Raw genomic sequence first — 110,044 nt, 5'->3', positions numbered from 1 at the left:
TCGTGATGTCATGCGACAACTCGATGCCGCATCTGCAGACCGACTCCGACCTGCTGACCGCCCTGCGCCAGATGACCGCCTGCCTGCGCCCGGGCGGCGGCTGCGTCGTCAGCGTGCGCGACTACGCGAAGGAAGAGCGCGGCAGCAACCTCGTGAAGCACTACGGCGCACGCGTGGAGAACGGCCAACGCCATGTGCTGTTCCAGGTCTGGGATTTCGATGACGGAGGCACGGGCGAGCACTACGACCTTGGCTTCTTCTTCGTCACGGAAGACCTCGCCACGCACGCAGTGAGCACGCGCGTGATGCGCTCGCGCTACTACGCCATATCGACGACGCGGCTGAGCGAGCTCATGCAAGAAGCGGGGCTGAAGGACGTGCGGCGCATCGACGGCGCGTTCTTCCAGCCGGTGCTGGTGGGTACGCGGCCCTGAGCGCCGCGACTCACCTCTTCATGCGCAGCATCGACCGCATTCCTGTCAGGAATTGCTCGTCGGTGCTGTTCCACCGTGCATTGGCCAAGTGGGCACTGTCCGGTCCGGCCGGGAAGCGCAGCGTTTCGGACTCTTCCGTAGCAGCAGCGAAGACGGCAGCCGCGACCTGATCCGGAGTCGTCACCGCGCCGGCAGTCCCGAACTGCGCCATGAGCTGCCCTGCATACGCCTGGTACGGCGGCGAGATCAAGCCGTTCATGCGGTCCATGCCGTTTGCCGTGAAGGCCGTCCCGGGACCATAGCCGGGCTCCACGAGCCTGACGCGCACACCAATGGATTCGAGTTCGAAGAACAGGGCCTCGGTGAACCCTTCGATGGCGAACTTGCTCGCCGCATAGGGCGCAACCATCGGCATGCCGGCGAAGCAGACGCTGGAGGTCACGTTGACGATGGCCCCTTCCCCGCGCTCGCGCATGAGCGGAATCATGGCCTGGGTCATTGCCATGACGCCGAAGGTGTTGGTCTCGAACACCTCGCGCACGGTTTCCATTGGCGTCACCTCGAAGGCAGAGAACAAGCCGATTCCCGCGTTGTTCACCAGCACGTCGATCTTGCCGAAGGCGGCGATGCCTTGGCCGATGGCTTGCACGATGCTGTCGTTGTTCGTCACGTCGAGTTGGACCACGCGCAAGCGCTGCGAAGGCTCACCCAGAAACGCCGGATCCGGTTTGCGCATCGTCGCGACGACGTTCCAGCCTTGCTTGAGGAAATGCTCTGCCGTGGCTTTGCCGTAACCCGAAGAGCAGCCAGTGATAAGTACAGTTTTCATGTTCGATGTCCTTTCAAGATCGGACCGATGCTAGGGTTCTTGACCGAGACGATCCATCCCGCCTAATCTCGATTTCATGCGCGATCGTCTAAACGCTGACCCACTGGCTTCCATCGTGGCTTTGCTCCGTCCACGAACCGTTCTGTCGAAGTTCGTCAGCGGCGCGGGTAGCTGGGCAGTGCAATACCCGAACTACGGACAGCCCAGCTTCTGCCTGATGCTGAAAGGCTCGTGCTGGCTGAACCTGGACTCGGCAGAGCCCTTCCTGATGGAACCCGGGGACTACGTCTTGCTGCCGGCAACGCCCGGCTTCCGGATGGGCAGCGACCTCGAGGCCATGGATCGCCCCACCATGCGCGTCGCAGATGCCAGCCCGGCAGGAGAGATCCGCCATGGCACCCAGGGGGACGAGGCGGCGGTCAGGATGCTCGGCGGCTACTTCCTGTTCGACCCGACGAGTGCCCCGCTGCTGGTGGGGCTCCTGCCGACGGTGGTTCACATCAAGGCTGCCGACAGCGGAGCGGCGCGCTTGACGTGGATTGCGCGCGCCATCGATGAAGAGAACACGACCCCGAGACCCGGTGGCGACGCCATCCTGACGCGCCTTGTCGAGATCATGCTGATCGAGGCCCTGCGCTGGCGGCCGACACAAGACGACGCGCCGATTTCCGGGCTCCTGGCGGGCCTGGCAAATGCGCGAATGGCGGATGCGCTGCGGCTTATTCACGAGGACGTGGCACGGCGCTGGACCATCGAGGATCTCGCGAAGAAAGTCGGAATGTCGCGCGCCGCATTTGCCGCCCGCTTCACACAGATTCTTGGTGTGCCCCCGATGGAGTACGTGCTGCGATGGCGGATGGCTCTGGCCAAGGACATGCTGTGGCATGACGGTCTTTCGCTTGGAGAGGTCGCGCATGCAATCGGCTATCAGTCGGCAAGCGCGTTCAGCACTGCCTTCAGCCGCTCGGTGGGGCTGTCTCCAAGCACGTTCGCACGCACTGGTCGCACCTACGCGCCTGCGTGATCTCAGGGCTCGTCAGCGGGCACTCGCCGGTCACTGTCCCGTCACGGGGCAAACCTAGCATCCGGCGGCTTTCGTTTCTCTTTCAACAAATATTCGAAAACTCCACATGAAAAAGAACGTTCCCGCGCCCGCGCCCCGCCCGGTTCGCGCCGCCATCGCAGCCATCGGTGGCTGCCTCGTGATAGCCGCATGTGGCGGCGGCAGCGATGGAGGCGTCTCGTTCCCGGTCCTCCCGCCGGCACCGGCGCCCGCACCAGCCCCGGCTCCCCCTGCCCCCGCACCGCTGGGCACGCTCGACGGCTCCGTGCCCCTGATCATCGGCCATCGCGGCCTGCCGGGGCTGTACCCCGAAGAAACCAAGGTCGCCTACGAAGCCGCGGCCGATGCCGGCGCCGATTCGCTCGAGACCGACCTGCACCTCACCAAGGACTGCGTGCTCGTCGCACGTCACAACCCCTGGCTCAGCGACAACACCAACATCGCCGACGTGGCCGCGACCAATTCCACCGTTGCGGGCCGCAAGCGCACCGTGCCCGGCGTGCTGGTCGACGTGAAGTACCCGGCCATCGAGGCCAACGGCCCGGCCCAGTACCTGAGCGACCTGACCGATCCGAGCGATCCGAAGTCGGTGCTCAAGTCGCTCATCGTCGACGGCGAGGACCACACCAACGACTGGTCCATCACCGACTTCACGATGGACGAGCTGCGCCAGTGGATCCGCGGCACCACCTACGACGCCAAGGACCAGCGCCCCACCGACCTCAACGGCAAGCTGCCGATCCTGAGCTTCCAGGAAGTGATCGACATCGCCAAGGCCAAGAGCGCCTCCACGGGCCGCACGCTCACCGTGTACCCGGAGACCAAGAACCCGATCTGGAACAACGCGCAGGCCATTGCCAACGGCTGCGGCCCTGCGGGCAGCCATCCGCTGGAAGACGCGCTGCTGAAGATCATGAACTTCAACGATCTGAACCGGAAAGACGCGCCGATCTTCGTGCAGAGCTTCGAGCCCGAGAGCCTGAAGTACCTGCGCTCGGCCGGTATGAAGGCCCGCGCCGTTCAACTGGTGGACGGCAACGACGTCAACTACCAGACTGGCGAGATGATCTACGTCACCAAGGACGTCTACACCTTCGTCGACGGCCGCCCCTACAGCTGGACGCTGGCCGGCAACCCCAAGTGGTTCGGCGAGATGCTCACGCCCGCAGGCCTGGCCGACGTGAAGACCTATGCCGACGGCATCGGCCCGTGGAAGCCGCAGGTCATGGCCCACACCATCGTGCCCTTCGTCACGCCCAACAAGGGCCTGGCCGACGTGAACACCATCAAGCCCACCAGCCTGATCGCCGATGCACACAAGGCCGGCCTGTTCGTACACAGCTACACCTTCCGCAACGAGGCGAAGTACCTGGCCGGCATCTACAAGGGCGACCCGACAGCCGAGTACCTGGCGTACTTCCGCGCCGGCATCGACGGCGTGTTCTCGGACTTCGCGAACACGGCGTTCGCGGCGCGCAAGGCGTACCTGAAGGAAACGGGCCGCTGAGGCAGAACGGCGAAAGGCAGCCAGCACGATGTACCCCGGAGAACGACTCAACGGATACAGCCACCTGCTAGGCCTGCTGCTCGCGCTGCCTGCAACGGCGTTGCTGCTCGCCAAGACCTTGCCCACCGGCGACCCCGCGCGCATCGCGGGAGCGCTGGTGTTCTCACTCTCGGCCGTGGCCCTGTATGCGGCCTCCACCCTCTTTCACAGCACGCGCGGGCGGCTCAAGCGCATGTGGGAGCGCGCCGACCACTGCGCCATCTACCTGCTGATCGCCGGCACCTACACGCCCTTTGCGCTGGTCACGTTGCAAGGCCCATGGGGCTGGCTGCTGCTGGCGACGATCTGGGGCGCGGCGCTCTTCGGCATCTGGCGCGAGCTGATGCCGGCCAAGGGCGGCGAGGCGAAGAAGCCCTCGCTGGCGCTGTACATCGGAATGGGATGGCTCGGCGTGCTGGCCGCCGTGCCGCTGGCCGCGCGGCTCGACGGCGCGGGGCTCGCATGGCTGCTGATCGGCGGCGTGCTCTACACGGCGGGTACCGTGTTTTATCGCAACAGGCAAGGCTTCCGGCACGCGCACGGAGCCTGGCACCTGTTCGTGCTGGCAGGCACTGCGAGCCACTACGTGGCGGTGGGCTGGTTCGTGCTGTAAGGGGCCTGCGGGCCGGTCGTGCGGGGATAATCGCCGACCGATGATCGTCCGACCCCGCCCTCATTGGCTGCGCATGCTCTTCGTGTGGCGCGGCTCGGTCCTGCTGGACATAGCGCCGCAGCTCCTGTGGACCACCGCCTTCGCGGTGCTGGTGACGGTGCTTCACGGCCGGCTGTTCCAGTGGAAGGTGCCGCTCAACTTCGTGCCCTTCTCGCTCATCGGCCTGACGCTGGCCATCTTCCTGGGCTTTCGCAACGGCACGAGCTACTCGCGCTACTGGGAGGCGCGCACCCTGTGGGGCACGCTGCTCAACGAAACCCGCTCGCTGGTGCGGCAGGTGCTGACGCTGGCCGATGCGCCCGCCGAGGCAGGCAAGCCGACGCTTCGCCTCATTGCCTTCGTGCATGCACTGCGCCACCAGTTGCGCGGCACCGATCCCTCGGCTGATCTCGCACGGCTGCTGCCGCCCGAAGACTGCGCCCGCCTGCAGGCCGCGCGTTTCAAGCCGGCCGTTCTCCTGCTGATGGTCGGCGAATGGCTGCGGGACAAACGGAGGGGCGGCCAGCTCGACCCGACGCTCGCGCAGGCCATGGAAATTCCGCTGGGCCGCCTGACCGAAGCGCTGGGCGGATGCGAGCGCATCGCGGGCACGCCGATTCCATTCACCTACTCGGTCATCATCCACCGCACGATCTACCTGTACTGCGTGCTGCTGCCCTTCGGCCTGGTAGACGCCATCGGCCCCATGACGCCGGTGGTGGTCGCGTTCATCGCCTACACCTTCTTCGCGCTCGAAGCACTCGGGGCCGAGATCGAAGACCCCTTCGGCACCTCGCCGAACGACCTTGCGCTGGACACCATGTCCCGCACGATCGAATCGACCTTGCGCGAGATGATCGGCGAGCCGCAGCCCGCGCCGGCAGTGCCAGGGCCTGACGAGTACGTGCAAACCTGAACTGCCTGCCTTCTTTCAGATAACCTCGATTCCGTTTCGCTATATTTCCAAAAATACAATGGTTCGACTCACCGACAAGGGTTGACCCATGTTCATTCGACAGTTGAGCTACGTCGTCGCGCTGGCGCAGGAAAAGCATTTCGGCCGCGCGGCCGCCGCATGCAATGTGTCGCAGCCTGCGCTGTCGGGCGCGATCCGCGGCATCGAGCAGGAACTGGGCGTTGTCATCGTCCAGCGTGGACGGCGCTTCGAGGGCTTCACCAAGGACGGAGAGCGCGTACTCGCATGGGCGCGGCGCGTGCTGGCCGATTGCGAAAGCCTGCGCCAGGACGCCCGTGCCAGTGAAGACGACCCTGTCGGCACGCTGAGGATGGGCGTGATCCCCGCCTCCCTGCCGCTGGTGCCGATGCTCACGCAGTGCTGCCTGCAGCAGTACCCGCGCATGCGGCACGAGATCTACACGCTGTCGGCCACCGACACGCTACGCAAGATCGCCAACTTCGAGCTCGACCTCGGGCTCAGTTACCTCGACGACGAACGGCTGGGCGCCTTCGAGACGCTGCCGATCTTTCGCGAGCGCTACGTGTTCGTCGCGGCCGACAAGTCGATGCTCGAGGGCATGACGTCGATTTCGTGGTCGGACGCGGCGAGCTTTCCGCTGTGCCTTTTCACCACCAACCTGCAGTGCCGTCGCGGCATGGACGCAGCCTTTGCCGCGGCGGGCGTGGAAGCGGTGCCGCAGGTGGAGACGGATTCAATGACCGCGCTGTGGGCGCATGTGCGCCGGGCCGGGCTCTACAGCATCCTGCCGCACAGCGTGCTGTGCCTGACGGAGTCGGCCGAACAGCTCTGCGCAATACCGATGGCGCCGCAGCTGCAGCGCGACATCGGCCTTGTCATGCTCGGGCAGCAGCCGCGGGCGCCATTGCTGGACGCCGCCATGCGCCGCTTTCGCGAACTCGATCTGCAGGGCTGGGTGGACGGTTTTCTGCCGCCCACCTGAGCGGACTTTCCTTACTTCTTCGCGAAGCGCGCAGCCTCTTCCGACCCCTTGGTCGCATTGCCGGCGCTGTACGAGTGCGCCCCGACGCCCGCAAGCTCGCCGCCCTGGACGATCAGGTACTCGTTGCGGATCGGCCGCTTGTCGAAGTAGCACTCCAGGATCTCGCGCGTGCCGGCCGCATAACGCGCCTGCGCCGAGAGGCTCGTGCCCGAGATGTGCGGCGTCATGCCGTGGTGCGGCATGGTGCGCCACGGGTGGTCGGCCGGTGCCGGTTGCGGGAACCACACGTCGCCTGCATAGCCGGCGAGCTGGCCGCTCTCGAGCGCAGCGGCTATCGCATCACGGTCACACAGCTTGCCGCGTGCCGTGTTGATCAGGTAGGCGCCGCGCTTGAAGTTCTTCAGCGACTGCGCATTGACCATGTTCTCGGTTTCGGGGTGCAGCGGGCAGTTCAGCGTGACCACGTCGCACACCTTCGACAGGCTCTCCAGGCTGGTGTGGTGCGTAAGGCCGAGCTCTTTCTCCACGGCCTCCGGCAGGCGGTGGCGGTCCATGTAGTGCAGCTTGACGTCGTAGGGCTTCAGCAGGCGCAACACGCGCAGGCCGATACGGCCGGCGGCCACGGTGCCGATGTTCATGCCTTCGAGGTCGTACGAGCGCGCCACGCAGTCAGCGATGTTCCAGCCGCCCTTGATCACCCAGTTGTACGAGGGGATGTAGTTGCGCACCAGGCTCAGCGTCATCATCACGACGTGTTCGGCCACGCTGTTGCTGTTGCAGTAGGTCACCTCGGCCACGGTTATGCCGCGGTCCATGGCGGCCTGCAGATCGGTGTGGTCCGAGCCGATGCCGGCGGTCACGATCATCTTGAGCTTCGGCGCCTTCGCGATACGCTCGGCCGTCATGTAGGCGGGCCAGAAGGGCTGCGAGATCACGATTTCCGCGTCATGCAGTTCGCGGTCGAGCACGCTGTCGGCGCCGTCCTTGCTGGAGGTCACGACCAGCTGGTGGCCGTTGGACTCCAGGTACTTGCGCAGGCCCAGTTCGCCCGACACGCTGCCCAGCAAGGTGCCGGGCTTGAAGTCGATGCCCTTGGGCGTGGGCAGCGACTGTCCGTCTGGGTAGCGCTCCAGGTGCGGCAGGTCGTCGCGGGCGTAGGTCTTGGGGTAGCCGGTGACGGGGTCGTCGTAGAGCACACAAACAATCTTGGCCAATTTCATCTCCTGGTTGGGGTTGCAGCAACATTGCTGCACCGGGAGAGATGGTTTCCGAAGGGCGTTTTCGGCGCCAATCGTTTGATTCGACCGCGTGATAGGCCAGCCTTATCAGGCAGGCAATGCAGGCGCCTTCAGCCGTTGCGCCTGCAGATCGACCCGCCTGACGACAGGCCTGGCCCCTCCGGGCTCTCGGCCGGCGGGCTGGAAAAAGCCGCAGCAAAGCATCCGATGCCGGCGCTGCGCAGGGGCACATACCGGACCTGCTGACGCACGCAGAGCCGCTTGAGGCTGTCCACCGACTCATGGTCGATGCAGTCGACCGGAAACACCACCACCTCGGCCCAGGACACCGCGGAGGCCAGCAGCCCCGACCGGTCTTCGAGCCTGCCGCCGTGGCGCTGGAACTCGCCGCCGTGCCGATGCACGAGATCGCGGATGGCCGGCATCGAACTCGGCCGGCCGCCGACATAGAGAATCCGCCGGCCTTGCAACTGGCTGTCGAGATAGGCGCTGGGTGCGGCTTCGCCGGCATTCAGCTTCAGCTGGGCCTCGGCTGCCGCGAGTTCGCGGCCGAGTGCGATCGCATGCTCGCGCAGGTGATCCAGTTCTTCCTGATGCCGGCTCGCCTCGGCAACGGCCGCCACAGCAGCCTGCTCGGCGCGCTCGCGCCGCCCGGTCTGGACTGCAATCAGGGATGCGGCCCGCTCGCTCTCTTCCTGCCTGATCCGCGCCGCCATCTCGGGTTCATCCGGCGGAAACGATGGCCCCTTGGGGCTTGCGGCGTGATGAATCAGCTGGTGCTGCAACTTCGAGACCGCGCTGTCCCGCTCCTCGGTGAGTTCGTGCGACCGAAGCTGCTGGCGATCCAGCCGCTCGCGCAGTTCGGTGTTCTCCCGTCCGAGCGCGACCAGACGCCTGATGTCCGCCCGGTTTGCGGCGCCCACAAGGTGCGACAGCATGTGAACGTCGCCGAAGACCTTGCTCCTCAGTTCGGGCGTGGCCTTGCGATGCATGAGAACGGCCCAGTAGGCTCCGGGGATCTCTCCCTGGCGAAGTGCCTCTTCCCAGAACTCGGTCAACTCCGAGGCCATGTGGATCTTCGAGACACGCTGGATGACCGGAGCATGCCGATGATCCAGCGCTTTCTGCAATGCCTTGGCGACACCGGCGTTCTGCGTGGCGAGCCGCACTGAGTCGTGGTGGATATCCAGGTCGCTCACGCCTTGCAGGTCGCCGTATCGGGCCATCAGCTTGCGCAGTTCGGATGTCGTCAGGCAGGTGCCGATCACGGAGCAGAAGAAGTTCGTGTCCAGATCGGAAAGCCTGATGCGGCCGTTCGCCGCCGGCTCGTCCGCATCCACAACTGGATCGCAGCAGGCGGCGACACTGCGGAAAACCGGGCTCTGCGTTTCGGAAACAGCAGTCTGGCCCGACACAAGACGTTTGAACGGCGGGTTGAGCATCGTGTTTGTCACCTGGGCAGCAAGTTCGAGCGAGAGGCCTCTCGTAATATCTGCAAGAATATAGCGAAATTGCTGTCACACGTAGGACGAAGGCGTGCTGCGCCACATGGCCAGGGTTTTTCGCGGCGCGATTGGATGGAATACTCGCGCCATGGAACAAAAGATCGTTTCCCCCGCAAAGTCGGACCTTCGGGCCATTGCCACCCAGCTCATGCACGCGTCGGAGCTGGTGTCCGAAGCCAGCGGTCACGAGTTGACCGGTACAAGGACAGACCTCGCCGCGCTGCAGAAAGTCATCGACTCGAAGCTCGTCGAGCCTGAAGCCACCTACTCCCTTCAGGCGCTGGGCCTCGCATTCGGCAAAGTGTTTATCAGCACTCGTACCGATTTCGACTGGTGGATGGTCGAGGACGAGTACGGACGGGACCCCGCGCTCCGGTACAAGCAGACCTCGCTCCTGCTGTTTCCCAAGACCATGATCTCCAAGCGGATCGAGGACGGCAAGGCAGTCAACGTCACGGAGATGTTCGAGGGTCTGCAGGAAACCGTTCGCGAGGTGCTGGCCGAGCACTACCCGGATGCCTGATCTGGCTCGAAGCACCGCATGAAAACCATCGCGCCAATCGCCGCCGTGCTTGTGGCCGCCTGCACGACCATCGCGCCCAGCGCCTACGCACAGGCCCCGGCTTACGCAGGCCCGCTGTTCGACACGCACCTGCACTACAACCAGGAAGCCTGGGACGGCAACACCGGCCCTTACCCGCCCGCCGAGGCGCTCGCGCGCATACAGCGCAACAACGTCAAGGCGATCATTGCCAATTCGCGCCCCAACGCTGGCACGCAGACCCTGGCCGCAGCGCGCGAGACACGCGCCGCGGGCGTGACGGTCGTGCCCTTCGTGCGCCTGTACCGCAACCGCGACGACTACACCAACTGGTTCCGCGACGAGACCATCTACGAGATGGTGCAGACCGAGCTTGCGCGCGGCACCGCGAGCGGACCCTATCGCGGGCTCGGGGAATTCCACCTGTACGACAGCGCCGATGCCAACGGCCCCGTGGCGAAGAAGCTGATAGCGCTGGCTGAGCAGCGCAAGCTCGCAGTGCTCGCACACGTCGACGACGTGGCAATTGACCTGCTGATGGCAAACGCGCCTTCGAAGGGGCAGGCCCTGCGCTTGATCTGGGCCCACACCGGCATCGGTGGCCCACCGGTCGAACGGGTGCAGGCGCTGCTGGAGCGCTATCCGCTGCTGATGGGTGAGCTCTCGTACCGCCCGGGGCTGACCTGCGAAGGCGGCAGGCTGTGCCCCGAATGGCGTGCGCTGATCCTCAAGTACCCGGGTCGCTTCATGGTCGGCTCCGACACCTGGGTCAACCAGCGCTGGAGCGCCTATGACGAAACGATGCGCGGCTACCGCACCTGGCTCGGCGATCTGCCGGCCGACGTAGCGCAACGCATCGCCTGGGGCAACGCCGCCGCGCTGTTCGACCTTCGCTGATCAGCCTGCCAGCGCGGCCACCGCAATGCGCGTCGCCGACGCAATGACATCGTTGCGCCCCTTCGCGTCCTTCTGCGGAAAGGTCAGGTAGACCGACAGCACGATCGGTGCACCGGCCGGCGGCCACAGCACGCCGACGTCGTTCGTGGAGCCATACGAGCCCGATCCGGTCTTGTCCCCCACCTTCCAGCCGGCCGGCACGCCCGCCAGAAAGCGCTCTGTGCTCGTGGTGTTGCCCAGCAGCCAGGTCTGCAGCTGGTCGCGCTGCACTGTGCCCAGCGCATCGCCCAACGCCAGCCGCTGCACGCTGTCGGCCATGGCCGCGGGCGTGGTGGTGTCGCGCGGGTCGCCGGGGATGCTGGTGTTGAGCTCGGGCTCGGTACGGTCGAGCCTGAAGGCCTGGTCGCCGATGCCGCGCGCAAAGGCGGTAACGGCGGGCGGGCCACCCAGCACCTTCAGCAGCAGGTTGGCGGCCGCGTTGTCGCTGTACTGGACGGTGGCGGCGCACATCGCGGCCACGGTCATGCCGGTGGCAACGTGCTTCTCGGTGATCGGCGAATAGGCGACCAGATCCGCCTTGCTGTAGCTGATGTTCCTCGACAGCAGGCCGCTGTCCTTGGTGCTGCGTTCGAGCACGGCCGCGGCCAGCATCAGCTTGAAGGTGCTGCACAGCGGAAAGCGTTCGTGCGGCCGGTGCTGGATGCGCGCGCCGCTGCCGGTGTGGAAGCCGACCACGCCCAGGCGGCCGTCCGAGGCACTTTCGAGCGCGGCGAGCTGCGCTTCGGCCGAAGACTGCGATGCCGTACCAGACCACGCAGTGCATGCGCTGGCGAGCGGCATGACGGAGGCGGCAAGCAGCAGGCTTCGGCGCTGGACTAGAGGGTTCATTTCGTTTTCTCTTTCTTTGGTCGAGTGGATGGTACGAAGCGAATCCTAGGAGCGGCGCCCTCGTCGATCCAGCCTCCGGACGGCATTGTGCGTCCCGGGTGTATCCGCTGTAACGGCAAGGATTATTCAACCATATAGTTGAACATTGATCTGGAAATGCCTATATTCAACCTCATGGTTGAACTAGAACTCGCAGACGAACGGCTCGACGCCGTATTCCACGCCCTGGCCGACAGCACGCGCCGCACCATGCTGCAGTTGCTGTCCCATGGCGAATGCAGCGTGGGCGAACTCGGTGCGCCGTTTCGCATGTCCTTCGCGGGGGCGTCCAAGCACGTGAAGACGCTGGAGCGCGCGGGCCTGGTGTCACGCACCGTGCAGGGCCGCGCGCACGTCTGCCGGCTGGAGCCCGCCGCATTGGCCACAGCCGATGCATGGCTGCGCTACTACGAAGGCTTCTGGAACAACCGTCTCGACGCGCTGGAGCAGGAGCTGCGGCGCGAAGAGAAATCGCGCAAGTGATCTCCCCCTTCTTCGTTCACAAGGAGCACATACCCATGACGATCAAGCACAGCCTCGGCCAGCAGGTCGACCCCGGCACCCTGCGCATGGAGCGCACCCTGCCCGCCCCCATCGAGCGCGTGTGGGCCTACCTGACCGACCCCGACAAACGCGCCGCGTGGCTTGCCGGCGGCACCATGACGCAGAAGCCCGGCGAGATGTTCGACCTGCGTTTCAACCACACCGAACTCACTGGCGAAGTGGCTCCCGACCGCTACGCCGATTGCCGCCAGCCCATCGTGCAGAAGTCGCGGCTGGTGCGCATGGAAGCGCCGACGCTGCTGACGATCAGCTGGGACGAAGGCCCGGCGCCGTCGGAAGTCACCTTCGAGCTCACGCCGCAGGGCAACACCACGCAGCTCGTGCTCACGCATCGCCGGCTGGCAAGCCGCAAGGACATGGTCAGCGTGGCGGGCGGGTGGCATGCGCACGTCGATGTGCTCATCGAGGTGCTGGCGGGGCGCAAGCCACAGGGCTTCTGGACGAACCACGCGGCGCTCGAGAAGGACTACGAAGCGCAGATTCGCTGACTGAAGCAGCACGTTCCTCCTTTCATTTCTCTCACGCGGGGCCTTCGGGCCCCGTTTCTTTTGGGCGTTGGCGTTCGCGGGGATTGTCAAACCGCTGTCACCTGAGAACCGCAGTATCTGAGGCATTAAGAGTATTTGTGTGTTTTATTGCAAATAATTTTATTTGCACAAGAACAGAAGGACACCCACGTTCCTTCGGCGCAGCCGCGGGATATGCGTATCAGAACTTCGAGGGAAAACATGATCAGAGGAATGAACAAGCGCCGCGCATGGGCAGGAACAAGCATGTGCGCCCTGCTGCTTCTCACCGCTTGCGGTGGAGGTAGCGGCAACGGCTTCTCACCCATCGGCACACAGTCGCCTGGTAGCGGAAGCAACCCGGCGCCGACAGTCAACCAGGGCAAGAGCGGGCCCAAGGCACTCGTCGTCGAGATCGATGGCCTCACGCATGCGGCGCTTCGCGACGCCATGGCGCAGAACAAGGTGCCGGCATTGCAGTCGCTGCGCGTTGCACCGGCATGGACCGGCGGTGCCAACGGCACGCTGAGCGAACAGCGCACCACCGACGGCCCGGGCTGGGCCACACTGCTGACCGGCACGTGGGCGCAGCGCCACGGCGTGCGCTGGGACACGAACGACCAGCGCATCGACGTCAAGCTCGCGCCCTCGGTGTTCGCGCTCGCCAGGCAGAACAAGGCGGCCGCCTACAAGACAGCTTCCGTCACCGCAAGCGCGCTCTATCCGCTGCTGCTGTCGAACGAAACCGGCACGCTCGACAGCGCAATCGACTGCGCCGGCTCCGACACCTGCGTCACCGACCGCACCGCGCAACTCATCGAAACGGGCTACGACCTGCTGGTCGCGCAGTACGGCGCACCGGGCGCGGCGGCAAGCAGCGGCCTGAAGAGCGACGCGTACCAGCGCGCGATCGCCGACACCGCCGCCGGCGTGGGCCAGTTGCTGGCGCGCATCGCGCAGCGCACCACCAACGATCCGAAGGAAGACTGGCTCGTGATCCTCACGACCAGCCACGGCCTCGACACCTTCGGCGGTGCAACCGGCCTGCAGGACAACGACAACAAGACCATCTTCATCGCGAGCAACAAAACGCTCGCGGCGCAAGCCGGCGTCGGCACGGCCGCTCCTGCTGACGCAAGCCTGCTCGCGCTTTCGGCCGCCACCGACATCGCGCCGACCGTGTTGCGTCACCTCGGCGCGCTGCCTGCGACCGCCGACTACCGCTTCAACGGCCAGGCCCTGCAGGCGGCCACGTCGCTGCGTGGTCTCTCGGCGAAGACGGGTGCGGACAAGCGCAGCATCGAACTGTCGTGGACGCTCGCTGGCACCACGACCGCGCCAGTGCAGGTGCTGCGTGACAGCAAGCTGGTGGCTACGCTGCCAGCCGGCTCGAATGCCTACATCGACCCTATCGTCGCCGAGAGCGACGGGCCGTACACCTTCCAGTACGCGGTCGTCGCCAACGAGGCCACCGTGGCACTCACCGCGCAGATCGCCTACGTCAAGCCGATACCGCCGGAACCGCCGGTGACGCTCGCCGCCACGCTGGCGAACGGGCTGGTCAACTACTACCCGCTCAACGCATTGCCGGGCGTCGACACGAAGAACGCCTCCACGCTCGCCCCCTGGGCGGCCGACGCCAACGGCGGCGCGCTGGTCGACGATGGCTTCCCGGCACCCAACAAGGCCAAGGCGCTGCGCGTCGACAGCACCGTGAAGAACGCCAGCGGCACGGCCGGCTATCGCCTCGTGCAGAACAGCGACGTAACCACCAACCCGGCGGTCACGGCCTTCACCATCGGCTTCTGGCTGCGCACCGACAACACCTGCAGCCAGGGCGTGAGCAACGGCGGCACGGTGATCGGCAACAAGAACTACACCACCGGCGGCAACGCGGGCCTGGCCATCGGGCTGTTCGGCAGCTGCGAGATCCGCTTCAACGTAGGCACGGGCAGCGCACGCGCCGACAGCAACGGCTACAGCCTGAGCGCTGGCCAGTGGGCCTACGTGGCGGTGGTGATCGACAAGGCCGCACTCACGATGAAGGGCTACGTGATGGACCCCGTCAGGGGCATCCAGACCAACAGCACCGCCATCACCAGCGCGCTGGTCGACAAGCTCGGCGGCCTGGGCAACGGCCTGGGCCTGAACGAGGACGGCACCGGCCTCTACTACCAGCGCGAAACCTCTTCGCCGCGCGGCGCCATGGACTTCGACGACTTCGCGATCTGGAACCGCTCGCTCACGAACGACGAGCTGACCAGCATCTTCAAGTCGGGCACGCCGCTGTCGACGCTGCCCTGACCCCAATCACCCCCGAGCCCCAAGACAACAACGATTCCAGAGGATCAAACCATGCAAGTTCAAACCCTTCTTTGCGCGCGCCTCGTGCCCGCGCTCGTTCTGGCCTGCGCCCTTTCCGCCTGCGGCGGCAGCGGAGGTGGCGGCGGCTTCGTCGGCGGCACACCGACGCCCCCCACCACGCCCACGCAACCCGACACCGGCGTTGCCCCCGTGAAGAGCTGCGCACCCTGAGCCCCGCCGAACCATGTCCAACCAAAACAACAAGCCCATGACGAACTCACGTCGCAAATTCCTCACCGGCACGGCCACGACCGGCGCCGCGGCCCTCGCGCTGACAGCCTTTCCGCCGAGCATCCGCCGCGCGCTCGCCATTCCGGCCAACAACAAGACCGGCACCATCCAGGACGTCGAGCACATCGTGATCCTGATGCAGGAGAACCGTTCGTTCGACCAATACTTCGGCACGCTGATGGGTGTGCGGGGCTTCGGCGACCGCTTCACCATTCCACTGCCCAAGGGCTTGAATGTGTGGCAGCAAAGCGATGCCACCGGAAAGCCCATCCTGCCCTATCACCTCGACAGCCGCAAAGGCAACGCACAACGCGTGAGCGGCACCCCCCACTCCTGGAGCGACGGCCAGAACGCCTGGGACGGCGGGCGCGCATACCAATGGCCGCGCTACAAGACCAATGCGTCGATGGGCTACTTCAAGGAGGCCGAGGTAACGTTCCAGTTCGCGCTGGCCAATGCCTTCACGCTGTGTGACGACTACCACTGCAGCATGCATACGGGCACCAACTCGAACCGCATGTTCCACTGGACCGGCACCAACGGCCCCACGGGCGCCAACGTGGCCACCGTCAACAACGAATGGGACGACATCGGCCCGTCCACCACCGGCTACGAGTGGAAGACCTACCCCGAGCGGCTGCAGGAAGCCAAGGTCAGCTGGATCATCTACCAGAGCCTGCCGGACAACTTCACCGACAACCCGTTGGCCGGCTTCAAGCAGTACCGCAAGGCCAACGAGGATTCGGGCAAGCCGGTGAGCAACGACGGCCCGTCGCCCGCCTACGACCCGGCCAGCGACGACGCCGGCAACCCGCTCTACAAGGGCATTGCCAACACCATGCCCGACGGCGGCTTCCTCGAGCAGTTCCGCCAGGACATCAAGAACGGCAAGCTGCCGAAGGTGTCGTGGATCATCGCGCCCGCGGCCTACTCCGAGCACCCCGGCCCCTCGAGCCCGGTGCAGGGCGGCTGGTACATCCAGGAAACGCTGGACGCGCTCACCGCCGTGCCGGACGTGTGGAGCAAGACCGTGCTGCTCATCAACTTCGACGAGAACGACGGCTACTTCGACCACTACCCCTCGCCGGCCGCGCCCTCGCTCAACCCCGACGGCTCGATGGCCGGCAAGACCACGCTGCCCGAGGCCGACCTCGCCGTGGAACGCTTCACGCACCCGAAGCCGCCGGGCACCAGCGGCCAGCCCGCACCTGACGGCCGTGTGTACGGCCCCGGCGTGCGCGTGCCGATGTATATCGTCTCGCCATGGAGCCGCGGCGGCTGGGTCAATTCGCAGGCCTTCGACCACACCTCGGTGATCCGCTTCATCGAGGCACGCTTCGGCGTGAAGGAGCCCAACATCTCGCCATTCCGCCGCGCAGTGTGCGGCGACCTCACCAGCGCATTCAACTTCGCCACGCCCAACACGGAAGCACTGCCCACGCTGACGGGACGCACGACCAAGGCTGACGCCGACAAGCTGCGTGCCGACCAGCAGGCCCTGGCGCAAGTGGCGTTGCCGCTCGACCCGCAACTGCCGCGCCAGGCCACCGGCACACGCCCCTCGCGCGCCCTGCCATACGAGCTGCACACGAGCGCGCGCGCCGATGTCATCAAGGGCCAGATGCGGCTGATCTTCAAGAACAGCGGCAAGGCCGCGGCCGTGTTCCATGTGTACGACAAGCTCAACCTCGACCGCCTGCCGCGCCGTTACATGGTCGAGCCCGGCAAGACGCTCGACGACACGTGGAACCCCACGACCGACAACAGCGGCTTCTACGACCTCTGGGTGCTCGGGCCAAACGGCTATCACCGCCACTTCAAGGGCGACCTCAACCGGCTTCGCGCCGGTGGCACACCCAACCCCGAAGTGCAGGTGTGCTACGACATTGCAAACGGCAACGTGTACCTGGAAATGTTCAACGGCGGTGGTGGCGCCTGCAAGTTCACAGTGCGCGCCAAGGCCTACCGCGACGACGGCCCGTGGAACGCCACGGTGAGCGGCGGCGGCAAGGCCGAGCAACTGTGGGTGCTGGCCAGCAGCGGCCAGTGGTACGACTTCGCCGTTACCTGCGATGCCGATCCGGCCTTCTATCGCCGCTTTGCCGGCCGCGTCGAAACCGGCAAGCACTCGGTGAGCGATCCGGCCATGGGCCTCGCCGATCTCTGACAACGGACGGGGCCAACGCACCTGCATCGGGATATTGGCCGGCACAATTGCACGGCCCCTGTGCCTGTTCACGTGCAACCGGGGCGGCTGTCACACTGACGCCGCCCCTTTTTCTTTTTTACGCCGGCATTCCATGCTCCAAGAAGAACGATTCCTGCGCATCCGCAGCCTGCTCGCCACCTTCTCGCGACTCAGCGTCGAGCGCGTCATGCAGGACCTCACGGTGTCGCGCGAAACGGTGCGCCGCGACCTGCTCGAACTCGAAGGCCTGGGCGAACTGCGCCGCGTGCATGGCGGTGCCGTTGCCATCAAGGCGGAGCCCGAGCCGCCGCTCGCGGTGCGGCTGGTGGCGCGCCAGCGCGAAAAGCGCGCCATTGCCAAGGCCGCCGTCGCACTACTGCGGCCGGGGCAGACCATCTTCATGGACGCGGGCAGCACCATGTCGATCTGCGCGGAAGAGATCGGCACGCTGAGCGGCATGACGGTCATCACCAACTCGCTGAACATCGCGCTCAAGTTCGCGGGCGCGGGCGAAGGCCGACTCACCGGCAACCAGACCATCCTGCTGGGCGGCCAGATCGACGTGAAGGCGCAGGCCACCTGCGGCGACACCACGGTCGAGGCCATCCGCCGCTACCGCGCCGACGTGGCGCTGCTGTCGCCGGTGGGGCTGCACGCCAAGCATGGCGCGATGAGCTTCGAGCACCACGAGGCCACCGTGGCGCGCGCCATGGCCGAGCAGGCGCAGCAACTGGTGCTGCTGGCCGACCACGCCAAGATCGGCCAGGCCAGCCGCGTGACCTATGCGCGGACGACGGACATCGACGTGGTGGTCACCGATGCCAAGGCGCGCGAACTGCCGGGGCTGTCGGCACTGCGCAAGGCGTGCGAGCGGGTGATAGTGGCCTGAGGCGCATCGCATGCTGCGACCGGACGCGCCCCCTGCCTCGCGATGGGCGATGGCGGCCCTGGGCGCCGCAGCCTTCTTGCTCGCATCCGCGCCGGGCCTGGCTTTCGCTGCATCGGGCTGCCTCGAAACGGCCATGCAAGCCCCTTCACCGTCGCGCGCACTCGCAATGGCGACCTTCGCGCAACAGGAGCACCAGGCCTTCGGCGGCCAGTCCATGGATGCCGAAGGCCGCATGACCGAAGCCGGCGACTCCGAAGCCGAGGACACGCGCCGCACGGTGCCGGGCCTCGCGCCATGGCAGCGGGTGCTGGGCTACTGGCAGGCCGTCGATCCGCAGCTCCCGTCGCTCGTTCGCTTCGGCGCACTGCGGGGCGCCGACCGGCACCTGCTGATGCAGGCGTTGAACGAAGCGACGGCCGGGCGCCTGCAGGGCATGGGCGTCGGCCCCGACGAGGGGCTTGATTCAGTGGAGCTGCGCGCCGTTCAGGCCGCACTGAGCCGGGTCGCGGTGATCGACACGCCCTGGTCCGCGGCCTTCATCAGCTGGCTGGCGCGGCAGGCGGGGCTGGCGGACGACGAGTTCGTGTTCTCCGAGGCACATGTCGACTATGCGGGCGCTGCGTGGCAAGCCGGCGTCGAGGAGGCTGCGGGCCGCCCCACGCGCTACGCCCTGCGCGCCTGCGATCTGACACGCACGCCGCCGCGCGTCGGCGACCTGGTCTGCCAGGCACGCGGCGCGGGCGCCGGATTCGACACCTTCGACAAGATCGGCGAAGTGCTGGCCGCGCGGGACACCGGCGGCGAACCGCTGCCCATGCATTGCGACGTGGTGGTGGCTGTGGATGCCACGGGCTTCGACACTGTGGGCGGCAACGTGCTGCAGTCGGTCACGCGGCGCCGGCTCGACTTTGCGCCGGGCACGCGCTGGCTGGACCCGAGCTACCTGCCCGAGGGATGCACGCCGGGCGCTCCGGGGTGCATCGATCGCCACATGAGCCGCCAGCCCTGGTCGCTGCTGCTGCAGTGGCGCTGAGCGCGCTTACGCTTCCTTGTAGTACGCCTCGACTGTGCCCTTGAGCTTGAGCAGCAGCGGCTTGCCCTTGCGGTCGAGGGTCTTGCCGGCGGGCACCTTGATCCAGCCTTCGCTGATGCAGTATTCCTCGACGTCGAGGCGGTCCTTGCCGTTGAAACGGATGCCGATGTCGTGCTCGAACGCGGCGGCCACGTGGTGCGGGCTGCGCGGATCGATGGAGAGGTGGTCGGGAAGGGGTGGGCGGGGAGTGGCTTCTGTCATGGCGCGTGATGATAGGGGCTCCCGGGCCCGACCCTATCGCCGCTTCTTCGCGGGCCTTGCAGGCGGCTTGGGCGCGAAGCCCAAGGCGGCGCGTGCCAGTGCGTCGGCCTCGCCGTTGCGGTGGCGTGGAATCCACTGCACGCGCACGTCGTCGAAGCTGTCGAGCAAGGCGCGGGCATCGTCGAACAGGCCGGCCAGGCGCTCGATCGGTTTCGCCCCGGCCGGGCCGAGCTGCTCGACCAGGATGCTGTTGTCGCTGTAGGCCCGCACCGCCGTCGCACCCCGCTCGCGCAGGTCTTGCAGCGCGAGCGTCAGCGCCCGCAGTTCGGCCTCGTTGTTGCAGCCTGTGGCATGCGTGGCTTGCGACAGCGTGTGGCGCTTGCCGTCAGGCGCGGTGATGACGGCGCCGATGCCCATGCGCCCCGGGTTGGGCATGGCGCTGCCGTCGCAGTAGACGGTCCACGGAAGGCTGTCGGGCCTGGCTTCTCCTGCACTCATTCAGCAGTTGCCGCGCTTGATGCCTGCGAGGTTCTGGCAGGGCCGCTGGCCGGGCGGCGGCCCAGGGTCGTGCACATGCGGTGGCGGCCGGCGAATGGGGCGCACGCCGTCGTAGTACGGGTCGGGGCTCAGGATGACGACGGCCGGGGGATCGGCGGCCGCGGGCTGCGTGTCGGCGGGATAGCGCGGGATGATGGCCGGACCCGAAGGCGGATTGCTCGCCACCTGGTTGGGCGGTGCAATCGGTGCTGTCGGGGTCGGCGCCGGCGTGTAGTCCGGCCGGCGCGCCTCGGCGGGCGGCGATTCGAGGATCGGCACCTGCCGCGACTGCTTGCTGCCCGCCGGGCAAGCCACGTTGGTGTAGGAGATGGCCCCGCTGGCGTCCGTGCAGCGCACCACCTCCGCCGCATGTGCGCCCAGCGCCGCAGCGAAGATCATGAGGGAGGCAGCCAAGGTGCGCATCAGTCGATTTTTCGGCAGGGTTGCAGTCAGGTCAAACACCCGGGGATCGCCCCGGGTCATCCACTGTAGCCGTTGCGAGCGCGTTGTGCACCTGCGGCATGATCGCGGGCATGGACAACCACCGCCCGCACCCGCTCGTCATCGTCAAGCTTGGAGACACCTTCGAGGCCCTGCGCGCGCAGCGCGGCGACTTCGAGCACTGGATCGCCGACGGGCTCGACACGCACGCGCTGCCCCTGCTGGTGGTCGATCCGCGCCGCGGCGACGCCCTGCCCGACCCGGCCGAAGTGTCAGGCGCGGTCGTCACGGGTTCGCACGCGATGGTGTCGCACCGCAAACCCTGGAGCGAGACCACGGCCGCCTGGCTCGCGCAGCTCGTGGCGCGCGACACGCCGGTGCTCGGCATCTGCTACGGCCACCAGTTGCTCGCGCATGCGCTCGGCGGCGAGGCCGGCGACCACCCGCAGGGCGCGGAGGTCGGCACCGTGACCGTCACGCTCGACGATGCCGCCGCTACCGACCAGTTGCTGCGCGGCCTGCCCGCACAGTTCCCGGCCCACGTGGTGCACTGGCAGAGCGCTCTGCGCCTGCCCGAAGGCGCGGTGCGGCTGGCCGGCAACGACCACGAGCCGGTGCACGCGTTCCGCGCGGGCGCGCATGCCTGGGGCGTGCAGTTCCACCCCGAGTTCGACGCCGACGTCATGCGCGGCTACATCGACCAGCTGGCCGGCGACCTGGCCCGCGCCGGCACCGACCCGGCCGCACTGCGCGAGCACGTGGTCCCGACCGATGCAGCGGCCGGCCTGCTCGGGCGCTTCGCACGGATCGTCGAAGCGCATCACGGCGTCTGACGCCCTGCGCTGACAAAAAGCGCGTTTCGCTTCGGTTAAGGTGCGGTCCATTCGCCGTTTGCCCAACCCATCTTTCATGACCACTCCCTCCCCCGCGCCGACCCGCAAGCATTTTTCGATGCTCCGGGAATTCCACCTGGCCGACGCCTTCACGCTCGGCAATGCAGCCTGCGGGGTAGGCGCGGTGTTCCTCGCAATGGCCTTCATGGCGAGCCAGTCGCTCGCGCAGTTCCTGTGGTCGGCCGCGCTCGCACCGGCCGCTTTCATCTTCGACGTGCTCGACGGCCGGATCGCGCGCTGGCGCCAGACGCAATCTGCCCTCGGTCGCGAGCTCGACTCGCTGGCGGACATCATCTCCTTCGGCATGGCGCCCGCCGCGCTCGGCTTCGCGGCCGGACTCAACGGCGGCTGGGACTGCGTGATCCTGATCTATTTCGTGGGCTGCGGCGTGAGCCGGCTTGCGCGCTTCAACGTGACGGCCGAGGCACTGTCGGCCGGCTCCGACAAGGTGAAGTACTTCGAGGGCACCCCCATCCCGACCAGCGTGGTGCTGGTGGGCGTGCTGGCATACGCGGCCTGGCAGGGCCACATCGGCAGCGCCTTGTGGGGCGGCGCCTGGGTCATCGGGCCGTGGCAGTTGCATCCGCTCACGCTGCTGTTCGCCCTGTCGGGCACGCTCATGATCAGCAAGACGCTGCGAATCCCGAAGTTCTGACCGCTCACTCGAGACGAAGGAGACACGCCGATGACCATGAAGCTGTATTTCGACCCGCACAGCCGCTCGCACATCGCCAAGTGGATGCTCGACGAAGCCGGCGCCGACTACGAGATCGTGACCACCCTGCTCAAGGACAAGGCGCACAAGAAGCCTGAGTTCCTGAAGATCAACCCGGCGGGCAAGCTGCCGGCGCTGGTCGACGGCCAGGCGCGCGTCTTCGAGAACGCCGCCATCTGCATGTACGTGGCCGAGAAGTTTCCGGGCAAGCGGCTTGCGCCCCCCGTCGGCACACCAGACCGGGGCCGCTACCTGTCGCTGATGGTCTATTCGACCGCGCAGCTGGAGCCCGCAATGGGCGACGCCATCTTGAAGATCCGCAGCAACAACAGCGCGCGCGGCTGGACCAATTTCGAAGCGGCCAAGGACGCGGTCGAGCGCGAACTGCGCTACGGGCCCTACCTGTTCGGCGCGCAATTCACCGCGGCCGACGTGATGATCGGCTCGATGCTCATCTGGCACCGCGCGTTCGGCGGCGTCCTGAACCGGCCTACGCTCGACGCCTACATCGACCGGCTGCAGGCCCGGCCCAAGGGCATGAAGTTCGGCTGAACTCTGCGCGGCATGCCGCGCTTGTGACAACGCGCGGCAAAGGTACGTCCTTTAATCGGCTTCCTTGTTCCTTCCAATAAGAGAGACGCCCGCATGACATCGAAGAACGCCACGCCTTCCCGGTTTTCGCTCACGGCCCTTTCCGTGGGCCTGGTCGCCCTGCTCGCCGCCTGCGCAAGCACGTCGCCGCCCGGCGGGCGCAGTGTGACCATCGAGCGAACCACCTTCGGCATCCCGCACATCACCGCGCCGGACTACGAGGGCCTGGCGTACGGCAGCGCCTATGCGCATGCGCAGGACAACGTCTGCCAGACGGCCGAGCACCTGCTCACGCTGCGCGGCGAGCGCTCGCAGTTCCTGGGCGCGCAGAACACCGGCGACCTGGGCCTGGGCCGCGCGCCGAATGCGCAGATCGACCTGTTCATCCGCTATCACATGGACGACGCCGCGCTGGCGCGTGCAGGCGCTACCACGAGCCCCGACGTGCAGGCCGCGCTGCGCGGCTACGTGGCCGGCTACAACCGCTACCTGCAAGACGCCGGCCCCAACGGGTTGCCCGAAGCCTGCCGCGGCAAGCCCTGGGTGCGGCCGATGACGGCTGGCGACCTGTCGCGCGCCACCGAGATGTCGATGATCCAGGGCGGCCTGGGCGCGCTGGCCGGCGCAGTGCTGGCCGCGGTGCCGCCCGCCCCCGGCGCCAAAACAAGCGCCGCGCCGGTGGACCTGAAGGAAGCCGTGGCCGAAATCGGCCGCCACAGCTTCAACGCCAACCCCGAGGGCGGCGAGCTCGGCTCCAACGGCTGGGCCTTCGGGCGCAACGCCACGCCGGACGGCAAGGGCCTGCTGCTGGGCAACCCGCACTTTCCGTGGACCGGCACCAACCGCTTCTGGGAAATGCACCTCACCATCCCCGGCAAGCTCGACGTGATGGGCGCCACCGGCGGCCTGAGCCCTGTGGTGGCCATCGGCTTCAACAAGGACGTGGCCTGGACACACACCGTGTCGACCGGCAAGCGCTTCACGCTGTACGAGCTGAAGCTCGACCCCAATGACCCGACGGTGTACCTGGTCGACGGCCAGCCGAAGAAGATGGTTGCGCGCACCGTGGCACTGCCCGCCGCGGCAACGGGCGGCACCGCGCCGCCGGTGCAGCACACCTTCTATTCGACCGACTGGGGCCCCGTGATCTCGCTGCCGCGCGCCGGCCTGGGCTGGACCGCGCAGAAGGCCTACGCCATCCGCGACGCCAACACGCTCAACGTGCGCTCGGCCGAGAGCTGGATGAAGATGGCGCTGGCCCGCAACGTGACCGAGCTGCGCGCCGCCATGGGCAACCAGGGCATGCCGTGGATCAACACCATTGCGGCCGACCGCGACGGCAACGCGATGTACGCCGACCTGTCGGTGGTGCCAGACGTGTCGGCCGAAATGCTGAAGAGTTGCGCGCCCTCGCCCGCCGCCGCCGCGCTGCTCAACGCGGCCGGGCTGCCGGTGCTCGACGGCTCGCGCAGCGCCTGCGCATGGAACCGCGACAGCGCGGCCGCAGCGCCCGGCATCATCGCGCCGGCGCGCATGCCGGTGCTCATCACGCCGGACTACGTGCAGAACAGCAACGACAGCTTCTGGCTCAGCAACCCCGAAACCGCGCCGATGGCGAGCGTGTCGCCGTTGGTGGGCCCGATCGGCGTGCCGCAACGACTGCGCACGCGCAGCGCGATCATGGAAATCCGCGGCCGGCTCTCGGGCGGCGACGGCCTGCCCGGAAACCGCATGGGCGCGGCCGAGCTGCGCAGCGTGATCTTCCGCGACAGGAATCTCGCAGGCATGCTGGTGATGGCCGACCTGCAGGCCGCCTGCAGTGCCGCCGGCAACACGCTCACCACCGATCAGGCGCTGGGCTGCCGCGTGCTCACCGCCTGGGACCGCACCAGCAATGCCGACTCGAAGGGCGCACCGCTGTTCCGCGAGTTCTGGCGCAAGACGAAGGACGTGCCCAAGGTCTGGCGCGTGCCGTTCGACCCCGCGCAGCCGGTGGCGACGCCCGCCGGGCTCGACATGGCCACGCCGGCCACGCGCGAAGCCGTGTTCAAGGCGCTGGGCGACGCGGTCGGCATCCTGCGCACCGCCGGCTTCGCGGCCGACGTGCCGCTGGGCGTGCCGCAGTCGCGCCTGGTGCGCGGCCAGAAGATCGCGCTGCACGGCGGCGACGAGTTCGAGGGCGTGCTCAACAAGCTGGAGTCGCAGGGCCAGTCGCTGATCGACCCGAAGGGCTACAACGTCAACTACGGCAGCAGCTACATGCAAGTCGTGACCTTCGACGCCAACGGCCCGGTTGCTCAAGGCCTGCTGACCTACGGCCAGAGCAGCGACCCGGCTTCGCCGCGCGCCTACGACCAGTTGCCGCTGTTCGCAGCCAAGCAGTGGCATCCATTGCCGTTCCACCCCGCCGACGTGCGAGCGCAGCGCGAAGGCACCCCGCTGCAGCTCGCGTACTGACACCGCCCATCCATGTCACAGCAAACCGCCCCTTCCCACACCGCCCCGAGCGGGCTCGGCGAACTGATCCGCATCGCCGAGGCGCAGCCGCTGTCGCCAGCCTGCGATCACTTCTACTTCCTGCGCCACGGGCAGACCGGCCGCAATGCGCTGCGCATCTTCCAGGCGGTGGACGAGCCCCTGAGCGAGCTTGGTCTGCAGCAGGCCGCGCGCGCCGCGGGGCTGCTGGCCGGCGAGCCGATCAGCACCGTCGTGTGCAGCGACGCGCGGCGCGCGCACGACACCGCGTACACCGTGGCCACGACGCTAAAGCTCATGCCGGCCGCACAGGCCGCGCTGCGCGAGCGCAACTTCGGCGCGCTGATCGGTACCTCGTCCGCCAACATCGACTGGGCCTGCGAGCCGGAGGGCGGCGAAACGCTCACGCAGTTCGTCGCACGCACGCGCGACGCGCTCGACACGGCCCTGCGGCTGCCCGCCCCGGTGCTGGTGGTGGCACATGGCGGCACGCTCTACGCGCTGGCCGCCCTGCTGGGCGTGCCGGTCGACGTCGGCCTGCTCGGCAATGCGCAGCCCTTGCGTTTCGAGCGCCACGGCCCCACATGGGCCGTGACGCCGCTGCTGCGGCAAGCCGACGGCGACGCAGCCCTGGCCTAGCCTCCCCCCACTCCTCGGGCCTTGTTGCCGTCCACCCAACGAACCGCCACACACCATGGAATTCAAGGACTACTACAGCGCACTGGGCATCGACCGCACCGCGTCCGACGACGAAGTGCGCAAGGCCTACCGCAAGCTCGCCCGCAAGTACCACCCCGACGTCAGCACCGAGCCTGACGCCGAGAAGCGCATGCGCGACATCAACGAGGCCAAGGACGTGCTTGGCGACAAGGAAAAGCGCGCCGCCTACGACGCGCTGGCCGATCGTGTCGCGCGCGGAGGCCATCCCGAGGGCGACTTCCAGCCGCCGCCGGGCTGGGACGAAGGCTTCGAGTTTCACCGCGGCCCGCGCCAGGGCCCGGCCGACCACGCTGACTTCAGCGAATTCTTCTCGTCGCTGTTCGGCGAGGCCGAACGCCGCGGCGCCGCGCGGCAGAACTTCCGCGCGCGCGGCGAAGACCATCATGCGGCCATCGAGATCACGCTCGAAGACGCGCTCAACGGCGCCGAGCGCGAGATCACGCTGCGCGCGCAGACCGTCGACGCACAGGGCCACCCGCAGTGGGAGAACCGCACGCTCAGCGTGAAGATCCCGCCGGGCGTGCACCCGGGCCAGTTCATCCGCCTCGCGGGGCAAGGCATGCCCGGCCACGGCGGCGAGCCGCCCGGGGACCTGTACCTCGAAGTGCGCATCGCGCCGCACAAGCTGTACCGCGTGGAAGAGCGCGACCTGTACATGACGCTGCCCATCACGCCCACCGAAGCCGCGCTGGGTGCGCAGGTGCAGGTGCCAACGCCCACCGGCGGCGTGGTCGAAGTGACCGTGCCGCGCAACGCGCGCAACGGCCTGAAGCTGCGGCTCAAGGGCCGTGGCTTCGCAGGCAAGACGCCCGGCGACCTGTACCTGCTGCTCGACATTGCGCTGCCGCCCGCCGACAGCGACGATGCGCGCAAAGCCTACGAACAGCTGGCGCAAGCCACGGCATCGTTCCACCCACGCCAGCATCTGGGAGTCTGAGCATGGTGAATTTCACTGTCACAACCGCCACCGCCGTCAGCGCCTCGCAGCCGCTCGCGGCGAGTGAACTGGCGCACGCCGTTGGCGCCGACACCGCCTGGGTCGTGCAACTGGTCGAGGTCGGCATCCTGCGGATCGAGACGACCGAGACCCAACCCGAGCGCTGGCAGTTCTCCAGTGCCGACCTGCAGCACGCGCTCGAAGCGCGCCGGCTGGAGCGCGACTTCGGCGTGGGCCTCGACGCGGCCGCGCTGATCCTCGACCTGCAGCACGAGGTGCGCCGGCTCAAGGCGGTGCTGCAGGCGCGCGGCCTGCGCTGAGCTACTGCATCTGCTGCAGGTTGCCGATGCGCACCAGCATCTCGGTGAACATCTGCAGGTCGGCGTCGAGGTCGGGCACTTCCTTGTATTCCTTGGCGTTGTGCCCGGTGTACTTCTTGCCGGGCATGCCGGGGCCGAAGCTGATCGCGTTGGGCATCTGCTTGGCCGTGGTGGCGCCGGCCGCGGATACTGGCTTGGCCTCGAGGCCGGTGGTGTCGCCGTAGATGTTGAGCAGCGTCGTCAGCCACTGGCCAGAAGGGTCGCGCGCCATCCAGTTGCCCTGGTCGTACTTGATCTCGACTGTGGCCTTGTTCGCCGCAGCCCAGTCATTGATCTTCGCGGTGACTTGGGCCTTGAGTTCTTCGGGCGTGCGGCCGCGCGGCATGCGCGTGTTGACCGCCACGACCACCCGGCCGTCGGCACCGGTGCGGATCAGGTTGGGAGAGAAAGTCAGTGGCCCCATGAAGTCGTCCCTGTAACCCAGACCGATCTTCTCGCCGAGGTAGCCGGTGCCGTAGAGCGCATCGACGTACTTCACCGCCTTGAAGAACTGGTTGTCGGCCAGCGCGACGCCGGACTCCAGCAGGAACAGGCCCAGCCGCGGCAGCGGATTCACGCCGTTCTGGGGCTCCGAGCCATGGGCCGACGTGCCAGTGACCTTGATGGCGATGCTGTCCCCGTCACGCGTGATGGCAATCGCAAACTTGCCGCCCTGCGGTTCGTACTTCTGCAGGAAGGCCGGCTTCGCGGCTTCGAGCTTTGCGAGCACCGCAGCGAGGTCGCCGCCCTTGAGCGTGGCGGTGGCGGTCTGCGAAATCGCGTTGACCGCGGCGGCTGCGCCCATGTCCGTGATCGCGGTGACTGCACCATCGGTTTTCTCCGCAGGGAAGAACACACTCAGCGAGCCCGCGCCCTTCTCGGCCACGACCGCGGGGTAGCCGCTGTCGAGCACGATGTTGTAGGCCGGCAGCGGCACCTTGCCGCGGTAGTACTCCATGGCGTCGCCACCGGTTTCCTCGGTGGTCTCGATCATCAGGCGCATGGTGCGCTGGATCGGCAGGCCGCTTTCCTTCACCGTCTTCATTGCATAGAGCACGGCCGCGATGGAGCCCTTGTCGTCGATGGTGCCGCGGCCGTAGAGGCGATCGCCCACGCGCACCATGGTGAACGGGTCGAGCCGCGTGCCGTCGTCGAGCACCCATTCTGAAAGCACCGCGGGCACCACGTCGGAATGCGTGAGGATGCCGAACTCTTCAGTGCCCTTGCCCTTGAGGCTGACTTCGAAGATGCGGTTGTCGACGTTGCGGTAAGCAAGCCCGAAGTCTCGCGCCATCTTCTCGACCAGCTTGCCGAAGTCGATGATCGTCGGGTTCTCGTGCGGCGGGATCTGCACGTTGCGCGCAGTCGGCAGCGCCACCATGGCACCGAGGCTCGCGATCACGGCCTTCTGGTTGTGCAGGCGGTTGTACAGGCCGAGCAGACGCGCGATGTTGGTGAGGTCGTCACCAGCCAGCGGTGCCTTCTTGCGATAGGCGGCCACGGCGGGCTTCAGCTCGGGGTTGGCCTTCTCGGCCTGGGCCAGGAAAGCGTTGAAGCTGGAGGCGGGCTTGCCGCCTTGCCAGGCCGCGGCCAACTGGTCGAGCGCGGGTTTCTTGAGCGTCTCCGAGAAGGCCGGTGCGGTGAGGCCAACTGCCATCAAGCCCATGGTGAGGGCTGGCAACGAGAAGCGAAATTGCAGCATGTGCGTGACTCCCTTTTCACAAAAATGGAAGCCTTCGACGATACCCGAGCCACGCGCTGCGACAGGTCTCTGCGCACTACGAAGAAACGTTGCGCACGAGGGAGAAAGCGCAGCGTTAAGTTCGCCAACCGCGTGCGTTACTGCATCTGCTGCAGGTTGCCGATGCGCACCAGCATCTCGGTGAACATCTGCATGTCGGCGTCGAGGTCGGGCACTTCCTTGTACTCCTTGGCGTTGTGCGCCGTGTACTTCTTGCCGGGCATCGCGGGGCCGAAGTTGATGGCGTTGGGCATCAGCTTCGCGGTGGTGCTGCCAGCCGTGGGCACCGGCTTGGCCTCGAGGCCGGTGGTGTCGCCGTAGATGTTCAGGAGGGTCGAGAGCCACGCGCCCTTGGGGTCGCGCGCCATCCAGTTGCCCTGGTCGTAGGCAACCTCGAGCTTCACGTTGTTCGCGCTCGCCCACGCATCGATCTTCGACGTGACCTGCGCCTTCAGCTCGTCGGGCGTGCGTCCGCGCGGCATGCGCGCATTGACCGTGACTTCGAGCCTACCGTCGCTGCCCATGCGCACGAGGTTGGGCGAGAAGGTCAGCGGGCCCATGAAGTCGTCGGCGTAGCCCAGGCCCATCTTCTCGCCGAGGTAGCCGGTACCGTAGAGCGCGTCGATGTACTTCACGGCCTTCAGATAGTGGTTGGCGGCCAGTGACACGCCGGACTCCTGCAGGAACAGCGCGAGGCGCGGCAGCGGGTTCACGCCTTCCTCCGGCCGCGAACCATGGGCCGAAACGCCTGTCACTTTCAGCTCGATGCTGTCGGCGCCACGCGCAATGTCGATGGCGAACTTGCCGCCCTGCCCTTCGTATTTCTGCAGGAAGGCCGGCTTTGCTGCTTCGAGCTTTGCGAGCGCGGCCGCAAGATCGCCGCCCTTGAGCGTGGCCATCGCCGTCTGCGAAATCGCGTTGGCCGATGCGGCGCTGCTCATGGCCGTGATGGCTGTCGATGCGCCATCCGCCTGCTCCGCCGGGAACAACACCTTCAGCGCGCCCGAGCCCTTCTCTGCCACCACGGCCGGGTACTTGCTGTCGAGCACGATGTTGTAGGCCGGCAGCTGCGTTTTGGTGCGGTAGTACTGCATCGCGTCGCCACCGGTTTCCTCGGTGGTCTCGATCATCAGGCGGATGCTGCGCTCGATGGGCAGGCCGCTTTCCTTCACGGCCTTCATCGCGTAGAGCACTGCGGCGATCGAGCCCTTGTCGTCGATGGTGCCGCGGCCGTAGAGAAAGTCGCCGATGCGGGTCATCTTGAAGGGGTCGAGCCGCGTGCCATCGTCGAGCACCCATTCGGACAGCACCGCAGGCACCACGTCGGAATGCGTGAGGATGCCGAACTCCTCGCCGCCTTTGCCCTTGAGGCTGACTTCGAAGATGCGGTTGTCGACGTTGCGGTAGGCAAGCCCGAAGTCGGTCGCCATCTTCTGCACCAGCTGGCCGAACTCGATGATCGACGCGCTTTCATGGGGCGGCACCTGCACGTTGCGCACCGTCGGAATCGCGACCATAGTGCCGATGCTCGCAATCACGGCTTGCTGGTTCTTCAGGCGGTTGTAGAGGCCGAGCAGGCGCGCGATGTTGACGAGGTCGTCGCCGGCCAGCGAGGCCTTCTTGCTGCGGTACGCATTCACGCTGCTCTGCAATGCGGGCTGGCTCTTTGCAGCCTGCGCGAGGAAGGCGTTGAAGTCGGCGGCCGGCTTGCCGGCCTGCCACGCGGCGGCGAGCTGATCGAGTTGGGGCTTCTTGATGGTTTCGGCGTGCGCCTGCGCACCAAGGGCGAGCGCGACGCCCAAGGAAAGCGCCGACAATGAAAATCGAAAATGCTGCATCAGGGTCTCCCCCTCATTCTGAAAACACTCCCCGACGATAGCCGAGCAAAGAATCGAACGAACAATGAGCAACAGCACCGACAAGATCCGCTGCGCCTGGGCCCAGACCGACCCGCTGCTGGCCGCCTATCACGACGCCGAATGGGGTGTGCCCGAGCGCGACAGCCGCGCGCTGTGGGAAAAGCTCATGCTCGACGGCTTCCAGGCTGGCCTCTCGTGGCTCACCATCCTGCGCAAGCGCGACGCGTTCCGCAAGGCCTTCAAAGGCTTCGTGCCGGAGAAGATCGTCAAATTCACCGAGGCCGATGTCGAGCGGCTGATGCAGGACGCCGGCATCGTGCGCTCGCGCTCGAAGATCGAGGCCACCATCGGCAATGCACGCGCCTACCTCGCGATGCAGGCGGCGGGCGAAGATTTCTCCGAATTCATCTGGGGCATGGCGGGCGGCAAGCCCATCGTCAACCGCACCGGCAGCGTGCCGGTGAAGACGCCGCTGTCGGAGGATATTTCCGCAGTGCTCAAGAAGCGCGGCTTCAAGTTCGTCGGCCCCGTCATCGTCTACGCGTGGATGCAGGCCACAGGCATCGTGGACGACCACGCGCACGACTGCCACCGGCACGGCGCCAAACACAAACCCAAGCCCCAATGAAAAAACCGGACGCTGCTTTCGCAGGTCCGGTTTTTTATTTACGTGTGACTGAGGCGGCTTGCGCCGCCTTCAATTACAGGCCGGCTTGACGCGTGAAGGTCAGGCCCTTCGCTTGCGAGGGGATCACGCTGCCAGCGAAGGTTTCGGGACGCAGGTTCTGGCCAGGTGCGTGTGCAGCGGCAACAGCCTCGCTGCGAACAGTGGCGCGGTCGACCGAAGCGGTCAGGGCGGGCGTTGCGGTCGACGCAGCGCCTTCGTTGTCGCCATAAGCGTTGCCGGCACGGGCAGCTGCCACGGCTTGGGGCGCCACTTCGGCGCGGCTGTAGCCAGAGGTCAGGGGCTGAACGCCTTCGTAGGTTTCTGCATGGGCGCCAGCGGCGGCGAGCAGGGACAGAGCGGCGGCGGCGAGGATGTTCGAGGTCTTCATTTCAATTCCTTCTTCATTGGGCTTTTGGGTGCCCCAAGTGTGCACCGCGATTCCTAGGGTAAACCCCCGCTCAATCGAATCGCAGTGTTCATGAAATTGAAACAATAACGAGGAACTTTCGGTCAAGGCTAACTCAACTGCCCTTTCGGTCGCCGGAAATGCGGTTAGTTTGTGTACTTTTCTTCTAGCCCGTCAAGTGTCGGGCATCGCACAAGCAAATTCATGCACATTGCATGCCAGCCACCGCACCCCGCAAGCTCTTTGTCTCCCCAATGGGCCGGTCCGTGAGCTTTGCACAATTCGCAATTCACAAAAGATCGTGCCCATAATGAAGGCTTGATTGGGCAAATGGTTGCGAATGAGCCTCGCGGTATTTGCGAATCTTGCGAATAACCGGATCAAGCGATGAAGAAGACTTTCATGGGCGTGCGGCTGCGCAGCCTGCGCGAAGAGCGCGGCCTGAGCCAGCTCGCGCTCGCGCAGCAGTTGGGCCTGTCGCCCAGCTACCTGAACCAGATCGAGCAGAACCAGCGGCCGCTCACGGTGCCGGTGCTTCTGCGCCTGCATGCCACGCTGGGCGTCGACATCCAGGCCTTCTCCGAAGACGAAGAAGCGCGCCTCATCGCCAGCCTGCGCGAGGCACTGGCCGACAACCCCGGCGGCGATGCCGTCGCGCTGGCCGAGCTACGCGAAGTCGCCACGCAGATGCCGGCCGTGGGCCGCGCGCTGGTTGCGCTGCACCAGCGCCACCGCGATGCGATGGAACGGCTCGAGGCATTGGCGGGCGAACTCGGCGACGGACGCGGTGATCTCGCACGAATGCCGCAGGCTCGGCCCATGCCCTTCGAGGAAGTGCGCGACTTCTTCTTCGCGCACCAGAACCACATCGCGCCGCTCGATGAAGCGGCCGAAGCCCTCGCCGCGCGATGGCGCCTGCGAGAAGGCAGCCCCGGCGACCGCCTCGCGCGCCAGTTGCTCGATGCGCATGGCGTGCGGGTTGTGCCCGCCGAAGACGGTGAGGCCGGCGCGCAGCGGCGCTACGACCCGGGCTCACGTGTGCTGAGGCTCTCGCCCTACCTGGAGCCCGGGCAGCATGCATTCCAGCTCGCCACGCAGCTCGCCTTCTTCGAAGTGGGCGACATGCTCGACGAGCTGGTGGCCGCCGCGCCGCTGTCGAGCGACACGGCCCGCTCGCTCGCGCGCATCGGCCTGGCCAACTACTTCGCCGCCGCGCTGCTGCTGCCCTACGGCGAGTTCCTCGAAACTGCCGAGCAGTTGCGCTACGACATCGACCAGCTGGCGCGCCGCTTCGGCGTGGGCTTCGAGACCATCTGCCACCGCCTGAGTTCGCTGCAGCGACCCGAGGCGCGAGGCGTGCCTTTCTTCCTGATCCGCGTCGATCGCGCGGGCAACATCTCGAAGCGGCAATCGGCCACGCACTTCCACTTCTCGAAGACCGGCGGCACCTGCCCGTTGTGGAACGTGTACGAGGCCTTCGCGCAGCCCGGCCGCGTGCTCACGCAGCTCGCTCGCATGCCAGACGGACGCGCCTACCTCTGGATTGCACGCACCGTGTCGCACGGCTACCGCGGCTACGGTTCGCCCAACAAGACCTTCTCGATCGGGCTGGGCTGCGACATCAGCCACGCCACGCGGCTGGTCTATTCAAAGGGCATGGACTTGCGCGACCCCGACGTGCCCACACCCATCGGCGCGGGCTGCAAGGTGTGCGAGCGCGAGGCCTGCCCGCAGCGCGCGTTTCCGTTCGTCGGCCGGCCGCTCGACGTGGACGAGAACCAGAGCCGGTTCATGCCTTACGCGGCAGCACCGTCCGGCAACAACGCGATCGTCAGGAGCGCGGCCAGGCGCGCACCAGGGTCCGCAGCGCGACCCCGCCGCTCCCCTTGACCTCGGCGCGATAAGTGCCCACCAGGGCCTCGCGCTCGGCTGCGGCCTGCGGGTCGTTGCGCCAGGCCAGCAATGCGGCCACATCGGCATCGGGCAGCGCGGCGAGCAGTGCCTGCGTTATCTGCTTTTCGAACTCGCGCGCCACCAGCATCAGGTTGCGCGGGCGCGTCGACGTCACACCACGCGACCACAGCGTGTCGAGAGCCATGTCGAGCGTGCGGTCCGGCAGCGAGCTGAGTTGTCCGCCGTTACCGCGCGCCAGTTGCTTGACCACCGCGCTCATCAGCAGCTGGCTTGAAAAGTCGATCTCGCGAACATCGGCCACGGCCATGCGTTCGAGCAGTTCGGTGCGCGCTGGGTCGGCCGGCCTGGCGCGCTCGCGGTTGAAGAACTCGGCCCTGCCGGCCTCGCTCATCGCGGTGTAGTCGGTACGCAGCTTCACGAAGCGGGCCACGGCGGCCTGCACTTGCGGGCTGAGTGCGGCACCGCCGTTGCCTGCCGATGCCACTTCCTGCTGGATGGCGGACACCGAGGCAGCGGTGTTGAACGCGCGCGTGGCAGCCATGTCCAGCGCCTTGAGCGCCTTGTCGGCGATGGCTTGGTCATCGGGGTCAAGCAGCTCCTTCGCTCCGCGCGCGACGGCGCCGGGTGCATAAGACGCCTGGTAGCGCGCCTGCACGCCTTCGAACTGCAGGAGTGCTTCCGCACGGTTCTGCGCCCAGCCCATCAACGGGGCCAGAAACAGCAAGAGCAACAGGGAGAAACGGAACGGCGAAAGACGGTTCGGAGAGAGCATGGTGCCATTATTGGCACACCTGCCCGCTCCCCACGTCGCGCCATCTTGTGAAGTAACGCAAAAGTTCAGGCTCGTCGCCATGGAATCGAAACGTGCCGGCTTGCAGCCAAGCAACTGGATGTGACCGGCCGCGAGGCATATGATTCAACCGAGATATTTCGTAAATTCGATTGAATAATTTTCATGCTCCAGTCGATCCTCGAAATACGTCATCTGCGCACGCTCATCGCGCTTCGCGACACTGGCAGCCTGGTGCGCGCGGCGCAATTGCTCAACCTTACGCAATCGGCGCTGTCGCACCAGATCAAGCTGCTCGAAGACCGCTACGACGCACAGCTGTTCGAGCGCAAGTCGGTGCCACCGCAGTTCAGCACCACCGGCCTGCGTCTGCTGCAGTTGGCCGACACGGCGCTGCCGCTCATCGAAGAAGCCGAGCGCGACGTGGCGCGGCTCGCGCTGGGGCGCAGTGGCCAGCTGCGCATCGTGGTCGAGTGCCACGCCTGCTTCGACTGGCTCATGCCGGCAATGGATGCGTTCCGCCAGCGCTGGCCCGAGATCGAGCTCGACATCGTCTCGGGCTTTCACTCCGACCCGATCGCGCTGGTGACGCAGAACCGCGCCGAAGTGGCGATCGTGTCCAGGGAAGGCCCCAACGAAGCGGTGGACTATCACGCGCTGTTCCGCTTCGAAATCATGGCCCTGCTGGCCAACGACCATCCGCTGACGGCCAAGGCCTACCTCACCGCGCGCCACTTCACCGACCAGACGCTCATCACCTACCCCGTGCCCGATGAAGTGATCGACGTCGTGCGACAGGTGCTGGCGCCCGCAGGCGCGGAGCCTGCGCACAGGCGCACGACCGAGCTCACGGTGGCAATGCTGCAGTTGGTAGCCAGCGGGCGTGGCGTGGCAACGCTGCCGCTGTGGGCGGTGCAGAACTACCTGGACCGCGGCTACGTCACTGCCCGGCGCGTGGGCAGCAAGGGGCTGACGGGGCGGCTCTACATGGCCTGCACGCCGGGCACGTCGGAGCAGCCGTGGCTGGCGGACTTCGTGCGCATCACGCGAGAGAACTGCTTCAAGAGCCTGCCGGGAATCGAACTGCTCTGAGTGTTTTTTCTCTTCAGAACCGCGTGCCCACCGACAGCCGCACCATGTCCTGCGCGGTGAAGTTCACCTTCGGGTCGTAGGCTGCGCGAACGAACCAGCGCGGCCAGTCGTAAGTGACCGTCAGGCCCGCGCGGCGAATGAACCGGCCATCGACAGTGCCCTGCTTGGCCAGCAGGTCGACAGTCAGGCGTTGCCGCTCGGGCAACGGCACGCGGTAGATCAGATGCACGTCCTGCTGGTCGGGGTTCAGCCGGTTGTCGCGGATCAGCGAGAGCGACAACGCCGTGCCGTCCGTCCACTTGTAGCCGCCATACACCGTGTACGAATCGTTCGGGTCGAAGTTCAGGTTCGCGTAGTTGCGAAGGTTGGTGCGGCCCAGCCCCGTGCCGACGAACCAGCTGTCGCCGGTTTCCACCGCCAGGCTGCCGCCCACGAACCCGCCCGAGGCCGCCTGCAACGAAGGCAGCACCCGCACCGGCCCCAGCGTGAAGGTGTGGTCCCACCCCACGCGCGGCTGCGCGAAGTCGAGTACCGGCGAGCGGAACCAGCCGATCCAGACATTGCCGTCGCCGTAGGTGTAGCGCAGGTTCATGTCCAGCCCCGGCCCCGCGGGCAGGCCGCCGCCTGAAACCCGGTAGGCGCCCACGGTGAGCTTGAATGGCAGCTCGGCCGGTTCGTCGTCGGCCCGCGCGGCCGGCGCGAGGCACAGCAGGGCCGCGGCAGCAGCGAATCTTCGATGGCGTGCCGGCGTGCTCAAAACATGCTCGCGCCGATGTTGATGAGCAACGCGAGCACGGTCGTGTTGAAGAGGTAGGCCAGGATGCAATGCACCGAGCCGATGCGCCGCAGAGGCTTGGACACGAAGGACACATCCGCCGTCTGCCCCGAGGTGCCGATCACCGCGGAGAAGTAGAAGAAGTCGCCGTAGGTCGGCGGGTCGTCATCCGGAAACTGGAGGCCGGGTTTTCGCCCCTGGCCCGCCCCGGCGTAGTAGTCATGCGCGTAGTGCAGCGTGAACATGATCTGCGTGAAGGCCCACGACGACATCACCGTGAGCCCGGCCAGCGTGATGTGCGCGATCTTCTCCAGGCCGTGCATGTCCTTCACCACCGCGAGTTCGCCGCCGATGGCCGCCAGGCTCGCAATGGCGGACACCACCACCAGCACGAGGATGACGATCTGCCCATCGTCCTGCATCTGCGCGCGATAGCGCATGTGCTGCTGCGACGACCGGGTCATCATGACCGCGGCCAGCAGCACGTACAGGCAGGCTCCCGTGTTCCACGCGATCAGCAGGCGCGTGACCAGGTGGGCTTCGACAGCCGAGGGTATGAGCACGCCGGTCGCAATGGCGATGGCCGTGGCAATGAAGAGTCGCGGCCGGGCGGCCATCTGGCGGAGGAATCTGTGTCGCTGGAGTTTCATCAAGGCTTGGGCACGGCACGCCGCCGGGGTGGCGGCGCTACGGCCTGACCTGCGACTGTCGACGATGCTCTCTTGCGGCTACCTGACGAAGCGCCTTTCTGGCGCACCGCGCCGAGCAGCCAGTCACGAAAAGCCGCAACTTTCGGCCGGTCGCGGCTGCCCTCGGGGCACACGAGGTAGTACGCGAAGTCTTCGAGCCACGTCACTTTCGAGAGCTGCACGAGCCGGCCCTGCGCGATCTCGGGAGCCATCATGGCCGCGGGCAGCAGCGCCGCGCCCTGCCCTGCGAGCACCGCCTGCAGCAACAGGCCGGCGTCGTCGAAAGAAGGCCCGCGCGCCGGGCCGGCATCTTCGATGCCCTGCGCCTCGAACCACAGGCGCCAGCCCTTGCGATCGGCATCGTTCACGCGCGGCCACCGCAGTAGGTCGGCCGGCTTCTTCGGCTTGCCGTGTTCGACGACCAGCGCGGGCGCAGCGACGGGAACCATCTCGACCGTGAGCACGCGTTGGCTGGCGAGCCCGGGGTACTGGCCCATGCCGTGACGGATGGCGACGTCTACGCCGTCGCGCGAGAAATCGGCCAGCGCATTGCTGGTCAGCACCTGCAGGTCGATGTCGGGATGTGCGTCCTGGAAGGACTTCAGGCGCGGCACAAGCCACGCCGAAGCAAAGAACGGCGTGGCGCTCACGGTGAGCAGGCCGGTCTCCGCAGGCACGGCCACCTTCTGCGTGGCATCGCTGATCTGCCTGAAGGCATTGCGCACGGGCGGCAGATAGGCCTGGCCCGCGTCGGTCAGGAAGACGCCGCGATTGACGCGGCGGAACAGCTGCACGCCGAGATGCAGCTCCAGCGTCTTGACGAGCTGGCTCACGGCGCCGGGGGTCACGCACAGCTCGTCCGCCGCGTTCTTCACCGAGAGATGGCGCGCCGTGGCTTCGAAGGCACGGAGTGCGTTGAGGGGTGGGAGCTGGTGTTCCATTATTTAGAAATTCTGATTCAGCAACAGCAGAAATTCTGGTTTGCGGCTCAGATTTATAAGCGGGAATATTCGCACAACCGAAATCAATCCATTCAGATATTCTGATCTTTAAAGGCCTATGCCCTTGAGCCACACGCCAACCTCATCGCAAGCCGGCGGTCTCTTCCGCGGCTGGCTGGTGGTCGCGGGCGCCTTTGCCGTGACCTTTGTCGGCTTCGGCAGCGCTTACACCTTCAGCGCCTTTCTCGAATCGCTGCAGAAAGACTTCGGCGCCTCGCGCGGCTCGGTCTCGCTGGTGTTCTCGCTGGCGGGCTTTCTCTACTTCGGCCTCGGCGTGCTCAGCGGCCCGCTGGCCGACCGCTGGGGTTCGCGGCGGCTGGCCGTCGCCGGCATGGTGCTGGTCGGGCTGGGGCTGGCGCTTGCGGGGCAGGCGCGAAGCCTGACGCAGATCTATCTCGCCTACGGGCTGGGCGTCGGCCTCGGGGTCGGTGCGTCGTACGTGCCGGTGCTGGGCGCTGTGCAGCGCTGGTTCGTCAGACGGCGCGGCTTTGCCTCGGGGCTGGCCGTGAGCGGCATCGGCGTGGGCACGCTGGTGATGCCGCCGCTGGCCTCGCTCTTCATCGAGACGCTCGGCTGGCGGAACGCCTACCTGGCGCTAGGCGCGCTGGCGGTGTTGGTGGGCGTGGGCATGGCGCTGCTGATCGAGAACGACCCGCGCGACCGCGGGCTCGGCCCCGACGGCGATCCGCCGCAGCCTCTGGCCACGTCCGCCCAAGCCGAGGGCTTCACGGTGCGCGATGCCGTGCGCTCGCGGCGCTTCGCCGGCCTGTACGTGGCCTGCCTCATCAGTTCCTTCGGCCTGTTCGTGCCCTTCGTGCACCTGGTGCCCTACGCGCTGGACCATGGCGTGCCCAATGCGCATGCGGTGCTGCTGCTGGGCGCCATCGGCGTCGGCAGCACGGCCGGGCGCTTCTTTCTGGGCGGGCTGGCCGACCGCATGGGGCGCGCGCAGACCATGCTGCTGATGTCGGCCGGCATGGCGCTGTCGCTGCTCGTGTGGGCAGCGTCCAGCGGCTTCTGGGGGCTGGCGGTGTTCGCGTTTTTCTACGGCGCGTTCTACGGCGGCTTTGTCGCGCTGTTGCCGGCGCTGGTGATGGACTACTTCGGCGGGCGCAACATCGGCGCGATCATCGGCGTGCTCTACACAAGCGTGGCCTTCGGCACGCTGGTCGGCCCGGCCGCTGCGGGCTTTGCCTTCGACGTGAGCCGCAGCTATCTGCTGCCGATTCTTTTCAGCGTGGGGGCCAACCTCGTGGCGGCCGGCATCATGTGGGCGATGTCGCGGATGGACGCTTCTGCAAAGCTGGCCAGCACGGCCTCGCCGCGGGGTACAGTCGGGCATGACCCAAGCACCGCCCGCCGCTCCTAGTCCGCCTCCCGCATCGGCTGCACCTACCGAAATCACGGAAAACCAGGCGATCATGCGCGCCTGGGTGCTTTTCACCGTGTTGTTCGTGGTGGTGATCGGCCTGCTTTGGGCCCTGCACTCCCACTACGGCTGACCACCGCCAGCGTCCGGCTCAGGACGCCTTCTGTACCAGCTTCAGCACGCTCGAAAAATCGAGCGCGCCATGGCCCGCGAGGCTATGTGCCGCATAGAGGCTGCGCGCCAACCCACCCAACGGCGTTGCCGCGCGCACGGCGGTCGCGTTTTCCTGCGCGAGCCCCAGGTCCTTGAGCATCAGGTCGGTGCCGAAGCCGCCGGCATAGTTCTTCGAGGCGGGCGAAGTTTCCATCACGTCCGGCATCGGGTTGTACTTTTCGAGCGCCCAATTGCCGCCCGAGCTGCGGCGCATGATCTCCGACAGCACCTTCGGATCGAGCCCGTTGGCCACGCCCAGCGCCAGCGCCTCCGAAGTGCCGATCATCAAAATGCCGAGCAGCATGTTGTTGCAGATCTTCGCTGTCTGACCCGCACCGGCCGCGCCGGCGTGGAAGATGTTGGCTCCCATCTTTTCGAGCACCGGACGCGCGCGCTCCAGGTCTTGCACTTCGCCACCGACCATGAAGGTCAGCGTGCCGGCAATCGCGCCGCCAGTGCCGCCCGACACGGGCGCATCGATCATCGCGATGCCCTTGACGGCGGCCGCTTCAGCCACCTTGCGCGACGTGGCCGCGGCGATGGTGCTGCTGTCGATCACCAGCGTGCCGGCGCGAATGCTGTCGAGCAGGCCGGGCTTGCCAGCGCCACCGAGGAACAGGCCCTCGACATGCGCGCTGGCCGGCAGCATGCTGATGACGACCTCGGCGTCGACCACCGCTTCTGCAGCCGAAGCGGCAATGGGCAGGCCCTCGCCGCCGAACTTCTTGCTGGCCTCGGCCGAGAGGTCGAAGGCGCTGAGCGTGTGGCCGGCCTTGAGCAGGTTCATGGCCATCGGGCCGCCCATGTTGCCGAGGCCGATGAATGCGATCTTCATTTGTCTTGTCTCCGTTGTTCTGTGCGGGAAATGATGAAACTCAGACCAGCGACGCCAGCTCGGCAGGCATCTCGCCGCGCGGGCGCAAGTGGTCTTCGATGAAGGCGGGCGTGATCTCGTCGAGCGTGGCCGGGCTCCAGCGCGGGTTGCGGTCCTTGTCGACCAGCACGGCGCGGATGCCTTCGGCAAAGTCCTTGTGCGCGCAGAAGCCGAGCGAAGCCCAATACTCAAGGCGGAACACTTCGGCCAGCGACATGCGCAGCACACGCTGCCACAGCTCGAAGCTCAGCGCAGCCGAACTCGGCGCGCCCTTGGCGAAGGTCTTGGCCGCCGTCTGCAGCCACGCGTCGTCGCTTTGCAGGTCATGCAGGCGCTTCGCGATGTCGAGCAGGTCGTCGCCAGCCATCAGGGCGTTGATGGTGTCATAGTGCTCTCGCACCTTCGAGGCCGGCATCTCCGCGCCCTCGCCTGCCGTGGCGAGGATGCGCGACAGCGTGGCGCGGTCGGCCTTCTGCTCGCCTGCCCACCGCGTGGCGCCGATAGCTTCGAGCACTTCGCCCTTGCGCTCCTGCGGCACCAGCACGTCGGCCAGTCCGCAGAAGATGGTGTCGGCGGCGTTGACGTTGGCGGCCGTGAGCGCGAGAAACAGCCCCGTGCGGCCCGGCGTGCGGCGCAGGAACCAGCTGCCGCCCACGTCCGGGTACAGGCCGATGTTGATCTCGGGCATCGCGATGCGGCTCTGCAGCGTCATCACGCGGTGCGATGCGCCAGCCAACAGGCCCACGCCGCCGCCCATCACGATGCCGTGGCCCCAGCACAGAAAAGGCTTGGGGAAGGTGTGGATCAGGTAGTCGAGCTCGTACTCCTCGCGGAAGAAATCTTCGGCATAGGTGTTGCGCGCGGGGCCGCAGTCGAGCAGCGTCTGGTAGAGCTGGCGCAGGTCGCCGCCGGCGCAGAAGGCCTTCTCGCCTGCCGCCTGCAGCAGCACGCCGACGATGCCGGCGTCCTGCGCCCATTCGCGCAGCTTTGGCGTGAGCAGACGCACCATGTCCACGGACAGCGCGTTGAGCGAAGCCGGTGCGTTGAGCGTGGCCACGGCAAAGCGCTGGCCACCGGCGGTCTTGATTTCGTCGAAGAGAACTACGGAGTCGGTCATTGTCTTGAGGGGTTCTGGATGCGGGGCTTCAGCGGATATCGCTGTCCCCTTCCAGCAATTTTCGCGCAACGATCACGCGCATGATCTCGTTGGTGCCTTCGAGGATCTGGTGAACCCGCGCATCGCGAACCAGCCGCTCCAGCGGGAACTCGCTCAGGTAGCCGTAGCCCCCGTGCAGCTGCAGCGCGTCGTTGCAGACGTTGAAGCCCGCATCGGTCGCGAAGCGCTTGGCCATCGCGCAATAGGTGCTCGCATCGGCATGGCCGGCATCGAGCTTCGATGCCGCGAGCCGCACCATCTGCCGCGCAGCAACCAGTTCGGTCGCCATGTCGGCCAGCTTGAACTGCAGCGCCTGGAAGCTCGCCAGCGGCTTGCCGAACTGCTGGCGCTCGTGCAGGTAGCGGCGCGCTGCATCCAGCGCGCCCTGCGCAGCACCCACCGAGCAGGTCGCGATATTGATGCGCCCGCCGTCCAGCCCTTTCATGGCGATGCGAAAGCCCTCGCCTTCCTTGCCCAGCAGGTTCTGCGCGGGGATGCGCACGTTGTCGAAATTGATGGTGCGCGTGGGCTGGCTGTTCCAGCCCATCTTGTGCTCCTTCTTGCCGTAGCTGATGCCCGGCGCGTCGGCCGGCACCGCAAAGGCCGAGATGCCACTCGCACCCGCACCGCCCGTGCGCGCCATCAGCACCAGCACGTCGGTCGAGCCCGCGCCCGAGATGAAGGCCTTGCCGCCGTTGATGACGTAATCGGCGCCCTGCAGCTCGGCGCGCGTCTTGAGCGAGCCAGCATCCGAACCGGCGCCGGGCTCGGTCAGGCAGTACGAGGCGAGCTTGCGCCCGCTCGTCAGTTCTTCGCCCCACTGCTGCGCCACCGCATCGGTCGCCCAGGTGCCGAGCATCCACGTCGCCATGTTGTGGATCGTGATGAAGGCCGTGGTCGAGGGGTCGACCGCGGCCATCTCCTCGAACACCAGCGCTGCGTCGAGTCGCGGCAGGCCGAGGCCGCCGACGCGCTCGGGCGCATAGAGGCCGCAGAAGCCCAGTTCGCCGGCCTTTGCGATGGCCTCCTTCGGGAAGATGGCCTCGGCATCCCACTGCGCCGCGTGCGGCGCGAACTCGGCCTGAGCAAAGTCGCGCGCAGTCTGTGCGAAGGCGCGCTGCTCTTCGGAAAGTTCGAAGTCCATCCGGCGGACTTCTTACTTGAGGCTGATCGTCGTGTTCACGCCGTGGGACACGGTGCTGTCGTCGAACCAGCGTGCCGTCACCGTCTTGGTCTGCGTGTAGAACATGATGACCTGCTTGCCGTACGGGCCCAGGTCGCCCAGCTTCGACGCACGCGAGCCGGTGAACGAGAACATCGGAACCGGCACCGGAATCGGCACGTTGATGCCGACCTGGCCCACGTCGATGTCTTCCTGGAAGCGGCGCGCCGCAGCGCCCGACTGCGTGAAGATCGCCGTGCCGTTGCCGTTCGGGTTGCTGTTGATCAGCTCGATGGCTTCGTCGATGTTCTCTGCATCGGCAATGCACAGCACCGGGCCGAAGATTTCCTGGTCATAGATCGTCATGCCGGGCTTCACGCCGGTGAAGATCGTCGGGCCGACGAAATTGCCCTTCTCGTAGCCGGGTACGGTGGGCTTGCGGCCGTCGAGCACCAGTTGAGCACCGTCAGCTTCGCCACGTTCGATGAGGCTGTTGACGCGGTCGTACGCCGCGCACGAAACCAGCGGGCCCACGTCCACGCCCTTCTCAGTACCGGCACCGATCTTCAGCGTCTTCGCCTTCTCGATGAGCTCGGGCACCCAGTTGCGCGCCTCGCCCACCAGCACCGCAACCGACACCGCCATGCAGCGTTGACCGGCGGCGCCGAAGCTCGCGCCGGCCAGCGCATTGAGCGTCTGCTCCTTGTTGGCGTCGGGCATCACGATGGCGTGGTTCTTCGCGCCCATCATGCATTGCGCGCGCTTGCCGTTCAGCGTGGCGCGGTTGTAGACATGCGTGCCGACCTTGGTCGAGCCGACGAAGCTGATCGCCTTGATGTCCTTGTGATCGCAGATGCCGTTGACGATGGCTTCGCCGCCGTGCACCACGTTCAGCACACCGGGCGGAATGCCGGCTTCGAGCGCCAGTTCGCACAGGCGCATGGTGACCATCGGGTCCTGCTCGGAAGGCTTCAGCACGAAGGTGTTGCCGGTGACGATGGCCATCGGGAACATCCACAGCGGAATCATGGCCGGGAAGTTGAACGGCGTGATGCCGGCGCACACGCCCAGCGGCTGCAGCAGCGTGTAGGTATCGACGCCATTGGCCACGTTGCTGGCCAGCTCGCCGAGCTGCAGGTTGCCGATGTTCGATGCGTGCTCGACCACTTCGAGGCCGCGGAACACATCGCCTTCCGCGTCGGGCAGCGTCTTGCCCTGCTCGGCCGTGAGGATCGCGGCGAGCTCGCCCATGTGTTCGCGAATGAGTTGCTGCAGCTTCAGGAAGATGCGGGCGCGCGCACCGATGGGCGTCTTGCGCCAGGTCTTGAAGGCTTCCTTGGCAGAGGCCACGGCGGCATCCAGCTCGGCCGGCGTCGCGAAGGGCACGCGGGCCAGCACCTGCTGCGTGGCCGGATTGACGACGTCGCGCCATTCGGTGGTCTTCGATTCGACCAGCTTGCCGCCGATCAGCAATTTGACGGTGGCGACCTGGGTCGAGGGCGTGGTGGTGGCGTCCATGGGGTTTGTCTCCTGTGAATCCGGTGAAATTCGGGTGCCGGTCTGGCCGGTTCGGTCACGCATCCTAGCTTTGCAGATTTGCCATGACAATAGACAAATATGCGCGGCCGCTTTGCAAAAATGCAGAGCCTCAAACCAAAAACACGAGGGCACATGGACTGGGACAACCTTCGCTACTTCCTCGAACTCGCCCGCTCGGGCACCCTGATGAGCGCGGCCCGCCGGCTCGAGGTCGACCACACCACCGTGGCGCGCCGCATCCAGGCACTGGAAAAGGAAGTCGGCGCCCCGCTCTTCTCGCGCGAATCGGGCGGCCACCGGCTCTCCGAGGCGGGCCGGCGGCTGCAACCGCAGGTCGAGGCAATGGAGAGCGCCTTCCGCACCGTGGAAAGCGCAGCGCCGGCCTCGCAGGAAGGCTTGTCGGGGCTGGTGCGCATCGGCGCGACCGAGGGCTTCGGTACGGTGGTGCTGGCGCCGCAGCTGGCGCTGTTCGCGGTGCAGCATCCGAAGCTCACCATCGACCTGCTCGCGATGCCGCGCCTCGTGCATCTGTCGCGGCGCGAGGCCGACATCGTGATCTCGCTCGAGCGCCCGGCGCGCGGGCCGGTGGTGGTCACCAAGCTCACCGACTACACGCTGCGGCTCTACGCCTCGAAAAAGTACCTGGCCGCACACAAGCCCATCAAGACGCGCGAAGACCTGCGCGGCCACACCTTCATCAGCTACGTCGACGACCTGCTTTTCAGCAAGGAACTGCAGTACCTCGACGAACTGCACCGCCCCGACGCCTTCGCGCTGCGCAGCACCAGCGTGCTCGCACAGCACAGTGCAGTGGTCGCGGGCGCAGGCATCGCGGTACTGCCAGCCTTCATCGCGGAGAACGACAACGCGCTGCGCCCCGTGCTGCCCGGGCAGGCGAACTTCACGCGCACGTTCTGGATGTCGATGCCGGCAGAAACCAAGCATCTCGGGCGCATGCAGACGGTGTGGGACTTCCTGCGCGAGACGGTACAGGCGCGGCAGGCGCTGTTGCTTCTGGCCCCGCCCGGCGATGAGAATGGCGCGTCACAGCAGCAGCAGCAACGCCCGGCCCGCCCGCGCAGGCCAGCCCCGTAGCCAGCCCCAAAACACGGAGACCCGCCCCATGCCACGCCACCGCCCCGCACGTCTTGAACACATCGCAGGCATCGGCGTCGACCGCATGGGTGCCATTGCCGACGATGCCGATGGCCCGCCGTTTCTTCGGCTCGAGAACCTCGACGTCGACATCCCGCCCGACCCCGAAGCCATTGCGCGCACCGTGCGTGGGGCCTCGGAAGATTCGGACAACAGCTACTTGCCCTTCGTCGGCCAGTCGCGATTGCGCGACGTGGCGGCGCGGCATGTGTCGGCGCTGTCGGGCGTGGCGTACAGCGGCGCGCGCAACTGCGTGATCTCGGCAGGCGGGCTCTCGGGCATCCTCAATGCGCTGCTCGCGACGGTCGAGGTGGGCGACGAAGTGCTGGTGACCGATCCGACCTATGCGGGGCTGCTCAACCGCATCCGCCTCGCCGGCGGCACGCCGAAGTACGTGCCGTTCCAGTTCAGCCCCGGTGGCGAATGGAAGCTCGATCGCGCCGCACTGCAAGCCGCCGTCGGTCCCCGCGTGCGCGTGATGCTGCTGATGTCGCCCTCGATGCCCACGGGCGGCTGCTTCGATGAAGAAGACTGGCGCGCCATCGCCGCACTGTGCGTGCAGCACGACCTGACGCTGATCCTCGACAGCGCCATGGAACGCCTGCTGTTCGACGGCCGGCAAGTGATCCACCCGGCAGGATTGCCCGGCATGGCCGAGCGCACGATCACCGTGGGCTCGTCGGCCAAGGAGCTGCGCATGATCGGCTGGCGCGTCGGCTGGACCGTGGCGCCCGAGAGCTACATGCCTGATCTCGTGGCCGTGTCGCTGGCCAATGTGGTGGTGCCGGTGGGCATCGCGCAGGATGCAGTGGCAACGGCGCTGGAACAATCGGTGCGCACGCTCGCGCCGTACGTGGGCGAGCTGGAGCGGCGGCGTGACACGGTGCTGGACGAACTTCGCGGCCTGCCTGTCGGTGTGCCGGGCGGTGGCTGGTCGCTGCTGCTGCGCACGAGCGACTTCGGCATCGACGGGCAAACGCTGTCGCAGCGCCTGCTGTCGCATCGCGTCTGCGCCACGGCAATGCAAGGCTGGGGCGAGACGCATGGCGCGCAATATCTGCGCTTTGTGTTTTCCAACGAGCCGGTGGAGCGGCTGCGCGGATTGGGAGACAAGGTGCGGGCTGCGCTGGGCGCCTGAGCGCTCAGGACAAGCTCAGGAAAAAAGGCGCTTCAGAAATCCAGGCTTTGTCGCGGGCGCTGCGGCTTTTTCGAGTAGTTCGATCAGCCCCTCCACGCGCGGCTTCTTGAGCCGGCGCGCGTAGTCGATGTAGCTCTCTTCCTTGTCCATCCTGTAGAGCCGCGGCGGCATCGGCAGGCCTTGCACCGCACCCAGCAACACGCGCAGCGCGTCGATCTGGTTCATGCGGATGGCGCTCGTGATCGCGGACTCGCCGAACGACGGAATGATCTCGTTGGACTGCGCGAGGCCCGCACCGAGCAGGGCCTTGATTGCCGCCACATCGCCTTCGACAGTCGCCGCACCCAATGCATCGAGCGCCGCCGACTTTTCGGGCGAGAGACCGGCCTTGTAGGCATCACTGCGCTTGTCGTCCTCGTCGCGCGCGTCGCCGCCTTCCATGATCATGAAGTCGGTCACCAGCGCCACGGGTTCGCCCGCAGCGTCGAGCGCCCAGAAGCTGGGGTAGCTGCCGTCACCCCAGCCCGAGCGGAAGATCACCATGTTGCTCGCCGAGCCCGGCCCGAGCGGGTAGTGGTCGACGACGTTGGCGTCGCCCATCTCGCCCGCGAGCACGTCGTCGTAGTAGCTGATGAAATCGGGGTCGGCGGATTCGCGCTTGTCGCGCTCGGCCATGGCGGCTGCGGCGTCGGGGTCCATGAAGCAGCCGACGCCTGCGTCGACCGGGTAGCCGTAGAACTCGCCGTCGCCCAACGCTTCGAGCGACTCCCCTTCCACCAGCGCCATCTGCCAGTTCAGATCGGCGGCGCGCAGGCTGCCGCGGTCACGCAGCCACAGCACCGCCAGCGCATGCCGCCCCTTGTCGTGCAGCACTTCGACGGGGAAGGCGCCGCGCGCCTGCAGCTCGCGCGCAAAGGGTTGCCGCTCGGGCTGCACCAGCGGGTCGCAGGCCACAACGCGCCCGCTCGTGATCTGCACCGGGCCGCAGGGCAGCCGCGCCAGGTGCCGCGCGCGGAGCGCATCGTCGTCGAGGAAAACGGCCTGGAGGTTGTCGATGTCGAGGTAGGGCATCGGCCCAGTTTCTCACTTCGCTGTGTCGGCCGGCCACACCGGCGGATGGCTTCCCGGTGGCATCGAAGGGCGCGGCCACGCGGCGGGCGTTCGCGACAGCTGCGCGCTGTGGCGCAACGCGGCCAGTTCGCCGAAGCCGGAGACCGAGGTCTCGACGTACGGCTTGAGGTCGGGCCTTGCAATCGACAAGCCGCCGGGCACGCGACCGAGGCTGCGCAGCCAATGCCCCGTCTGCGCCAGCGACACCTGCACGTGCCAGCTGCCGCCCTCCTGCTGCTGTCGCCACAGCGCAGCGGCGGCACCGAATGCGATCAGGTAGCCGGTGGCTTCGTCGAGGATCTGCATCGGCAGCGGTTTCGGCTTGCCGTCACCAGCGGCCTCGCCTTCGGCGTGGTTGAAGCCCATTGCAGTCTGCACGAGCGAATCGAAACCGCGGCGATTGGCCCACGGACCTTGGGTGCCGTAGGCCGTCAGCGACACGCACACGATGCCCGGCCGCAACCGCGCCAGCTCCGCCGGCCCGAAGCCCAGCGATGCAATGCCGCCGGGCCGGTAGCCCTGCACGAAGACATGCGCCTGCGTGGCGAGCTGCCGCAGCACGGCTCGGCCCTCGTCGGTGCGCAGGTCCACATGCGTCGAGAGCTTGCCGCGGCTGGTGTCGGCAATTGATTCGATGTTCGGCAGGTTCGGCGAATTGACGAGCATCACGTCGGCGCCATACGCCGCCAGCGCGCGCCCTCCCACGGGGCCCGCGAGGATCCGCGTCAGATCCAGCACGCGCACGCCGGTGAGTGGCCGTTGATCTTCGCGCAGCGGCGTCAGCGCGAGCGGCGGTGCGTCGCCGATCCGTTCGATGGTGAACAGCGGTTGCGCCGCAATGGCCTGGCCTTGCGGCGTGGCGTCCCACTCGTCGAAGCGGCGCAGCGCGGTCGCCACCAGCCCTTGCGCAGCGGCGGCATCCTCGAATTCATGCGCGCGCCAGGTCGCCATCACCGCCTCGGCCTCGGCGCGCGTGGCAGTGGCCGGGTCCAGCTTCATCAACCGCAAGGCCCCGTCCCGGTGATGCGCAAAGTTCGCGTGAATGCGCACCCAACCATCGGCGCAGCGGTACAGCCCCGAGAAGGTGTCCCACGGATCGGGCACGCGCCCGTCGAGGCTGAACCAGCCGGTGCAGTCGAGCGCCGCATGCTGCATGTCGACGCCGACCTCCTGGCGCGCCGAACCTCGCAGGTGCCCAAGCTCGCAGGCAGCCAGCGCCGCCGCCGCGATGGTGCTCTGTGCCGCCACGCCGACCGCGAAAGACGACGGCAGCACCGGGTCGGCACCCGTGAGCCGCGCAAATGGCAAGGCTTCAGCAGGCAGGCCCGCCTGCCGCCAGATGCCGCCCAGAACTTCGCTTGCATTCATTCCTGTGTGCTCCAAAGAAAAAGGCAGGGCCCGCTCTCGCGGCCCTGCCCTTCGTTGTCGTTGCGTTCGCTGCCCTGTTACTGGATCAGCTTGGCGCCGGTCTTGGACTGCAGCGTGTCGAAGCTGACGCCCGGCGCCAGCTCGACGACCTTCAGGCCCTCGGGCACCACATCCATCACGGCCAGGTCGGTGATGATGCGGTCGACCACGCCCACGCCCGTCAGCGGCAGGGTGCACTTCTCGAGGATCTTCAGGTCCTCGGTGCCGTCCTTCTTCTTGGCCACGTGTTCCATCAGCACGATCACGCGCTTCACGCCTGCCACGAGGTCCATCGCGCCGCCCATGCCCTTGACCATCTTGCCGGGGATCATCCAGTTGGCGAGGTCGCCCTTGGTGCTGACCTGCATCGCGCCCAGGATCGACAGGTTGATCTTGCCGCCGCGGATCATCGCGAAGCTGTCATGGCTGCCGAAGATGGCCGAGCCGGGCAGCGTGGTCACGGTCTGCTTGCCGGCGTTGATCAGGTCGGCGTCGACCTGGTCTTCGGTCGGGAAGGGGCCAATGCCGAGCATGCCGTTCTCGCTCTGCAGCCAAACTTCTTTCGTGCCGGTGTGGTTGGCCACCAGCGTCGGAATGCCGATGCCGAGGTTGACGTAGAAGCCGTCTTCGAGTTCTTGCGCGGCACGGGCCGCCATCTGGTCTTGGGTCCAGGGCATCTCAGGCTCCTTCTTTCTTGTTGGCGGGCACGGTGGGCACGGGCACTTCGCTGGTGGCGGCGGCCTGGGCGATGGCGGTCTGGGCCTCGACCTTGGCGGCGGCGGCATCGACCGAGGCGCTCACGGTGCGCTTCTCGATGCGCTTCTCGGGGCTGGCGTTGAGCACGATGCGGTGCACGTAGATGCCCGGCAGGTGGATGTCGTCGGGAGCCAGCTCGCCCACTTCGACGATCTTCTCGACCTCGACGATGCAGATCTTGCCGGCCATGGCAGCGGCCGGGTTGAAGTTGCGCGCCGTCAGGCGAAAGCGCAGGTTGCCCGACTTGTCGGCCACGTCGGCCTTGACCAGTGCCACGTCCGGCACGAGCGAACGTTCCATCACGTAGGTTTCGCCGTCGAATTCGCGCAGCTCCTTGCCTTCGGCCACTTGCGTGCCCACGCCGGTCTTGGTGAAGAAGGCCGGAATGCCCGCGCCGCCGGCGCGCAGCTTCTCGGCCAGCGTGCCCTGGGGCGTGAATTCGAGCTCGAGTTCGCCGGCCAGATACTGGCGCTCGAACTCCTTGTTTTCGCCCACGTAGGAGGCGACCATCTTCTTGATCTGGCGCGTTTCCAGCAGCTTGCCGAGGCCGAAGCCGTCGACGCCCGCGTTGTTCGAGACAACGGTGAGGTTCTGCACGCCGGAATCCTTGAGCGCTTCGATCAGCGCTTCGGGAATACCGCACAGGCCGAAGCCGCCGACCGCGAGCATCTGCCCGTCGGCCACGACCCCCTTGAGTGCCGCGTCTGCGGAGGGATAAATCTTGTTCACTCGGGCTCCTTGATGGATGAATGGAGAGTGGGTGGGAAAGCCCTGAACGATACTACCTACTCGCATACGTAGTATTTCGTAATGGTGACCCCCGATGCCCGAGATCGATTACCGGCTGGCTTTTGAGCATGCACCCGTCGGCATGGTGGTTTCGAGCAACCGCACCATCGTGGCCTGCAACGTGCGCGTGTGCGAGATTTTTGGCGCAACGCCCTCCGCGCTGGTCGGGCATTCGTTCAGCATCCTGTACCCCAGCGTGGCCGAGTTCGAGCGCATCGGCAAGCGCATGGAGCCCTTTCTGAACGCCAGCGGGCACTACGCCGACAACCGCATGATGAGGCGCCTGGGTGGCCTGCACGGCGCCATTGCAGGCGAAACCTTCTGGTGCCACGTCACGGGCCATGCGATGAATCGCGCCGCCCCGCACGAGGCCGGCATCTGGACTTTCGAAGACCTGGGCTCGCGCCGCGCCGTAAAGGCCGAACTCACGCCGCGCGAGCGAGAGGTGGCGGCGCAGGTGATGCGCGGGCTGACCTCCAAGGAAATCGGCAAGGCACTGGGCATCAGCCACCGCACGGTGGAGCTGCACCGGGCGCGGTTGATGCGCAAGTACGCGGCTGCGACCACGGCCGAGCTGGTGCAGAAGCTGATCGCGGGTTGAGCCCGACGATTGCCGGGGCCCGCCGGAAGTTCCGGCCACAAGCCACCTGATCGTTGCGAAAACGGAAACGCCGTGTCGTCGAAACGCTTGCTCCGTTGCGCGCAGCGAGGCCTATCGTTGAGGCCATGCAGGGCAGGAAGCCCGCAACCACTCAGGAGTCTGAAATGTCCACACGTATCCATTCCGAAACAAGCCTCTTGCTGCAAACGCAGGCCTCGTTCGCACGGGCCCACGCGCTCGCTGTGCAGAAGGTGCCCGTCGCACTGACGCTCTCGGCAATCATCCTGTCGATCATCAACGTCAAGCTGTAGCCGTTCATGCTGTGGCAGGCTTGGGGCTCGACTCCAGGCCGCCCGACATGACCATTCCATCCAGCACTCTTCCCTTCTGGGAGCGATTCCAGGCCAGCGCCGGCGCCGACGTGTCCGCCCGCTTTGGCGAGGCCTTCCACTTCGACGACAACGAGGCCGGCGCCACCGAACTGGCAAAGCTCGTCCTGGACGGGCGCAAGCGCGGCACCGCGAGCCTCGAATGGTCCTTCGAATCGACCGGCAGGCCACGGCCCAAGCCCGGTGACCTGAGCGTGGTGACCGACTGGCATGGCAAGCCCCTGTGCGTGATCGAAACCCTCAGCGTGGTGGTCATGCCCTTCGATGAGGTCGGTGAAGACTTCGTGGCCGTCGAGGCCGAAGGCGATTGCTCGCTGCGCTACTGGCGCGAAGGCCACTGGAAGTACTTCAGCGGCGAATGCGAGCGTCTCGGCAGGAAGCCCGACCTGCGCATGCCGGTGCTGTGCGAGACCTTCAAGGTCGTCTACCAGGAAGACTGAGGGCCCCGCCCCCTTCAATCCGGCTTGATGTCCGCCGACTTGATCACCTTCGACCAGGTCGCCAGTTCCTGGTCGACGAATTTCGCGAGTGTCGGCGAATCCATGTAGGTCGCGAAGGCGCCCTGCTCGTCGACCTTCTTGCGGAAGGCTTCGCTCTCCACGATTTTCTTCAGCTCCGCGCTGAGCCTGGCGACGACCTCGGGCGGCGTCTTCGCCGGCGCGAACACCGCGAACCACGACTCGACCTCGTAGCCCGGCAGGCCCGCCTCGGCCGATGTCGGCACATTGGGCATCGACGGATGGCGCTTTGTGCCCGTATAGGCCAGCGCCTTGATGCGTCCGCCCGCGAAGTGGCCGATGACCGAGGGCGGCGTGGTGATGAACATGTCGACGTTGCCCGAGATCAGGTCGTTGATGGCCGGGCCCGAGCCCTTGTAGGGCACATGCGTCATCGCCTGCTTCGACTGCCGCGACAGCAACTCGCCCGCGATGTGCTGGATCGAGCCGTTGCCCGACGAGGCGTAGAACAAGCCGCCCTCCTTCTTCTTGCCGTATTCGATGAGTTCCTTCATCGAGTTCACCGGGAGCTTGCCGCTCACCGCGACGACGTGCGGCGCGCGCATCACCATCGCCACCGGCACGAAGTCTTTCGTCGGGCTCCACCTGATGTTCGGGTAGAGCGAGGGGTTGCCGACGTGGAAGCCCGAGTACTGCATCAGCAGTGTGTAGCCGTCCGGCGCGGCGCGCGCCACGAACTCGGTGCCGATGTTGCCGCTGGCGCCAGGCTTGTTGTCGATGACCACGGGCTGGCCCAGCGCGCGCTGCAGCGGATCGCCGACCATGCGCGCCATGATGTCGGTGGAGCCGGCCGGCGACGTGGGCACGATCATGGTGATCGGCTTCGAGGGCCACGTATCGGCAGTTGCAGCCGAGGCAGCCAACGCAAGGACGACCGCGAGAAGGCGGTGGATGGGTTTCATGGTTTGTCTCCGGTGGTTTTGTATTTGGCTTGCTGTCTTCGGGCCCGCACCGTCAGGGCGCCAGCTCCGATATCTCGATCAGGTTCAGGTCGGGGTCGCGCACATAGACCGAGCGGATGCGCGATGTAGCGCCCGTACGCATCACCGGGCCTTCGAGGATCGGCACGTCGTGCTCCTTCAGCCGCGCGATGACTTCCTCGAGCGGCACGCTGGCAATGAAGCACAGGTCGAGCGACCCCGGCGTCGGCAGCTGCGCCTTGGGCTCGAACTCGTGGTCCTTGATGTGCAGGTTGATCTTCTGGTTGCCGAAGCGAAAAGCCTTGCGGCCGGCGCCGAAGCTTTCGAGCGCCATGCCCATCACATCGACGTAGAAACGGGTGCAGGCTTCTTCGTGCGCAGTCGTCAGCACGAGGTGGTCCAGGTGGTCGATCACGGGTGGAGCTCCTTCTGCCCGCGCTCCTTGGCACGGGCAACGATGTCGTTGAAATCCGCGGGCGGTGCATGCCGGGTCAGCCGATGGCCCGCGCGCGAGACCTGGCTCGACAGCTCATGCTGCACGAGCGATTCCAGCTCGGCCGCGGCGGCGATCAGGCCGTCCAGGTCCATGCCGGTGTCGTGGCCCATGCACTGCAGCATGTGCACCACGTCTTCGGTCGCCACATTGCCGGTCGCGCCCGGGGCATAGGGGCAGCCGCCGATGCCTCCGAGCGACATGTCCAGCCGGTGGATGCCGGCCTCGACGGCGGCCACTGTGTTTGCAAGGCCCATGCCGCGTGTGTTGTGGAAGTGGGCGGTCCAGTCCATCTGGGGATGAACCGCGATGACGTTCTCGCAAAGGCCCCGCACCTGCGTGGGATAGGCCATGCCCGTCGTATCGCACAGCGTGATGCCCTGCACCTCCAGCGCAGCGAAACGGTCGATCCAGCCTTGCACCGCCGCCAGCGGCACCTCACCCTCCATCGGGCAGCCGAACACGCACGAGAGCGACACGTTCACCGGCACCCCGGCCTGCTTCGCCAGCGCGACGACCCCGGCCAGCTGCGCGAACGACTGCTCACGCGTCATGCGCAGGTTGGCGAGGTTGTGCGTCCCGCTCACCGACATGACGATGTTGAACTCGTCGATGCGGCTTTCCAGCGCGCGCTCGGCGCCACGCACGTTCGGCACCAGCGCGGTATAGACCACGCCGGGGCGCCGGGCGATGCGGTGCATCACCTCCTCGCCGTCGCGCAATGCCGGAATCGCTTTTGCCGAAGTGAACGACGTGACTTCGATCTTGGCGTAGCCCAGCGCGCTGAGCCGGTCGATCAGCGCGACCTTGTCGTCGGTGGGAATGAAGCGGCTCTCCATCTGGAAGCCGTCGCGGGTGGCGACCTCGTTGATGAGCAGCCGCGTGCCGTTGCCCGTCTTCATACGAGAAGCCCGCTTTCTGTGCGGCGCGCTGGCCAGCCGGCACTTTGCAGATCGCCGGTGTGCTCGCCAAGGCGTGGCGCCGGGTGCGCGATGCGTCCCGGCGTGGCGCTGAGCTTGGGTACCACGCCGGGCACCTTCAGCGTGGCACCGTCAGACGTGGGAGCCTCAACGATCATCTCGCGCGCCAGGTACTGCGGGTCGCTCGCAATGTCGGCCACGGTGTAGATGCGCCCGACCGGCACGCCAGCCGCGTCGAGTGCGGCCAGCACTTCGTCGCGGCTGCGCTGCAGCGTCCATGCCTCGATGGCAGCGTCGATCTCCGCCACGCGCCGCACGCGCCCATCGTTGTGCACGAGTTCCGCGTCGTTCTCCAGGTCCGCGCGCCCGATGGCTCGCATCAGCCGGCGGAAGATGCTGTCGCCGTTGCCGGCCACCAGCACGTAGTGTCCGTCGTTGCACCGGTAGGCGTTGGTCGGCGCAATGCCGGGCAACGCGCTGCCGGCGCGCTCGCGCACCGCGCCGAAGGCGTCGTACTCGGGCAGCAGGCTTTCCATCACGTTGAACACCGACTCGTACAGCGCCACGTCGATGAACTGCCCTTCCCCGCCATGAGCCATACGATGGTGCAGCGCGGTCAGCACGCCGATCACGCCGTGCAGCGCTGCCAGCGTGTCGCCCAGCGACACCCCCACGCGCACCGGCACCCGCCCCGGCTCGCCGCTCAGATAACGCAGCCCGCCCATCGATTCGCCAAGCACGCCGAAGCCGGGCTTGTCGCGATAAGGCCCGGTCTGCCCATAGCCCGAGATGCGCAGCATGATCAGCCGCGGGTTCAACGCGTGCAGCTGCTCCCACCCCAGGCCCCAGCCTTCGAGCGTGCCGGGCTTGAAGTTCTCGATCAGCACGTCAGCCTCGAGCGCCAGCGCGCGCGCTGCCTCCTGGCCTTCGACGCTGCGCAGGTCGAGACACACCGAACGCTTGTTGCGCGACTGCACCTCCCACCATGCCGAAGTGCCATCGCGCAGCAGCCGCCACTTGCGCAGCGGGTCGCCGACACCGGCCGGCTCGACCTTGATCACGTCAGCGCCGAACTCCGCCAGTGTCTTCCCGGCGAAGGGGCCGGCAATGAGCTGGCCAAGCTCCAGCACTTTCAGGCCTTCGAGTGCATTCATGTCCGCGTCCGTCTCCTTGTTGGGTAAGGTCCGACTCTAGGAACAGATTGCGCCGGGCGGAATTGCTGTGACGGCAGCACTCCTTCGCAAAACGCGAAGGGGTGGCCCCGCCTCTCTAGAATCCGCCGATGCCCAGCCCGATCAACCCCGCCCGCGTCGACTTCGTGACGCTGCGCCTGTTCTGCGCAGTCGCGCAGTCGGGCAGCATCACCAAGGGCGCGGAGGCATGCCACCTCGCGCTGTCGGCGGCGAGCCGGCGGCTTTCGGACTTCGAGGCAGCAACGGGGTCGAAGCTGCTCGAACGCAGCGCGCAAGGCATCGCGCTCACGCCCGCCGGCCATGTGGCGATGCAGCATGCGATGCGGCTGTTCCAGGGCTTCGAGCAGTTCAGCAACGAGATCAACGACTACTCAAGCGGCGTGCGCGGCCACGTGCGGCTGTGGGCCAACATGTCGGCACTGACCGAGTTCCTGCCCACGACGCTTGCGACTTTTCTCGCGCAGCATCCCGACATCCGAGTGGAGGTCGAAGAGCAATTGAGCGGCGACATCGTGCGCGCACTGGTCGACGGGCTCGCCGACGTCGGCGTGTTCGCGGAGAACACGCCCGCCTATGGGCTCGACGTCGCGCCCTTCCAGACCGACGAGCTCGTGGTGCTGTGCGCAAAGCAGCATCCGCTGGCGCGCAGCCGAGTGAAGCAGGTCGACTTCAAGACCTGCCTCGCGCACGAATTCGTCGGCCTGAACCGCAGCAGTTCGCTGCTGGAGCTCACGTCGCGCGCGGCGGAGCAGGCCGGCATTCCGATGCGCCTGCGCGTGCAGGTGCGCAGCTTCGATGCGATGTGCCACATGATCGCGGCCAACCTCGGCATCGGCGTGGTGCCGCTGGCCGCATGCAAGGCGCAGGTTGCGGCGCTCGATCTGAAGGTCGTGCGGCTGAAGGATGCGTGGGCCACGCGGCGGTTACTGATGGCGACGAAGATGGGGGCCACGCTCTCGCCCGCTGCACAACTGTTGGTGCGTCAGCTACTCGCCTCATCGACCTAGCGGGCGAAGACTCAGCCAGCCGCCATCCGCTTGACCGCCGCGATCCACTTCTCGAACGCCTTCATCTGGTCGCCGACGAACTTGCGCGTCGTCTCATCGGTGCAGTTGCCGTCCGCGTCGAACTTGCCGCCCGCGCCGCCGATGAAGACCTCGGGCTTCGCCAGCACCATCGCGTTCACGAACAACAGCACGCGGCGCAGGTCGTACTGAACGCGCGCGCCGCCAACCGGCCCCGGCGATGCCGACAGGATGGCCACCGGCTTGTGCGCGAAGGGCTGGTCTTCGCCGCGGCTGAGCCAGTCGATCATGTTCTTGAACCCGCCCGGAATCGAGAAGTTGTATTCGGGCGTGGCAATCACCACGCCGTCGGCGCGGCGGATGCGGTCGCGCAGCGCCTGCACCGATGCCGGGTAGCCCTTTGCGAACACGTCTGCGTCGAACACCGGCACCTCGCGCCATTCGACGACCTCCATGGCCATCGGCTCGGGCATCAGCGAGCCTGCGAGGTTCAGGGCGGCCCGGTTGATGGAGCCGGTGCGAAGACTGCCGCAGAGGCCGACGATGTCGAGGGTGCTCATTCGGTTTCCTGTTCTTGTGCTGGGGTTGGTGGTCGGCAACTATGGCGTCGGCCAGGTCACCGGGAAAGTGGTTTTCGCGGAAACCACATTTCCTTCAAACGGAAAAGTCCGGCGCGCAGCCGGACTCGAGGGCGCGCTGATCTTCACGGGGTGCTCCTTGGAGATTGATCGAAAAACGCCCCCAGTCTATCTGCGCAACGCCCTCCTGCCTTCCCCTTGCTACTTCGCCTCTTCGGCCTCCAGCACCGCCCACTCCTCGTCGGTGAAGAGCCGCGAGCGCGTCAGGAAGCGCAAGCCTTCCGGCCCCTCCAGCGAGAACATGCCGCCGCGCCCCGGCACCACGTCGATGATCAGCTGCGTGTGCTGCCAGTACTCGAACTGCGGCCCGCTGATGTAGAACGGCATGCCGCCGATGTGGCCGAGCAGCCGGTCGTAGTCGCCCACGATGAACTCGTCACGCCCGTAGCACATGGGCGCACTGCCGTCGCAGCAGCCGCCCGACTGATGGAACATCAGCGGGCCGTGCTTTGCGGCGAGCCTGTCGATCAACGCGAGCGCGGCATCGGTCGCGGTGACGCGCAGGACTTCGCCGGTCATCAGAAGAAGCCCAGCTTGTTCTCGCTGTAGCTCACCAGCAGGTTCTTGGTCTGCTGGTAGTGGTCGAGCATCATCTTGTGGTTTTCGCGACCGATGCCCGATTGCTTGTAGCCACCGAAGGCCGCATGCGCCGGGTAGTGGTGATAGCAGTTGGTCCACACGCGGCCGGCCTGGATGCCCTTACCCATGCGGAAGGCGCGGTTCATGTCGCGGCTCCACACGCCAGCGCCCAACCCGTAGAGCGTGTCGTTGGCAATGGCGAGCGCTTCTTCCTCGTCCTTGAAGGTGGTGACAGACACCACGGGGCCGAAGATTTCCTCCTGGAAGATGCGCATCTTGTTGTGGCCCCTGAACACGGTCGGCTTCACGTAGTAGCCGTCGGCCAGGTCGCCTTCGAGCTTCTGGCGCTCGCCGCCGATCAGCACTTTCGCGCCTTCCTGCTTGCCGATGTCGAGGTACGACAGGATCTTCTCGAGCTGCTCGCTGGAAGCCTGCGCGCCGATCATCGTGGCCATGTCGAGCGGGCTGCCCTGCTTGATGGCGGCCACGCGTTTCAGCGCGCGTTCCATGAAGCGGTCGTAGATCGACTCCTGTATCAGCGCGCGCGACGGGCAGGTGCACACCTCGCCCTGGTTCAGCGCGAACATGGTGAAGCCTTCGAGCGCCTTGTCGAAGAAGCCGTCGTCCTTGTCCATCACGTCGGCGAAGAAGATGTTGGGCGACTTGCCACCCAGCTCCAGCGTGACCGGAATCAGGTTCTGGCTCGCGTACTGCGAGATCAGCCGGCCGGTGGTGGTCTCGCCGGTGAAGGCGATCTTGCCGATGCGGTTGCTCGACGCCAGCGGCTTGCCCGCCTCCACGCCGAAGCCGTTGACGACGTTCAGCACGCCCGGCGGCAGCAGGTCGCCGATGATTTCCATCAGCACCAGGATCGACACCGGCGTCTGCTCGGCCGGCTTCAGCACCACGCAGTTGCCGGCCGCCAGCGCGGGCGCCAGCTTCCACACGGCCATCAGGATCGGGAAGTTCCAGGGAATGATCTGGCCGACCACGCCGATGGGCTCGTGAAAGTGGTACGCGAAGGTTTCATGGTCGATCTCGCTGATGCCGCCTTCCTGCGAGCGGATGCACGAGGCGAAGTAGCGGAAGTGATCGATGGCCAGCGGCAGGTCGGCTGCCGTGGTTTCGCGGATGGGCTTGCCGTTGTCCCAGGTTTCGGCGGCCGCCAGAACTGCCAGGTTTTCCTGCATGCGGTCGGCGATCCTGTTCAGGATGTTGGCGCGCTCGGTGGTCGAGGTGCGGCCCCAGGCGCCCTTGGCCTTGTGGGCGGCGTCGAGCGCGCGGTCGATGTCGGCCGCCGTGGAGCGCGGCACCTCGCAGAAGACCTTGCCGGTGACGGGTGTGATGTTCTCGAAGTACTGGTTGTCCACCGGCGCGACCCATTCGCCGCCGATGTAATTGCCGTAGCGCTTCTTGAACGGCACCGCGGTACCGAATTTGCCCGGTTCGAGCATGTCCATGACTTTGTCTCCATATGCAAGGTAGTGGCGCCACGACATGCGGCGGCCTGCATGGACTACCGCAAGCCACATACCCGGCCGGATCGGGACATTCCCTAGGCACCTGCGCACTGCAAACCGATGCCGGAGCGGGTTTTCATTCGCAATCTGCGACATGTTCGCGCGAATATGGCGACTAGGATGTCGCACAAGGCGAAAACCTATCGGAGACACGCATGAGTGGTGAAGCGCATTTGCCATCGATCGGAGTGGATCAGGCCCGCGAGCTGTTCTTCGCGCAGGGCCGCGACCCTGCGCCGTGGATCGCACCGCACATCTCGCGTTCCTGGCAGCGCAGCCGCCCGGTCGACCACCATGTGATCGACCCCGAGCCGATGGCGCTGGCATTGCTGAGCGAACGGCGCGAGCAGGCCATGCGGCTGCTGAACTGCGCGCAGCCTGAGCTCGACGGCCTTGCCGAGCATGCGGTCGGCAATGGCTGCGTGGTGATCCTGTCGGACGCCAGCGGGCTGATCCTCGAAGAGGTCGGCAGCGCCGACTTCCTGCCCAAGGCCGAGCGCATTGCGCTGCAGCCCGGCGTGGAATGGTCGGAGCACAACCGGGGCACCAATGCCATCGGCACGGCGCTGGCAGAGCGAGAAGCGCTGATGGTGCTGGGCGGCGAGCACTACCTGGCGCAGAACGGCGCGCTCGGCTGTGCGGCGGCGCCCATCTTCACCGGGCGCGGCGAACTGGCGGGCGCGCTCGATATCTCTGGCGAGACGGTGCGCGTGAACACGCATGCTCTGGGGCTGGTGCGCATGGCGGCGCAGCAGGTCGAGCATCGCATGATGCTGGCCGAGGCCGGCGGCCACGTGCTGCGCTTCCACGCGCGGCCGGCACTGATCGGCACCGCGCGCGAGGGGCTGATGGTGATCGAGGGCGGGCGCATCGTCGCAGCCAACCGTGTAGCGCTCGAACTGTTCAGCCGCTCATGGGACGGCCTGATCGATCTGGACGCCGAAGCTTTTCTCGGCGCGAACTGGCCGCGCATGGAGCACCGGCGCAACCTGCTGACGCTGCCGGGCGGGCGGCAGATCGCGATGGTGATGGAGCGTTCGAACACGCCGGACACAGCGCGTACCACCACTCGCCACGCCACGTCGTCCCCGGGCATGGCCGCAGAAGCCGACGATATACAACCGCTGCTGCACAAGGCTGTGCGGGTGCTGAATGAAGGCGTCTCCGTGCTGGTCAACGGCGAGACAGGCAGCGGCAAGGAAGTGTTCTCGCGCCGGCTGCATGCCGCGAGCCGGCGCAGCGCGGGGCCCTTCGTGGCGGTGGACTGCGCCTCGCTGCCAGAAACACTGATCGAGTCCGAGCTGTTCGGCTACGAGGAAGGCGCTTTCACCGGTGCAAAGCGAAAGGGCATGGCGGGCCGCATCCGCGAGGCTCACGGCGGGGTGCTGTTCCTCGACGAGATCGCGGAGATACCGCTGCCCCTGCAGACGCGCCTGCTGCGCGTGCTCGAAGAGCGCGTGGTCACGCCGCTGGGCGGCGGTCAGGGCGTGGCGGTGGACTTCGACCTGGTCTGCGCCACGCACGGCCACCTGCCGGCACTGGTGGAGGCCGGGCGCTTTCGCGCCGACCTGATGTATCGCGTGGCAGGGTTCACAGTCGCCCTGCCGCCGCTGCACCAGCGCGGCGACCGGCACGCGCTGATCTCGCGGCTGTTCCTCGAAGCGGGCGGCGCGGCCAAGCACCTGCGGCTGGAGAGCGATGCGCTCGAAGCGCTGGCCGCCTACCGCTGGCCGGGCAATGTGCGGGAGCTGCGCAGCACGCTGCGTGCGGTCGTGGCGTTGGCCGATGCGGGCGATTCGGTGACGGCGGCCATGCTTCCCGCGCATCTGGTCGGCGCGTGGACTTCGCCGCCCGACGACGCGACGCCCCATGCCCTGCCACACACCGAACCGCTGATGAGCATCACACGCCACGCCATCGACGAGGCACTCAAGGCCTGCGATCACGACGTGGCGAAGGCCGCCCGCCGGCTGGATGTTCACCGCAGCACCATCTATCGCCATCTTGCGCGCCAGCGCGGCAAGCCCGAGGCACATTGACTGGACAGTCCGCAGGCTGAAGGCGCGGGCCTGCGCAGACATGCGCTTCTCACCCGCCGGCATAACCAAAGACTGACTTGCCCCGCAATGCCGGAGCGGCCAGACTTTGTGCATGGCCTCTCTTCCGCATCCATGACCACCGGCAGACGTGCACGGCGCCTGTCGGCCGTTCCTTCGACCTTGCGGATTCCCCTGGCCGCCCGGGCTTCGGGCGACGCGATGTTTCCGCAAGTGGCCGTGCGGGACGCATACGCCGCGGGCATCCTGGAGCAGATCCGCGACGACGGCCAAGCGCTGCCGGAAGACCGGGCAACCATCTACAGCATCCTCTCGCGCACCCGCCGCTTCCGCAGCCTGGCCCAGGACTTCCTCAAGCAGCACCCCGGCGGCCGCGTGGTGAACATGGGTTGCGGCCTTAGCCATTACTTCCAGTGGCTGGACGACGGCAAGTCCCACATGACCGACGCCGACCTGCCCGAGGTGCTCGAAATGCGCCGCGAGCTGATCCCCGAGACGAATGAACGCCACGACCTGCGCGAGCTCGACCTGACCGCGCCCGACTGGTGGGAACAGCTGGGCCTGCCGCGCAAGCGCAACGCTGCGCCGGTATTCCTGTTCACCGAGGGCGTGCTGATGTACCTGAAGCCCGAGCAGGTGCAGGCAGTGCTCGCCACCTTCGGCGAACGCGCGCCCGCAGGCTCGATGCTGGCCTTCGACGCCATGTGCTGGCTTGCGGTGGGGCGCGGAAGGCAGCATCCGTCGGTGCGCACGACCGGTGCAGAGTTCCTCTGGGGCATCCGTCGCTCTACCGAACTGACGCAGCCCCATCCGCGCCTGCAGCTGACCGACACTTACCGCGTGCTGGAAGGCATCGGCTTGCCCTACACCTTGTTCGCCCCGATGGTCATGCTGTTTCTCGGGGTGCCGCTGTATGCGCTCTACGCGCTGAAGGCGACAGACGTCGCCGATACATAAACGCACAATTTTGTGAAGTGCCGGCTTTGTCCGGCCCGCGCTGCGCGGAATGACTGACGCGGTGCGGCCCCGGGCCAGGTCAAGCTACCAGCTGTTCCCGGTCGCGGAGAATGCTCTATCGTCTTCGCTGCTTTTCTTTCTTCCCCCTCAAGATTCGCAACCCTCAAGAACCACATGCTTGATCGCCGATCCTTCCTTGCCGCCGGTGGTGCCGCTGCCGCACTCGCCGCCCTCGGACTGCCCCAGGAGGCACTGGCCGCCAACGGGCTGCAACTGAGCCAGCCCACGCCCTTTTCCTTCGACGCGTTGATCGCACAGGCGAAGTCGCTCGCCGCCAAGCCCTATGCAGCCGCCGCGCCACTGGCGCCCGAGGTGCTCGACCGCATCGATTACGACGCGCACGGCAAGATCAAGTTCGACCCCGCCAACGCCCTCTTCCGCGACGGGCCCGGCGCCTTCCCCGTTACCTTCTTCCACCTCGGGCGCTTCTTCCAGACGCCCGTGCGCATGCATGTGCTCGAGAACACCGACGGCGACGCATTTTCCCGCGAGGTGCTCTACAGCCCCACCTACTTCTCGATGCCGCCCGACAGCCCCGCGCGCGCGCTACCGCCGGGCGCAGGCTTTGCGGGCTTTCGCCTGCAGGAAAGCCGCCTGGGCGACCAGAGCAAGCTCGACTGGCAGAAGAACGACTGGGTCGCGTTCCTCGGCGCCTCGTACTTTCGCGCGATCGGCGAGCTCTACCAGTACGGCCTTTCGGCGCGCGGCATCGCGCTCGACGTGGCAGTGCCCGACAAGCCCGAGGAATTTCCGACCTTCACGCGCTTCTACTTCGAGACACCGGCCGCCAACAACACCACGTCGATGACGGTCTACGCGCTGCTCGAAGGGCCGAGCGTCACGGGCGTGTTCAAGTTCATCATGCAGCGCGGCAAGGCCGTCATCATGGACATCGACGCGCGCATGTTCCTGCGCCGCGACGTGTCGCGCCTGGGCCTGGTGCCGCTCACGTCGATGTACTGGTACTCGGAAACCATCAAGCCCACCGCCATCGACTGGCGCCCCGAGGTGCACGACTCCGACGGCCTCGCAATCTGGAACGGCGCGGGCGAGCGCATCTGGCGCCCGCTCAACAACCCCACGCAGACGCGCGCCTCGGCCTTCGCCGACACCAGGCCGCGCGGCTTCGGCCTGCTGCAGCGCGATCGCGCCTTCGACCACTACCAGGACGGCGTGAACTACGAGAAGCGCCCGAGCCTGTGGATCGAGCCGCTGGGCGACTGGGGCGAGGGTTCGGTGCAGCTCATCGAGATTCCGACCGACGACGAGATCCACGACAACATCGTCGCCTTCTGGGTGCCCAAGGCCGATGCGAAGGCCGGGGCCAGCTACAGCCTGCAATACCGGTTGCACTGGACCGACCAGGAACCCTTTCCGTCGCCGCTCGCGCGCTGCGTGGCCACGCGCATCGGGCGCGGCGGGCAGCCGGGCCAGCCGCGTCCGCAGGGCGTGCGCAAGTTCATGGTCGAGTTCATCGGACAGCCGCTGCAGGCCGTGCCCTTCGGCGTGAAGCCCGAGGTGATGCTGACGGCGGCGCGCGGCAAGTTCTCGTATGTCTTCGCCGAGGCCGTGCCCAACGGCGTGCCGGGACACTGGCGCGCGCAGTTCGATTTCACGCCCGAAGGCAACGAGCCGATCGACATGCGCATGTACATGAAGAACGGCGACCAGACGTTGACCGAGACCTGGCTGTACCAGTACCAGCCGGGCTGAAACCGCGGGCGCTTCAGCGCTTGCCGGCCTTGTTGTAGGGCGCGAAGAGTTCCACCGCCCAATCCACGAACACGCGCAGCTTGGCGCTCAGGTGCCGGTTGGTCGGGTACACCACGTGCAGGGGATACGGCTCGGGCGCCCAGCCCTGCAGCACCTCGACCAGCGCGCCGCTGGCCAGGTAGGGCGCGGCCATCACATCGAAGGTCTGCGCCACGCCCATGCCGGTGAGCATCGCGCTCAGGTGCGCCGTGCTCTCGTTCACGCCCACCACGGTGTGGCCGTGGATCTCGATGCGCTCCTCGCCGCGCCCATAGCGCAGCGGAATCGGCCGATTGCTCAGCGACGAGAAGTAGCCCACCACGCGATGCGTGCCGTCACCGAGGTCCGCAGGCGTCTTCGGCACGCCGTGGCGCTCCAGGTAGGCCGGCGTGGCACAGGTCACGAAGGGCAAGGTCGCGATGCGGCGCGCCACGAGCGACTGGTCGGTCAGCTCGCCGGCACGGATCACGCAGTCGACCGCATCGCCGATCAGGTTCACCGGCCGGTCGCTCACGCCGATCTCGAGTTCGATCTCGGGATAGCGCGCATGGAACGTCGGCAGTTGCGGAATCAGGATCATGTTGGCCAGCGAGGAGCCGACGTCCACCCTCAGCCGACCGCGCGGATTGGCCTGCGCGTTGGTGAGGTCGGACTCGATGTCTTCCAGTTCGGCCAGCACGCGCGCGGTGCGCTCGTAGTAGGCCGCGCCCTCGGGCGTGACCGTCACGCGCCGCGTGGTGCGCTGCAGCAGCTTCACGCGCAGGTGCGTTTCGAGTTGCTGCACCATCTTCGTCACGGTGGGCTTGGGCATCTGTAGCGAGTCGGCGGCGCGCGTGAAGGTGCCGGCCTCGACCACGCGGGCAAACACGCGCATGGCGGTGATCTGGTCCATCGCCGGATTATTAGTGATCCGGAAACAAACAAATCCCGCGCGCCGTCTTGGTCCGCGTGAGGGTCGCGCCCAAACTTCCTTCCATCGACAACGCTGCATTGCAGCAACCACCAAGGAAGAAACCATGACCCTCAAGCTCGACGACAAGATCGCCCTCGTCACCGGCGGCACCAGCGGCATCGGCCTGGCCACCGCGCAACGCTTCGTGGCCGAAGGCGCGCACGTGTTCATCACCGGCCGCCGCAAGGCCGAACTCGACGCGGCCGTGAAAGCCATCGGGCGCAACGTGACCGGCGTGCTCGGCGACGTGTCGAAGCTCGAAGACCTCGACCGGCTCTACGCTGCCATCAAGCAGGAGAAAGGCCGCCTCGACGTGCTGTTCGCCAACGCGGGCGGCGGCAGCCTGCTGCCGCTGGGGCAGATCACCGAGGAACACTTCGACAAGATCTTCGGCACCAACGTGCGCGGCCTGCTCTTCACGGTGCAGAAGGCGTTGCCGCTGATGCCCGAGGGCTCGTCGATCGTGCTCAACGCATCGATCACCAGCATCAAGGGCAACCCGGCCTTCAGCGTCTACAGCGCGACCAAGGCGGCGGTGCGCAGCTTTGCGCGCAGCTGGACGGTGGACCTGAAGGACGCCGGCATTCGCGTGAACGCCGTGAGCCCGGGCGTGGTGCCGACCCCCGCCTACGACCTGCTGGGCCTCACGGCGGAACAGGTGCAAGGCTTCGTCGAGGGACAAACCCAGAACATCCCGCTGGGCCGGGTCGGCACGCCTGACGAAATCGCCAAGGCCGTGGTGTTCCTGGCCTCCGACGACAGCAGCTTCGTCAACGGCGTCGAGTTATTCGTCGACGGCGGCATGGCGCAGATCTGACGATCAGCGCTTGGTGACGGACACCAGCTCCACTTCGAAATTCAGCGTGGCGTTCGGCGGAATCACGCCGCCGGCGCCGCGCGAACCGTAGGCAATCGACGGTGGGCAGGTCAGCTTGGCCTTGCCGCCGGGCTTCATCTTCTGCACGCCTTCGGTCCAGCACGGGATCACGCCGTTGAGCGGGAACTCGGTGGGTTCGCCGCGCTTGTAGGAGCTGTCGAATTCCTTGCCCGTGTCGGGGAAGGTGCCGCGGTAGTGAACCTTGACCACGTCGGTGGCCGCAGGCGAAGCGCCGGTGCCTTCCTTGATCGACTGGTAGATCAGGCCGCTTGGCGTGGTCACGGGCGCAGATTGCGCGAACGCGGCGGGCATTGCAAAGACGGACACGAGAGCGGCACAGAAAAGAGACTTCACAAAACACCTCGAAGGTTGAGAGGCCCCGATTATGGCCAGCGGCCCATATCGGCCCATATCGGCCCATGCCGGCCTCGTTGGAACGGCCCTTGCTTTGCTGAATGTGCACTGTCAACATTCACGCAGAGAGGAAGCCGCATGAACTCCACCGAAGCCAGCACTGGCGCAGCAGCGCCGGCCCACACAGGCACCGGCCATCTCAAGAAAGTGCTCGGCCCCGTGCAACTCTGGGGCATTGCGGTGGGCCTCGTCATCTCGGGTGAGTACTTTGGTTGGAGCTACGGCTGGAACACGGCCGGCACGCTCGGCTTCCTGGTTGCCACGGTGCTGGTGGCCACGATGTACACCACCTTCATCTTCAGCTTCACCGAGCTCTCCACAGCCATTCCGCATGCGGGTGGTCCTTTTGCTTATGCGCGGCGCGCCTTCGGACCCAACGGCGGTTTTGTCGCGGGCTTTGCGACGCTGATCGAATTCGTCTTCGCGCCGCCGGCCATCGCGCTGGCCATCGGCGCGTACCTCAACGTGCAGTTCCCGGGCATCAACCCGAAGTGGTTCGCCCTGGGCGCGTACGTGATCTTCATCGCGCTCAACTGGGTCGGCGTGGGCATAGCGGCGGCCTTCGAGTTGTTCGTGACGGTGCTGGCCATCGTCGAGCTGCTGGTATTCATGGGCGTGGTCACGCCGGGCTGGACCATGGCCAACTTCGTGGCCAACGGCTGGGCTGGTGGCAGCGTGCTGAACGGCGCGGCCATCTCGGGCATCTTCGCCTCCATACCGTTCGCGATCTGGTTCTTCCTCGCCATCGAGGGCGCGGCCATGGCCGCCGAAGAGGCGCGCGACCCGCACCGCACCATTCCCATCGCCTATACCACGGGCATCGTCACGCTGGTGGTGCTGGCCTTCGGCGTGATGATCTTCGCGGGCGGCGTGGGCGACTGGCGCAAGCTCGCCAACATCAACGACCCGCTGCCACAGGCCATGAAGGCGGTGGTGGGCGACAACAGTGGCTGGCTGCACATGCTGGTGTGGATCGGCCTCTTCGGGCTGATCGCTTCGTTCCACGGAATCATCATGGGCTACTCGCGCCAGATCTTCGCGCTGGCGCGCGCCGGTTACCTGCCGCGCTACTTCGCCGGCCTGAGCCCGCGCTTCGACACACCGCACCGCGCGCTGCTGGCCGGCGGCGTGATCGGCGTCATTGCCATCTTCAGCGACGAGTGGGTGCAGTTCGGCGGCCAGACGCTCACTGCCAACATCGTGACCATGGCGGTGCTCGGCGCCATCGTGATGTACCTGATCTCGATGGCCGCGCTGTTCAAGCTGCGCCGCACCGAGCCGAACCTGCTGCGCACCTACCGCGCGCCCTTCTACCCGGTCTTCCCGGCCATCGCGCTCGGGCTCGGCGTGGTGTGCCTGGGTGCGATGGTGTGGTTCAACGGCATGCTCACGCTGCTGTTCATCGTGCTGATGGCCGCGGCGTACGGCTACTTCCTGCTGACATCGGCGCAGCGCAAAGCGGCCGCGCCCGACGAGATGCTGTCTTCTTCGACGACCTCCGCCTGACACCCGAAGAAAGATGCTGTATCGCACCACCATCGCCGACCAGGTCTTCGCCTTCGAAGACCTGCGGCAGGTCATGGCCTTCGCAAGCCCTGCGCGCTCGGGCGACTACCTCGCGGGCATCGGCGCGGCCACCGCGCAGCAGCGCATGGCCGCGCGCCACGTGCTGGCCGACACGCCGCTCAAGCAGTTCCTCACCGAAGCGCTGATTCCGTACGAGAGCGACAACATCACGCGCCTCATCATCGACAGCCACGACGCGCAGGCCTTCGCACCGGTGTCGCACCTCACGGTCGGCGACTTCCGAAACTGGCTGCTGTCCGAGGCTGCCACCACCGCCACGCTCACCACGCTTGCGCCGGGCCTCACGCCCGAGATGGTTGCGGCCGTGTCCAAGATCATGCGCAACCAGGACCTGGTGTCGGTCGCAAAAAAGTGCAGCGTGGTCACGCGCTTTCGCGACACCGTCGGCCTGCCCGGCCACCTGGCCGTGCGCCTGCAGCCCAACCACCCGACCGACGACCTGCGCGGCGTGGCGGCCTCCACGCTCGACGGCCTGCTCTACGGCGCGGGCGATGCGGTGATCGGCCTCAACCCGGCCTCGGACAGCATGCCGGTGCTTGGCCAGTTGCTGCGCATGCTCGACGAGGTGATCCAGCGCTTCGAGATTCCCACGCAAAGCTGCGTGCTCACGCACGTGACCAACACGCTCAAGCTGGCCGAAGCCGGCGCACCGGTGGACCTGGTGTTCCAGTCGATTGCAGGCACCGAGAAGGCGAACCTCTCCTTCGGCGTGACGCCCGAGCTGCTCGACGAGGCCTACGCGGCGGCGCTGTCGCTCAAGCGCGGCACCATTGGCGACAACGTCATGTACTTCGAGACCGGCCAGGGCAGCGCGCTCTCGGCCAACGCCAACTTCGGCGTCGACCAACAGACCTGCGAGGCGCGCGCCTATGCGCTGGCGCGGCGCTACAAGCCCTTTCTCATCAACACTGTCGTCGGCTTCATCGGGCCGGAGTATCTGTACGACGGCAAGCAGATCATCCGCGCCGGGCTCGAGGACCACTTCTGCGGCAAGCTGCTGGGCCTGCCCATCGGCTGCGACATCTGCTACACCAATCACGCCGAGGCCGACCAGGACGACATGGACACGCTGCTCGTGCTGCTGGGCACGGCGGGCATCAACTTCATCATGGGCATCCCGGGCGCGGACGATGTGATGCTCAACTACCAGAGCACCTCTTTCCACGACGCACTGTTCCTGCGCGAAACACTGGGCCTGAAGCGTGCGCCGGAGTTCGAAGCGTGGCTGCAGCGCATGCAGATCACCAATGCGGCCGGCCAGCTGGCACCGCCCTCTTCCAACCGGCTGCTGGCCGACATGAGCGGGCTGTCCGCACTCGCGTCATGAGCGATTCACCGGTCACCCCCAACCCCTGGGCGCAATGGCGCTCGGCCACGCCCGCGCGGCTGGCACTGGGCCGCGCCGGCGCCGGCATGCCGACCGACGAGACACTGCGCTTCGGATGGGCGCATGCGATGGCGCGCGACGCGATCCACGCCGCGCTCGACGTCGATGCGCTCGAAGCCGCCTTGACCGCGCAACGCTGGGAAGTCGCACGCGCACGCAGCCGCGCCGCGGACCGCACCGAATACCTGCGCCGGCCCGATCTCGGCCGCCAGCTCGATGAAGACGCAGCCACGCGCCTGCTCGGCGACCGGCGCTATGGCTGCGATGTCTGCGTGGTGGTCGGCGACGGGCTCTCCTCGCTCGCGGCGGCGCGTCATACCGTGCCGCTGCTCGCGGCATTGCGATCGCACCTGCCGCCCGACACGAGCTTTGCCCCCGTGGTCATCGCCACGCAGGCGCGCGTGGCGCTGGCCGACGAAGTGGGCGAACTGTTCGGCGCGGCGCTCTCGGTCATGCTGATCGGCGAGCGCCCGGGCCTCAGCTCGCCCGACAGCCTCGGCATCTACCTGACCCATTCGCCCAAGCGCGGCCGGCACGACGCCGAACGCAACTGCATCTCGAACGTGCGCCCCGAAGGCCTGCCCTACGAAGTGGCCGCGTTCAAGCTGGCATGGCTGATGCGAGAGTCCCTGCGCAGGGGACTGACCGGCATCGGGCTCAAGGACGAGAGCGATCTCGCGGTGCTTGAACAGCGCCAGGCGCCATCGCTCGCGCGCTGAGCACAACCCACAAGCGGCAACGCCGGAACTGTCACGAGCGCTTCGTACGCTCGTCATCGTCTTTTTTTGTCCAACGCATGCACTCAAACAGGAAAAAAGCAATGCAACGTCGCCTCCTTCTTCTCTCGCCAATTGCCGCTGCGATGGCTGCGGCCGGCTGTGCCAGCCTGTCGTCCTCCGCGGGGCCGGCCCTTTCGCCCGGCCACTGGGACGCCTTCAACCGCGCGCAGATCGAGGGCCTGATCGCCAGCCTCGGCAAGGGCAGCCCGGGCTACAACGCCGCGAAGCGGCCGTACGTGGTGTTCGACTGGGACAACACCAGCGTCTTCCTCGACATCGAAGAGGCCTCGCTCATCTACCAGCTCGAGAACCTCGTCTTCGGTGTCACGCCCGCGCAGCTCGAAGTGGCGCTGCGCAAGAACATCCCGAAGAAAGACTTCCTGCCCGCGTACAACAACGCGGCCGGCCAACCGGTGAACATCGACCGCGTGGTGCCCGACATCGTCGCGAGCTACACCTGGCTCTACCAGAACTACAAGGGCCTGAAGGGCGACCAGTCGCTGGCCGTGGTGGCACTGAGCCCGCACTACGGCGCATTCACCACCAAGGTGCGCTACCTGTACGAAGCCATCGGCGACACCTTCGACCACGACACGGCCTACCCGTGGGTCACGTACCTCTTCGCCGGCATGACCGAGGCGCAGGTGCGCAAGCTCACGGCCGACACGGTGGCATGGCAGCTGAAGGAGCCGGTCGCCAAGGTCAAGTGGACTTCGCCCACCGCGCTGCCGGGTCGCGCGGGCGTGGTCTCGGTGAGCTGGAAGAACGGCCTGCGCCTGCAGCCCGAAATGCAGGAGCTGTATGCCGCCTTCCGCAACGCGGGCTTCGACGTGTGGGTGTGCTCGGCATCGTTCGTCGATGTGATCAAAGAGATCTCGTCGAATCCCGCTTTCGGCTACAACAACCCGCCCGAGCGCGTGCTCGCGATGGAGCTGGAGCGCGATGCCAGCGGCGTGATCCAGCCCGAGTTCCGCCGCGGCTACGACCAGACGCAGGGCCCGGGCAAGACGAAGAACATCCAGCGCTTCCTGGTCAGCAAGTACGGCTACGGCCCGAGCTTCGTGGCCGGCGACAGCGAAGGCGACCAGAACATGATGGCCGACTTTGCAGACACGAAGAAGGTGCTGATCGTCAATCGCCTGCGCGACCCGAAGACCGACATCGGCAAGTTCTCGGCCATGGCAGTGCAGAACTACGGCAAGGCCGACACGCGCTACCTGCTGCAGGGGCGCGACGACAATACGGGCTCGTGGGTACCCTCGCAACTGCACACGCCGCTGGGCGCAGCACAGGGCAAGGCGCTGAAGTAAACGCGGCGCACCGCGGGCGGTTGCCTATGATCCTGGCATCGAACACCAGGAGACAACATGACAACGGCCCGCTACCCTCTTGCCGAACTGAAAGACCTGCCCGAGGACATCCGCACCGCGATCCTCGCCGTGCAGGAAAAGGCCGGCTTCGTGCCCAATGTGTTCCTCGGCCTCGCGCGCCGCCCCGCCGAGTGGCGCGCGTTCTTCGCGTACCACGACGCGCTCATGCTCAAGGAAGAAGGCTCGCTCACCAAGGGCGACCGCGAGATGATCGTCACCACCACCAGCGCGGCCAACCAGTGCCTGTACTGCGTGGTGGCGCACGGCGCGCTGCTGCGCATCTACGAGAAGAAGCCGCTGGTGGCCGACCAGGTGGCGGTGAACTACCGCAAGGCCGACATCACGCCGCGCCAGCGCGCGATGCTCGACTTTGCGATGAAGGTCTGCGACCGCTCGCACGAGATCGACGACAGCGACTTTCCGCCGCTGCACGCCCACGGCTTCGACGACGAGGACATCTGGGACATCGCGGCCATCACCGCCTTCTTCGGCCTGAGCAACCGCCTGGCCAGCTTCAGCGGCATGCAGCCGAACAACGAGTTCTTCCTCATGGGGCGGTTGCCCCGCGAGAAGAAGTAGCCGGGCCCGCTCAGGCCTTCGCGCGGCAGGATGCGAGGGCGTCCAGTGCCGGCTTGTAGGTGGGCGTGGTCACGTCCATCACGCCAAGCACCGTGTGATACAGGTTATCGTGCGTGAGCGGCGCATCGAGCCCCGCCTCCATGCACGAGCGCGAGAGCTTGCGCCGCTCGCTCATGCCTTCGCTGAACCACGTGACCATGGGCACGTGCTTCTGCGCCTCAGGCGCGAAGCTGTAGGGCACACCGTGCAGGAACAGGCCGTACTCGCCGAGCGACTCGCCGTGGTCGCTCACGTACAGCATGGCCGGGTCGTACTGCTTCGATTGCGCCTTGAGCCAGTCGATGGTCTGGCCGAGGAAGCGGTCGGTCTGCACGATCGAGTTGTCGTACACGTTCATCAACTCGGCGTGGCCGCACTCGGCCAGCGCATTGGTCTTGCACTCGGGCAGGAAGCGCTTCACATCGGCCGCCGAGCGCTTGTAGTAGGCCGGGCCGTGGCTGCCCATCTGGTGCATCACCAGCACGATGCCCTTGGCGCGGCGCTCGGCCGGCAATGCGGCGATGCGCTCGTCCAGGCCCTTGAGCATCACGTCGTCGAGGCATTCGTCGCCGTCGCACAGAGCCTTCTTCGTGGCGGCATCGAGGCCGTCGAAGGCCGAGGCGTTCGGAATGCGGGTGCAGACGTCCTTGCAGCCAGCCTGGTTGTCGAGCCAGAACACGGCCAGCCCGGCGGCCTGCAGCACGTCGACCAGGTTCTCGTAGTCGTCCTTGCGCGATTCGTAGCCCTGCTTGCCCAGCGGCGAGAACATGCACGGTACCGAGGCCAGCGTATTGGTGCCGCAGGAATGCACGTCGCGGTAGCTCAGCACGCCGCGCTTGGCCAGCTCGGGCGTGGTGTCGCGCGCATAGCCGTTGAGGGCGAAGTGGTCGGCGCGGGCCGTCTCGCCCACCACCACCACGAACAGCGGCGGCTTGGTCTGGGCCGCATAGCTCGCCCCCAGCGCCGTGCCGGCGGTGATCGGAATCAGCTTGCCGCTACGCTTGAACAGCGGCTTGATGAGCAGCGAACCCGTGGAATAGAGGGTTGCGATGGGGTTCATCATGTAGCGCAGATGAACGTTGTTGCGCATCAGCGGCGCCAGCTCGCGGTTCATGGACACCGCCGCGCCGAGCGCCACGACCACCGACAGCAGCAGCAGCGCCACGTTGCGCCATAGCTTCGACAGGATGCCCATCGGCGCGACGCGCACCCGCCACAGCAACCAGGCCGCAGGCAGCACCACCACGCCCACGTTGAAGGCCATGCGCCAGCTCAGCAGGTCGCGCGCCTCGTTCGGGTCGGTCTGCAGCGCGTTGGCGATCATGGTCGGGTCCATCACCACGCGGTACTCGAGCATGTAGTGCTGCACCACCGCGGCCAGCACGACCACGGCGAGCCACAGCGGCTTCATCCAGCGTGACCAGGCTGTGAGCGACAGCATGGCCGCCGAGCCGCACAGCGTGAGCAGGCTCATGACCACGATGGTCGACATGTAGGTGCTCGGCGCACCACCGATGCGGGCCAACTCGTTCCACAGCGGCCAGTTGGTGGTCAGGACGAGGTAGAGGCTGAGCCACAGGACGACCACGGCGGCCGAACGCGGCCGCTCCAGCCAGAGATTGAAGCGCACCCACGGGCTGCCGGAGGCAGGCGAGTGTGGCGTTTTGGAGTCAGAAGTACCCACCCGCTGCAATGGGGCGGGAGCGATTCGCGAAACAGACATGCGGCGAATGTAACGAACCCGCCTGAAGGGAGCCTGAACTGACTATTCAGTCAGTGTTCAGGCTGGCCCTGCGCATCCTCAGCATCCTCATCCTCGCCCGCTGCCGCGTCACGAAAGCACCGCTGGAAACGGCCAGGCTCAGCGGCCGGCTCACGCCGCGTTCCACCACGATCGACACCAGCGCACCCAGCATCGCCGCCGCCACGATGTCGGAGGGGAAATGCAGGCCCAGGTACACCCGGCTCCACGCCACCACGGCGGCCACCAGTAGCGCCGCCAGCATGGGCCAGCGAGAAGGCAGGCACCAGAGCGCAAAGGCCGCGGCAAAGGTGCCGGCCGCATGCAGGCTCGGGAAACCGGGCCGCACGCCCTGCGGAACCCACTGGATGCCCAGGCCATAGAACGCAGGCCGGGGAATCGGCGCCACCGTGCGGATCATGTTCACGATCAGCCACACGGCCAGCACGCTCATCAGCACCGTGAACAGCGCATAGCGCCAGCGCCGGCTGAACAATGCGCAGACCCCGATGCCGAGCGTCAACAGAGCAGGCAGCAGGTTGGAGGAGAACTCTGCGAAGCCCAGGCTCCATGCCGGTACCGACATGCCCGCGTTGATCAGCCTGAACAGCGCGAAATCAAGGTCCTGCATGTGCGGGCACCGCCGGTCTCAATGCGCGCGAACCGAAGCGCGTTACCGCCACCTCGATGGCGAAGCCCACAACCCAGCAGACCCAGGCCGTCCAGAGCGTGTGGCTCATGTAGTGGGCGCCGCGCAGCTGCTGTGACACACCCAGCACGAGCCCTGCAACCATCGCCGCCCCCAGCCAGATTGCTGCAGCGCGGGACGACACCCGGCGCAGCACGAAATACCCACCCACATAGGCAAAGGCCGCCGAAGCATGGCCGGCCGGGAAGCACCCGCCGGGCCCGCCGTCGTCGACGCCCCACGACCAGTGCGACACGTAGCGCGCCATACCGCCGAACTCCTGCAGGTCCCAGGGGCAGCTGGTGTGGCTGGCATGCTTGAGCAGGCTGACCGCAATCACCGAGAGCAGCACGGTCAGGGCCAACTGCACGCGGCTACCGGTGCTCAGGCGGCGCAGCAGGCCGAAGGGCCAGCGGATCGCGGCGAACAGCGTGATCACGAGCACCCAGCTGAGGTCGCGGGCGCCCTCATGCATCACATGAACCATGAAGGGGCTGTCGCGCAGGGGAAACCCGATGTGGGACCCTGCCATGCGCGCCAGCATCAGATCCCCGCCCGTCGCGTCCCACGCCATCAGTGCAACCAGTGCGATAAGGGTCAGAACCCCCAGACGAAAATTGGGAAAGCGAGTCATGGACGAAGGCAGGACTGAAAAACAGTCGCGAGCCTACGTTTGCGGAATGAACCGAGCCTGAAGCAAGATGAACCGAACCTGACTGAAAGGCCCGGTGCAACTCGGTGACGCTAGACTGCAATTTTTCTTGGAAAGACATGCGTGCGCATATTGCTGGTCGAAGATGACAGTGCATTGGCAGATGCCGTCTGCAGCTATCTGTTGGCCAAGGCTTTCGTGGTCGACGTGGCGCCCAGCCTGGCCGACGCGCGCGGCGCCCTGCTCTCGGTGCAGTACGCAGCCGTGCTGCTCGACCTGCATCTGGGCGACGGAGACGGCCTCTCGCTGCTGCCGCAGGTGCGCGCCCTGCCCGAGCGCCCCATAGTCATCGTGCTGACGGCCCGCGACCAGGTAACAGACCGCATCCGCGGCCTGGACGCCGGCGCCGACGACTACCTCATCAAGCCCTACGACCCTGCCGAACTGCTTGCACGCCTGCGTGCGGTCGAGCGGCGCCGCAGCTCCAGCAGCTCGCCGGTGCTGCACCTCGGCACGCTCGAGATCGACCTGGCGCACGACATGGTGCGCAAGGACGGCTCGCCGATCACGCTGACGCAGAAGGAATGGGCGCTGCTGCGCGTCATGGCCACGCGGCCCGAGCGCATCCACACGCGCGAGAACCTCGCCGACGCGCTGTACGGCTTCGGCGACGAGGCCGACAGCAACACGCTAGAGGTCTTCATCAGCCGCCTGCGGCGCAAGCTCGGACGCAGCCACATCCAGACACTGCGCGGCCTCGGCTACCGGCTGTCGTTCTCCGCGGACGACGACGAATGAGTGCCTCCAGCTTCGCGGCCGGCCGCGACTCGCTCGCCGGCCGGCTGACCCGCACCCTGATCATCTGGGTCGGCGGCGTGTGGCTGTTGTGCGTGTTCGCCGTGGTCTGGTATGTGGACCGCGAGATCAACCACAACTTCGACAACGAACTGGTCGAGGTCTCGCACCGCATGTTCGCGATGGCGGTGCAGGAACTGGAAAAGCTGCAGCACCCGGGCCAGGAGCCGCCGCGCGAACCGCTGATCGCGCCCAAGCAGCTGTTCTCGGAAGACGCGGTGATCTACCAGATCGTCGATCTGCACGAGCATGTGATGCTGCGCTCCGCCGAGGCGCCCGCGGACACCTTCGACGTGCCGCTGGCCGCCGGCTTCGCGAACAACCCGACCTGGCGCATCTACACCGTGCGACACCCGACGCTGGGCCTGTTCTTCCAGGTGGCGGACCCGCTCGACGAACGCCGCCACGCCCTCAACCGCACGCTCTTCGGCCTGATCATTCCGCTCGGCGCAGTGCTGCCGCTGCTTGCGCTGGTGTTGCGCAACGTGGCGCGCACCGAGCTGCGGGTGCTGCAGGATCTGGCCGGCGAGATCGAGAAGCGCAGCGGCGCCGACCTGAGCCCGATCGCCCTGCCCGGCGGGTTGCCCAAGGAGTTGCGCACTGTCGGCGATCACGTCAACCGGCTGCTGGAGCGGCTGTCTCACTCGCTCGACGTGGAGCGCGCCCTGGCGGCCAATGCCGCGCACGAGCTGCGCACGCCGCTCGCCGCCGCCCGCCTGCGGCTGCAGACCGCGCTGGAGCACGACCTGCAGCGTAACGACGTGCAGGCCGCGCTCGATGCGCTGCACACTCTCAGCCATCGCACCGAAAAGCTGCTGCAGCTGTCGCGCGCGGAATCGGGCGCCTCGCTCGCGCGCACGCGGGTCGACCTGGTGCAGCTTGCAGGCACCGTGGCGCAGGAGTTCTGGCAAGACCCGCAGAATGCCGAGCGACTCATGCTCAAGGTACCCGACAGCGTCGTGCCACTGGCCCTCGGCGACGTCGATGCTCTCGCAATTGCCCTGCGCAACCTGGTGGAGAACGCGCTGCGCTACGGCGGCGGCCGCGTCGTCATCGAGGTGATGTCGCCTTGCACCCTGGCCGTGCGCGACACCGGCCACGGCGTTACCCCCGCGCAGCTCGAAACCCTGCGCGAGCGCCACGTGCGCCACAGCTCCGACCGCGCGGGCTATGGCCTGGGCATTTCGATCGTGGGCACCATCGTCGAGAAGCACGGCGCGAAGCTCGAACTCTCGTCGCCGCCCCTAGGCGCGGCGCACGGCTTCGAGGCGCGCGTCGTGCTGCGGCCGGCCTGAGCCTCCTCAGCGGCGGGCGGTTTCCCGCTTCGGCGCAAAGTCGTAGGAGTTGTCGAAGCCGAACTGCCCGGCGTCGTACATCGCCTTCATCTTCTTCACGAGATGCCGCTGCACCGGCTTGGGCAACGCAAAGTAGTTGTCATTGGCGGTGGTCTTGCGATCGCCGTCCAGATGACCGGTGATGGCGTGGATCGTCGCCTTGCGGCCCAGATGGAAAGCGACGATCTTGATGCGCCCCACGTAGTCGTCGTTGTCGATGTGATCGGAGTCGACGGGGTTGAAGAAGCGATACACGAGGATCGGGTCGACCAGCCCGTCGCCGTCGATGTCCGCGAGTTCGATGAGCTTCGAGCGAAAGTTGACGCCGGCCTCGTCCTTGTTGGCGAAGTCGCGGATCGACCATTCACGGGTCAAGGTGTTGTCGCCGCCCACCTTGTAGAGCGAGGCCTGGATGGCCGAGGACAGCAGTTCCCCGGCGTATGGCTCGTCCTGCTTTTCGCCGAGCAGCAAGACGTAGCTGCCCGACTTGTCGGTGTAGCAATAGCGCTTGAATGCGGGGAGTTCAAGCCCTGCCTTCTTCAGCGCCTCGGCGCTCGCGTACGGCGCATTGGCTGCGCATTCGTTCTTGCCGGGTAGGCCTATCTGGGCGTGGCTGCCGGTGACAAGCAATGCCAGGAGCGTTAACGCCAGGAGCTTCCGCTTCATCGGACCGCCGTTCACTCGCTCACCAGCGCGCGCAGCCAATCGGGCAGCGCCAGCGCCTTCTGCTTCGGGAAGTCGACCCAGATGGTGGTCGCGCCGCCAGCTGCGCAGATCACGCCGGGCTCTTCCTCGCGGGCCATGGTGCCCCAGCTCTCGAAGGTGGTGCGGCCGGGGTCGCTCACGTACATCTTGAGCAGCACGTTGCCCGGGTATTCGATCTGGCGGTAAAAATTGCAGAAGGCGTTGACGATCACCATGCCCTCGCCGCCAGGCTCGGGCTCGAAGCCGATGGAGTGCATCCAGTCGATGCGCGCGGTTTCGAGGTAGCGAAAGTAGGTGCCGTTGTTCAGATGGCCCATTGCATCCATGTCGCCCCATCGGATCGGGATCGACGTTTCATACACGAGCTTTTTCTTTTCGGGGATTTCGATTCTCATCGGTGCGCCTTGATGGATGCGAGGATGCCCAGCACGAACAGCAGCGCCGCCGCCCACTCGGCGGCCTGCGGCCAGCGGCCGTCCCAGACGAAGGAATAGAACAGCGCGAACAGCGTCTCGCTGACGATCAGCTGGCCGCACAGGCTGGCGGACAGGCGCTGGCTCGCGACGTTCCAGAGGATAGTGGCCAGCCACGACGAGCCGAAGCCGCTCGCCAGCGCGATCCACACGAACAGCATGCCGTCGGGCTGCGCCTGCAGCGTCGCCACGTCGCTGCCCGCAACGCCCCACAGCAGCAAGGCGCCCAGGCCGGTCGCCACGCCGAGCCAGTTGGCCCAGTCGGTTGCGTTGAGCTCGGTGTGGCGCTGCAGCCAGACGGCATTGAGCAGGCCGTACACCGTCCAGCTTGCCATTGCGGCCAGCGCCAGCGCGATGCCCCAGCCGAAGCGGGCACCGCCACTGCCTGCGCCGTGCTGCGCGGACCATGCGCCATAGATCATCAGCGCGATGCCCGCGCCCGTGAGCAGCAGCCCCGGCAGCAGCGCGCGCATCCGCAGGCCGACGGGCCGGCCCAGCAGCATCATCCAGACAGGGATCGTGCCGATGATGAGGCTGGGTACCTCGGTGCCCGCCGCCTCGATGCCGAAGGCCAGCAGCAGGTAGTAGCCGGTAAAGCCCAGCACGCTGAGCCCCAGCGCCGCGAGCGCCTGCCGCCCGTTCGGCCAGCGCACTGCAGCCGGCCGCGCGAACACGGCCAGCGCCGAGACCGCTCCGAACACCGCGAAGCGCGAGGCCGTGATGTCCACCATGCCGAAGTGACCCACCATGCGCGGTGCCACGAAGGTCAAGCCCCAGAGCGCACCCGCGGCCAGCCCGGCCGCAATGCCGACCCAAGCCCGCGGACTCAGAGCGAGAACCCGTCGTCGGCCGCGATGACGGCGCCGTTCACGAAGTGGCTCTGGCCGCTGGCCAGCAGCACGATCAGGCCGTCCAGGTCTTCGGGCTTGCCCACGCGCTTGCGCGGCAGCATGTTGACCAGCTTGGCGCCGCCTTCGGTGCTCCAGTGTTCCTCGTTGAGCTCGGTTGTGATGTAGCCCGGGCACAGCGCGTTCACGTTGATGCCGAAGCGACCCCATTCGAGCGCCATGGCCTTGGTCATCTGCACCACGGCGATCTTGCTCATGCAGTACGTGCCGATCTGCGGCATGACCTTGAGCGCCGCCGCCGACGCAATATTGATGATGCGCCCACCGATGTAGGTGCCAGGCGCCGTGCCCTGGGCGCGCGCCAGCATGCGCTTGCCGACCTCTTGCGCCACGAAGAAGGAGCCCTTCACGTTGGTGTCGAAGATGTAGTCGTAGTCGTCGGGAGTCACGTCCTGCAGGCGCTGTGTGGTGCTCACGCCCGAGTTGTTGACCAGGATGTCGATGGCGCCCACCTCGGTCTCGGCACGCGCTACCGCCGCCTTGATGCTGCCGATGTCGGTCACGTCGAGCTCGACCACGTGGGCGTCGCCGCCCTCGCCTTCGATGCGTGCGCGCAGCTCCTTGAGCTTCTCGACGCGGCGGCTGGCCAGCACCACAGCGGCGCCCGCACGAGCCAGGGTTTTCGCGAACTGGGCGCCGAGCCCGCTGGAGGCGCCGGTGACGAAGGCCACGCGGCCGGAAAGATCGATGCTGTAAGCCATGAACTGAATCCTGTGGAGTCGCGCAGGTGACGCCCAAGCGCCCCGCCCACGAGTGACACGGACCGCCCGTGGACGCCGCATAAAATGCCCCGCAACCCGGGAAGCCCCGCGCCTCGAAAAATCATTATCGACCCAACCCACATGACCCACGACGAAATCCTCGCCCAGTTCGGCCCTCGCGAAGCCATGGAATACGACGTGGTCGTGGTCGGTGGCGGCCCGGCCGGCCTCTCGACCGCGATCCGGCTCAAGCAACTCGCCGCGCAACACGAAAAAGAGATCTCGGTCGTGGTGCTCGAAAAAGGCTCGGAGCCCGGCGCGCACATCCTCTCGGGCGCCATCATGGACCCGCGCGCGCTCAACGAACTGCTGCCCGACTGGAAGGAACTCGGCGCCCCGCTGAACCAGCCGGTGACAGACGACGCGATGGTGTTCCTGGGCGAGAAGTCGAGCCTGCGCACTCCCAACCTCTTCCTGCCGGCCTGCTTCCAGAACCACGGCAACTACATCATCAGCCTGGGCGCCTTCACCAAGTGGCTGGCGCAGCAGGCCGAAAATCTCGGCGTCGAGATCTTCCCGGGCTTTCCTGCCGCTGAAGTGCTCTACAACGAAGACGGTTCGGTGCGCGGCGTGGCCACCGGCAACATGGGTGTCGGCAAGGACGGCGAACCGACCGAGAACTTCCAGCTCGGCATGGAGCTGCTGGGCAAGTACACGGTGTTCGCCGAAGGCGCGCGCGGCCACCTGGGCCGCCAGCTGATTGCAAAGTACAAGCTCGACGCGGGCAAAGACCCGCAGACCTACGGCCTCGGCGTGAAGGAAGTCTGGGAAATCGACCCCAAGCGCCACCAGCCCGGCTTCGTGCTGCACACCGCCGGCTGGCCGATGGACAACAACACCTACGGCGGCGCCTTCCTCTATCACATGGAGGACAACAAGGTCACCATGGGCTTCATCACGGGCCTGGACTACAGCAACCCTTACCTGAGCCCGTTCGAGGAAATGCAGCGCTGGAAGCTGCACCCCAACATCCGCTGGTACCTCGAAGGCGACGAGGCCAAGGGCATCAAGCCGGCCAAGCGCATCGGCTACGGCGCGCGCGCCATCACGGCCGGTGGCCTGATGTCGCTGCCCAAGACGGTGTTCCCGGGCGGCGCACTGGTCGGCTGCGAGGCCGGCTACCTCAACGTGAGCCGCATCAAGGGCAGCCACGCCGCCATCAAGACCGGCATGCTGTGCGCCGAGGCCGCCTTCGACGCGGTCACAGCCGGCCGCCAGCACGACGAGCTCACGGCCTACCCGGCCGCCTTCGAGAAGAGCTGGCTGCACGCCGAGCTGAACAAGGCGCGCAACTTCAAGGCCTGGTTCAAGAAGGGCCTGGGCATTGCAACTTTCATGAACGGCATCGAGCAATGGCTGCTCAAGGGCCACATTCCGTGGACGCTGCACCGCAACAAGCCCGACCACCAGTACCTGAAGCCCGCGGCGGAGTGCAAGCCCATCGTCTATCCGAAGCCGGACGGCAAGCTCACCTTCGATCGTCTCTCCAGCGTGTTCATCAGCAACACGAACCATGAAGAGCAGCAGCCGGCCCACCTGACGCTGAAGGACGCGACGGTGCCGGTCAACATCAACCTCGCCAAGTTCGCTGGCCCTGAGAGCCGCTACTGCCCGGCCGGCGTGTACGAGTTCGTCGGCACGGAAGACGGCAAGCAGCGCCTGCAGATCAACGCGCAGAACTGCGTGCACTGCAAGACCTGCGACATCAAGGATCCGACGCAGAACATCGTGTGGGTTACGCCTGAGGGCGGTGGCGGGCCGAACTACGTGGGGATGTAAGGCGCTCTGCGCTTGTGTGAGAAGCCCTCTTCGGAGGGCTTTTTCGTTTCGGTGCTGTTTGCGTTCGGGGGTGTGTGCGAAGGCCACCGGGTGCTCCCCTCCGCGAATGTCCCCCGGCCTGCGGCCTCCTCCTTTATTTCGCTGCGGGGGAGCACCCGGCGCCCTTCGCACGATGAGTGCTGCTGTTGTCTGCCGAGAACAACTGCTGCGGGTCCGCGAAAGGCTCTCATCTTTTCTCCTTGACCATGCGTCCATTCAGCAACCCGTGGCGTAAATGGAATCAGGACGGCGATGCACGTCGCCGTCCGCTAGCCCATTCAATTCATCGAAGAGGATCTTTCGCCATGAACACCCTGCTCCACCGCATCGCCATCGCCGCCGCTCTGACCGTCACCGCCGGCCACGCGCTCGCCGCCGACCCAGCCCCCGCTCCTGCACCGGTCGCCAAGGCCGCGCCTGCCAGCAAGCTGTCCGCCGCCCGCGCACTGATCGCCGACAGCAAGTGGACTGCAGCCATCAGCGAACTCGAACGCGTCAACGACACCGGCAATGCCGACTGGAACAACCTCATGGGCTACACCCTGCGCAAGTCCGGCGCCGGCAAGTGGGCCGCCTCGGAGAAGTACTACGACGCCGCGCTGAAGATCGATCCGAAACACGTCGGTGCGCTCGAATATTCGGGCGAGCTGTACATCTCGATGGGTGACCTGCCCAAGGCCGAGCAGCGTCTTGCCGCGCTGGGCCAGGCCTGCAACATGGCCTGCCCCGAGTACAAGGACCTGAAGGCTTCCGTCGAGAGCTTCAAGGCCGGTGGCGCCAAGAAGAGCTGAGCATGAGGCGGGCCGGCCGGCCCGCTTCATGCGGCTACCTGGCAACCAGGAAGACGTAGTCCGCGCTGTAGTCCTGCCGGATGCGCTTGCCCGCATCGGCCTGCGCCTCGCACCCCTTTGCCGGCGCATTGCCGCCAAGGGTATTGATGCGCTGCACGCCGGTGACATCGGCCAACTTGCCGGGACCGCCGGCCGACTTGGCGGACAGCAGCAGCCACGGAATGTCGGCCTCGCGCTGGCCGTTGGCGCGGGCCTTGCATTCGTAGATCTGCACGCCCACTGCGTGCCAGGTGAAGGCGGCGCGTTCGCCATCGGATGCCCTGATGGCGGCCGGCAGTTCGGTGGCTGGCGATGCGCAAGCGGCAAGCAAGGCGGCGCCCAGCAGGGCAGCGCACGAGGGAAGAATTCGCGTCGATTTCAATGTCATGGCATTTCCCGGTTCAGGAAGAAAAGATAAACGAACGAGTGCGGACCGGATCATCCGGCCCTTCTCCAGAAACGACACGCACGCAGGAACGGATGCAATACTCGCCCGCATGAATAGAAATATTCTGATGAGCCTGCAAGACCTGATCGCTGGCGCGGCCCGTGGCGACCACGCGTGCTTTGCGCAGATCTACGAACGCACGCACCTGCATCTGTTCGGCGTCGCGGTTCGTATGTTGGGCAATGAACAGGCGGCCGAAGACGTGCTGCAAGAGGCCTATGTGAGCATCTGGAAAAACGCGGGCGGCTATCGCTCCAGCGTCGACGGGCAAGAGATCCAGCCCATCACCTGGCTGATCGCAATCGTGCGCAACAAGGCGCTGGACGCGCTGCGCGCGCGCAAGCGGCGCAACACCCACGAACAACCGCTGGCCACGGGTCCGGACGGCGAGCCGGAAACCGGATCTGACACGACAGCCGACCCGGCCCCCGGCGCTGCGCAGCTGCTCGACCAGGCCATGCATGCGCTTCGCATCGATGGCTGCATGTCTGCGCTCGACGGCAGCTTCCGCCAGAGCCTGGCGCTGGCCTACTACCAGGGCCTGTCGCACACCGAGGTGGCTGCACAGATGAATGCGCCGCTCGGCACGGTCAAGGCATGGATACGGCGCGGGCTCGATAAGCTGCGTGCCTGCCTGAGCGCACAGGGGGTGGCGCCATGAGATACACCGACGCCCGCCTGCTCGATGCACTGGCATCGGCCTACGCACTGGGCACGCTCGAGGGCGGCGCACGGCGGCGCTTCGAGCGACTGATGCGCGATCGCGCGGACGTGCGCGACGTGGTCGCGCAATGGGAGCAGCGGCTCGGGCAGTTGGCCCTGTCGGTGCCGCAGCGCAAGCCTTCGGCCGATCTCTGGCGCGCGATCGCCGCACGCACCCAACCCGCCCAGGCACAGCAAGCACGACAGGCACGGCCTTCTCGCTGGCCCAGCTGGCTGCGGCCCGCAGGCTTCAGCTTCGGCGGGCTCGTGGCGGGCGTCATCGCCGCGAGTGCGTTGTTCCTTGCCGTGCCCGGCGCCTTCATCACGAGCGACCAGCTCGCGATGCGTACGGGCGAGCGGCTGCCGCAAAGCTATGTGGGCGTGCTCACCGACACCGACGGCCGGGGCCGATTGCTGGTCAGCTCGCTGCGGCACGGCCGCACGGTCACGCTGAAGGTGCTGGGTGCGACAGCGCTGCCCGTTTCGGGCGATGAACGGCTCGTGCTGTGGGCCTTGCCCGCCGATGCAGCGCCCTTGGCCATCGGCGCGGTGCCGGCGAGCGGCGCTGGCACGCTGACGCTGCCCGACACCTCCGAGAAACTTCTGTCGAAGGTCTCGCGCCTCGTCGTGACGCGCGAGCGCAGCGCCTCGCCCGCGGCCCCCAGTGCCGATGTGGTGTTGAGCGGCGCCTGCGCCAAGCTCTGGTGAGCCTCGCTTATTCTTGCGGCTCACAGGAGACAAAACCCATGCAGATCGTCATCACCGGCGGCGCCGGTTTTCTGGGCGCGCGCCTCGCACGCACGCTGTTGAAGCAAGGCCAGCTTTCGCTGGCCGGCGCACCGGCCCAGCCCATCGAACGCATCACGCTGGTCGACCGCGCGGGCGCTCCCACCGACCTCGCGGCCGATGCGCGCATCACCACCGTGACGGGCGACCTGAACGCACAGCTCGCCGCTGACGCAGATGCCACCGTCTGGCGCGAAGCCGATGCCATCTTCCACCTGGCCGCCGCGGTGAGCGGTGAATGCGAAGCCGACTTCGACCTCGGCATGCGCAGCAACTTCGCGGCCACGCATGCCTTGCTCGAAAAAGTACGTACGCTCGGCACGAAACCCGTGCTGGTGTTCGCCAGTTCGCTCGCAGTGTTCGGCGATTCGCCCGAGCAGCCGCTGCCGAAGGTGATCGAAGACCACACGCTGCCCACGCCGCAGACCAGCTACGGCATCCAGAAATTCATTGGTGAACAGCTGGTGGCCGATTTCACGCGCAAGGGCTTCGTGCGCGGGCGCAGCGTGCGGCTCATGACGGTGAGCGTGCGCCCGGGCAAGCCCAACGGCGCGGCCTCGGGCTTCTTCAGCGGCATGATCCGCGAGCCGCTGGCCGGGTTGCCCGCCGCCTGCCCCGTGCCCGACGCAACGCCTGTCGCCATTGCGTCACCGGCGCGCACCATCGAAGGCATCATCCGCGCCGCCGAGGCCAGCGATGCGCAGTGGGGCCCGCGCACCGCGCTCAACCTGCCCTCTCTCGCCACCACGGTCGGCGAAATGGCCGCGGCGCTGGAGCGCGTGGCCGGCAAGGCCGCCACCGCCCTGCTGGACCGCACACCCGACCCGACGATCCAGCGCATCGTGAAGACCTGGCCGGGCCACATCGATACCGTGCGCGCAAGGGCGCTGGGGCTCACGTCCGACGAAAACTTCGAGGCCGTCATTCGCGAGTACGTCCGTGAAAATCCCGACGCGGTAAAGCTCCCGGGTGTTGCATAGTCCGTTGCGCCTGACGCGCACCTGACCCCAACCCCGGAGACATCATGAAACTCGGCCACATCGCCGCCGCCTGCCTTTCGCTTGCCCTGGGCACTTCCGCCTTCGCGCAGCAACCGACCGTTCTGAAGATCGGCTACGCGACCTCCAAGGAGTCGCACTACGGCGTGGGCTCCACGGTGTTCTGCGAAGAAATCGAGAAAGGCACCCAAGGCCGCTACAAGTGCCAGCACTTCGCCAACTCGGCGCTCGGCGGCGAGCGCGAGCAGATCGAGGCCATCCAGCTCGGCACGCAGGACCTGGTCAACACCTCGACCGGCCCGGTGGGCAACTTCGTGCCCGAGGTCAAGATCGTCGACATTCCGTTCCTGTTCCGCGACTACGACCATGCGCGCAAAGTCATGGACGGCCCCATCGGCCAGGACATCCTGACCAAGTTCCCGAGCAAGGGCATCATCGCGCTGGCCTGGACGGAGAACGGCTTTCGCCACATGACGAACAGCAAGCGCGACATCGTCAAGCCCAGCGACGCGGCCGGCCTGAAGATGCGCACCATGGAAAACAAGGTGCACATGGACGGCTACCGCACCTTCGGCATCCTGCCCACGCCCATGGCTTTCCCTGAACTGTTCGGCGCGCTGCAGCAAGGCACGGTCGACGGGCAGGAGAACCCGATTCCGGTGATCCTGTCGTCGAAGTTCTCGCAGGTGCAAAAGCACCTCTCGCTCACGGGCCACGTGTACTCGCCGGCGCTGCTTCTGCTGTCGCCGAAGGTGTGGAACAAGCTGTCTGACGCCGACAAGAAGGTGTTCACCGAAGCCGCGAAGAAGGCCGCCATTGCCCAGCGCAAGAAAGTCAACGACGACGAGAACAACGGCATTGCCCAGCTCGAGAAAGACGGCATGAAGGTCACGCGCACCGTCGACGGCGCCGCCTTCCGCGAGGCGCTGAAGCCCGCCTACGTGAGCTACGCCAAGGAATTCGGCGCGGACAACATCAAGAAGATCACGGACGTCAAGTAAGCCCTGAGCCGCCACGGCCGGCTCTCCGGCAACGCGCCCGGCACGCATGCGTGCGCCGGGCGCTTCGTTTTTCAGACAGAACAGAGAACAACACAAAGTGCAAGCCTTCGAGCGCTACTTTCTCGCCGCCAACCGCTGGGCGCTGATTCTTCTGCTGGCCGCCATGTCGGTCATCATCTTCACCAACGTCGTGCTGCGCTACACCACGAGCCAGTCGCTCGAATGGGCCGAGGAGGTGTCGCGCCACATGATGATCTGGCTCACCTTCCTGGGCGCCGGGCCGGTGCTGCGCTACGGCGGGCACATCGCGGTCGAGAACCTGCAGGACGCCTTGCCCCGCAGCGCGGCCGTCGCGGTGCGCATCGTCGTCGCCGGGCTGCTGTTCGCATTCTTCGGTTTCATGGTCTGGTACGGCTGGCTGTACATGGAACGCACGATGTTCCAGCTCACTGCCGTGACTCAGATTCCGTTCGCCTACATCTACAGCGCGATGCTGTTCGGCGGCATCTTGTTGATCGTGCACTGGCTGCTGGTGGTGCGCGGCTACGTGCTGCGCAGGGAGTTCGCGTCCGACGCGCACTTCGACGCCAACGCCTCGGCGTCGCTGTAAGGAGAACGACCATGGACGCAAGCATTGTTCTGATCGTTTCCGCCTGCATTTTCCTGGCCATCGGCGTGCCGGTGGCCTTTGCGCTGGGCCTCTCCACCGTTACCACGCTGATCCTTGCGGAGAACTACCCGCTGATGGTGCTGCTGAAGGAAACCTTCACCGGCATCGACAGCTTTCCGCTGATGGCGGTGCCCTTCTTCATTCTTGCGGCCGAACTCATGAGCGGCGGCTCGCTCACCGAGGTGCTGCTGCGCTTCGCAGGCCAGTTCGTGGGCCACCGACGCGGCGGGCTGGGCTACACCAACGTGGTGTCGCTGACCTTCTTTTCGGGCATCTCGGGCTCGGCGCTGGCCGACGCGGCGGGGCCGGGGTCGATGCTCATCAAGATGATGGACAAGGCCGGCTACGACCGCTCGTACGCGGCGGCGCTCACGGCCTCGACCGCCATCGTCGGGCCGATCATCCCCCCCTCGATCATCATGATCATCTACGCGCTGCAGGACGAGAGCGTATCGGTCGGCACGCTGTTCGCGGCCGGCATCATGCCGGGCATCCTGATCGCGGTGGCGATGTGCGTCGTGAACTTCTACGTCTCGAAAAAGCGCAACTACAAGGGCGACGGGCAAACGCCTCCGCTGCGCGAGATCCTGGTCACGACCTGGAAGGCGATTCCCGCGATCCTGCTGCCGGTGGTGATCCTGGGCGGCATGCGCGCCGGCTGGTTCACGCCGACCGAGGCCTCGGTGGTGGCGGTGTTCTATGCGCTGGTGTGCGGCAAGTTCGTCTACCGCACGCTCGAGTGGAAGATGCTGCCCGACATACTCTCGCGCTCGGCGTTGCTGTCGGCTTCGGTGCTGATCATCATCGGGCTGTCGGCCTCGTTCGCGTGGGTGCTGACCATCGAGGGCATTCCGCAGCAGATGGCCGAATGGCTCATCAGCATGAACCTCTCGCCGTGGATGTTCCTGATCATCGTCAACGTGTTCCTGCTGCTGTTCGGCATCTTCATCGAGCCGCTGCCGGGCGTGATGGTGCTGGCGCCGATCCTCGCGCCGGTGGCCATCAAGCTGGGCGTGGACCCGGTGCACTTCGCGATGATCGTGATCTTCAACCTCACGCTGGGCATGATCACGCCGCCGGTGGGCGGACTGCTGTTCGTGACCTGCAACGTGTCGAAGGTGCCGATGTCGGCGCTGGTGAAGGAACTGGTGCCGTTCCTTTGGGCGCATGGGGCTGTGCTGGTCATCCTGACCTTCGTGCCCGCGCTGAGTACGTGGCTGCCGCACGTGCTCGGGTTCAAGTAACGGCCTGGGCTCCGGGGCCTGATCGGCCCGGTGAATCGGCGGATGTTCACTGCCAGAATCGGGCGACGGGCCAAGGGCCGACAACCGACAAGGAGGGGACTGCGCCATGAATCGATTCCTGAGCTGCCTGCTGGGCGGCGCCTTGCTGGCTCCGGCTGCCTTCGGCGCCCCGCCCGCAATGCCCGCCGCGGTACCAGCCCCCGTATCGGCAGCAGCGCCGGCCGATCCCGCCTCCAGCATCCGCGAAGTCGAAGCCGCCGTGCGCGCCTGGGCCGCGGCCTGGTCAGCCCGGGACGTGGTGCGCTACCTGGCCGCCTATGCACCCGACTTCACGCCGCCCCGAGGCCAGGACCGCAAGGCCTGGGAGGCGGACCGCCGCGCGCGCATTACCGACAAGACGACCATCAGCGTGAGCATCGACAGCCTGGTCATCAGCGTCCAGGGGCAGGCGGCCAGCGCGAGCTTTCAACAGACCTACAGCGCCGACAAGCTGCGCGAGAAGAGCCGCAAGACGCTGGAATTGCAGCGCGTGGGCAACCAGTGGCTCATACGCAAGGAAAGCGCGGGCTGAAGGCCGGCCGCGATTGCCCCTGTAAGGCAAACGGTTCATGAAGATGTCACCACTTGCAACGATGCTGCAGCCCTCGATTCCCGAAAGCTGTGGCTGCCATGTTTCCCACCAAGACCGACAAGGCGCGCGACGAACTCCAGGGCGGACAGCGCACGCTCAGCCAGCGTGAGCGCGCCCTGCTGCTGATGGCCGATGGCCGGCGCTCGCTGACCGACTTCAGTCCGCTGTTCTCCAACCGGGTCGAAGCCGAACAGGCGATCCAGGCGCTGGTGCAGCGGGGCTACCTGCAGGCCCCGCAGGCTGCTGCTGCGGCACCGGCGCCCGCACCGATAGCAGCCCCCGCCCGGCCCGCGCCTATCGCCGCCGCCGAGCCGATCCAGGTCGCCACCACCTCGGCCGACACCTTCGACGGCAAGCGCTCGCTGGCCACCACGCGCATGTTCCTGTTCGACATCTGCGAGCGCATGTTCGTGCGGCGCGACCCGAAATTCGCGCTGCAGATGCGCGACGCCCTGCGCGAGGCCCGCGACCGCGAGGCGATGCTGACCATCGCCGCGCTGATGCTCACCGAGATCGAGAAAACCGCAGGGGTGGAACGGGCCGAATCGCTGCGCGAGCGCATCGACAAGCTGCTGCCGCCGGCCGAAATCATCCACTGACGCAAAACCCCTGCCCCGCGCGATCCACTACACTCGCCAGGGTCAGGAGAGAGCCCCGCGTGCCGGGGCCGCCGAAGGCGCAGGGGTTTCCCGAACGCTCAGGCAAAAGGACTGACAAGGCGCCGGTGAACACCGGCGTTTCCTTGCTGGAGAGAGGCCGTTGCAGTGAAAACTGCCCATCGGCCCACCGAAGGAGCAAACCCCGATCGTGGGGCGAATCTCTCAGGTAAAGCGGACAGCAGGGGTGGCCCATGGCTTGCGTCATGGATTTCGTCTGCCCCTTTGGAGTGCCCCGTGGCTGCTTCTTCCGCCCCCGCTACCGAACTTCTCAAGACGCCGCTGCACGACCTCCACGTGGAGTTCGGTGCCCGCATGGTGCCCTTTGCCGGCTATTCGATGCCGGTGCAGTACCCCGCCGGCCTGATGGCCGAGCACAAGCACACGCGCGACGCGGCCGGCCTGTTCGACATCTCCCATATGGGCCAGCTGCGCCTCGTCGGGCCCGATGCGGCGGCGGCTTTCGAAACCCTGATGCCCGTCGACGTGATCGACCTGCCCGCCGGCAAGCAGCGCTACGGCCTGCTGCTGAACGACGAAGGCGGCATCCTCGACGACCTGATGTTCTTCAACGAGGGCAACGGCTCGATCTTCGTGATCGTCAACGGCGCCTGCAAGGTGGCCGACATCGCCCACATCCAGCAGAAGATCGGCAGCCGCTGCCAAGTGCAGCCCCTGCCCAACCACGCCCTGCTCGCGCTGCAGGGCCCGCAGGCCGCGGCCACGCTGGCGCGGCTGTCGCCCGGCATCGAGCGCTTCGTGTTCATGACGGGCGGTGCGGTGCAGATCGGCGGCATTGCCGCCTTCGTCACCCGCAGCGGCTACACCGGCGAAGACGGCTTCGAGATCTCGGTGGCCGCCAAAGACGCCGAGGCGCTGGCCCGCCTGCTGCTGGCCCAACCCGAGGTCAAGCCCATCGGCCTGGGCGCGCGCAATTCGCTGCGGCTCGAAGCCGGCCTGTGCCTCTACGGCAACGACATCGACACCACCACCACGCCTGTCGAGGCCTCGCTCAACTGGGCGATGCAGAAGGTGCGCCGCACAGGCGGCGCGCGCGAAGGCGGCTTTCCAGGCGCGACAAAGATCCTCGCGCAGCTTGCCGTCGCTACCGCAGGCGCTGCCGGCCACACCGACCACGACACGCTGAAGCGCAAGCGCGTGGGCCTCGTCGCCCTCGAACGCATTCCGGTGCGCGACGGCACGGTGCTGCAATCTTTCGAAGGCCATGACATCGGCATCGTCACCAGCGGCCTGCTCGGCCCGACGGCCGACCGCTGCATCGCCACGGGCTACGTGGCCACCGCCTTCGCCGAGCCGGGCACGCGCGTGCAGGCCATCGTGCGCGGCAAGCCGGTGCCGATGGAGGTCTCGACGATGCCTTTCGTGCCCACCCGCTACTACCGCGGCTGAGCCTGGTCGACAGGCTAGGCTCTGCACCCCGATTCATTTTTTCCACGAGGAGTTTTTCCATGAGCATCAAGTACACCAAGGACCACGAATGGGTGTCGGCCGAAGGCGACGCAGCCACCGTCGGCATCACCGTGCATGCGCAGGACGCGCTGGGCGACGTGGTGTTCGTCGACCTGCCCGAAGTCGGCAAGACCTTTGCGCAAGGCGAAGTTGCCGGCGTCGTCGAATCGGTCAAGGCCGCGGCCGACGTGTTCATGCCCGTGTCGGGCGAGATCACCGAAGTGAACGAGGCGCTGCGCGCCGACCCGTCGCTCGCCAACAGCGACCCGCTGGCCGCCGGCTGGTTCTTCAAGGTCAAGCTGAGCGAGCCCGCGCAGCTCGACGCCCTGCTGGACGCGGCCTCCTACGACAAGTTCGCCGCCGAATCCTGATCCGCTGAGTTCCTCAGCCACCTTCCTTCTTCTCCCCGAGCCCTCACCGCCATGCCGACGCCCGCCCTTCCCTCTTTGCAAGAACTAGAGAACGCCGAAGAATTCCTCGCCCGCCACATCGGCATCGATGCGGCGGACGAGGCGCGCATGCTGCCGGTGATCGGCTCGGAAACGCGCGCGGAGCTCATCGACGGCATCGTGCCCGTGGCCATCCGCCGCGCAAAGCCGATGCGCCTGCCCGCACCGGCCACCGAAGCCGATGCGCTGGCCGAGCTGAAGGTGATGGCGTCGAAGAACAAGGTGTTCAAGAACTTCATCGGCCAGGGCTACTACGGCACGCACACGCCGGGCGTCATCTTGCGCAACGTGCTCGAGAACCCCGCCTGGTACACCGCCTACACGCCCTACCAGGCCGAAATCTCGCAGGGCCGCATGGAAGCCCTGCTCAACTTCCAGACGATGGTGTGCGACCTCACGGACATGGCCATCGCCAACGCCTCGATGCTCGACGAAGCCACGGCCGCAGCCGAGGCCATGACGCTGGCCAAGCGCAGCGTGAAGAGCAAGAGCAACGTGTTCCTGGTGTCTGGCGACTGCCATCCGCAGACTATTGAAGTCATCAAGACGCGCGCCGCGCCGCTGGGCATCGAAGTGAAGGTGAGCACCGTGTCGGAAACGCTGCCGCACCTGATGGTGAGCGGCGAGTTCTTCGCCGTGCTCGCACAGTACCCCGCCACCACCGGCCACGTGCACGACCTGCGTCCGCTCGCGGGCCACGCGCATCAGTGCGACGCCGCCCTCATCGTCGCGGCCGACCTGCTGGCGCTCACGCTGCTCGTCGCGCCCGGCGAATTCGATGCCGACATCGTCTGCGGCACCACGCAGCGCTTCGGCATGCCGCTGTGCAACGGCGGCCCGCACGCCGCCTACCTGGCCTGCCGCGACGAATTCAAGCGCTCGCTGCCGGGCCGCCTGGTCGGCGTGAGCGTCGACACGCACGGCCGGCCCGCATACCGCCTCGCACTGCAGACGCGCGAGCAGCACATCCGTCGCGAGAAGGCCACGTCCAACATCTGTACCGCGCAGGTGCTGCCGGCCGTGGTGGCCAGCATGTACGCCGTGTACCACGGGCCCGATGGCCTCACGCGCATTGCGCAGCGAGTGGCAGCGCTCACGGCAATCCTCGCCAAGGGCCTCACGCAGATGGGCCGCGAGCTGGTCAACACCACCGCTTTCGACTCACTGACCATCCGCACCGGCGAAGACACGCCGGCAATCATCGAGCGCGCGCAGGCGGCCGGCGTCAACCTGCGCCAGCGCCTGCAGCAGCACCTGGGCATCTCGCTCGACGAGACCAGCACGCGCGCCGACGTCGAAACCCTGTGGAGCCTGTTCGCGCCCGCCGGCACGCAGGCGCCGCGCTTCGATGACCTGTCGAGCAGCACCACGCCGCTGATCCCCGAAGACCTGCGCCGCACCAGCGCCTTTCTCACGCACCCGGTGTTCAACACCCACAAGAGCGAAACCGCAATGCTGCGCTACATCCGCAGCCTGTCCGACAAAGACCTGGCGCTCGACCGCAGCATGATTCCGCTGGGCAGTTGCACGATGAAGCTCAACGCAACGAGCGAGATGATCCCCATCACCTGGCCCGAGTTCGCCAACATCCACCCCTTCGCGCCCGCCGAGCAGCAGCAGGGCTATGCCCAGCTCGACGCCCAGCTGCGCGCCTGGCTGTGCGAAGCCACCGGCTACGCGGGCATCAGCCTGCAGCCCAACGCCGGCTCGCAAGGCGAGTACGCAGGCCTGCTGGCCATCCGCTCGTTCCATGAAGCCAAGGGCCAGGGCCACCGCAACATCTGCCTGATTCCGTCTTCCGCACACGGCACCAACCCCGCGAGCGCGCAGATGGTGGGCCTGCAGGTGGTGGTGACAGCCTGCGACGCGCAGGGCAACGTCGACATGGACGACCTGAAGCGCGCCTGCGAAAAGCACAGCGACAAGCTGGCCGCAGTGATGATCACCTACCCCAGCACGCACGGAGTGTTCGAAACCCGCGTGAAGGAACTGTGCGAGCTGGTGCATGAACACGGCGGCCGCGTGTATGTCGACGGCGCCAACATGAACGCGCTGGTCGGCGTGGCTGCGCCGGGCGAGTTCGGCGGCGACGTGAGCCACCTGAACCTGCACAAGACCTTCTGCATTCCGCACGGCGGCGGCGGCCCCGGCGTGGGCCCGGTGTGCGTGGTCGAAGACCTCGTGCCATACCTGCCTGGCCACGCGACGGCCGGCGTGCCGTCGAACGGCGTGGGCGCCGTGTCGGCCGCACCGCTGGGCAATGCGGCCGTGCTGCCGATCAGCTGGATGTACTGCCGCATGATGGGCGCCAAGGGCCTGCAGGCTGCGACCGAAACGGCCATCCTCAGCGCCAACTACATCAGCGCGCGCCTGAAGGACCACTACCCCACGCTGTACGCGAGCCCCAACGGGCACGTCGCGCACGAGTGCATCCTCGACCTGCGCCCGCTGAAGGACACCAGCGGCGTCACCGCCGAAGACGTGGCCAAGCGCCTGATCGACTACGGCTTCCACGCGCCCACGCTGAGCTTCCCCGTGCCCGGCACGCTGATGGTCGAGCCGACCGAGAGCGAGCCGCTGGCCGAACTCGACCGCTTCATCGACGCGATGATCGCCATTCGCGGCGAAATCCGCCGCATCGAAGAAGGCGTGTGGCCGAAGGAAGACAACCCGCTCAAGCACGCGCCGCACACGGCTGCGAGCCTGCTCGGCACCGAGTGGAGCCACCCGTACTCGCGCGAACTCGGCGCGTTTCCGCTGGCCGAACTCAAGAACGCGAAGTACTGGCCGCCCATCGGCCGCGTCGACAACGTGTACGGCGACCGCAACCTGTTCTGCAGCTGCGTGCCCGTGGGCGACTACAAGGAAACCGAAGAGGCCTGACGAAACCCGAGAAGGCGGGCGGCAACCCAGCGGCCCTTCTACGGCGGGGATTCGCGACGATAGGTCGCCCACTTCACGGTCAGGATGTCTGCAGCGATCTTGGCGGCATTGACGCCCGCATAGGCTTCGGACGGATCGAACTGGAATGCCTCCTGGTATCGCTTGACCTGCGCATAGTCCTGGTCGAAGGTCATCGGACCCATGAGTTCGGCAGGATCGGTGCCCGCTGGAAGCGCGAGGAATTTCTCCGAATCGGTTGCACTCTGGTAGAGGTCGACGCTCATCAGGTTCATACGGGTGTCCTCGAGGTTTTGATCTTGAGAACAAAGCCTCAGCGACATCCGTGCAGCACGCAATCGGTCCGCGCCTACACAGCGCGCCGGAGGAATGCTCACGGGCGCCCGTGTACGTCGGGCGCCGTGCGGCGTCAGGGTTGCTTCTTCTTCGCCACGTCGCCAGTGGCGATCTGCTGGCGCAGGCCGCGCAGGCTGGTCTTCACCTTGCGCTCGTTCTCCGGCCCCATGCGCACCATGATCTTCTGGCCGGAAGACAGCGACTCCAGCTTGGGGTCAGCGTATTCATAGCGCACCCACGGCCGGGTCGAGGGCACGTCACCCTTCACCTCGACCAGCCGCACCTCCACCGGCCCCTTGGGCTCGGGCGCCTGCAGCAGATGGTCGATCACGGCAATGAGCCGGTCGTTGAAGTAGCGGCCCGGATAGCCCAGCTCTTCGTACGCCTGCTGGAACAGCGGATAGAGCTTTGCGTACACGGCCGCCGCCTTGGCCGGGTCGACCGACTCGGCCAGCAGCACGATGGCGTTGTAGCGCGCGGCGTTGTTCGCGGCAATCGTCTGTACCTGCCCCTGCTGCCCGTCGGTGATGAAGCGCTGGCCCGTGGGCAGCACCGGCCATGCGCTGGGCGGAGCCTGTTCGCGCGCGAGGTTGTCGACGGTGGTGACGAAGCGGCGCACGATGCCGTCGGGGTGCATGTACGCTGCAACGTTCTTGCCGCCGAACAGTTCGATCAGCGCCTTCGTCACGCGCGCATCGGAATCGGGCAGCTTGGGCAATGCCGCATCGGGCGGAGCCAGTGCATCCATGGGGTTCTGCGGCTCGGCGGACGCTGCCGAGGGCGGCGCCGGTGGTGGCGGTGGTGCGGGCGCGTCATTGGGCGCTGCGGCCACTGGCACGGGTTCTGCCAGCATCTGCTGCTGATACCAGCGCCAGCCAAGGTAGGTAGTCCCGAGCAGCACCAGCACGAAGGCGACGATGGCGCCTATGGGCATTTCGCGGCGGGGTCTGAACTCAGGGGCGTCGCGCGTGTCGCTGTCGGGCTCGGGCATGAGGTGGGTTTCCTTGTGCGGGAATGTCGGGGAAGCGAACGGCTATGGTGCACCAATTCGGGCTGCGCACCAGCCCCGTCGTCGTAACGCCCTGTGACGCACCCGCCGCGCGGAAGTTCACACGCTCAGCCCGCGAGCCGCACCACGTGCGCCTGCCGCGGATCGACCCTGCCCGCGTGCAGGTCGGCGATCACGGCTTGCGCATGCGCGAAGCCCTTGCCTTGTGCCAGCGTCATCCATCGATTGCCGGGCCTGCTCAGCTCGGCGATGAAGCTGCCTTGCGCCTCGTTGAAGCGCCGGTTGACCTCCTGCGGGCCCCAGTCGGCATTGCGCTTGCGGATCTGCACGGGGGCGAAGTAGAGCTTGGGCGTCGGGCCGGGCAGCGAGGTTGTGTCACCGAGAAATTCCGTCTTCTGCGCGGAGCCCGCATAGCAGTCGTACACCAGCGCTTCGCCGAAGTGGTGATGAATGGTCGCGCGCAGATCGTCGTTGCCCGAGAAGTCGACGTACAGCGTGGGCACATCGGCCGGCAGCGCCGTCACTTCTTCATAACTCAGAGTGCGGTCGTAGCAACCCAGGCTCTCCACGAAAGCGCGATTGGCGTTGGACGTGGCCGCAATCAGCGCCAGCCCTTCGCGCTGTCGCAGGCAAAAGGCCGTGCCGAATGCGGTCTTGCTCGACGCGCTCGACACCACGACCTGCTTCGCGCCGAAGAAAGCGTTGTCTTCCAGGAAGTCGGCCAGCATGAACGAGGTGATGAACAGCGGGCGCACCAGCATCTGGTAGTCCTCCAGCGCGGCGACGTAGCCCGCGTCGTTGCTGCAGCGCATGTACTGGTTGTAGGCCGACACCAGCTCGCTGCGGTGCGGCGCGCCGTCGTAGAAGCCGCGCGGCGTTACGCGCACCGGCTGCATGCGCAGGTGGCTCGCTATGGGGAAGTAGCCGTAGAAGCGCTCGCCCACCGCCACGCCCTCCACATTCGAGGCGACCACATCGGCAAAGCCCCAGGCCGGCATGTGGCCCCAATCAGCGTCGCCAGTCGGAAAGAACTGCCAGTACTTCATGACCGCATCGCCGAAAGCCGCGTAGGTGATGTTGTTGGTGGTCAGCGAGAAGCGGCCGATCTTCAGCAGCACCTCGCCGGGCTGCAGCTCGCCGGTGTCCTGCGCGGTCACGACACGGGTAGTGCCGAGGGCGTTCTTGCGCGTTTCGAGGCGGGTTAAAGTGAATACGTTGTTCATTCGCAAACTGTATGGCGGCCCGTCTCCCGGCGGGTTCGGAAAACCGTCGATGCCGGACGCACCCCGCTCCAAGCCCCTGAAACGCCCCACGCAGGCACGCAGCAAGTTCACCGTGCAGGCGATCTACGACGCCTTTGTTCGGATTTGGTCCGCGCACGGCTGGGAGGGCGTGACCACGCGCGCAGTGGCGCTGGAAACCGGCATCGCGGTCGGCACGCTCTACGACTACTTCCCCGACAAGGAAGCCCTGCTCTCGGGCTACGTGCGCCACTGCATCGAGGCGCTGCTTGCACGGCTCGATGCGGAAGTGATCGCGCCGGCCGACATCGGCTGGCAAACACGCGTGCAGCGCCTCGTGCGTATCACCTGCGACACGCGGCTCGAAGGGCTGCCGGCTTTCGACCACGAGATGCTGATGCTCGAACACCGCGTGGCGGAGCCCAAGCATCACCGCCGCGTGTACGACGAACTGGCTGACAGATGGCTCAAGGCTTTTGCCGCCTGCACAGACCTGCAACCGCCGCCCTCGCCCGCCACCATCCATGCGCTGCTGACCGCCGCATGGGGCGGCCGACGCTATCGCCTGCTGGTGCAGCCCGAAGCGGGCAACGACGAGTGGGTGGCCGAGATGGAAGCGATGGTCATGACGCGCTTGTCTACGAACTTGTCGGCGCGCTGAGCGATTGCAGCCACGCCAGGGTGGCCTGCAACTCTGCCGGACGAAGCTCATGCGCACCCGGAAAGTCCGCGCCCGACAGTGCCAACGGCAGCGTGCGCGCGAACTCGCGCGTAGCCTGCGCGGCGCTCGGCGGAATCACGTTGTCGGCGCTGCCATGGCTCACCCACAACGCCTTGCCCTCGAAGGCCTCCGGCGCCGCGACGTGCGGCAGCACCTGCGACAGCAGCCGGCTGTGCCACACCATCGCGGCGCGCACGCTCTCAGGCTTGGTCAGCAGCAGCGACAGCGCCATGATGCCGCCCTGGCTGAAGCCGCCGACCACCACGCGTTCTGGCGGCACGCCGAGTTGCTTGCCAGCCGAGGCAATCATCTCGCCGACCAGGAAGCGGCTCTCGCGCTCCTGCTCTTCGTCGATCCGGCGTTCACCGCCGGGCAGCACCTGGAACTCGAACCACGCGTAGGCATCGGGCGACAGCACATAGGGCGCGCGCAGGCTCAGCACGTTGAACTGCGGCGGCATCATGCGCGCCAGGCCGAACAGGTCTTGCTCGTTGCTGCCCACGCCGTGCATCAGCACCAGCAGCCAGGGTTCGCGAACATCGGGTTGCGCGCCATGCGCGAGAAACTTCAGGGGCAGATGCAGTTGGGTCATGGTTTGTGAAGCTCAATGAAATCCTTGTGCCAGCTCGCGCGTGACCTCGGCCGCAGGCAGCTCACGGCAGCCGGTGGCATTCTGCCCCGACCATAGCGGAGAGAAATCGCCGTTGCCCTGCGCCTCGGCCTTGGCACGCAAGGGTGCGATTCCCGATGTGGCCAGCGGAAACTCCGGCGCGGCTGCGCCGATGGGCCCCAGCTCGCGCATCACGCGGTTCACGATGCCGCGCGCCGGCCGGCCGGTAAAAAGATTGGTCAGCGCCGTGTGCCGCGAGGCCCTGCTCTTGAGCGCCTCGCGATGGAGCGCGCTGGTGGTCGCCTCGGGCGTCAGCAGGTAGGCCGTGCCAATCTGCACGCCCGCCGCGCCCATCGCCATGGCCGCGGCCACGCCCGCTGCATCGGCAATGCCACCGGCCGCGATCACCGGCACCTTCACGGCGTGCACCAGCTGCGGCAGCAGCGCGAAAGTGCCGAGCTGCCGCGTCAGGTCGTGCGACAGGAAATGCCCGCGATGCCCGCCGGCTTCCAGCCCCTGCGCAATGACCGCATCCACGCCGCGCGCTTCGAGCCACTGCGCCTCTTCGACCGTGGTGGCCGAAGCCAGCACCTTCGCGCCCCAACCGTGCACCTGCGCCATCAGCGCTTCTGACGGCAGCCCGAAATGAAAGCTCACCACCGGCGGCTTGAACTCGGCCAGCAGGTCCGCCACTTCGGCGCTGAAGGGGTTGCGCCCCGGGCCGGTGGGAATGTTCGCCGCGTCGATGCCGAACTCGGCGTAATACGGTGCCAGCGCGGCACGCCAGGTCGCTTCACGTTCGGCGCTCGGCACCGGCGGGGTGTGGCAGAAGAAATTGACGTTGTAGGGCTTGCCGGTGCCCGCGCGGATGGCAGCGAGCTCGCTGCGCATGACGTCGGGGCTCAGCATGGCACCTGGCAGCGAGCCCAGGCCACCGGCATTGCTGACAGCAATGGCCAGCGCGCTGCCCTGCACGCCGGCCATCGGGGCCTGAATGAGCGGAAGGTCTGTTCCGATGAGTTGTTGCAGCGTGGTCATTTGGAGCGCTCCTTGTTCGTGTGTCGCCGGGTGCCGGCCATTCTCCCGCCAAGCCGGAGGTTGCGGCGGCGGCGGGGTCATCATCGCCAAATGGCTTCGGCACAATCGCGCGCATGCCCATCCTGAACCCGACGCGGCCCGCTCACTCCCGGCCGCTGCAGCGCAGCATTGCTGCTGCCATTGCCACCGCCAGCCTCGTCATGCTCGGCGGCTGCCCGCAGAAAGAAGAAGCCCCCGCTACCACCGCCGACGCGCAGCCGGACAAAGCCGCAGTGGCCGTGGCAACCGCCGAGGCCGTTGCCCCCGCGGCACCGCCAGCATCACCTGCACCACCAGTGCCTCGCCCCACCGCATCGGCCACGCTCAAGCGAGCCGAACTCATGGCGCTGGTGTTCCCCGACTCCCAGGGCCCGGGCGCCTCGCCCCGACAGCCCGACACCGTCTCGCTGCCCGAGAGGGCCAACGAGGGCAAGACAGTGCCCGGCAGCGAGGCCGATCAACAGGCTCAGGTGTCGCCGCGCGAAGTGGTGCGGCTGGACGATACGCACGCCGTCATGCTGACCGAGACCGTGCCGCTCGACGACCGGGGCGAGCCGATGAACGGCCACGTGAACGGCGCATGGCTCGGCGCCTACTTCTTCGAGCAGAGCGCCGAGGGCTGGAAGCTCGCGAGCCGCAGCGACGCTGTCGACTACCTCGGCTTCATGGGCAACCTCGGCACCACCAAAGTCGAGCGCATCGCGCCCCAGCGCTTTGCGCTGACCATTGCCCACGGCAGTTGCTGGCAGGGCTACTGTGGGCAGTGGCTGTCGGTGTATGGGCTCGAAGCGGGCAAGGTGCGCGTGCTGGCAAGGGGCATTGCGCTGTCGGCCACCAATGAAGGCGCCGATGAGTCCTGCGAGAAAGCGCCCAGGCCCGGCAAGTCGGAAGAGCCGCCACGCGGCGCGTGCTTCGACGTCAGCGGCACGCCGAGCTTTACGCTGGGCACCGACGAAGCGCCGGGCGAAATGCGCATCGCGTTCAAGGGCGAACGGACGAGCGGCACCAAAAACCGCCGCGTGCTCACCATCGACAGCACGCTGGTCTATGCCTGGCGCAACGGCGCCTATGTGCTGACCGAAGGGCGCAACCCCGTTCCGTCGTTCTGACGGGCGAGCGCTGCGACACCAACCCCGCCGGTTATTCCTCGCTCGTCCACTCAACCTGCACGCCCAAGCTGCGCAGGTTCTCCACGAAGCGCGGATGCGCCCGGCGGATCGGCGCGGCGTTGCGGATCTCCGACTTGCCCTCGATGCTCGCCGCCACCATGAACAGCGCGATCGCCACGCGAATGATGTAGGGGCTCTCGACCACCGCGGGCGTCAGTGGATTGCCGCCGAAGGTAATGAGCCGGTGCGGGTCAGACGAGAACACGTGCGCGCCGAACTTCGAGAGCTCGCCCGTCCAGCCCAGCGCCCCGTCGTACACCTTGTTCCAGAACATCGCATTGCCCTGGGCGCGCACGCCCAGCGCGATGAAGATCGGCAGCAGGTCCACCGGAAAGTACGGCCACGGCGCCGCCTCGACCTTGGTGAGCACGTTGCTCGTGAAAGGTGTCTGCACCTTCAACGGACCAGTGCGGATGGCGCGCGACCAGCCGTCCGCATGCTCGATCTGCACGCCGAACTTGGCGAAGGTGCGGTCGAGCAGCGGAAAGTTTTCGGGGGCGCTGTTGCGCACGACCACGTCGCCGCCGGTGATGGCGCCCAGCGCCAGGAAGGTCGTGATCTCGTGGAAGTCTTCGTCGAAGCGAAACTCGCCGCCCTTGAGCGCGCCGTTGCCATGCACCGTGAGCCGCGAAGTGCCCATGCCCTCGATGCGCACACCGATCATGGCCATGAAGCGGCAGAACTCCTGCACGTGCGGCTCCGACGCGGCATTGGTCAGCGTCGAGGTGCCGCCCGCGGCGGCTGCGCACAGCACGAAGTTTTCGGTGGTCGTGACCGAGGCGTAGTCGAGCCAGTGGTCGGTCGGCGTGAGCCGGCCTTTGCTGCGCACCAGCAGCGAGCCCTCGGTGCGCTCGACCTCGCCGCCGAAGCGCTGGAACACCTCCACGTGCGGATCGATCTCGCGCACCCCCAGCGTGCAGCCCTTCACGTTGTCTTCAAGCCGCGCAACACCGAAGCGCGCCAGTAGCGGCGGCACCAACATGATCGACGAGCGCATCTCCTCGGGCAGCCGGTGCAGCGATGCGTCGAAGGTGGTCTCGCGGTGGTGCAGCTCGAGCGTGCCGGTCTCGTGGTCCATGTGCACGTCGCTGCCGAGAGTGCGGAAGATGTCGAGGATCTTGCGCACGTCGGTGATGTCGGGCACGCCATGCAGGCGCAGCGGCTCCCAGGTGAGCAAAGTGGCACAGAGCACCGGAAGCACGGCGTTCTTGTTGGCGGAGGGGGTAATGCGGCCACGCAGCGGCGTACCGCCGTGCACGATGAGGTTGGACATGAAGAAGAAGAAACAGAAACGGGGGGAGCGGGAGGCGGCGGGAAAAGGGTCGGAAACAGTCCGAAACCGGAGACGGGCACTTTACCGTCTGAAACCCGCATGTACGGGGCCGAAGTTGTAAGAACTTCAAAGCAGAAGCCACTGAGTTGGCAATTCTTTCGCATTACTGCACGCCAGCAAGTTCGGTCAGGACAGCCGGTTTGCGGTACTTCATGATCGCCGCATGGACAACCCGATGCCCCGCGAGCCCGACATATTCGTCCCCCTCATGGCCTGGATCGAGGAGCGGCTCGACGACCACCTCACGCTCGAACTGATCGCGCAACGCGCGGGCTTTTCGGCGTACCACTTCTCCCGGATGTTCACCGCCCGCATGGGCCGCAGTGTCATGGCGCACGTGCGCGGGCGTCGACTCGTGCGCAGCGCCCGCAGGCTCTGCAGCGAGCCCGACGTGAAGCTCATCGATCTGGCCCTGGATTGCGGCTTCGAATCGCAGGAGGCTTTCACGCGCGCATTCAAGCGCCTCTTCGGCGCGTCACCCGGCCGCTTTCGTACCGGCTTCTCTCCTACCCCCATCGAAGGACAGTTTCCAATGAATTCCCCCAGCAGCACCCCCACGGCAGTGGCCCGGCTGCCCGAATTGACCAGGCTCGAGGCGTTCCGCGTCGCGGGCCCATCCCGGCGCTTCGACGACGCGACGAAGTCCGACATTCCCCAACTGTGGTCTGCGCTTGTCGGTGCCTTGCCGCTGAAGGGCCAGGCCCCGAGCTGGGCGACGTACGGCGTGGTCTGGAGCGTGGACCAGGAGGCCGGGAGCTTCATGTACATGGCGGGCGTGGGCGTGGAAACCGACGGCGAACTCCCCAAGGGGTTCACCGTGAAGGAGATTCCGGCGGCAACCTACGTCGTTTTTCGCATCGCCCTGAACGGGTCCGCGCTGCACCCGCAAGTCAAGAGCGCCATGGCGACCATCTGGGGCGAGTTGATTCCCGCCTCCGGCTTGCGGGTCGTCGACAGCCCCGACTTCGAGATGTACGACGGTCATTTCGCGCCCGACCAGCCAGGGGCCGTGATCGACTTCTACGTGCCCGTGGAAGCCTGAACTCCCGGGCGGTGCCCACTCACGACGAACTTGTTACTCCCCCGCCGCGCCCTCGCTCGCCTAAATTGGTTGCACCCAGCCAGCCCCGCTGGAAAACAACCTCGAAAGGACAAGACAAATGAGCCACGCCTACACCGGCGGCTGCGCGTGCGGCGCAATCCGCTACGAGATCTCGGCCGAGCCGATCTTTCAGAACGAATGCCAGTGCCGCGACTGCCAACGCAAGAGCGGCACCGGCCACGGCTCGTACCTCACCTTTCCACGCGCCGGCGTGAAGCACAGCGGCAATGCCACCCTGTGGGACATGGTCGGCGACAGCGGCAACGTCAAGACCCGGGGGTTCTGCCCGAACTGCGGCTCGCCCGTGTACCTGACCTTTGCGGCGATGCCCGACGTCTTCACCGTGCACGCCGCGAGCCTCGACGACCCCGGCCGGTACAAGCCGCAGGCGGTCACGTACACCGTGCGTGGGCACGGCTGGGACTTTCTCGACCCGGCACTGCCCAAGTTCGACAAGATGCCGCCGATGTGACGGCCCTGCCCGTTGGCTCAACTGAGATCTACGGCACCTTGGCATAGCCCATCCCATCGGTCCAGATGTCTCGCATGCTCTCCAACAGGCTCTTCGGGATTCGCTGGTCACTGGCCATCAGGCCCAGCGTCTTCTGCATCCCCTGCGCGATTCGCGCGAGAACGAGTTCTGGCTTTGCGACCCCGCAGACCTTGCGGCCGAACAGCAGCAGTTCCTCGGTCGTCGGGTAGGCCTTCGTGTGGCCCTTGCCGGCGAAGAGCTTGAGCGCCAGTGTGCGGTCCTCGAGCTCGGGGCCGCCTTCATAGCGCGTGTACCGATAGAGCGCGGTTGTCACCACATCGAACATCGGCGCAAGGCGGCAGTCAGCGGTCGAGGTATAGAGCAAGCCGTAGTTCTTGAGGTGGCCATCGCCGTTGCGCACCATGATGCTGAACGCCACTTGCTCGAAAAACCGCTCGAGGTTCTCGCTGGGCAGTTGAAGGTACTGCATCAGTTCGGCGATGCGCTGGTAGCTTCCGTGGTACTTGCGGTCGGATTGGATGTCGCGCACCCGAAGATTCATCAGCGCCGCAATATCCTCGAAACCGATCCGGGACCCATCCGACGCGATGTCGAATCGGTCGACCAGCAGCAGATGCCCGTCGTCCGAGAGGTCGAACGTGGGTGTCTCGATGCCTGCGTGGCCAGCAGCCGTCAGGCACATGAACTCGTTGGCCGACAGGCCCGGGTAGGACGGTGCCGCAGCCTTCACGATGATCGTGGGCACTGGAACGCTGACCCGATCCGGCACCATGATCTTCGGCTGCATGCCGGCAATGCCGGCGCCCGTGCTCAGGTATGCGCGCACCAGTTCGTCGAACACCTCTGGCGTGTAGCGGGTTCCGAGCAAGGTCTTGCGGTCGATGACCCGAGGCATCGCAAGCGGCTGCGCCCCCGGCAACCGAAAGCCCAACCGACCGATACCGTTGGATCCCACCACCGCGAGCATGTGCATCTGAGTGAGCTGTTGCTTGGGAAACATCGCTCGCAGACGCAGGTACAGGTCACCCTCGGGCAGGTTCTGATCCATCACAGCGAAGAGGTCGCCGTCCTGGTAAGTCGGCCGGGTCGGCGGCATGAGCAACGCGACGGCGGGCTGCTCCACACGGCCGTCGAGATACCGGAACTCGTAGACCGAGTGTTTGAGCAACTGGCCGGCCGGCTCGCCGGCGATCCCAACGTCGAGCTGCCTGATCTTTTCAGGAAGCATCGTCGTCATCCTGTCCAAAGCGTTCCGTAACTTCTTCCAGCGTCGGCATGCCCAGGCGCTCCAGGCTGATCGTGAGATCCATGGCACGCAGGATGTCAAAAAGCGAGGCAAGCGTGATGTCTTCCCCCCGCTCCAGTCGATAGAGAACATTGCGCGCGCGGCCCGAGCGCGCGGCGATATCGGTCGCCTTCAGGCGGCCATCTTTTCGCGCACGTTGGATTGCCTGGCCCAGTTCGATGGGCAGTCTTATTTTGTCCTTCATACGACACATTATTAATGTATATAGGCTTAATGTCCATCAAACAGGACATTCCTAGCTCCGCTACCGGCCCGGCAACTCGATCACCTCGCGCACCAGGTCGATGAAGGCTCTCAGCCCCGCCGGCACGTTGCGCCGGCTCGGGTAATACAGGCAGATGCCCGGGTAGCTGGGCGACCACTCCTCCAGCAACGACACCAGCCGGCCGCTGGCCAGGTCTTCTGCGACGTGGAACATCCCCATGTAGGCAATGCCCACGCCTGCGCGCGCCGCCTCCAGCATCAGCAGGGGCTCGTCGAGCGTGATGGGGCCGGGCACGTCGAGCGTCATCGCCTCGCCGTGGCGCGCGAACTCCCAGCGGTAAACGATGCCGCTCGAAAAGCGCCAGCGCACGCAGCGATGCGCCATCAGGTCGTCGGGCACCTGGGGCGCGGGGTGCTTTTGCAGATATTGCGGCGATGCGACCACCACCATGCGCTGCTCGCTGCTCATGGGCACGGCCACCATGTCGCGCGGCACGGCCTCAGCCAGGCGGATGCCGGCGTCGAAGCCCTCGGCCACGATGTCGATCATCCGGCGCTCGGTCACGATGTCTACCTTCATGTCGGGGTAGCGGCGCAGGTACTCCAGCACCACCGGCGCGAAGATCATCTGCGCCGCGCCGACCGAACTGTTGAGCCGCAGGGTGCCGGTGGGCGTGTCGCGCAGCTCGTTGGTCGCCTCCATGGCGCCGCGGATGTCGGCCAGCGCCGGTGCGATGCGCGCGATGAACTGCTCGCCCGCCTCGGTAGTGGACACGCTGCGCGTGGTGCGGTTGAACAGGCGCACGCCCAGCCGCGCCTCCAGCCCCGCCACCGTGGCGCTGAGGGCCGAGCGCGACATGCCCATGTCGACCGCTGCCGCCCTGAAGCCGCCGTGCCGGGCCACCGCCAGCACCGCCTCCAGCTCTATCAATCCGCTGCTGTGCATGGTGGATTGTCCTGATTATCTGAATGACGCATGGTGATTTGGCCGGCTTCTCAAGTCAATGCTCGCGCCCTAGATTTGATTCAAGCCGGTTTTCCGCTCCGGCGAATCCAAGGAACACACCATGCGCAACATCGACCAGATCTACATCGACGGCGCCTTCGTCACCCCCCACGGGCGCGAACAGGCCGAACTCATCAACCCCGCCACCGAGGCCGTCATCGGCCACGTCACCCTGGGTGACCGCGAAGACACGCTGCGGGCCATTGCCGCCGCCAAGCGCGCCTGGCCCGCCCATGCGCGCACCACCAAGGCCGAACGCATCGCGCTGCTTCACCGCCTGCATGCCGCGGTGCTGGCCCGCGCCGACGATATCAATGCCGCCACCACCGAGGAATACGGCGGCCCCGTGTCCCGCGCCAGCTGGGTTGCACGGTATGCGGCAGAGGCCTTCCTGCTTGCGGCGAAGACGCTGGAGCAATACCCCCTCACCCGCCAGATCGGCAGCGCGCAGGTCGTGATGGAGCCGGTCGGCGTGGCCGGCCTCATCACGCCCTGGAATTCCAATGCCGGCTTCATCTGCAACAAGCTGGCTACCGCGCTGGCCGCAGGCTGCACCGTGGTCATCAAGCCTAGCGAGATGAGCGCCATCCAGACCCAGGTGGTCACCGAGGCACTGCACGCCGCAGGCCTGCCGCCGGGGCTCTTCAACATCGTCAACGGCCGGGGCGACGTGGTGGGCGCGGAGCTGAGCAGCCACCCCGACATCGCCAAGATTTCTTTCACCGGCAGCACCGCCGTGGGCAAGGCCATCCAGCGCGCTGGGGCCAACACCCTGAAGCGCGTGACGCTGGAGCTCGGCGGCAAGTCGCCCACCGTGGTGCTGGACGACGCCGACTTCGCCACCGCCATTCCCCTTGCAGTGACGGCCGGCTTCCAGAACAGCGGCCAAGCCTGCCTGGCCGGCACCCGCATCCTGGTGCCCGAACACCGGCTGGACGAAGCCATCGCGCTCGCCCGGACGGCAGTCGAGGCCGCGAAGGTCGGCGACCCACGCGATGCCGCGACCGAAATCGGCCCCATGGTCAGCCGCAAGCAGTGGGAGCGGGTGCAGGGCTATATCCGCAAGGGAACGGAAGAAGGCGCGCGGCTCATTACCGGCGGCGAGGGCCGCCCGGCAGGCCTCGACGCCGGCTTCTACGTGCGCCCCACCCTGTTCGCCGGAGTACGCAACGACATGGTCATCGCGCGTGAAGAAATCTTCGGGCCCGTGCTCTGCCTCATTACCTACCGCGACGAGGAAGACGCCATCGCAATCGCCAACGACACGGTCTACGGCCTGCAGGCGGTGGTGCTGTCGGGCAGCGACGAACACGCCCTTGCCGTGGGCTCCCGCCTGCAGGCGGGCCGGGTGCTGATCAACGGCCTGCACCACGAGCCCCTGGCGCCCTTCGGCGGCTTCAAGCAATCGGGCATCGGCCGCGAATTCGGCACCTTCGGGCTGGAGGCGTATCTGGAGCCCAAGTCGGTGATACGGGCGGCCTGAACTCGAAGGCCTTCCCTACCCCGTCAGTGCCTCGCACTGGACTTCGATACGGGCGTGGAGCAGGCCCAGCGTTACCGAGAGAAGCCGCTGCAGCGAGCCGCGCTGGCATTCATCGAAGAGCGGCGCGGGGTCTGTGTCGGACGAAGCGGCATCGTGCCGGTCTTCGTCCCAGGTGAGTAGCTGAACCAGCGTTTGCGCGCCCTGCACTACGTCGCGGGCGTCGTTCAGGAATGCGGCCTGGCTTTGCTGGGAAGAATCGTTGAGCCGGTCGCCCTGGACCCATTCGAAGGGTTTGAACTGGGCGGTGGGACGATAGTGCGCACAAGCACAACGGGCGTTGGTGCTTGCGTCGTTTGAAGAAGCGTTGGCCATGAGTGGGCCTCCCAAGGATGTCGATTTGCAGAAACCGACGCACCCGACGCCAATCGGGGGCGGCAGCTCGAACAGGTTGGCGTACCGGGACATCCTTGCGGAAACCGGCAGGGCGCGAGCCCTCCCGTTCGAGCCGCCTAAAAAGGAAGCATGAACGAAAAAGCCGCAGACCATGTGCGGTGACTGCGGCTTTCGTCGCAGGATGTCAGCGGGACGCCAATCCCGGCCTCGCTTATCGCGGGGCGGAGGCAATGTAAGCGGTGTTGATAGAGCCCGTCAAGCTGGGGAGCCATGGCCATTGCGCTGAAGCCACCAAGCGAATCGATGAGCTGCGCATTGACCGAGACAAGCCCTGATCGCGACGGTGGTGTATCCGGCTGCGGTCGAGCCTATGCGATCAGTTGTACGAGGCCATCATCGGCATTGGCAAGTCTTGGGGCCGTTCTGAGCTCCCGTCGCAGCGTGTTCTGGAGAAACCAATGCGCCGTCTCGCCAGCCTCGCGCCGTGCAGGTAGCTCGGCAAATCTCGCCGCCCATCGCGCCACTGGAACTTGCACTCCTGCCAAATCCAAACAACGGCCCCACCAAGGCGAAGGCAACGAAAACGGCGACCGCAATCAGGCCGGAGCGCAGCTTCTGACTTAGCTTTGCTTTCGCAGACCGCTGGGAACTGGTCATGACGCAATCCTAGAGACTGAGATCTGAAAGAGGCTTGGCCTAACCCGAATGAATGTAACGTTGATGAAGAGCACTCTCCTAGTGGAAGCTGAAAGTCTGCTTGCGGCAAGAGAGAACGTCAGCACGGGGCCCTAAACGGAAGTTCGTGGGGGCGTAAAAGCGGTCACTCCATTGGTCAACGGACTCAACCTTTTGGCGGCCGCCAATCCTACAAAGAGCGCTAGAACGTTGCGAACTCCCAAATATGTTCTTTGCCATGCTGCATCACGAACGTTCTTAGCCGATTCAAGTCCGCAAGCTGGTCTGAATCGAGGTCGGCATGCCGGCCATCGAGGACATGATCCAACGCTTCAGGCGCCACTCGAACAACCACCAAGTCCTCTAGCAATACAGCAGGTTCCCCCTGGTTCCACTTCACCGACCTGCCACATAGAACCGTAAAGTCCAGCGAATTCATCACTTCCATGTTGACCACTGTCAGATCGTCCAGTGCATCAGGGCCATCCTCTTCTATTGGTCTCAGGCGTTCTGGGTTTGCTTCGTGGATGAATGTGATGCCGATCATGGTTCTTTTTCCATACTAGTTGTGCGAATTAGTAGTGTTTTTGGGAAGTGTGAGGAGAGTCCGTACATGGACGCCCCCCAATATGCCAGGCAGTCAGTTGATGATGACTTGAAGGTTCGATTGCACCCGTACATTCGGACTTTCGCTGCGGCTTT

Annotated in this window: 112 protein-coding genes and 2 riboswitches (1 of these 114 cut by a window edge); of the genes, 62 read left to right on the top strand and 50 right to left on the bottom strand. The window is 66.5% G+C overall.

What is annotated here, in order from left to right; all coding sequences use genetic code 11:
- Positions 1–434 carry the 3' portion of a class I SAM-dependent methyltransferase gene (locus BLV60_RS14770; RefSeq protein ID WP_093055717.1) on the top strand. Its footprint begins 337 nt before the window's first position, so 434 of the gene's 771 nt are visible here — the last part of the coding sequence; its start codon lies off the left edge, out of view; its stop codon occupies positions 432–434.
- A gap of 10 nt (positions 435–444) precedes the next feature.
- On the opposite strand, the gene BLV60_RS14765 is transcribed toward BLV60_RS14770, so the two are convergent.
- Positions 445–1,263 carry an SDR family oxidoreductase gene (locus BLV60_RS14765; RefSeq protein WP_093055715.1) on the bottom strand — a complete coding sequence of 273 codons (819 nt, stop codon included), beginning with the start codon at positions 1,261–1,263 and terminating at the stop codon, positions 445–447.
- A gap of 76 nt (positions 1,264–1,339) precedes the next feature.
- Between BLV60_RS14765 and BLV60_RS14760 the strand changes: the two genes are divergently transcribed.
- From BLV60_RS14760 to BLV60_RS14740, 5 genes are all read left to right on the top strand, one after another.
- Complete coding sequence (locus BLV60_RS14760) at positions 1,340–2,287, top strand: AraC family transcriptional regulator (protein WP_093055713.1); 948 nt, start codon at positions 1,340–1,342, stop codon at positions 2,285–2,287.
- 106 nt (positions 2,288–2,393) lie between these two features.
- Positions 2,394–3,833 (top strand): glycerophosphodiester phosphodiesterase family protein, encoded by a 1,440-nt coding sequence (locus tag BLV60_RS14755; protein WP_093055711.1) that lies wholly within the window; start codon positions 2,394–2,396, stop codon positions 3,831–3,833.
- Between the two features lie 28 nt (positions 3,834–3,861).
- Positions 3,862–4,485, top strand: a complete 624-nt coding sequence (locus BLV60_RS14750) for a PAQR family membrane homeostasis protein TrhA (RefSeq protein WP_093055709.1) — start codon at positions 3,862–3,864, stop codon at positions 4,483–4,485.
- 40 nt (positions 4,486–4,525) lie between these two features.
- Complete coding sequence (locus BLV60_RS14745) at positions 4,526–5,440, top strand: bestrophin family protein (protein WP_093055707.1); 915 nt, start codon at positions 4,526–4,528, stop codon at positions 5,438–5,440.
- 88 nt (positions 5,441–5,528) lie between these two features.
- Positions 5,529–6,443 carry a LysR family transcriptional regulator gene (locus BLV60_RS14740; protein ID WP_093055705.1) on the top strand — a complete coding sequence of 305 codons (915 nt, stop codon included), beginning with the start codon at positions 5,529–5,531 and terminating at the stop codon, positions 6,441–6,443.
- 11 nt (positions 6,444–6,454) lie between these two features.
- On the opposite strand, the gene BLV60_RS14735 is transcribed toward BLV60_RS14740, so the two are convergent.
- Complete coding sequence (locus BLV60_RS14735) at positions 6,455–7,657, bottom strand: NAD-dependent formate dehydrogenase (RefSeq protein WP_093055980.1); 1,203 nt, start codon at positions 7,655–7,657, stop codon at positions 6,455–6,457.
- A gap of 134 nt (positions 7,658–7,791) precedes the next feature.
- Positions 7,792–9,123: a DUF2325 domain-containing protein gene (locus BLV60_RS14730; RefSeq protein ID WP_093055703.1), complete on the bottom strand. Its 1,332-nt coding sequence runs from the start codon at positions 9,121–9,123 to the stop codon at positions 7,792–7,794.
- Positions 9,124–9,274: 151 nt separating this feature from the next.
- On the opposite strand from BLV60_RS14730, the gene BLV60_RS14725 reads away from it, so the two are divergent.
- Complete coding sequence (locus BLV60_RS14725) at positions 9,275–9,709, top strand: DUF3806 domain-containing protein (protein ID WP_256216612.1); 435 nt, start codon at positions 9,275–9,277, stop codon at positions 9,707–9,709.
- Positions 9,710–9,727: 18 nt separating this feature from the next.
- Complete coding sequence (locus BLV60_RS14720) at positions 9,728–10,624, top strand: amidohydrolase family protein (RefSeq protein WP_093055702.1); 897 nt, start codon at positions 9,728–9,730, stop codon at positions 10,622–10,624.
- Here BLV60_RS14720 and bla read toward each other — a convergent pair whose 3' ends face one another.
- Complete coding sequence (bla, locus tag BLV60_RS14715) at positions 10,625–11,512, bottom strand: class A beta-lactamase (protein ID WP_093055700.1); 888 nt, start codon at positions 11,510–11,512, stop codon at positions 10,625–10,627.
- Positions 11,513–11,686: 174 nt separating this feature from the next.
- Between bla and BLV60_RS14710 the strand changes: the two genes are divergently transcribed.
- The 7 genes from BLV60_RS14710 (at position 11,687) to BLV60_RS14680 (ending at position 19,326) form a co-directional block, all read left to right on the top strand.
- Positions 11,687–12,034 (top strand): ArsR/SmtB family transcription factor, encoded by a 348-nt coding sequence (locus BLV60_RS14710; RefSeq protein WP_093055698.1) that lies wholly within the window; start codon positions 11,687–11,689, stop codon positions 12,032–12,034.
- Positions 12,035–12,069: 35 nt separating this feature from the next.
- Positions 12,070–12,603, top strand: a complete 534-nt coding sequence (locus tag BLV60_RS14705) for an SRPBCC family protein (protein WP_093055696.1) — start codon at positions 12,070–12,072, stop codon at positions 12,601–12,603.
- Between the two features lie 285 nt (positions 12,604–12,888).
- A complete protein-coding gene (locus BLV60_RS14700; protein ID WP_093055976.1) occupies positions 12,889–14,925 on the top strand; it encodes a LamG-like jellyroll fold domain-containing protein in 2,037 nt (678 codons plus the stop codon).
- Positions 14,926–14,976: 51 nt separating this feature from the next.
- Positions 14,977–15,156 carry a hypothetical protein gene (locus tag BLV60_RS14695; RefSeq protein WP_093055695.1) on the top strand — a complete coding sequence of 60 codons (180 nt, stop codon included), beginning with the start codon at positions 14,977–14,979 and terminating at the stop codon, positions 15,154–15,156.
- Between the two features lie 37 nt (positions 15,157–15,193).
- Positions 15,194–17,383, top strand: coding sequence for a phosphocholine-specific phospholipase C (locus tag BLV60_RS14690; protein WP_093055974.1), 2,190 nt, complete (start codon positions 15,194–15,196; stop codon positions 17,381–17,383).
- A 133-nt stretch (positions 17,384–17,516) separates the two neighbouring features.
- On the top strand, positions 17,517–18,293 hold the full coding sequence (locus BLV60_RS14685; protein ID WP_093055693.1) for a DeoR/GlpR family DNA-binding transcription regulator: 777 nt from the start codon (positions 17,517–17,519) through the stop codon (positions 18,291–18,293).
- 10 nt (positions 18,294–18,303) lie between these two features.
- On the top strand, positions 18,304–19,326 hold the full coding sequence (locus BLV60_RS14680) for a DUF2272 domain-containing protein (protein WP_093055691.1): 1,023 nt from the start codon (positions 18,304–18,306) through the stop codon (positions 19,324–19,326).
- A 6-nt stretch (positions 19,327–19,332) separates the two neighbouring features.
- Here BLV60_RS14680 and BLV60_RS14675 read toward each other — a convergent pair whose 3' ends face one another.
- Genes BLV60_RS14675 through BLV60_RS14665 form a run of 3 tightly spaced genes read right to left on the bottom strand, consistent with a single transcriptional unit; the run spans position 19,333 to position 20,538 of the window.
- On the bottom strand, positions 19,333–19,587 hold the full coding sequence (locus BLV60_RS14675) for a DUF3297 family protein (RefSeq protein WP_093055689.1): 255 nt from the start codon (positions 19,585–19,587) through the stop codon (positions 19,333–19,335).
- A gap of 33 nt (positions 19,588–19,620) precedes the next feature.
- Positions 19,621–20,085 carry a ribonuclease HI family protein gene (locus BLV60_RS14670; protein WP_093055687.1) on the bottom strand — a complete coding sequence of 155 codons (465 nt, stop codon included), beginning with the start codon at positions 20,083–20,085 and terminating at the stop codon, positions 19,621–19,623.
- On the bottom strand, positions 20,086–20,538 hold the full coding sequence (locus BLV60_RS14665; protein WP_143042589.1) for a hypothetical protein: 453 nt from the start codon (positions 20,536–20,538) through the stop codon (positions 20,086–20,088). It lies immediately after the preceding gene.
- A gap of 119 nt (positions 20,539–20,657) precedes the next feature.
- On the opposite strand from BLV60_RS14665, the gene BLV60_RS14660 reads away from it, so the two are divergent.
- From BLV60_RS14660 to BLV60_RS14630, 7 genes are all read left to right on the top strand, one after another.
- Complete coding sequence (locus BLV60_RS14660) at positions 20,658–21,398, top strand: glutamine amidotransferase (RefSeq protein ID WP_093055972.1); 741 nt, start codon at positions 20,658–20,660, stop codon at positions 21,396–21,398.
- A gap of 76 nt (positions 21,399–21,474) precedes the next feature.
- The gene (locus tag BLV60_RS14655; RefSeq protein ID WP_093055684.1) at positions 21,475–22,113 is read left to right on the top strand and encodes a CDP-alcohol phosphatidyltransferase family protein; all 639 of its coding nucleotides are present in this window, start codon (positions 21,475–21,477) and stop codon (positions 22,111–22,113) included.
- 30 nt (positions 22,114–22,143) lie between these two features.
- On the top strand, positions 22,144–22,725 hold the full coding sequence (locus tag BLV60_RS14650) for a glutathione S-transferase family protein (RefSeq protein ID WP_093055682.1): 582 nt from the start codon (positions 22,144–22,146) through the stop codon (positions 22,723–22,725).
- A gap of 93 nt (positions 22,726–22,818) precedes the next feature.
- A complete protein-coding gene (locus BLV60_RS14645; RefSeq protein WP_093055680.1) occupies positions 22,819–25,221 on the top strand; it encodes a penicillin acylase family protein in 2,403 nt (800 codons plus the stop codon).
- 12 nt (positions 25,222–25,233) lie between these two features.
- Positions 25,234–25,878, top strand: coding sequence for a histidine phosphatase family protein (locus tag BLV60_RS14640; RefSeq protein ID WP_093055678.1), 645 nt, complete (start codon positions 25,234–25,236; stop codon positions 25,876–25,878).
- 55 nt (positions 25,879–25,933) lie between these two features.
- Complete coding sequence (locus tag BLV60_RS14635) at positions 25,934–26,896, top strand: DnaJ C-terminal domain-containing protein (RefSeq protein WP_093055677.1); 963 nt, start codon at positions 25,934–25,936, stop codon at positions 26,894–26,896.
- Positions 26,897–26,898: 2 nt separating this feature from the next.
- On the top strand, positions 26,899–27,216 hold the full coding sequence (locus BLV60_RS14630; protein ID WP_093055675.1) for a chaperone modulator CbpM: 318 nt from the start codon (positions 26,899–26,901) through the stop codon (positions 27,214–27,216).
- Position 27,217: 1 nt separating this feature from the next.
- Here BLV60_RS14630 and BLV60_RS14625 read toward each other — a convergent pair whose 3' ends face one another.
- Both BLV60_RS14625 and BLV60_RS14620 read right to left on the bottom strand, forming a co-directional pair.
- Positions 27,218–28,957, bottom strand: coding sequence for a dipeptidase (locus BLV60_RS14625; RefSeq protein ID WP_093055673.1), 1,740 nt, complete (start codon positions 28,955–28,957; stop codon positions 27,218–27,220).
- A 137-nt stretch (positions 28,958–29,094) separates the two neighbouring features.
- Entirely contained in the window at positions 29,095–30,834 is a 1,740-nt protein-coding gene (locus BLV60_RS14620) for a dipeptidase (RefSeq protein ID WP_093055671.1), read from the bottom strand.
- A 64-nt stretch (positions 30,835–30,898) separates the two neighbouring features.
- Here BLV60_RS14620 and BLV60_RS14615 point away from each other — a divergent pair, with 64 nt between their 5' ends.
- Positions 30,899–31,483 carry a DNA-3-methyladenine glycosylase I gene (locus BLV60_RS14615; RefSeq protein ID WP_093055669.1) on the top strand — a complete coding sequence of 195 codons (585 nt, stop codon included), beginning with the start codon at positions 30,899–30,901 and terminating at the stop codon, positions 31,481–31,483.
- A gap of 73 nt (positions 31,484–31,556) precedes the next feature.
- Here the strand turns inward: BLV60_RS14615 and BLV60_RS14610 are convergent, their stop codons facing one another.
- The gene (locus tag BLV60_RS14610) at positions 31,557–31,910 is read right to left on the bottom strand and encodes an alpha/beta hydrolase (protein ID WP_093055667.1); all 354 of its coding nucleotides are present in this window, start codon (positions 31,908–31,910) and stop codon (positions 31,557–31,559) included.
- A gap of 405 nt (positions 31,911–32,315) precedes the next feature.
- On the opposite strand from BLV60_RS14610, the gene BLV60_RS14605 reads away from it, so the two are divergent.
- Complete coding sequence (locus BLV60_RS14605) at positions 32,316–33,818, top strand: short-chain fatty acyl-CoA regulator family protein (protein ID WP_093055665.1); 1,503 nt, start codon at positions 32,316–32,318, stop codon at positions 33,816–33,818.
- Here BLV60_RS14605 and BLV60_RS14600 read toward each other — a convergent pair.
- Positions 33,760–34,614: a hypothetical protein gene (locus BLV60_RS14600; RefSeq protein WP_093055663.1), complete on the bottom strand. Its 855-nt coding sequence runs from the start codon at positions 34,612–34,614 to the stop codon at positions 33,760–33,762. The two genes, BLV60_RS14605 and BLV60_RS14600, sit on opposite strands and share 59 nt — an antisense overlap.
- Positions 34,615–34,797: 183 nt before the next feature.
- Between BLV60_RS14600 and BLV60_RS14595 the strand changes: the two genes are divergently transcribed.
- Positions 34,798–35,724, top strand: coding sequence for a LysR family transcriptional regulator (locus tag BLV60_RS14595; RefSeq protein WP_093055661.1), 927 nt, complete (start codon positions 34,798–34,800; stop codon positions 35,722–35,724).
- Positions 35,725–35,737: 13 nt separating this feature from the next.
- Here the strand turns inward: BLV60_RS14595 and BLV60_RS14590 are convergent, their stop codons facing one another.
- Genes BLV60_RS14590 through gcvA form a run of 3 tightly spaced genes read right to left on the bottom strand, consistent with a single transcriptional unit; the run spans position 35,738 to position 38,129 of the window.
- Positions 35,738–36,481, bottom strand: coding sequence for a hypothetical protein (locus BLV60_RS14590; RefSeq protein WP_256329093.1), 744 nt, complete (start codon positions 36,479–36,481; stop codon positions 35,738–35,740).
- A complete protein-coding gene (locus BLV60_RS14585) occupies positions 36,478–37,116 on the bottom strand; it encodes a DUF1345 domain-containing protein (protein WP_093055659.1) in 639 nt (212 codons plus the stop codon). Before BLV60_RS14585 ends, BLV60_RS14590 begins: the two co-directional genes overlap by 4 nt.
- 32 nt (positions 37,117–37,148) lie before the next feature.
- Positions 37,149–38,129, bottom strand: a complete 981-nt coding sequence (gene gcvA, locus BLV60_RS14580) for a transcriptional regulator GcvA (protein WP_093055657.1) — start codon at positions 38,127–38,129, stop codon at positions 37,149–37,151.
- Between the two features lie 118 nt (positions 38,130–38,247).
- On the opposite strand from gcvA, the gene BLV60_RS14575 reads away from it, so the two are divergent.
- Positions 38,248–39,558: an MFS transporter gene (locus BLV60_RS14575; RefSeq protein ID WP_093055655.1), complete on the top strand. Its 1,311-nt coding sequence runs from the start codon at positions 38,248–38,250 to the stop codon at positions 39,556–39,558.
- Complete coding sequence (locus BLV60_RS34400) at positions 39,530–39,691, top strand: hypothetical protein (RefSeq protein ID WP_176928801.1); 162 nt, start codon at positions 39,530–39,532, stop codon at positions 39,689–39,691. Before BLV60_RS14575 ends, BLV60_RS34400 begins: the two co-directional genes overlap by 29 nt.
- Positions 39,692–39,709: 18 nt before the next feature.
- On the opposite strand, the gene mmsB is transcribed toward BLV60_RS34400, so the two are convergent.
- The 4 genes from mmsB to BLV60_RS14555 are packed head-to-tail and all read right to left on the bottom strand — an operon-like array spanning position 39,710 to position 44,481.
- Positions 39,710–40,606, bottom strand: coding sequence for a 3-hydroxyisobutyrate dehydrogenase (gene mmsB / locus BLV60_RS14570; protein ID WP_093055653.1), 897 nt, complete (start codon positions 40,604–40,606; stop codon positions 39,710–39,712).
- 40 nt (positions 40,607–40,646) lie between these two features.
- Positions 40,647–41,762, bottom strand: a complete 1,116-nt coding sequence (locus BLV60_RS14565) for an enoyl-CoA hydratase/isomerase family protein (RefSeq protein WP_093055651.1) — start codon at positions 41,760–41,762, stop codon at positions 40,647–40,649.
- Between the two features lie 28 nt (positions 41,763–41,790).
- Positions 41,791–42,945: an acyl-CoA dehydrogenase family protein gene (locus BLV60_RS14560; protein WP_093055649.1), complete on the bottom strand. Its 1,155-nt coding sequence runs from the start codon at positions 42,943–42,945 to the stop codon at positions 41,791–41,793.
- A gap of 12 nt (positions 42,946–42,957) precedes the next feature.
- Positions 42,958–44,481, bottom strand: coding sequence for a CoA-acylating methylmalonate-semialdehyde dehydrogenase (locus tag BLV60_RS14555; RefSeq protein ID WP_093055647.1), 1,524 nt, complete (start codon positions 44,479–44,481; stop codon positions 42,958–42,960).
- Positions 44,482–44,634: 153 nt separating this feature from the next.
- Between BLV60_RS14555 and BLV60_RS14550 the strand changes: the two genes are divergently transcribed.
- Both BLV60_RS14550 and BLV60_RS14545 read left to right on the top strand, forming a co-directional pair.
- On the top strand, positions 44,635–45,597 hold the full coding sequence (locus BLV60_RS14550) for a LysR family transcriptional regulator (RefSeq protein ID WP_093055645.1): 963 nt from the start codon (positions 44,635–44,637) through the stop codon (positions 45,595–45,597).
- 28 nt (positions 45,598–45,625) lie between these two features.
- Positions 45,626–46,795 (top strand): pyridoxal phosphate-dependent aminotransferase, encoded by a 1,170-nt coding sequence (locus BLV60_RS14545; protein ID WP_093055968.1) that lies wholly within the window; start codon positions 45,626–45,628, stop codon positions 46,793–46,795.
- A 15-nt stretch (positions 46,796–46,810) separates the two neighbouring features.
- On the opposite strand, the gene BLV60_RS14540 is transcribed toward BLV60_RS14545, so the two are convergent.
- The 4 genes from BLV60_RS14540 to BLV60_RS14525 form a co-directional block, all read right to left on the bottom strand.
- Positions 46,811–47,866, bottom strand: coding sequence for a DUF4241 domain-containing protein (locus tag BLV60_RS14540; protein WP_093055643.1), 1,056 nt, complete (start codon positions 47,864–47,866; stop codon positions 46,811–46,813).
- Positions 47,867–47,878: 12 nt separating this feature from the next.
- Positions 47,879–49,273 carry a CoA transferase gene (locus BLV60_RS14535; RefSeq protein ID WP_093055641.1) on the bottom strand — a complete coding sequence of 465 codons (1,395 nt, stop codon included), beginning with the start codon at positions 49,271–49,273 and terminating at the stop codon, positions 47,879–47,881.
- Between the two features lie 77 nt (positions 49,274–49,350).
- The gene (locus tag BLV60_RS14530) at positions 49,351–49,989 is read right to left on the bottom strand and encodes a 3-oxoacid CoA-transferase subunit B (protein WP_093055639.1); all 639 of its coding nucleotides are present in this window, start codon (positions 49,987–49,989) and stop codon (positions 49,351–49,353) included.
- Between the two features lies 1 nt (position 49,990).
- Positions 49,991–50,797, bottom strand: a complete 807-nt coding sequence (locus BLV60_RS14525; protein ID WP_093055637.1) for a CoA transferase subunit A — start codon at positions 50,795–50,797, stop codon at positions 49,991–49,993.
- Positions 50,798–50,891: 94 nt separating this feature from the next.
- On the opposite strand from BLV60_RS14525, the gene BLV60_RS14520 reads away from it, so the two are divergent.
- The 3 genes from BLV60_RS14520 to BLV60_RS14515 all read left to right on the top strand — a co-directional run bounded on the left by BLV60_RS14520 (position 50,892) and on the right by BLV60_RS14515 (position 52,287).
- Positions 50,892–51,458: a LuxR C-terminal-related transcriptional regulator gene (locus BLV60_RS14520; protein ID WP_093055635.1), complete on the top strand. Its 567-nt coding sequence runs from the start codon at positions 50,892–50,894 to the stop codon at positions 51,456–51,458.
- A gap of 164 nt (positions 51,459–51,622) precedes the next feature.
- Positions 51,623–51,769, top strand: a complete 147-nt coding sequence (locus BLV60_RS34395; RefSeq protein ID WP_176928800.1) for a hypothetical protein — start codon at positions 51,623–51,625, stop codon at positions 51,767–51,769.
- 47 nt (positions 51,770–51,816) lie between these two features.
- On the top strand, positions 51,817–52,287 hold the full coding sequence (locus tag BLV60_RS14515) for an ASCH domain-containing protein (protein WP_093055633.1): 471 nt from the start codon (positions 51,817–51,819) through the stop codon (positions 52,285–52,287).
- 14 nt (positions 52,288–52,301) lie between these two features.
- Here the strand turns inward: BLV60_RS14515 and BLV60_RS14510 are convergent, their stop codons facing one another.
- Genes BLV60_RS14510 through BLV60_RS14495 form a run of 4 tightly spaced genes read right to left on the bottom strand, consistent with a single transcriptional unit; the run spans position 52,302 to position 55,852 of the window.
- Positions 52,302–53,267, bottom strand: coding sequence for a Bug family tripartite tricarboxylate transporter substrate binding protein (locus BLV60_RS14510; protein WP_093055631.1), 966 nt, complete (start codon positions 53,265–53,267; stop codon positions 52,302–52,304).
- 52 nt (positions 53,268–53,319) lie between these two features.
- Positions 53,320–53,700, bottom strand: coding sequence for a VOC family protein (locus BLV60_RS14505; RefSeq protein ID WP_093055629.1), 381 nt, complete (start codon positions 53,698–53,700; stop codon positions 53,320–53,322).
- Complete coding sequence (locus BLV60_RS14500; RefSeq protein ID WP_093055627.1) at positions 53,697–54,680, bottom strand: hydroxymethylglutaryl-CoA lyase; 984 nt, start codon at positions 54,678–54,680, stop codon at positions 53,697–53,699. The genes BLV60_RS14505 and BLV60_RS14500 overlap by 4 nt, the downstream gene beginning before the upstream one ends.
- Positions 54,677–55,852, bottom strand: coding sequence for a CaiB/BaiF CoA transferase family protein (locus tag BLV60_RS14495; RefSeq protein ID WP_093055626.1), 1,176 nt, complete (start codon positions 55,850–55,852; stop codon positions 54,677–54,679). The genes BLV60_RS14500 and BLV60_RS14495 overlap by 4 nt, the downstream gene beginning before the upstream one ends.
- 128 nt (positions 55,853–55,980) lie before the next feature.
- On the opposite strand from BLV60_RS14495, the gene BLV60_RS14490 reads away from it, so the two are divergent.
- A complete protein-coding gene (locus BLV60_RS14490) occupies positions 55,981–56,898 on the top strand; it encodes a LysR family transcriptional regulator (protein WP_093055624.1) in 918 nt (305 codons plus the stop codon).
- 11 nt (positions 56,899–56,909) lie between these two features.
- Here BLV60_RS14490 and BLV60_RS14485 read toward each other — a convergent pair whose 3' ends face one another.
- The 3 genes from BLV60_RS14485 to adh form a co-directional block, all read right to left on the bottom strand.
- Positions 56,910–57,476 carry an NADPH-dependent FMN reductase gene (locus BLV60_RS14485; protein ID WP_093055623.1) on the bottom strand — a complete coding sequence of 189 codons (567 nt, stop codon included), beginning with the start codon at positions 57,474–57,476 and terminating at the stop codon, positions 56,910–56,912.
- Positions 57,477–57,695: 219 nt separating this feature from the next.
- A complete protein-coding gene (locus BLV60_RS14480; protein ID WP_093055621.1) occupies positions 57,696–58,073 on the bottom strand; it encodes a DUF779 domain-containing protein in 378 nt (125 codons plus the stop codon).
- The gene (adh, locus tag BLV60_RS14475; RefSeq protein WP_093055619.1) at positions 58,073–59,593 is read right to left on the bottom strand and encodes an aldehyde dehydrogenase; all 1,521 of its coding nucleotides are present in this window, start codon (positions 59,591–59,593) and stop codon (positions 58,073–58,075) included. The genes BLV60_RS14480 and adh overlap by 1 nt, the downstream gene beginning before the upstream one ends.
- 215 nt (positions 59,594–59,808) lie before the next feature.
- Between adh and BLV60_RS14470 the strand changes: the two genes are divergently transcribed.
- The 3 genes from BLV60_RS14470 (at position 59,809) to BLV60_RS14460 (ending at position 64,440) form a co-directional block, all read left to right on the top strand.
- Positions 59,809–61,692: a sigma-54-dependent Fis family transcriptional regulator gene (locus tag BLV60_RS14470; RefSeq protein WP_093055617.1), complete on the top strand. Its 1,884-nt coding sequence runs from the start codon at positions 59,809–59,811 to the stop codon at positions 61,690–61,692.
- Between the two features lie 132 nt (positions 61,693–61,824).
- On the top strand, positions 61,825–62,667 hold the full coding sequence (locus BLV60_RS14465) for a class I SAM-dependent methyltransferase (RefSeq protein ID WP_093055615.1): 843 nt from the start codon (positions 61,825–61,827) through the stop codon (positions 62,665–62,667).
- Between the two features lie 174 nt (positions 62,668–62,841).
- Positions 62,842–64,440 carry an OpgD/OpgG family glucan biosynthesis protein gene (locus BLV60_RS14460; protein WP_093055613.1) on the top strand — a complete coding sequence of 533 codons (1,599 nt, stop codon included), beginning with the start codon at positions 62,842–62,844 and terminating at the stop codon, positions 64,438–64,440.
- Between the two features lie 13 nt (positions 64,441–64,453).
- Here BLV60_RS14460 and BLV60_RS14455 read toward each other — a convergent pair whose 3' ends face one another.
- Positions 64,454–65,371 (bottom strand): LysR family transcriptional regulator, encoded by a 918-nt coding sequence (locus BLV60_RS14455; protein WP_093055611.1) that lies wholly within the window; start codon positions 65,369–65,371, stop codon positions 64,454–64,456.
- Positions 65,372–65,495: 124 nt separating this feature from the next.
- On the opposite strand from BLV60_RS14455, the gene BLV60_RS14450 reads away from it, so the two are divergent.
- Positions 65,496–66,248 (top strand): glucose 1-dehydrogenase, encoded by a 753-nt coding sequence (locus tag BLV60_RS14450; protein ID WP_093055609.1) that lies wholly within the window; start codon positions 65,496–65,498, stop codon positions 66,246–66,248.
- 3 nt (positions 66,249–66,251) lie between these two features.
- Here BLV60_RS14450 and BLV60_RS14445 read toward each other — a convergent pair whose 3' ends face one another.
- Positions 66,252–66,620: an FKBP-type peptidyl-prolyl cis-trans isomerase gene (locus BLV60_RS14445; RefSeq protein WP_176928807.1), complete on the bottom strand. Its 369-nt coding sequence runs from the start codon at positions 66,618–66,620 to the stop codon at positions 66,252–66,254.
- 180 nt (positions 66,621–66,800) lie between these two features.
- On the opposite strand from BLV60_RS14445, the gene eat reads away from it, so the two are divergent.
- The 5 genes from eat (at position 66,801) to BLV60_RS14420 (ending at position 72,424) form a co-directional block, all read left to right on the top strand.
- Positions 66,801–68,228, top strand: a complete 1,428-nt coding sequence (gene eat / locus BLV60_RS14440) for an ethanolamine permease (RefSeq protein WP_093055605.1) — start codon at positions 66,801–66,803, stop codon at positions 68,226–68,228.
- 13 nt (positions 68,229–68,241) lie between these two features.
- Entirely contained in the window at positions 68,242–69,636 is a 1,395-nt protein-coding gene (locus BLV60_RS14435) for an ethanolamine ammonia-lyase subunit EutB (RefSeq protein ID WP_093055603.1), read from the top strand.
- The gene (eutC, locus tag BLV60_RS14430) at positions 69,633–70,415 is read left to right on the top strand and encodes an ethanolamine ammonia-lyase subunit EutC (protein ID WP_093055602.1); all 783 of its coding nucleotides are present in this window, start codon (positions 69,633–69,635) and stop codon (positions 70,413–70,415) included. The genes BLV60_RS14435 and eutC overlap by 4 nt, the downstream gene beginning before the upstream one ends.
- A 101-nt stretch (positions 70,416–70,516) precedes the next feature.
- Positions 70,517–71,785 (top strand): HAD family hydrolase, encoded by a 1,269-nt coding sequence (locus BLV60_RS14425; protein WP_093055600.1) that lies wholly within the window; start codon positions 70,517–70,519, stop codon positions 71,783–71,785.
- A 57-nt stretch (positions 71,786–71,842) separates the two neighbouring features.
- Positions 71,843–72,424, top strand: a complete 582-nt coding sequence (locus BLV60_RS14420; RefSeq protein ID WP_093055598.1) for a peroxidase-related enzyme — start codon at positions 71,843–71,845, stop codon at positions 72,422–72,424.
- A 10-nt stretch (positions 72,425–72,434) separates the two neighbouring features.
- On the opposite strand, the gene BLV60_RS14415 is transcribed toward BLV60_RS14420, so the two are convergent.
- From BLV60_RS14415 to BLV60_RS14405, 3 genes are read right to left on the bottom strand one after another with little or no spacing between them, the layout of a single operon-like run.
- Positions 72,435–74,186: a phosphoethanolamine transferase gene (locus BLV60_RS14415; RefSeq protein ID WP_093055595.1), complete on the bottom strand. Its 1,752-nt coding sequence runs from the start codon at positions 74,184–74,186 to the stop codon at positions 72,435–72,437.
- A gap of 46 nt (positions 74,187–74,232) precedes the next feature.
- On the bottom strand, positions 74,233–74,835 hold the full coding sequence (locus BLV60_RS14410) for a phosphatase PAP2 family protein (RefSeq protein ID WP_093055593.1): 603 nt from the start codon (positions 74,833–74,835) through the stop codon (positions 74,233–74,235).
- Positions 74,822–75,526 (bottom strand): phosphatase PAP2 family protein, encoded by a 705-nt coding sequence (locus BLV60_RS14405; protein ID WP_093055591.1) that lies wholly within the window; start codon positions 75,524–75,526, stop codon positions 74,822–74,824. The genes BLV60_RS14410 and BLV60_RS14405 overlap by 14 nt, the downstream gene beginning before the upstream one ends.
- 141 nt (positions 75,527–75,667) lie before the next feature.
- On the opposite strand from BLV60_RS14405, the gene BLV60_RS14400 reads away from it, so the two are divergent.
- Both BLV60_RS14400 and BLV60_RS14395 read left to right on the top strand, forming a co-directional pair.
- Positions 75,668–76,342: a response regulator transcription factor gene (locus BLV60_RS14400; protein WP_093055589.1), complete on the top strand. Its 675-nt coding sequence runs from the start codon at positions 75,668–75,670 to the stop codon at positions 76,340–76,342.
- Positions 76,339–77,694, top strand: coding sequence for a sensor histidine kinase (locus tag BLV60_RS14395; RefSeq protein WP_093055587.1), 1,356 nt, complete (start codon positions 76,339–76,341; stop codon positions 77,692–77,694). The genes BLV60_RS14400 and BLV60_RS14395 overlap by 4 nt, the downstream gene beginning before the upstream one ends.
- Before the next feature lie 6 nt (positions 77,695–77,700).
- On the opposite strand, the gene BLV60_RS14390 is transcribed toward BLV60_RS14395, so the two are convergent.
- The 4 genes from BLV60_RS14390 to BLV60_RS14375 are packed head-to-tail and all read right to left on the bottom strand — an operon-like array spanning position 77,701 to position 80,520.
- Positions 77,701–78,399 carry a M949_RS01915 family surface polysaccharide biosynthesis protein gene (locus BLV60_RS14390; RefSeq protein WP_093055585.1) on the bottom strand — a complete coding sequence of 233 codons (699 nt, stop codon included), beginning with the start codon at positions 78,397–78,399 and terminating at the stop codon, positions 77,701–77,703.
- Positions 78,400–78,410: 11 nt separating this feature from the next.
- The gene (locus BLV60_RS14385; RefSeq protein ID WP_093055583.1) at positions 78,411–78,833 is read right to left on the bottom strand and encodes an acyl-CoA thioesterase; all 423 of its coding nucleotides are present in this window, start codon (positions 78,831–78,833) and stop codon (positions 78,411–78,413) included.
- A complete protein-coding gene (locus BLV60_RS14380) occupies positions 78,830–79,717 on the bottom strand; it encodes a DMT family transporter (protein ID WP_256329140.1) in 888 nt (295 codons plus the stop codon). Before BLV60_RS14380 ends, BLV60_RS14385 begins: the two co-directional genes overlap by 4 nt.
- A gap of 20 nt (positions 79,718–79,737) precedes the next feature.
- On the bottom strand, positions 79,738–80,520 hold the full coding sequence (locus BLV60_RS14375) for an SDR family oxidoreductase (protein WP_093055581.1): 783 nt from the start codon (positions 80,518–80,520) through the stop codon (positions 79,738–79,740).
- Positions 80,521–80,661: 141 nt separating this feature from the next.
- Here BLV60_RS14375 and BLV60_RS14370 point away from each other — a divergent pair, with 141 nt between their 5' ends.
- Positions 80,662–82,359, top strand: coding sequence for an electron transfer flavoprotein-ubiquinone oxidoreductase (locus BLV60_RS14370; RefSeq protein WP_093055579.1), 1,698 nt, complete (start codon positions 80,662–80,664; stop codon positions 82,357–82,359).
- A 344-nt stretch (positions 82,360–82,703) separates the two neighbouring features.
- Entirely contained in the window at positions 82,704–83,189 is a 486-nt protein-coding gene (locus tag BLV60_RS14365; protein ID WP_093055577.1) for a tetratricopeptide repeat protein, read from the top strand.
- A gap of 34 nt (positions 83,190–83,223) precedes the next feature.
- Here BLV60_RS14365 and BLV60_RS14360 read toward each other — a convergent pair whose 3' ends face one another.
- Positions 83,224–83,616: a DUF3455 domain-containing protein gene (locus BLV60_RS14360; protein ID WP_093055575.1), complete on the bottom strand. Its 393-nt coding sequence runs from the start codon at positions 83,614–83,616 to the stop codon at positions 83,224–83,226.
- A 127-nt stretch (positions 83,617–83,743) separates the two neighbouring features.
- Here BLV60_RS14360 and BLV60_RS14355 point away from each other — a divergent pair, with 127 nt between their 5' ends.
- The 11 genes from BLV60_RS14355 (at position 83,744) to gcvP (ending at position 95,166) form a co-directional block, all read left to right on the top strand.
- Positions 83,744–84,337: an RNA polymerase sigma factor gene (locus tag BLV60_RS14355; protein ID WP_256329079.1), complete on the top strand. Its 594-nt coding sequence runs from the start codon at positions 83,744–83,746 to the stop codon at positions 84,335–84,337.
- Positions 84,334–85,086 carry an anti-sigma factor gene (locus BLV60_RS14350; protein ID WP_093055571.1) on the top strand — a complete coding sequence of 251 codons (753 nt, stop codon included), beginning with the start codon at positions 84,334–84,336 and terminating at the stop codon, positions 85,084–85,086. The genes BLV60_RS14355 and BLV60_RS14350 overlap by 4 nt, the downstream gene beginning before the upstream one ends.
- 38 nt (positions 85,087–85,124) lie before the next feature.
- Positions 85,125–86,144 carry a D-erythronate dehydrogenase gene (gene denD / locus BLV60_RS14345; protein ID WP_093055569.1) on the top strand — a complete coding sequence of 340 codons (1,020 nt, stop codon included), beginning with the start codon at positions 85,125–85,127 and terminating at the stop codon, positions 86,142–86,144.
- A gap of 44 nt (positions 86,145–86,188) precedes the next feature.
- The gene (locus tag BLV60_RS14340; RefSeq protein WP_093055567.1) at positions 86,189–87,163 is read left to right on the top strand and encodes a TRAP transporter substrate-binding protein; all 975 of its coding nucleotides are present in this window, start codon (positions 86,189–86,191) and stop codon (positions 87,161–87,163) included.
- A 97-nt stretch (positions 87,164–87,260) separates the two neighbouring features.
- Entirely contained in the window at positions 87,261–87,773 is a 513-nt protein-coding gene (locus tag BLV60_RS14335) for a TRAP transporter small permease (protein ID WP_093055565.1), read from the top strand.
- Between the two features lie 11 nt (positions 87,774–87,784).
- The gene (locus BLV60_RS14330; RefSeq protein ID WP_093055563.1) at positions 87,785–89,077 is read left to right on the top strand and encodes a TRAP transporter large permease; all 1,293 of its coding nucleotides are present in this window, start codon (positions 87,785–87,787) and stop codon (positions 89,075–89,077) included.
- Between the two features lie 106 nt (positions 89,078–89,183).
- Positions 89,184–89,648: a L,D-transpeptidase Cds6 family protein gene (locus BLV60_RS14325; RefSeq protein ID WP_093055561.1), complete on the top strand. Its 465-nt coding sequence runs from the start codon at positions 89,184–89,186 to the stop codon at positions 89,646–89,648.
- 98 nt (positions 89,649–89,746) lie between these two features.
- The gene (locus tag BLV60_RS14320; RefSeq protein ID WP_093055559.1) at positions 89,747–90,307 is read left to right on the top strand and encodes a hypothetical protein; all 561 of its coding nucleotides are present in this window, start codon (positions 89,747–89,749) and stop codon (positions 90,305–90,307) included.
- 33 nt (positions 90,308–90,340) lie between these two features.
- A riboswitch (glycine riboswitch) is annotated at positions 90,341–90,431 on the top strand.
- Positions 90,432–90,443: 12 nt separating this feature from the next.
- A riboswitch (glycine riboswitch) is annotated at positions 90,444–90,556 on the top strand.
- A gap of 45 nt (positions 90,557–90,601) precedes the next feature.
- On the top strand, positions 90,602–91,774 hold the full coding sequence (gene gcvT / locus BLV60_RS14315; RefSeq protein ID WP_093055557.1) for a glycine cleavage system aminomethyltransferase GcvT: 1,173 nt from the start codon (positions 90,602–90,604) through the stop codon (positions 91,772–91,774).
- A 59-nt stretch (positions 91,775–91,833) separates the two neighbouring features.
- On the top strand, positions 91,834–92,205 hold the full coding sequence (gene gcvH, locus BLV60_RS14310; RefSeq protein WP_093055555.1) for a glycine cleavage system protein GcvH: 372 nt from the start codon (positions 91,834–91,836) through the stop codon (positions 92,203–92,205).
- 51 nt (positions 92,206–92,256) lie between these two features.
- Positions 92,257–95,166, top strand: a complete 2,910-nt coding sequence (gene gcvP / locus BLV60_RS14305) for an aminomethyl-transferring glycine dehydrogenase (protein WP_093055553.1) — start codon at positions 92,257–92,259, stop codon at positions 95,164–95,166.
- A 38-nt stretch (positions 95,167–95,204) separates the two neighbouring features.
- Here the strand turns inward: gcvP and BLV60_RS14300 are convergent, their stop codons facing one another.
- The 3 genes from BLV60_RS14300 to BLV60_RS14290 all read right to left on the bottom strand — a co-directional run bounded on the left by BLV60_RS14300 (position 95,205) and on the right by BLV60_RS14290 (position 97,752).
- A complete protein-coding gene (locus BLV60_RS14300; protein ID WP_093055551.1) occupies positions 95,205–95,459 on the bottom strand; it encodes a hypothetical protein in 255 nt (84 codons plus the stop codon).
- A gap of 134 nt (positions 95,460–95,593) precedes the next feature.
- The gene (locus BLV60_RS14295) at positions 95,594–96,511 is read right to left on the bottom strand and encodes a DUF3014 domain-containing protein (RefSeq protein WP_093055549.1); all 918 of its coding nucleotides are present in this window, start codon (positions 96,509–96,511) and stop codon (positions 95,594–95,596) included.
- Between the two features lie 125 nt (positions 96,512–96,636).
- A complete protein-coding gene (locus tag BLV60_RS14290; protein WP_093055547.1) occupies positions 96,637–97,752 on the bottom strand; it encodes a DUF2855 family protein in 1,116 nt (371 codons plus the stop codon).
- 49 nt (positions 97,753–97,801) lie between these two features.
- On the opposite strand from BLV60_RS14290, the gene BLV60_RS14285 reads away from it, so the two are divergent.
- Positions 97,802–98,431, top strand: a complete 630-nt coding sequence (locus BLV60_RS14285; protein WP_093055545.1) for a TetR/AcrR family transcriptional regulator — start codon at positions 97,802–97,804, stop codon at positions 98,429–98,431.
- Here the strand turns inward: BLV60_RS14285 and BLV60_RS14280 are convergent.
- Both BLV60_RS14280 and BLV60_RS14275 read right to left on the bottom strand, forming a co-directional pair.
- A complete protein-coding gene (locus BLV60_RS14280; RefSeq protein WP_093055543.1) occupies positions 98,409–99,083 on the bottom strand; it encodes an alpha/beta hydrolase in 675 nt (224 codons plus the stop codon). The two genes, BLV60_RS14285 and BLV60_RS14280, sit on opposite strands and share 23 nt — an antisense overlap.
- A gap of 12 nt (positions 99,084–99,095) precedes the next feature.
- Positions 99,096–100,139: an NAD(P)H-dependent flavin oxidoreductase gene (locus tag BLV60_RS14275; RefSeq protein WP_093055541.1), complete on the bottom strand. Its 1,044-nt coding sequence runs from the start codon at positions 100,137–100,139 to the stop codon at positions 99,096–99,098.
- 113 nt (positions 100,140–100,252) lie between these two features.
- Here BLV60_RS14275 and BLV60_RS14270 point away from each other — a divergent pair, with 113 nt between their 5' ends.
- On the top strand, positions 100,253–101,287 hold the full coding sequence (locus tag BLV60_RS14270) for a hypothetical protein (protein ID WP_093055539.1): 1,035 nt from the start codon (positions 100,253–100,255) through the stop codon (positions 101,285–101,287).
- Positions 101,288–101,318: 31 nt separating this feature from the next.
- Here BLV60_RS14270 and BLV60_RS14265 read toward each other — a convergent pair whose 3' ends face one another.
- Positions 101,319–102,620: a UDP-N-acetylglucosamine 1-carboxyvinyltransferase gene (locus BLV60_RS14265; protein ID WP_093055537.1), complete on the bottom strand. Its 1,302-nt coding sequence runs from the start codon at positions 102,618–102,620 to the stop codon at positions 101,319–101,321.
- A 235-nt stretch (positions 102,621–102,855) separates the two neighbouring features.
- On the opposite strand from BLV60_RS14265, the gene BLV60_RS14260 reads away from it, so the two are divergent.
- Both BLV60_RS14260 and BLV60_RS14255 read left to right on the top strand, forming a co-directional pair.
- Positions 102,856–103,722, top strand: a complete 867-nt coding sequence (locus tag BLV60_RS14260) for an AraC family transcriptional regulator (RefSeq protein ID WP_256329078.1) — start codon at positions 102,856–102,858, stop codon at positions 103,720–103,722.
- A 118-nt stretch (positions 103,723–103,840) separates the two neighbouring features.
- Positions 103,841–104,254: a GFA family protein gene (locus BLV60_RS14255; protein ID WP_093055533.1), complete on the top strand. Its 414-nt coding sequence runs from the start codon at positions 103,841–103,843 to the stop codon at positions 104,252–104,254.
- A 28-nt stretch (positions 104,255–104,282) separates the two neighbouring features.
- Here the strand turns inward: BLV60_RS14255 and BLV60_RS14250 are convergent, their stop codons facing one another.
- The 3 genes from BLV60_RS14250 to BLV60_RS14240 are packed head-to-tail and all read right to left on the bottom strand — an operon-like array spanning position 104,283 to position 106,731.
- Positions 104,283–105,503: a type II toxin-antitoxin system HipA family toxin gene (locus BLV60_RS14250; RefSeq protein ID WP_093055531.1), complete on the bottom strand. Its 1,221-nt coding sequence runs from the start codon at positions 105,501–105,503 to the stop codon at positions 104,283–104,285.
- Positions 105,493–105,765, bottom strand: a complete 273-nt coding sequence (locus BLV60_RS14245; protein ID WP_256216607.1) for a helix-turn-helix domain-containing protein — start codon at positions 105,763–105,765, stop codon at positions 105,493–105,495. Before BLV60_RS14245 ends, BLV60_RS14250 begins: the two co-directional genes overlap by 11 nt.
- Positions 105,766–105,825: 60 nt before the next feature.
- Positions 105,826–106,731 carry a LysR family transcriptional regulator gene (locus BLV60_RS14240; RefSeq protein ID WP_093055527.1) on the bottom strand — a complete coding sequence of 302 codons (906 nt, stop codon included), beginning with the start codon at positions 106,729–106,731 and terminating at the stop codon, positions 105,826–105,828.
- A 121-nt stretch (positions 106,732–106,852) separates the two neighbouring features.
- Between BLV60_RS14240 and BLV60_RS14235 the strand changes: the two genes are divergently transcribed.
- Positions 106,853–108,274 carry an aldehyde dehydrogenase family protein gene (locus tag BLV60_RS14235; protein ID WP_093055525.1) on the top strand — a complete coding sequence of 474 codons (1,422 nt, stop codon included), beginning with the start codon at positions 106,853–106,855 and terminating at the stop codon, positions 108,272–108,274.
- Positions 108,275–108,289: 15 nt separating this feature from the next.
- Here the strand turns inward: BLV60_RS14235 and BLV60_RS14230 are convergent, their stop codons facing one another.
- Together BLV60_RS14230 and BLV60_RS14225 are read right to left on the bottom strand one after the other, a co-directional pair.
- Positions 108,290–108,646, bottom strand: coding sequence for a hypothetical protein (locus BLV60_RS14230; RefSeq protein ID WP_093055523.1), 357 nt, complete (start codon positions 108,644–108,646; stop codon positions 108,290–108,292).
- Positions 108,647–109,544: 898 nt separating this feature from the next.
- Positions 109,545–109,889 carry a hypothetical protein gene (locus BLV60_RS14225; RefSeq protein WP_093055521.1) on the bottom strand — a complete coding sequence of 115 codons (345 nt, stop codon included), beginning with the start codon at positions 109,887–109,889 and terminating at the stop codon, positions 109,545–109,547.
- Between the last annotated feature and the right edge of the window lie 155 nt (positions 109,890–110,044).

It is taken from the genome of Variovorax sp. YR634, from assembly GCF_900106655.1.
Lineage (GTDB): Bacteria > Pseudomonadota > Gammaproteobacteria > Burkholderiales > Burkholderiaceae_C > Variovorax.
The sequence above is the reverse complement of the archived record's forward strand: the minus strand, read 5'-3'. Positions and strand labels throughout refer to the sequence as shown.

Coding starts and splice junctions, on each gene's coding strand:
- BLV60_RS14615 (WP_093055669.1), top strand. CDS start 30,899: ATGAGCAACAGCACCGACAAGATCCGCTGCGCCTGGGCCCAGACCGAC.
- BLV60_RS14620 (WP_093055671.1), bottom strand. CDS start 30,834: ATGCAGCATTTTCGATTTTCATTGTCGGCGCTTTCCTTGGGCGTCGCG.
- BLV60_RS14550 (WP_093055645.1), top strand. CDS start 44,635: ATGGACTGGGACAACCTTCGCTACTTCCTCGAACTCGCCCGCTCGGGC.
- eutC (WP_093055602.1), top strand. CDS start 69,633: ATGAGCGATTCACCGGTCACCCCCAACCCCTGGGCGCAATGGCGCTCG.
- BLV60_RS14365 (WP_093055577.1), top strand. CDS start 82,704: ATGAACACCCTGCTCCACCGCATCGCCATCGCCGCCGCTCTGACCGTC.
- adh (WP_093055619.1), bottom strand. CDS start 59,593: ATGGACATGCTCGAACCGGGCAAATTCGGTACCGCGGTGCCGTTCAAG.
- BLV60_RS14390 (WP_093055585.1), bottom strand. CDS start 78,399: ATGAAGCGGAAGCTCCTGGCGTTAACGCTCCTGGCATTGCTTGTCACC.
- BLV60_RS14745 (WP_093055707.1), top strand. CDS start 4,526: ATGATCGTCCGACCCCGCCCTCATTGGCTGCGCATGCTCTTCGTGTGG.
- BLV60_RS14695 (WP_093055695.1), top strand. CDS start 14,977: ATGCAAGTTCAAACCCTTCTTTGCGCGCGCCTCGTGCCCGCGCTCGTT.
- BLV60_RS14755 (WP_093055711.1), top strand. CDS start 2,394: ATGAAAAAGAACGTTCCCGCGCCCGCGCCCCGCCCGGTTCGCGCCGCC.
- eat (WP_093055605.1), top strand. CDS start 66,801: ATGAACTCCACCGAAGCCAGCACTGGCGCAGCAGCGCCGGCCCACACA.
- BLV60_RS14565 (WP_093055651.1), bottom strand. CDS start 41,762: ATGACCGACTCCGTAGTTCTCTTCGACGAAATCAAGACCGCCGGTGGC.
- BLV60_RS14675 (WP_093055689.1), bottom strand. CDS start 19,587: ATGACAGAAGCCACTCCCCGCCCACCCCTTCCCGACCACCTCTCCATC.
- BLV60_RS14635 (WP_093055677.1), top strand. CDS start 25,934: ATGGAATTCAAGGACTACTACAGCGCACTGGGCATCGACCGCACCGCG.
- gcvP (WP_093055553.1), top strand. CDS start 92,257: ATGCCGACGCCCGCCCTTCCCTCTTTGCAAGAACTAGAGAACGCCGAA.
- BLV60_RS14690 (WP_093055974.1), top strand. CDS start 15,194: ATGACGAACTCACGTCGCAAATTCCTCACCGGCACGGCCACGACCGGC.
- BLV60_RS14630 (WP_093055675.1), top strand. CDS start 26,899: ATGGTGAATTTCACTGTCACAACCGCCACCGCCGTCAGCGCCTCGCAG.
- BLV60_RS14265 (WP_093055537.1), bottom strand. CDS start 102,620: ATGTCCAACCTCATCGTGCACGGCGGTACGCCGCTGCGTGGCCGCATT.
- BLV60_RS14450 (WP_093055609.1), top strand. CDS start 65,496: ATGACCCTCAAGCTCGACGACAAGATCGCCCTCGTCACCGGCGGCACC.
- BLV60_RS14350 (WP_093055571.1), top strand. CDS start 84,334: ATGAGATACACCGACGCCCGCCTGCTCGATGCACTGGCATCGGCCTAC.
- BLV60_RS14250 (WP_093055531.1), bottom strand. CDS start 105,503: ATGCTTCCTGAAAAGATCAGGCAGCTCGACGTTGGGATCGCCGGCGAG.
- bla (WP_093055700.1), bottom strand. CDS start 11,512: ATGAACCCTCTAGTCCAGCGCCGAAGCCTGCTGCTTGCCGCCTCCGTC.
- BLV60_RS14595 (WP_093055661.1), top strand. CDS start 34,798: ATGCTCCAGTCGATCCTCGAAATACGTCATCTGCGCACGCTCATCGCG.
- BLV60_RS14330 (WP_093055563.1), top strand. CDS start 87,785: ATGGACGCAAGCATTGTTCTGATCGTTTCCGCCTGCATTTTCCTGGCC.
- BLV60_RS14405 (WP_093055591.1), bottom strand. CDS start 75,526: ATGACTCGCTTTCCCAATTTTCGTCTGGGGGTTCTGACCCTTATCGCA.
- BLV60_RS14410 (WP_093055593.1), bottom strand. CDS start 74,835: ATGCAGGACCTTGATTTCGCGCTGTTCAGGCTGATCAACGCGGGCATG.
- BLV60_RS14485 (WP_093055623.1), bottom strand. CDS start 57,476: ATGAGCACCCTCGACATCGTCGGCCTCTGCGGCAGTCTTCGCACCGGC.
- BLV60_RS14760 (WP_093055713.1), top strand. CDS start 1,340: ATGCGCGATCGTCTAAACGCTGACCCACTGGCTTCCATCGTGGCTTTG.
- BLV60_RS14515 (WP_093055633.1), top strand. CDS start 51,817: ATGACCATTCCATCCAGCACTCTTCCCTTCTGGGAGCGATTCCAGGCC.
- BLV60_RS14645 (WP_093055680.1), top strand. CDS start 22,819: ATGACATCGAAGAACGCCACGCCTTCCCGGTTTTCGCTCACGGCCCTT.
- BLV60_RS14725 (WP_256216612.1), top strand. CDS start 9,275: ATGGAACAAAAGATCGTTTCCCCCGCAAAGTCGGACCTTCGGGCCATT.
- BLV60_RS14235 (WP_093055525.1), top strand. CDS start 106,853: ATGCGCAACATCGACCAGATCTACATCGACGGCGCCTTCGTCACCCCC.
- BLV60_RS14560 (WP_093055649.1), bottom strand. CDS start 42,945: ATGGACTTCGAACTTTCCGAAGAGCAGCGCGCCTTCGCACAGACTGCG.
- BLV60_RS14740 (WP_093055705.1), top strand. CDS start 5,529: ATGTTCATTCGACAGTTGAGCTACGTCGTCGCGCTGGCGCAGGAAAAG.
- denD (WP_093055569.1), top strand. CDS start 85,125: ATGCAGATCGTCATCACCGGCGGCGCCGGTTTTCTGGGCGCGCGCCTC.
- BLV60_RS14225 (WP_093055521.1), bottom strand. CDS start 109,889: ATGATCGGCATCACATTCATCCACGAAGCAAACCCAGAACGCCTGAGA.
- BLV60_RS14500 (WP_093055627.1), bottom strand. CDS start 54,680: ATGAAGACGGGCAACGGCACGCGGCTGCTCATCAACGAGGTCGCCACC.
- BLV60_RS14720 (WP_093055702.1), top strand. CDS start 9,728: ATGAAAACCATCGCGCCAATCGCCGCCGTGCTTGTGGCCGCCTGCACG.
- BLV60_RS34400 (WP_176928801.1), top strand. CDS start 39,530: ATGACCCAAGCACCGCCCGCCGCTCCTAGTCCGCCTCCCGCATCGGCT.
- BLV60_RS14425 (WP_093055600.1), top strand. CDS start 70,517: ATGCAACGTCGCCTCCTTCTTCTCTCGCCAATTGCCGCTGCGATGGCT.
- BLV60_RS14555 (WP_093055647.1), bottom strand. CDS start 44,481: ATGGACGCCACCACCACGCCCTCGACCCAGGTCGCCACCGTCAAATTG.
- BLV60_RS14285 (WP_093055545.1), top strand. CDS start 97,802: ATGCCGGACGCACCCCGCTCCAAGCCCCTGAAACGCCCCACGCAGGCA.
- BLV60_RS14320 (WP_093055559.1), top strand. CDS start 89,747: ATGTTTCCCACCAAGACCGACAAGGCGCGCGACGAACTCCAGGGCGGA.
- gcvH (WP_093055555.1), top strand. CDS start 91,834: ATGAGCATCAAGTACACCAAGGACCACGAATGGGTGTCGGCCGAAGGC.
- BLV60_RS14245 (WP_256216607.1), bottom strand. CDS start 105,765: ATGAAGGACAAAATAAGACTGCCCATCGAACTGGGCCAGGCAATCCAA.
- BLV60_RS14705 (WP_093055696.1), top strand. CDS start 12,070: ATGACGATCAAGCACAGCCTCGGCCAGCAGGTCGACCCCGGCACCCTG.
- BLV60_RS14530 (WP_093055639.1), bottom strand. CDS start 49,989: ATGCCCTGGACCCAAGACCAGATGGCGGCCCGTGCCGCGCAAGAACTC.
- BLV60_RS14520 (WP_093055635.1), top strand. CDS start 50,892: ATGCCCGAGATCGATTACCGGCTGGCTTTTGAGCATGCACCCGTCGGC.
- BLV60_RS14355 (WP_256329079.1), top strand. CDS start 83,744: ATGAGCCTGCAAGACCTGATCGCTGGCGCGGCCCGTGGCGACCACGCG.
- BLV60_RS14445 (WP_176928807.1), bottom strand. CDS start 66,620: ATGCCCGCCGCGTTCGCGCAATCTGCGCCCGTGACCACGCCAAGCGGC.
- BLV60_RS14640 (WP_093055678.1), top strand. CDS start 25,234: ATGTCACAGCAAACCGCCCCTTCCCACACCGCCCCGAGCGGGCTCGGC.
- BLV60_RS14270 (WP_093055539.1), top strand. CDS start 100,253: ATGCCCATCCTGAACCCGACGCGGCCCGCTCACTCCCGGCCGCTGCAG.
- BLV60_RS14685 (WP_093055693.1), top strand. CDS start 17,517: ATGCTCCAAGAAGAACGATTCCTGCGCATCCGCAGCCTGCTCGCCACC.
- BLV60_RS14295 (WP_093055549.1), bottom strand. CDS start 96,511: ATGCCCGAGCCCGACAGCGACACGCGCGACGCCCCTGAGTTCAGACCC.
- mmsB (WP_093055653.1), bottom strand. CDS start 40,606: ATGAAGATCGCATTCATCGGCCTCGGCAACATGGGCGGCCCGATGGCC.
- BLV60_RS14240 (WP_093055527.1), bottom strand. CDS start 106,731: ATGCACAGCAGCGGATTGATAGAGCTGGAGGCGGTGCTGGCGGTGGCC.
- BLV60_RS14730 (WP_093055703.1), bottom strand. CDS start 9,123: ATGCTCAACCCGCCGTTCAAACGTCTTGTGTCGGGCCAGACTGCTGTT.
- BLV60_RS14660 (WP_093055972.1), top strand. CDS start 20,658: ATGGACAACCACCGCCCGCACCCGCTCGTCATCGTCAAGCTTGGAGAC.
- BLV60_RS14700 (WP_093055976.1), top strand. CDS start 12,889: ATGTGCGCCCTGCTGCTTCTCACCGCTTGCGGTGGAGGTAGCGGCAAC.
- BLV60_RS14680 (WP_093055691.1), top strand. CDS start 18,304: ATGCTGCGACCGGACGCGCCCCCTGCCTCGCGATGGGCGATGGCGGCC.
- BLV60_RS14535 (WP_093055641.1), bottom strand. CDS start 49,273: ATGAATGCAAGCGAAGTTCTGGGCGGCATCTGGCGGCAGGCGGGCCTG.
- BLV60_RS34395 (WP_176928800.1), top strand. CDS start 51,623: ATGTCCACACGTATCCATTCCGAAACAAGCCTCTTGCTGCAAACGCAG.
- BLV60_RS14765 (WP_093055715.1), bottom strand. CDS start 1,263: ATGAAAACTGTACTTATCACTGGCTGCTCTTCGGGTTACGGCAAAGCC.
- BLV60_RS14340 (WP_093055567.1), top strand. CDS start 86,189: ATGAAACTCGGCCACATCGCCGCCGCCTGCCTTTCGCTTGCCCTGGGC.
- BLV60_RS14325 (WP_093055561.1), top strand. CDS start 89,184: ATGAATCGATTCCTGAGCTGCCTGCTGGGCGGCGCCTTGCTGGCTCCG.
- BLV60_RS14460 (WP_093055613.1), top strand. CDS start 62,842: ATGCTTGATCGCCGATCCTTCCTTGCCGCCGGTGGTGCCGCTGCCGCA.
- BLV60_RS14670 (WP_093055687.1), bottom strand. CDS start 20,085: ATGAGTGCAGGAGAAGCCAGGCCCGACAGCCTTCCGTGGACCGTCTAC.
- BLV60_RS14385 (WP_093055583.1), bottom strand. CDS start 78,833: ATGAGAATCGAAATCCCCGAAAAGAAAAAGCTCGTGTATGAAACGTCG.
- BLV60_RS14415 (WP_093055595.1), bottom strand. CDS start 74,186: ATGTCTGTTTCGCGAATCGCTCCCGCCCCATTGCAGCGGGTGGGTACT.
- BLV60_RS14280 (WP_093055543.1), bottom strand. CDS start 99,083: ATGACCCAACTGCATCTGCCCCTGAAGTTTCTCGCGCATGGCGCGCAA.
- BLV60_RS14710 (WP_093055698.1), top strand. CDS start 11,687: ATGGTTGAACTAGAACTCGCAGACGAACGGCTCGACGCCGTATTCCAC.
- BLV60_RS14300 (WP_093055551.1), bottom strand. CDS start 95,459: ATGAACCTGATGAGCGTCGACCTCTACCAGAGTGCAACCGATTCGGAG.
- BLV60_RS14495 (WP_093055626.1), bottom strand. CDS start 55,852: ATGAATGCACTCGAAGGCCTGAAAGTGCTGGAGCTTGGCCAGCTCATT.
- BLV60_RS14465 (WP_093055615.1), top strand. CDS start 61,825: ATGACCACCGGCAGACGTGCACGGCGCCTGTCGGCCGTTCCTTCGACC.
- BLV60_RS14470 (WP_093055617.1), top strand. CDS start 59,809: ATGAGTGGTGAAGCGCATTTGCCATCGATCGGAGTGGATCAGGCCCGC.
- BLV60_RS14435 (WP_093055603.1), top strand. CDS start 68,242: ATGCTGTATCGCACCACCATCGCCGACCAGGTCTTCGCCTTCGAAGAC.
- BLV60_RS14540 (WP_093055643.1), bottom strand. CDS start 47,866: ATGCCCTACCTCGACATCGACAACCTCCAGGCCGTTTTCCTCGACGAC.
- BLV60_RS14750 (WP_093055709.1), top strand. CDS start 3,862: ATGTACCCCGGAGAACGACTCAACGGATACAGCCACCTGCTAGGCCTG.
- BLV60_RS14395 (WP_093055587.1), top strand. CDS start 76,339: ATGAGTGCCTCCAGCTTCGCGGCCGGCCGCGACTCGCTCGCCGGCCGG.
- BLV60_RS14655 (WP_093055684.1), top strand. CDS start 21,475: ATGACCACTCCCTCCCCCGCGCCGACCCGCAAGCATTTTTCGATGCTC.
- BLV60_RS14600 (WP_093055663.1), bottom strand. CDS start 34,614: ATGCTCTCTCCGAACCGTCTTTCGCCGTTCCGTTTCTCCCTGTTGCTC.
- BLV60_RS14605 (WP_093055665.1), top strand. CDS start 32,316: ATGAAGAAGACTTTCATGGGCGTGCGGCTGCGCAGCCTGCGCGAAGAG.
- BLV60_RS14370 (WP_093055579.1), top strand. CDS start 80,662: ATGACCCACGACGAAATCCTCGCCCAGTTCGGCCCTCGCGAAGCCATG.
- BLV60_RS14545 (WP_093055968.1), top strand. CDS start 45,626: ATGCCACGCCACCGCCCCGCACGTCTTGAACACATCGCAGGCATCGGC.
- BLV60_RS14230 (WP_093055523.1), bottom strand. CDS start 108,646: ATGGCCAACGCTTCTTCAAACGACGCAAGCACCAACGCCCGTTGTGCT.
- BLV60_RS14650 (WP_093055682.1), top strand. CDS start 22,144: ATGACCATGAAGCTGTATTTCGACCCGCACAGCCGCTCGCACATCGCC.
- BLV60_RS14510 (WP_093055631.1), bottom strand. CDS start 53,267: ATGAAACCCATCCACCGCCTTCTCGCGGTCGTCCTTGCGTTGGCTGCC.
- BLV60_RS14625 (WP_093055673.1), bottom strand. CDS start 28,957: ATGCTGCAATTTCGCTTCTCGTTGCCAGCCCTCACCATGGGCTTGATG.
- gcvA (WP_093055657.1), bottom strand. CDS start 38,129: ATGGAACACCAGCTCCCACCCCTCAACGCACTCCGTGCCTTCGAAGCC.
- BLV60_RS14490 (WP_093055624.1), top strand. CDS start 55,981: ATGCCCAGCCCGATCAACCCCGCCCGCGTCGACTTCGTGACGCTGCGC.
- BLV60_RS14275 (WP_093055541.1), bottom strand. CDS start 100,139: ATGACCACGCTGCAACAACTCATCGGAACAGACCTTCCGCTCATTCAG.
- BLV60_RS14455 (WP_093055611.1), bottom strand. CDS start 65,371: ATGGACCAGATCACCGCCATGCGCGTGTTTGCCCGCGTGGTCGAGGCC.
- BLV60_RS14260 (WP_256329078.1), top strand. CDS start 102,856: ATGCCCCGCGAGCCCGACATATTCGTCCCCCTCATGGCCTGGATCGAG.
- BLV60_RS14255 (WP_093055533.1), top strand. CDS start 103,841: ATGAGCCACGCCTACACCGGCGGCTGCGCGTGCGGCGCAATCCGCTAC.
- BLV60_RS14480 (WP_093055621.1), bottom strand. CDS start 58,073: ATGACCGGCGAAGTCCTGCGCGTCACCGCGACCGATGCCGCGCTCGCG.
- BLV60_RS14420 (WP_093055598.1), top strand. CDS start 71,843: ATGACAACGGCCCGCTACCCTCTTGCCGAACTGAAAGACCTGCCCGAG.
- BLV60_RS14575 (WP_093055655.1), top strand. CDS start 38,248: ATGCCCTTGAGCCACACGCCAACCTCATCGCAAGCCGGCGGTCTCTTC.
- BLV60_RS14360 (WP_093055575.1), bottom strand. CDS start 83,616: ATGACATTGAAATCGACGCGAATTCTTCCCTCGTGCGCTGCCCTGCTG.
- BLV60_RS14290 (WP_093055547.1), bottom strand. CDS start 97,752: ATGAACAACGTATTCACTTTAACCCGCCTCGAAACGCGCAAGAACGCC.
- BLV60_RS14610 (WP_093055667.1), bottom strand. CDS start 31,910: ATGAAGACCTCGAACATCCTCGCCGCCGCCGCTCTGTCCCTGCTCGCC.
- BLV60_RS14375 (WP_093055581.1), bottom strand. CDS start 80,520: ATGGCTTACAGCATCGATCTTTCCGGCCGCGTGGCCTTCGTCACCGGC.
- BLV60_RS14585 (WP_093055659.1), bottom strand. CDS start 37,116: ATGGCCGCCCGGCCGCGACTCTTCATTGCCACGGCCATCGCCATTGCG.